At 64.6% G+C, this 115,343-nt stretch carries 99 protein-coding genes, 3 tRNA genes and 1 pseudogene (2 of these 103 running past the window's edge); 33 read left to right on the forward strand and 70 right to left on the reverse strand.

Features of this window, described 5'->3' with window-relative positions; all coding sequences use genetic code 11:
• Both D6B98_RS14580 and D6B98_RS14585 read right to left on the reverse strand, forming a co-directional pair.
• A protein-coding gene (locus D6B98_RS14580) for a methionine ABC transporter ATP-binding protein (RefSeq protein WP_205680484.1) crosses the window boundary here: on the reverse strand, window positions 1-596 show its 5' portion. It extends 553 nt beyond the left edge of the window; the window shows 596 of its 1,149 coding nt (coding positions 1-596); the start codon lies at window positions 594-596; the stop codon falls past the left edge of the window.
• A 236-nt stretch (window positions 597-832) separates the two neighbouring features.
• Window positions 833-1,639 (reverse strand): enoyl-CoA hydratase/isomerase family protein, encoded by an 807-nt coding sequence (locus D6B98_RS14585; protein WP_126257680.1) that lies wholly within the window; start codon window positions 1,637-1,639, stop codon window positions 833-835.
• Between the two features lie 219 nt (window positions 1,640-1,858).
• On the opposite strand from D6B98_RS14585, the gene nthA reads away from it, so the two are divergent.
• Genes nthA through D6B98_RS14600 form a run of 3 tightly spaced genes read left to right on the forward strand, consistent with a single transcriptional unit; the run spans window position 1,859 to window position 3,518 of the window.
• Window positions 1,859-2,485, forward strand: coding sequence for a nitrile hydratase subunit alpha (gene nthA / locus D6B98_RS14590; protein ID WP_126257681.1), 627 nt, complete (start codon window positions 1,859-1,861; stop codon window positions 2,483-2,485).
• Window positions 2,482-3,141, forward strand: coding sequence for a nitrile hydratase subunit beta (gene nthB, locus D6B98_RS14595; protein WP_126257682.1), 660 nt, complete (start codon window positions 2,482-2,484; stop codon window positions 3,139-3,141). The genes nthA and nthB overlap by 4 nt, the downstream gene beginning before the upstream one ends.
• Entirely contained in the window at window positions 3,141-3,518 is a 378-nt protein-coding gene (locus D6B98_RS14600) for a nitrile hydratase accessory protein (protein WP_164718602.1), read from the forward strand. Before nthB ends, D6B98_RS14600 begins: the two co-directional genes overlap by 1 nt.
• Window positions 3,519-3,701: 183 nt before the next feature.
• On the opposite strand, the gene queC is transcribed toward D6B98_RS14600, so the two are convergent.
• Window positions 3,702-4,415: a 7-cyano-7-deazaguanine synthase QueC gene (gene queC / locus D6B98_RS14605; protein ID WP_126257684.1), complete on the reverse strand. Its 714-nt coding sequence runs from the start codon at window positions 4,413-4,415 to the stop codon at window positions 3,702-3,704.
• A 126-nt stretch (window positions 4,416-4,541) separates the two neighbouring features.
• Here queC and mazG point away from each other — a divergent pair, with 126 nt between their 5' ends.
• On the forward strand, window positions 4,542-5,393 hold the full coding sequence (gene mazG, locus D6B98_RS14610; protein WP_126257685.1) for a nucleoside triphosphate pyrophosphohydrolase: 852 nt from the start codon (window positions 4,542-4,544) through the stop codon (window positions 5,391-5,393).
• A 177-nt stretch (window positions 5,394-5,570) separates the two neighbouring features.
• Here mazG and hflX read toward each other — a convergent pair whose 3' ends face one another.
• From hflX to D6B98_RS14630, 4 genes are all read right to left on the reverse strand, one after another.
• Window positions 5,571-6,953 carry a GTPase HflX gene (gene hflX / locus D6B98_RS14615; RefSeq protein WP_164718603.1) on the reverse strand — a complete coding sequence of 461 codons (1,383 nt, stop codon included), beginning with the start codon at window positions 6,951-6,953 and terminating at the stop codon, window positions 5,571-5,573.
• Between the two features lie 11 nt (window positions 6,954-6,964).
• Window positions 6,965-7,213: an RNA chaperone Hfq gene (gene hfq, locus D6B98_RS14620; RefSeq protein ID WP_007591126.1), complete on the reverse strand. Its 249-nt coding sequence runs from the start codon at window positions 7,211-7,213 to the stop codon at window positions 6,965-6,967.
• Window positions 7,214-7,527: 314 nt separating this feature from the next.
• On the reverse strand, window positions 7,528-8,898 hold the full coding sequence (gene ntrX, locus D6B98_RS14625; protein WP_126257687.1) for a nitrogen assimilation response regulator NtrX: 1,371 nt from the start codon (window positions 8,896-8,898) through the stop codon (window positions 7,528-7,530).
• Between the two features lie 17 nt (window positions 8,899-8,915).
• Window positions 8,916-11,306 carry a sensor histidine kinase gene (locus D6B98_RS14630; RefSeq protein ID WP_126257688.1) on the reverse strand — a complete coding sequence of 797 codons (2,391 nt, stop codon included), beginning with the start codon at window positions 11,304-11,306 and terminating at the stop codon, window positions 8,916-8,918.
• Between the two features lie 178 nt (window positions 11,307-11,484).
• On the opposite strand from D6B98_RS14630, the gene D6B98_RS39850 reads away from it, so the two are divergent.
• Window positions 11,485-11,631: a hypothetical protein gene (locus tag D6B98_RS39850; protein ID WP_164718604.1), complete on the forward strand. Its 147-nt coding sequence runs from the start codon at window positions 11,485-11,487 to the stop codon at window positions 11,629-11,631.
• Between the two features lie 168 nt (window positions 11,632-11,799).
• Here D6B98_RS39850 and ntrC read toward each other — a convergent pair whose 3' ends face one another.
• Genes ntrC through dusB form a run of 3 tightly spaced genes read right to left on the reverse strand, consistent with a single transcriptional unit; the run spans window position 11,800 to window position 15,419 of the window.
• Window positions 11,800-13,242: a nitrogen regulation protein NR(I) gene (gene ntrC, locus D6B98_RS14635; RefSeq protein ID WP_028136498.1), complete on the reverse strand. Its 1,443-nt coding sequence runs from the start codon at window positions 13,240-13,242 to the stop codon at window positions 11,800-11,802.
• Window positions 13,243-13,251: 9 nt separating this feature from the next.
• Window positions 13,252-14,421, reverse strand: coding sequence for a two-component system sensor histidine kinase NtrB (locus tag D6B98_RS14640; RefSeq protein ID WP_126257689.1), 1,170 nt, complete (start codon window positions 14,419-14,421; stop codon window positions 13,252-13,254).
• Window positions 14,418-15,419 carry a tRNA dihydrouridine synthase DusB gene (dusB, locus tag D6B98_RS14645; protein ID WP_126257690.1) on the reverse strand — a complete coding sequence of 334 codons (1,002 nt, stop codon included), beginning with the start codon at window positions 15,417-15,419 and terminating at the stop codon, window positions 14,418-14,420. The genes D6B98_RS14640 and dusB overlap by 4 nt, the downstream gene beginning before the upstream one ends.
• Before the next feature lie 282 nt (window positions 15,420-15,701).
• On the opposite strand from dusB, the gene D6B98_RS14650 reads away from it, so the two are divergent.
• Together D6B98_RS14650 and D6B98_RS14655 are read left to right on the forward strand one after the other, a co-directional pair.
• Entirely contained in the window at window positions 15,702-16,883 is a 1,182-nt protein-coding gene (locus D6B98_RS14650; RefSeq protein ID WP_126257691.1) for a bifunctional 2-C-methyl-D-erythritol 4-phosphate cytidylyltransferase/2-C-methyl-D-erythritol 2,4-cyclodiphosphate synthase, read from the forward strand.
• A gap of 4 nt (window positions 16,884-16,887) precedes the next feature.
• On the forward strand, window positions 16,888-17,493 hold the full coding sequence (locus tag D6B98_RS14655) for a CinA family protein (RefSeq protein ID WP_126257692.1): 606 nt from the start codon (window positions 16,888-16,890) through the stop codon (window positions 17,491-17,493).
• A gap of 1,092 nt (window positions 17,494-18,585) precedes the next feature.
• Here the strand turns inward: D6B98_RS14655 and D6B98_RS14665 are convergent.
• Both D6B98_RS14665 and lipA read right to left on the reverse strand, forming a co-directional pair.
• A complete protein-coding gene (locus D6B98_RS14665) occupies window positions 18,586-19,056 on the reverse strand; it encodes a type II toxin-antitoxin system RatA family toxin (protein ID WP_126257693.1) in 471 nt (156 codons plus the stop codon).
• 6 nt (window positions 19,057-19,062) lie between these two features.
• Window positions 19,063-20,019, reverse strand: coding sequence for a lipoyl synthase (gene lipA, locus D6B98_RS14670; RefSeq protein ID WP_126257694.1), 957 nt, complete (start codon window positions 20,017-20,019; stop codon window positions 19,063-19,065).
• Window positions 20,020-20,149: 130 nt separating this feature from the next.
• On the opposite strand from lipA, the gene D6B98_RS14675 reads away from it, so the two are divergent.
• Window positions 20,150-20,752, forward strand: a complete 603-nt coding sequence (locus D6B98_RS14675; RefSeq protein WP_126257695.1) for a DNA-3-methyladenine glycosylase — start codon at window positions 20,150-20,152, stop codon at window positions 20,750-20,752.
• 92 nt (window positions 20,753-20,844) lie between these two features.
• On the opposite strand, the gene D6B98_RS14680 is transcribed toward D6B98_RS14675, so the two are convergent.
• The 16 genes from D6B98_RS14680 to D6B98_RS14755 form a co-directional block, all read right to left on the reverse strand.
• On the reverse strand, window positions 20,845-23,721 hold the full coding sequence (locus tag D6B98_RS14680; protein WP_126257696.1) for a valine--tRNA ligase: 2,877 nt from the start codon (window positions 23,719-23,721) through the stop codon (window positions 20,845-20,847).
• A 129-nt stretch (window positions 23,722-23,850) separates the two neighbouring features.
• Entirely contained in the window at window positions 23,851-24,624 is a 774-nt protein-coding gene (locus tag D6B98_RS14685; RefSeq protein ID WP_164718605.1) for a PopZ family protein, read from the reverse strand.
• 304 nt (window positions 24,625-24,928) lie between these two features.
• Complete coding sequence (locus tag D6B98_RS14690; RefSeq protein WP_126257817.1) at window positions 24,929-26,314, reverse strand: TolC family outer membrane protein; 1,386 nt, start codon at window positions 26,312-26,314, stop codon at window positions 24,929-24,931.
• A gap of 206 nt (window positions 26,315-26,520) precedes the next feature.
• Window positions 26,521-27,183 (reverse strand): protein-L-isoaspartate O-methyltransferase family protein, encoded by a 663-nt coding sequence (locus tag D6B98_RS14695; RefSeq protein WP_126257818.1) that lies wholly within the window; start codon window positions 27,181-27,183, stop codon window positions 26,521-26,523.
• Between the two features lie 137 nt (window positions 27,184-27,320).
• Complete coding sequence (locus D6B98_RS14700; RefSeq protein WP_126257698.1) at window positions 27,321-27,749, reverse strand: hypothetical protein; 429 nt, start codon at window positions 27,747-27,749, stop codon at window positions 27,321-27,323.
• Window positions 27,716-27,790: transfer RNA gene (locus tag D6B98_RS14705), tRNA-Asn, on the reverse strand. Before D6B98_RS14705 ends, D6B98_RS14700 begins: the two co-directional genes overlap by 34 nt.
• 136 nt (window positions 27,791-27,926) lie before the next feature.
• On the reverse strand, window positions 27,927-28,295 hold the full coding sequence (locus D6B98_RS14710; RefSeq protein ID WP_126257699.1) for a hypothetical protein: 369 nt from the start codon (window positions 28,293-28,295) through the stop codon (window positions 27,927-27,929).
• A 207-nt stretch (window positions 28,296-28,502) separates the two neighbouring features.
• Window positions 28,503-30,197, reverse strand: a complete 1,695-nt coding sequence (locus tag D6B98_RS14715) for a flotillin family protein (RefSeq protein WP_126257700.1) — start codon at window positions 30,195-30,197, stop codon at window positions 28,503-28,505.
• Window positions 30,198-30,216: 19 nt separating this feature from the next.
• Window positions 30,217-30,879, reverse strand: a complete 663-nt coding sequence (locus D6B98_RS14720; protein WP_126257701.1) for an OB-fold-containig protein — start codon at window positions 30,877-30,879, stop codon at window positions 30,217-30,219.
• Window positions 30,880-30,889: 10 nt separating this feature from the next.
• On the reverse strand, window positions 30,890-32,053 hold the full coding sequence (locus D6B98_RS14725; RefSeq protein WP_126257702.1) for a PspA/IM30 family protein: 1,164 nt from the start codon (window positions 32,051-32,053) through the stop codon (window positions 30,890-30,892).
• 203 nt (window positions 32,054-32,256) lie between these two features.
• On the reverse strand, window positions 32,257-32,640 hold the full coding sequence (locus D6B98_RS14730) for a RidA family protein (protein ID WP_126257703.1): 384 nt from the start codon (window positions 32,638-32,640) through the stop codon (window positions 32,257-32,259).
• Window positions 32,641-32,654: 14 nt separating this feature from the next.
• The gene (locus tag D6B98_RS14735) at window positions 32,655-34,985 is read right to left on the reverse strand and encodes an acetamidase/formamidase family protein (protein ID WP_164718632.1); all 2,331 of its coding nucleotides are present in this window, start codon (window positions 34,983-34,985) and stop codon (window positions 32,655-32,657) included.
• A gap of 160 nt (window positions 34,986-35,145) precedes the next feature.
• Entirely contained in the window at window positions 35,146-36,387 is a 1,242-nt protein-coding gene (locus D6B98_RS14740) for an acetamidase/formamidase family protein (RefSeq protein ID WP_126257705.1), read from the reverse strand.
• A 43-nt stretch (window positions 36,388-36,430) separates the two neighbouring features.
• The gene (locus tag D6B98_RS14745) at window positions 36,431-38,053 is read right to left on the reverse strand and encodes an amino acid ABC transporter permease/ATP-binding protein (RefSeq protein WP_126257706.1); all 1,623 of its coding nucleotides are present in this window, start codon (window positions 38,051-38,053) and stop codon (window positions 36,431-36,433) included.
• Entirely contained in the window at window positions 38,053-38,973 is a 921-nt protein-coding gene (locus tag D6B98_RS14750) for an ABC transporter substrate-binding protein (RefSeq protein WP_126257707.1), read from the reverse strand. The genes D6B98_RS14745 and D6B98_RS14750 overlap by 1 nt, the downstream gene beginning before the upstream one ends.
• A gap of 332 nt (window positions 38,974-39,305) precedes the next feature.
• Window positions 39,306-39,566, reverse strand: coding sequence for a hypothetical protein (locus D6B98_RS14755; RefSeq protein WP_126257708.1), 261 nt, complete (start codon window positions 39,564-39,566; stop codon window positions 39,306-39,308).
• A 261-nt stretch (window positions 39,567-39,827) separates the two neighbouring features.
• On the opposite strand from D6B98_RS14755, the gene D6B98_RS14760 reads away from it, so the two are divergent.
• Entirely contained in the window at window positions 39,828-40,025 is a 198-nt protein-coding gene (locus D6B98_RS14760) for a hypothetical protein (RefSeq protein WP_126257709.1), read from the forward strand.
• Between the two features lie 86 nt (window positions 40,026-40,111).
• Here the strand turns inward: D6B98_RS14760 and D6B98_RS39855 are convergent, their stop codons facing one another.
• Together D6B98_RS39855 and D6B98_RS14765 are read right to left on the reverse strand one after the other, a co-directional pair.
• Window positions 40,112-40,258: a hypothetical protein gene (locus tag D6B98_RS39855; protein ID WP_164718606.1), complete on the reverse strand. Its 147-nt coding sequence runs from the start codon at window positions 40,256-40,258 to the stop codon at window positions 40,112-40,114.
• Between the two features lie 201 nt (window positions 40,259-40,459).
• Window positions 40,460-40,533 (reverse strand) — tRNA-Cys (locus D6B98_RS14765).
• Between the two features lie 265 nt (window positions 40,534-40,798).
• Here D6B98_RS14765 and D6B98_RS14770 point away from each other — a divergent pair.
• On the forward strand, window positions 40,799-41,071 hold the full coding sequence (locus tag D6B98_RS14770) for a hypothetical protein (RefSeq protein ID WP_126257710.1): 273 nt from the start codon (window positions 40,799-40,801) through the stop codon (window positions 41,069-41,071).
• 94 nt (window positions 41,072-41,165) lie between these two features.
• Here D6B98_RS14770 and D6B98_RS14775 read toward each other — a convergent pair whose 3' ends face one another.
• Window positions 41,166-41,675 (reverse strand): hypothetical protein, encoded by a 510-nt coding sequence (locus D6B98_RS14775; RefSeq protein WP_126257711.1) that lies wholly within the window; start codon window positions 41,673-41,675, stop codon window positions 41,166-41,168.
• A 229-nt stretch (window positions 41,676-41,904) separates the two neighbouring features.
• Between D6B98_RS14775 and D6B98_RS14780 the strand changes: the two genes are divergently transcribed.
• From D6B98_RS14780 to D6B98_RS14800, 4 genes are all read left to right on the forward strand, one after another.
• Window positions 41,905-42,207, forward strand: coding sequence for a hypothetical protein (locus D6B98_RS14780; protein WP_126257712.1), 303 nt, complete (start codon window positions 41,905-41,907; stop codon window positions 42,205-42,207).
• 851 nt (window positions 42,208-43,058) lie between these two features.
• Complete coding sequence (locus tag D6B98_RS14785) at window positions 43,059-44,795, forward strand: recombinase family protein (protein WP_126257713.1); 1,737 nt, start codon at window positions 43,059-43,061, stop codon at window positions 44,793-44,795.
• A gap of 572 nt (window positions 44,796-45,367) precedes the next feature.
• Entirely contained in the window at window positions 45,368-46,060 is a 693-nt protein-coding gene (locus tag D6B98_RS14795; protein WP_126257714.1) for a DUF433 domain-containing protein, read from the forward strand.
• The gene (locus D6B98_RS14800) at window positions 46,048-46,449 is read left to right on the forward strand and encodes a PIN-like domain-containing protein (protein ID WP_126257715.1); all 402 of its coding nucleotides are present in this window, start codon (window positions 46,048-46,050) and stop codon (window positions 46,447-46,449) included. Before D6B98_RS14795 ends, D6B98_RS14800 begins: the two co-directional genes overlap by 13 nt.
• A gap of 223 nt (window positions 46,450-46,672) precedes the next feature.
• Here the strand turns inward: D6B98_RS14800 and D6B98_RS14805 are convergent, their stop codons facing one another.
• The 6 genes from D6B98_RS14805 to D6B98_RS14830 all read right to left on the reverse strand — a co-directional run bounded on the left by D6B98_RS14805 (window position 46,673) and on the right by D6B98_RS14830 (window position 52,451).
• Window positions 46,673-48,664 (reverse strand): AAA family ATPase, encoded by a 1,992-nt coding sequence (locus tag D6B98_RS14805; RefSeq protein ID WP_245481376.1) that lies wholly within the window; start codon window positions 48,662-48,664, stop codon window positions 46,673-46,675.
• A gap of 360 nt (window positions 48,665-49,024) precedes the next feature.
• Entirely contained in the window at window positions 49,025-49,483 is a 459-nt protein-coding gene (locus tag D6B98_RS14810; RefSeq protein WP_126257716.1) for a thermonuclease family protein, read from the reverse strand.
• A 40-nt stretch (window positions 49,484-49,523) separates the two neighbouring features.
• The gene (locus tag D6B98_RS14815; protein ID WP_205680485.1) at window positions 49,524-50,174 is read right to left on the reverse strand and encodes a hypothetical protein; all 651 of its coding nucleotides are present in this window, start codon (window positions 50,172-50,174) and stop codon (window positions 49,524-49,526) included.
• Between the two features lie 818 nt (window positions 50,175-50,992).
• On the reverse strand, window positions 50,993-51,709 hold the full coding sequence (locus D6B98_RS14820; protein ID WP_349644819.1) for a recombinase family protein: 717 nt from the start codon (window positions 51,707-51,709) through the stop codon (window positions 50,993-50,995).
• 33 nt (window positions 51,710-51,742) lie between these two features.
• A complete protein-coding gene (locus tag D6B98_RS14825) occupies window positions 51,743-52,102 on the reverse strand; it encodes a hypothetical protein (protein ID WP_126257719.1) in 360 nt (119 codons plus the stop codon).
• Window positions 52,092-52,451, reverse strand: a complete 360-nt coding sequence (locus D6B98_RS14830; RefSeq protein ID WP_126257720.1) for a hypothetical protein — start codon at window positions 52,449-52,451, stop codon at window positions 52,092-52,094. The genes D6B98_RS14825 and D6B98_RS14830 overlap by 11 nt, the downstream gene beginning before the upstream one ends.
• A 1,078-nt stretch (window positions 52,452-53,529) precedes the next feature.
• Between D6B98_RS14830 and D6B98_RS14835 the strand changes: the two genes are divergently transcribed.
• The 3 genes and pseudogenes from D6B98_RS14835 (at window position 53,530) to D6B98_RS14845 (ending at window position 55,144) form a co-directional block, all read left to right on the forward strand.
• Window positions 53,530-53,766 carry an Arc family DNA-binding protein gene (locus D6B98_RS14835; RefSeq protein ID WP_205680486.1) on the forward strand — a complete coding sequence of 79 codons (237 nt, stop codon included), beginning with the start codon at window positions 53,530-53,532 and terminating at the stop codon, window positions 53,764-53,766.
• A gap of 110 nt (window positions 53,767-53,876) precedes the next feature.
• Window positions 53,877-54,002, forward strand: a pseudogene (locus tag D6B98_RS41940) (helix-turn-helix domain-containing protein); the annotation flags it as partial.
• Between the two features lie 23 nt (window positions 54,003-54,025).
• A complete protein-coding gene (locus D6B98_RS14845; protein ID WP_126257722.1) occupies window positions 54,026-55,144 on the forward strand; it encodes a tyrosine-type recombinase/integrase in 1,119 nt (372 codons plus the stop codon).
• 250 nt (window positions 55,145-55,394) lie between these two features.
• Here the strand turns inward: D6B98_RS14845 and D6B98_RS14850 are convergent, their stop codons facing one another.
• The 5 genes from D6B98_RS14850 to D6B98_RS14870 are packed head-to-tail and all read right to left on the reverse strand — an operon-like array spanning window position 55,395 to window position 65,322.
• On the reverse strand, window positions 55,395-56,126 hold the full coding sequence (locus tag D6B98_RS14850; RefSeq protein WP_126257723.1) for a tRNA-uridine aminocarboxypropyltransferase: 732 nt from the start codon (window positions 56,124-56,126) through the stop codon (window positions 55,395-55,397).
• Between the two features lie 36 nt (window positions 56,127-56,162).
• On the reverse strand, window positions 56,163-59,267 hold the full coding sequence (locus D6B98_RS14855; RefSeq protein WP_126257724.1) for an efflux RND transporter permease subunit: 3,105 nt from the start codon (window positions 59,265-59,267) through the stop codon (window positions 56,163-56,165).
• Window positions 59,267-62,416 (reverse strand): efflux RND transporter permease subunit, encoded by a 3,150-nt coding sequence (locus D6B98_RS14860; RefSeq protein WP_126257725.1) that lies wholly within the window; start codon window positions 62,414-62,416, stop codon window positions 59,267-59,269. Before D6B98_RS14860 ends, D6B98_RS14855 begins: the two co-directional genes overlap by 1 nt.
• Window positions 62,417-62,453: 37 nt before the next feature.
• Entirely contained in the window at window positions 62,454-63,848 is a 1,395-nt protein-coding gene (locus D6B98_RS14865) for an efflux RND transporter periplasmic adaptor subunit (protein ID WP_126257726.1), read from the reverse strand.
• Window positions 63,838-65,322 carry an efflux transporter outer membrane subunit gene (locus D6B98_RS14870; RefSeq protein WP_126257727.1) on the reverse strand — a complete coding sequence of 495 codons (1,485 nt, stop codon included), beginning with the start codon at window positions 65,320-65,322 and terminating at the stop codon, window positions 63,838-63,840. Before D6B98_RS14870 ends, D6B98_RS14865 begins: the two co-directional genes overlap by 11 nt.
• 663 nt (window positions 65,323-65,985) lie before the next feature.
• Between D6B98_RS14870 and D6B98_RS14875 the strand changes: the two genes are divergently transcribed.
• The gene (locus tag D6B98_RS14875) at window positions 65,986-67,020 is read left to right on the forward strand and encodes a cysteine synthase A (protein WP_126257728.1); all 1,035 of its coding nucleotides are present in this window, start codon (window positions 65,986-65,988) and stop codon (window positions 67,018-67,020) included.
• Window positions 67,021-67,071: 51 nt separating this feature from the next.
• Here the strand turns inward: D6B98_RS14875 and D6B98_RS14880 are convergent, their stop codons facing one another.
• From D6B98_RS14880 to D6B98_RS14905, 6 genes are all read right to left on the reverse strand, one after another.
• Window positions 67,072-69,309, reverse strand: a complete 2,238-nt coding sequence (locus D6B98_RS14880; RefSeq protein WP_164718609.1) for an O-linked N-acetylglucosamine transferase, SPINDLY family protein — start codon at window positions 69,307-69,309, stop codon at window positions 67,072-67,074.
• Between the two features lie 107 nt (window positions 69,310-69,416).
• Window positions 69,417-71,690, reverse strand: coding sequence for an O-linked N-acetylglucosamine transferase, SPINDLY family protein (locus tag D6B98_RS14885; RefSeq protein WP_164718610.1), 2,274 nt, complete (start codon window positions 71,688-71,690; stop codon window positions 69,417-69,419).
• Between the two features lie 100 nt (window positions 71,691-71,790).
• Complete coding sequence (locus tag D6B98_RS14890) at window positions 71,791-72,528, reverse strand: amino acid ABC transporter ATP-binding protein (RefSeq protein WP_126257729.1); 738 nt, start codon at window positions 72,526-72,528, stop codon at window positions 71,791-71,793.
• A gap of 11 nt (window positions 72,529-72,539) precedes the next feature.
• Entirely contained in the window at window positions 72,540-74,060 is a 1,521-nt protein-coding gene (locus tag D6B98_RS14895; protein WP_126257730.1) for an amino acid ABC transporter permease, read from the reverse strand.
• The gene (locus tag D6B98_RS14900; RefSeq protein ID WP_126257731.1) at window positions 74,057-75,262 is read right to left on the reverse strand and encodes an amino acid ABC transporter permease; all 1,206 of its coding nucleotides are present in this window, start codon (window positions 75,260-75,262) and stop codon (window positions 74,057-74,059) included. The genes D6B98_RS14895 and D6B98_RS14900 overlap by 4 nt, the downstream gene beginning before the upstream one ends.
• 25 nt (window positions 75,263-75,287) lie before the next feature.
• The gene (locus tag D6B98_RS14905; protein WP_126257732.1) at window positions 75,288-76,304 is read right to left on the reverse strand and encodes an amino acid ABC transporter substrate-binding protein; all 1,017 of its coding nucleotides are present in this window, start codon (window positions 76,302-76,304) and stop codon (window positions 75,288-75,290) included.
• 389 nt (window positions 76,305-76,693) lie between these two features.
• Between D6B98_RS14905 and metC the strand changes: the two genes are divergently transcribed.
• Both metC and D6B98_RS14915 read left to right on the forward strand, forming a co-directional pair.
• Window positions 76,694-77,878 (forward strand): cystathionine beta-lyase, encoded by a 1,185-nt coding sequence (gene metC / locus D6B98_RS14910; protein ID WP_126257733.1) that lies wholly within the window; start codon window positions 76,694-76,696, stop codon window positions 77,876-77,878.
• A gap of 169 nt (window positions 77,879-78,047) precedes the next feature.
• Window positions 78,048-79,739 (forward strand): Na/Pi cotransporter family protein, encoded by a 1,692-nt coding sequence (locus D6B98_RS14915; RefSeq protein WP_126257734.1) that lies wholly within the window; start codon window positions 78,048-78,050, stop codon window positions 79,737-79,739.
• 9 nt (window positions 79,740-79,748) lie between these two features.
• On the opposite strand, the gene D6B98_RS14920 is transcribed toward D6B98_RS14915, so the two are convergent.
• The 6 genes from D6B98_RS14920 to D6B98_RS14945 form a co-directional block, all read right to left on the reverse strand.
• On the reverse strand, window positions 79,749-80,087 hold the full coding sequence (locus tag D6B98_RS14920; RefSeq protein ID WP_061881543.1) for a lipid-A-disaccharide synthase N-terminal domain-containing protein: 339 nt from the start codon (window positions 80,085-80,087) through the stop codon (window positions 79,749-79,751).
• Window positions 80,084-80,836: a glycosyltransferase family 2 protein gene (locus D6B98_RS14925; RefSeq protein WP_164718611.1), complete on the reverse strand. Its 753-nt coding sequence runs from the start codon at window positions 80,834-80,836 to the stop codon at window positions 80,084-80,086. The genes D6B98_RS14920 and D6B98_RS14925 overlap by 4 nt, the downstream gene beginning before the upstream one ends.
• Before the next feature lie 62 nt (window positions 80,837-80,898).
• Window positions 80,899-81,744, reverse strand: a complete 846-nt coding sequence (locus D6B98_RS14930) for a phosphatase PAP2 family protein (protein ID WP_126257735.1) — start codon at window positions 81,742-81,744, stop codon at window positions 80,899-80,901.
• A 1-nt stretch (window position 81,745) separates the two neighbouring features.
• Window positions 81,746-83,488: an ArnT family glycosyltransferase gene (locus D6B98_RS14935; protein ID WP_126257736.1), complete on the reverse strand. Its 1,743-nt coding sequence runs from the start codon at window positions 83,486-83,488 to the stop codon at window positions 81,746-81,748.
• Between the two features lie 50 nt (window positions 83,489-83,538).
• Window positions 83,539-85,647 (reverse strand): penicillin-binding protein 1C, encoded by a 2,109-nt coding sequence (gene pbpC / locus D6B98_RS14940; RefSeq protein ID WP_126257737.1) that lies wholly within the window; start codon window positions 85,645-85,647, stop codon window positions 83,539-83,541.
• An 89-nt stretch (window positions 85,648-85,736) separates the two neighbouring features.
• Window positions 85,737-90,935: an alpha-2-macroglobulin family protein gene (locus D6B98_RS14945; RefSeq protein WP_126257738.1), complete on the reverse strand. Its 5,199-nt coding sequence runs from the start codon at window positions 90,933-90,935 to the stop codon at window positions 85,737-85,739.
• 407 nt (window positions 90,936-91,342) lie between these two features.
• Between D6B98_RS14945 and D6B98_RS14950 the strand changes: the two genes are divergently transcribed.
• Both D6B98_RS14950 and D6B98_RS14955 read left to right on the forward strand, forming a co-directional pair.
• A tRNA-Arg gene (locus tag D6B98_RS14950) sits at window positions 91,343-91,419 on the forward strand.
• A gap of 121 nt (window positions 91,420-91,540) precedes the next feature.
• Window positions 91,541-91,783 carry a hypothetical protein gene (locus D6B98_RS14955; protein ID WP_126257739.1) on the forward strand — a complete coding sequence of 81 codons (243 nt, stop codon included), beginning with the start codon at window positions 91,541-91,543 and terminating at the stop codon, window positions 91,781-91,783.
• Between the two features lie 34 nt (window positions 91,784-91,817).
• Here D6B98_RS14955 and D6B98_RS14960 read toward each other — a convergent pair whose 3' ends face one another.
• Window positions 91,818-93,104: a hypothetical protein gene (locus D6B98_RS14960; protein WP_126257740.1), complete on the reverse strand. Its 1,287-nt coding sequence runs from the start codon at window positions 93,102-93,104 to the stop codon at window positions 91,818-91,820.
• A gap of 114 nt (window positions 93,105-93,218) precedes the next feature.
• On the opposite strand from D6B98_RS14960, the gene D6B98_RS14965 reads away from it, so the two are divergent.
• Window positions 93,219-93,446 carry a DUF2171 domain-containing protein gene (locus tag D6B98_RS14965; RefSeq protein WP_027574503.1) on the forward strand — a complete coding sequence of 76 codons (228 nt, stop codon included), beginning with the start codon at window positions 93,219-93,221 and terminating at the stop codon, window positions 93,444-93,446.
• 114 nt (window positions 93,447-93,560) lie between these two features.
• Here the strand turns inward: D6B98_RS14965 and D6B98_RS14970 are convergent, their stop codons facing one another.
• Window positions 93,561-93,797 (reverse strand): hypothetical protein, encoded by a 237-nt coding sequence (locus D6B98_RS14970; RefSeq protein ID WP_126257741.1) that lies wholly within the window; start codon window positions 93,795-93,797, stop codon window positions 93,561-93,563.
• Window positions 93,798-94,069: 272 nt separating this feature from the next.
• Complete coding sequence (locus D6B98_RS39860) at window positions 94,070-94,219, reverse strand: hypothetical protein (RefSeq protein ID WP_164718612.1); 150 nt, start codon at window positions 94,217-94,219, stop codon at window positions 94,070-94,072.
• A 228-nt stretch (window positions 94,220-94,447) separates the two neighbouring features.
• Here D6B98_RS39860 and D6B98_RS39865 point away from each other — a divergent pair, with 228 nt between their 5' ends.
• Window positions 94,448-94,609 carry a hypothetical protein gene (locus D6B98_RS39865; RefSeq protein ID WP_164718613.1) on the forward strand — a complete coding sequence of 54 codons (162 nt, stop codon included), beginning with the start codon at window positions 94,448-94,450 and terminating at the stop codon, window positions 94,607-94,609.
• Between the two features lie 364 nt (window positions 94,610-94,973).
• On the opposite strand, the gene D6B98_RS14975 is transcribed toward D6B98_RS39865, so the two are convergent.
• The 3 genes from D6B98_RS14975 to D6B98_RS14985 form a co-directional block, all read right to left on the reverse strand.
• On the reverse strand, window positions 94,974-95,750 hold the full coding sequence (locus D6B98_RS14975) for a hypothetical protein (RefSeq protein WP_126257742.1): 777 nt from the start codon (window positions 95,748-95,750) through the stop codon (window positions 94,974-94,976).
• A 178-nt stretch (window positions 95,751-95,928) separates the two neighbouring features.
• Window positions 95,929-96,147, reverse strand: coding sequence for a hypothetical protein (locus tag D6B98_RS14980; RefSeq protein ID WP_126257743.1), 219 nt, complete (start codon window positions 96,145-96,147; stop codon window positions 95,929-95,931).
• Between the two features lie 90 nt (window positions 96,148-96,237).
• Window positions 96,238-96,465, reverse strand: a complete 228-nt coding sequence (locus D6B98_RS14985) for a hypothetical protein (RefSeq protein WP_126257744.1) — start codon at window positions 96,463-96,465, stop codon at window positions 96,238-96,240.
• Window positions 96,466-96,727: 262 nt separating this feature from the next.
• Here D6B98_RS14985 and D6B98_RS14990 point away from each other — a divergent pair, with 262 nt between their 5' ends.
• Window positions 96,728-97,075 carry a DUF6481 family protein gene (locus D6B98_RS14990; protein WP_126257745.1) on the forward strand — a complete coding sequence of 116 codons (348 nt, stop codon included), beginning with the start codon at window positions 96,728-96,730 and terminating at the stop codon, window positions 97,073-97,075.
• A 151-nt stretch (window positions 97,076-97,226) separates the two neighbouring features.
• On the opposite strand, the gene D6B98_RS14995 is transcribed toward D6B98_RS14990, so the two are convergent.
• Window positions 97,227-97,472, reverse strand: a complete 246-nt coding sequence (locus D6B98_RS14995; protein ID WP_028136553.1) for a pentapeptide MXKDX repeat protein — start codon at window positions 97,470-97,472, stop codon at window positions 97,227-97,229.
• A 324-nt stretch (window positions 97,473-97,796) separates the two neighbouring features.
• Between D6B98_RS14995 and D6B98_RS15000 the strand changes: the two genes are divergently transcribed.
• From D6B98_RS15000 to D6B98_RS15010, 3 genes are read left to right on the forward strand one after another with little or no spacing between them, the layout of a single operon-like run.
• Window positions 97,797-98,819 carry a TRAP transporter substrate-binding protein gene (locus tag D6B98_RS15000; protein WP_126257746.1) on the forward strand — a complete coding sequence of 341 codons (1,023 nt, stop codon included), beginning with the start codon at window positions 97,797-97,799 and terminating at the stop codon, window positions 98,817-98,819.
• Window positions 98,816-99,370 (forward strand): TRAP transporter small permease, encoded by a 555-nt coding sequence (locus D6B98_RS15005; protein ID WP_126257747.1) that lies wholly within the window; start codon window positions 98,816-98,818, stop codon window positions 99,368-99,370. The genes D6B98_RS15000 and D6B98_RS15005 overlap by 4 nt, the downstream gene beginning before the upstream one ends.
• On the forward strand, window positions 99,367-100,725 hold the full coding sequence (locus D6B98_RS15010; protein WP_126257748.1) for a TRAP transporter large permease: 1,359 nt from the start codon (window positions 99,367-99,369) through the stop codon (window positions 100,723-100,725). Before D6B98_RS15005 ends, D6B98_RS15010 begins: the two co-directional genes overlap by 4 nt.
• Window positions 100,726-100,822: 97 nt before the next feature.
• Here D6B98_RS15010 and D6B98_RS15015 read toward each other — a convergent pair whose 3' ends face one another.
• A complete protein-coding gene (locus D6B98_RS15015; RefSeq protein WP_126257749.1) occupies window positions 100,823-101,506 on the reverse strand; it encodes a GntR family transcriptional regulator in 684 nt (227 codons plus the stop codon).
• A gap of 218 nt (window positions 101,507-101,724) precedes the next feature.
• On the opposite strand from D6B98_RS15015, the gene D6B98_RS15020 reads away from it, so the two are divergent.
• The 4 genes from D6B98_RS15020 (at window position 101,725) to D6B98_RS15035 (ending at window position 105,623) form a co-directional block, all read left to right on the forward strand.
• Window positions 101,725-102,348, forward strand: coding sequence for a TRAP transporter small permease (locus tag D6B98_RS15020; protein WP_205680487.1), 624 nt, complete (start codon window positions 101,725-101,727; stop codon window positions 102,346-102,348).
• A complete protein-coding gene (locus D6B98_RS15025; protein ID WP_126257751.1) occupies window positions 102,348-103,613 on the forward strand; it encodes a TRAP transporter large permease in 1,266 nt (421 codons plus the stop codon). Before D6B98_RS15020 ends, D6B98_RS15025 begins: the two co-directional genes overlap by 1 nt.
• 23 nt (window positions 103,614-103,636) lie before the next feature.
• The gene (locus tag D6B98_RS15030) at window positions 103,637-104,620 is read left to right on the forward strand and encodes a TRAP transporter substrate-binding protein (RefSeq protein WP_126257752.1); all 984 of its coding nucleotides are present in this window, start codon (window positions 103,637-103,639) and stop codon (window positions 104,618-104,620) included.
• Between the two features lie 76 nt (window positions 104,621-104,696).
• Window positions 104,697-105,623, forward strand: a complete 927-nt coding sequence (locus D6B98_RS15035; protein ID WP_126257753.1) for a dihydrodipicolinate synthase family protein — start codon at window positions 104,697-104,699, stop codon at window positions 105,621-105,623.
• A gap of 217 nt (window positions 105,624-105,840) precedes the next feature.
• On the opposite strand, the gene D6B98_RS15040 is transcribed toward D6B98_RS15035, so the two are convergent.
• Genes D6B98_RS15040 through D6B98_RS15055 form a run of 4 tightly spaced genes read right to left on the reverse strand, consistent with a single transcriptional unit; the run spans window position 105,841 to window position 111,563 of the window.
• Window positions 105,841-106,752, reverse strand: coding sequence for a hydroxymethylglutaryl-CoA lyase (locus D6B98_RS15040; protein WP_126257754.1), 912 nt, complete (start codon window positions 106,750-106,752; stop codon window positions 105,841-105,843).
• A gap of 1 nt (window position 106,753) precedes the next feature.
• Window positions 106,754-108,757 carry an acetyl/propionyl/methylcrotonyl-CoA carboxylase subunit alpha gene (locus tag D6B98_RS15045; protein WP_164718614.1) on the reverse strand — a complete coding sequence of 668 codons (2,004 nt, stop codon included), beginning with the start codon at window positions 108,755-108,757 and terminating at the stop codon, window positions 106,754-106,756.
• Between the two features lie 4 nt (window positions 108,758-108,761).
• Complete coding sequence (locus tag D6B98_RS15050) at window positions 108,762-110,366, reverse strand: carboxyl transferase domain-containing protein (protein WP_126257756.1); 1,605 nt, start codon at window positions 110,364-110,366, stop codon at window positions 108,762-108,764.
• A gap of 24 nt (window positions 110,367-110,390) precedes the next feature.
• On the reverse strand, window positions 110,391-111,563 hold the full coding sequence (locus D6B98_RS15055) for an isovaleryl-CoA dehydrogenase (RefSeq protein ID WP_164718615.1): 1,173 nt from the start codon (window positions 111,561-111,563) through the stop codon (window positions 110,391-110,393).
• Window positions 111,564-111,664: 101 nt separating this feature from the next.
• Between D6B98_RS15055 and D6B98_RS15060 the strand changes: the two genes are divergently transcribed.
• Entirely contained in the window at window positions 111,665-112,693 is a 1,029-nt protein-coding gene (locus D6B98_RS15060; protein WP_126257757.1) for an AraC family transcriptional regulator, read from the forward strand.
• Here the strand turns inward: D6B98_RS15060 and D6B98_RS15065 are convergent.
• From D6B98_RS15065 to D6B98_RS15080, 4 genes are all read right to left on the reverse strand, one after another.
• The gene (locus D6B98_RS15065; protein WP_126257758.1) at window positions 112,690-113,178 is read right to left on the reverse strand and encodes an Lrp/AsnC family transcriptional regulator; all 489 of its coding nucleotides are present in this window, start codon (window positions 113,176-113,178) and stop codon (window positions 112,690-112,692) included. The genes D6B98_RS15060 and D6B98_RS15065 overlap by 4 nt on opposite strands.
• Before the next feature lie 129 nt (window positions 113,179-113,307).
• A complete protein-coding gene (locus D6B98_RS15070; protein WP_126257759.1) occupies window positions 113,308-114,168 on the reverse strand; it encodes a DMT family transporter in 861 nt (286 codons plus the stop codon).
• Between the two features lie 71 nt (window positions 114,169-114,239).
• Window positions 114,240-114,776 (reverse strand): TetR/AcrR family transcriptional regulator, encoded by a 537-nt coding sequence (locus D6B98_RS15075; protein WP_235884778.1) that lies wholly within the window; start codon window positions 114,774-114,776, stop codon window positions 114,240-114,242.
• 311 nt (window positions 114,777-115,087) lie between these two features.
• Window positions 115,088-115,343, reverse strand: the 3' portion of a protein-coding gene (locus tag D6B98_RS15080; protein ID WP_126257761.1) for an ETC complex I subunit. It continues 50 nt past the right edge of the window; only the last 256 of its 306 coding nucleotides appear in the window; its start codon lies off the right edge, out of view — the gene reads right to left on this strand; it ends in the stop codon at window positions 115,088-115,090.

The following is a 115,343-nucleotide window of genomic DNA, read 5'->3' on the forward strand; positions in this document are numbered from 1 at the left end:
GACAACAGCACGCTCGGCCGCGTCGCCAGCGCCCGGGCGATGCCGATGCGCTGCTTCTGGCCGCCGGAGAGCTCCGACGGATAGCGGTCATGCTTGTCGGCGATGCCGACGAGCGCGAGCAGCTCGGTCACGCGCGCCTTGATGTCGGCCTTGGACCAGCCGGCGATCTCCAGCGGCAGCGCAATGTTGTCGGCCGCAGTGCGCGAGGACAGCAGGTTGAAATGCTGGAAGATCATGCCGATCGAGCGCTGCGCCAGCCGCAACTCGCGGCCCGCCAGCGCCGAGATATCGCGGCCATCTACGATCACGCGGCCCGTGGTCGGCTTCTCCAGTCCGTTGATGAGCCGCACCAGGCTCGACTTGCCGGCGCCGGAGCGGCCGATCACGCCCGTGATGGATCCGCGTGGAATGGCGAAGTCGATATTTTGCAGCGCGTTGACGCCGGGCTTGCCGCGGTAAGCGGGATAGGTCTTCGAGATGCCGGCGAAACGAACCATCGCCTCCGGTTCGTCGGCAGCAGGTGAAATCGCTTCGAACCTCTCGATCGGCTGTCCGATCGCAAGCGATTGATGGGCATTCATGGAAGCGGCCTTCATGCACAAAAGTTCTCTCGTCCGCCCGGAAGGCAAACAAGCGCCGGTCGCATCGGCGACGAGGAAGGGGAGCAGCAGCAAACCGCCTCGAAGGAGTCGCGCGCTGCATCCGCAGCACACAGCATCGCCTCTTCCGATCCTTCTTGCAATTGCAGATATTTGCAGGGAGATGGACGAAATTTCCCCGATCGCCCCCAGCCCAAGAAAATTCATCCGCCGGATATCCGAGAGCGCCTTGGCTACCGACCCTTGAAGCGTGGCTTGCGGCGGCCCAGGAATGCCTCAACGCCCTCCTTGTGATCCTCGCTGAAGCTGGCGAGTGCGAACTGATCGACGTCCATATGGCTGGCGAGATCGTCCAGCGCATGCGCGAGCCGGTTGACCGTGAGCTTCGTCATCGCAACCGAGAGCGGCGGCTGCGCGGCGACCTTGCGGGCGAGCTCCATGGCGGCCTCGAAGGCATGGCCGGGATCGGTCACCTGTTCCACCAGGCCCCACTCATAGGCTTCATCCGCCGAGATGCGTTGGTCGGCCAGGATCACCGCCTGCTTGGTGCGGGCGGGTCCGATCAGATGCAGCATGCGCGGAATGCTCTGCCAGCTCATGTTCATGCCGAGCCCGATCTCGGGCACGCGCAGATGCGCGTCGTGCCCCATCACGCGGAAGTCGAGCGCCACGGCCAGCGCGACGCCGCCGCCGACGCAAAAACCCTCGATCGCCGCGATCGTGATCTGCTCCATCTCCTGCCAGGCGTGGGTGAGGCGCGGCCCGAGCTTGAGGTGCCGGCGCAGCGTGCCGAGATCCATCTCGTTGCGCGAGCGGCCCTCGTCGTCTTTCAAGTCGAAGCCGGCACTGAACGCGCTGGCGCTGCCGGTCAGAACCACGACGGAGGTTGTCGCATCATCTTCGAAGCTGCGCGCGGCCGCGGTGAGCTGGCGCAGCGCCTCGGGCGACAGCGCATTGATGCCGTCATTGCGGTCGAACCGCACGATCGCGATCCGCCCCTCCGGCCCGTGACCCTTCTCGATCGTCACGTAATTGGTCAACGGAAGTCTCCCCTGTTCTTGTTGCTCTTGATCACAGACGTCCGGTGCGCCGGTGCTCCGGCTCACTAGCGTTCTCGCCGATAATGTTGCGGCCGTAGATCTCGTCGACCGAAAATATCTCGTTCGGCCGCCAGCGGACAGCGCCAGGCCAGCCCATGGCGAGATGTTAGCAGAGTCTTCGCCTCGACAAGGCCCGGATTCTGGGACTATGTTCGCGCCATGAGCGAGCACCACCACGACCACGATCACGACCATTCCGAGCTGTCGGAGACCGAGCTGCGCGTGCGCGCGCTCGAGACCATCCTGACGGAAAAGGGCTATGTCGAGCCCGCCGCGCTCGATGCCATCATCCAGGCCTACGAGACCAAGATCGGCCCGCACAACGGCGCCCGCGTCGTCGCCAAGGCCTGGACCGATCCGGCCTTCAAGAAGGCACTGCTGGAGGACGGCTCCAAGGCGATCGGCACGCTCGGCCATGTCAGCCGCGTCGGCGACCATCTCGTCGTGGTCGAGAACACGCCCGAGCGCCACAACATGGTCGTATGCACATTATGCTCCTGCTACCCTTGGGAGATGCTGGGGCTGCCGCCGGTCTGGTACAAGGCCGCGCCCTACCGCTCGCGTGCGGTAAAGGATCCGCGCGGCGTGCTCGCCGATTTCGGCGTCACCCTGCCCAAGGACATGGAAATCCGGGTATGGGATTCCACGGCCGAGACCCGCTTCCTGGTGCTACCGATGCGCCCAGCGGGCACGGAGGGATGGAGCGAGGAGCAGCTCGCCGAGCTCGTCACCCGCGATTCCATGATCGGCACAGGCTTTCCCAGGACGCCGGGAGCGCCGTCATGAACGGCGTGCACGACATGGGTGGCATGGACGGGTTCGGCAAGGTCGAGCCCGAGCCGAACGAGCCGATGTTCCACGAGGAATGGGAGTCACGTGTGCTCGCGATGGTGCGCGCGATGGGCGCGGCCGGCGCCTTCAACATCGACACCTCGCGTTACTATCGCGAGACGCTGCCGCCACACGTGTACCTCTCGAGCTCCTATTACAAGAAGTGGTTCCTCGGGCTCGAGGAGATGCTGATCGAGAAGGGCTACCTCACCAGGGAGGAGGTCGAGGCCGGCCATGCGATGCAGCCCGCAAAGGCGCTCAAGCACGGCAAGTTCGATCTCGCCAATGTCGAGCGGGTGATGGTGCGCGGCAAGTTCGCCCGGCCCGCCCCGGCGCCCGCCAAGTTCAAGATCGGCGATCGCGTCCGCGCCAAGAACATCCATCCGACCACGCATACAAGGCTGCCGCGCTATGTCCGCGGCCATGTCGGCGTTGTCGAGCTCAAGCACGGCTGCCACGTGTTTCCTGATACGGCGGCGATGGAGCGCGGCGAACATCCGCAATGGCTTTACACGGTCGTGTTCGAGGGCCGCGACCTCTGGGGCGAGGACGGCGATCCGACCCTGAAGGTGTCGATCGATGCCTTCGAGCCCTATCTGGATCCGGCGTGATGAGCAGCGCGCTTGCCGCTGCCGCGACGGCGGCCATTCCCAGCATTCCGCGCGATGACGACGGTCCGGTGTTCCGCGCGCCCTGGGAGGCGCATGCATTTGCGATGGCCCTGACGCTGCACGAGCGCGGGGTGTTCACCTGGCCGGAATGGGCTGCAGCACTCGCACATCAGATCAAACGAGCGCAGGCCGCGGGCGATCCTGACACCGGCGAGACCTATTACCTGCACTGGCTCGCCACGCTGGAAGGCCTGGTGGCAAGCAAGGGCGTCGCCTCGACGGACACGCTGCACCGCTATCGCGATGCCTGGGACCGCGCCGCCGACCGCACGCCGCATGGCAAGCCGATCGAGCTGCGGCCGGAGGATTTTCGATAGTCCTTTGCCATTGCTGTACGGCGGCCGCCCCACTCTCCGCCGTCATCCTGAGGCGCGAACCTTGCGATGCCTTGCATCGCAAGGTGAAGCCTCGAAGGATGGGCTCCGGGCGCGCTTGCAGCCCATCCTTCGAGGCGCGCAAGGGCGCGCACCTCAGGATGACGGCGGTGGGTGTGACAGCCCTCACCGCCCCGCCACAAACTCCCGCCACCCCTTCGCCCGCAGGCTGCACGCCGGGCACTCGCCGCAGCCATAGCCCCAATCGTGCTGCGCGCCGCGTTCGCCGAGATAGCAGGTGTGGGAGTGCTCGCGGATCAGATCGACCAGCCCCTCGCCGCCGAGATCCTGCGCCAGCTGCCAGGTCGCGGCCTTGTCGATCCACATCAAGGGCGTATGCAGCTCGAACTTCCTGGCCATGCCGAGCGAGAGCGCCGTCTGCATGGCGCGGATTGTCTCGTCGCGGCAATCGGGATAGCCGGAATAGTCCGTCTCGCACATGCCGCCGACGATGTGCGTGATACCGCGCCGGTAGGCCAGCGCCGCGGCGAAGGTCAGGAATACGAGGTTGCGGCCGGGCACGAAGGTGTTCGGCAGGCCGTCGGCGCCCATCGCGATCGCGACGTCGCGCGTCAGCGCGGTCTCGGACACCGCCGCCAGCGTCGGGATCGACAGGGTATGGCCGTCGCCGAGCTTTGCGGCCCAATCAGCGCGCAACGCCTTGACGCCGTCGAACAGCCGCTCGCGGCAGGCGAGCTCGATGGCGTGGCGCTGGCCGTAGTCGAATCCCAGCGTCTCCACGCGGGAAAAGCGGCTGAGCGCCCAGGCGAGGCAGGTGGTGGAATCCTGCCCGCCGGAAAACAGCACCAGCGCGGTTTCCGATGAAAATGTGTCGCTCATGGCCCGCGCTTTAGCATTGTGGGACGTCTCAGCCAATCGGTGGAAATCGGCCCGTTCCGCACGCCCGCGCTGGGAACGGCGGCCGGCTTTTGGCATAAAGCTGGGAGCCAGGAGAATAGCCCCGCAATGACCCCTTCCCGCGATATTTCCCGCCTGATCGAGATCATGGCGGCGTTGCGCACGCCGGTGACCGGCTGCCCCTGGGACCTCGAGCAGAATTTTGCGACCATCGCACCCTACACGATCGAGGAGGCCTATGAGGTGGTGGATGCCATCACGCGCGGCGACCTCGATGATCTCCGCGAAGAGCTCGGCGACCTCCTGCTCCAGGTGGTGTTCCACGCCCAGATGGCGTCGGAGCAGAACGCTTTCGCGTTCGGCGACGTCGTCGAAGCCATCACCCGCAAGATGATCCGACGCCATCCCCATGTCTTCGCAGACAAGGACGGCAACCTCGCCTCGTCCCACGTCAAGGAGGTCTGGGACCGCATCAAGGCCGAGGAGAAAGCCGAACGCGCCGCGCGCCGGCCGCCCGAAGAGACGCCGGCGCACAAATCGCTGCTGTCAGGCGTGAAGGCCGGCCAGCCCGCGCTGACCCGCGCCATGGAGCTGCAGCGCAAGGCCTCGACCGTCGGCTTCGACTGGAACGACCCGCGCGCCGTTCTGGCAAAGATCCGCGAGGAGGCCGACGAGATCGAGGCCGCGCTCGACCGTGGCGACAAGCAGGAGTTGGCGGAAGAGACCGGCGACCTCATGTTCGCCCTCGTCAACCTCGCCCGCCACGTCGATGCCGATCCGGAAGCGGCGTTGCGCGCAACCAACGCGAAATTCGAGCGGCGCTTTGCCTATATCGAACGCGCGCTGGAGGCGCAGGGACACACGCTGGAGCAGGCGTCGCTGGCCGAGATGGATGCGCTGTGGAATGAAGCGAAGGGTGAGGAGACAGCGTCAGAGGGGCGCAAGGAAGCGCGCCCGTAATTCACTTGTTGGCGAAAGCCAATTCGTAGGGTGGGCAAAGCGACTTGTCCGCTGTAGCTCGAAGAGCGAAGGCGGAAGCGTGCCCACCACCTGCCTCATATCGCGGAATGATGGTGGGCACGGCGCTTTGCGCCTTTGCCCACCCTACGAGCGCTGCATTGTCCGGGACGACAGCATTTATGCGGCGTGATGCGGCACCGCGTCGAACCTCGACACCACGATGTCCCGCTTGGTCTCGTCCACCCGCACGGTCATGTCGAAGCGGCCGTCGTGCAGCTCCTTGGCCAGCACCTCGGCATTGCGATGCAGCCAGCTGATGCCGGCGCCGTCGGCGGCGTCGATGGAGAGATCGAGCGTGGTGCGCTTTGCGGCAAGGCGTTCCTCGATCGCGGCGAGCAATGCATCGACGCCCTCGCCCGTGACGGCGGAGACCAGCATGGCCGGGTGGTCGACGGGCCGGCGCGCCGCGATGTTCAAAAGCTCTTCGCGCTGCTCGGCATCGTAACGGTCGATCTTGTTCCAGACCTCGATGATGCGGCCTGAATCATCGGGATTGATGCCGAGCTGACGCAGCACCGCGTCGACGTCGCTCTGCTGCGCCTCGGCATCTTCATGCGAGATGTCGCGCACATGGAGAATGACGTCGGCCTCGAGCACCTCCTCCAGCGTGGCACGGAAGGCGGCGACGAGCTGGGTCGGCAGGTTGGAGATAAAGCCGACCGTGTCCGACAGCATGGCCTTGCCGCCATGCGGCAGGTTGAGCGCGCGCAAGGTCGGATCGAGCGTCGCAAACAGCATGTCGGCGGCCTGCACGTCGGCGCGGGTCAGGCGGTTGAACAGCGTCGATTTGCCGGCGTTGGTGTAGCCGACCAGCGCGACGACGCGATACGGCACGCGCTGCCGTCCCGCACGATGCAGCCGCCGCGTCGCCTGCACCTTCTTCAGCTCGCCCTCGAGCTTGGAGATGCGTTCCTGGATCAGGCGGCGGTCCGCTTCGATCTGCGTCTCGCCGGGGCCGCCCATGAAGCCGAAGCCGCCGCGCTGGCGCTCCAGATGGGTCCATGAGCGCACCAGGCGCGAGCGCTGGTAGTTGAGATGCGCGAGCTCGACCTGGAGCGAGCCTTCCCGCGTCTTGGCACGGCGGCCGAAGATTTCCAGGATCAGCCCGGTGCGGTCCAGCACCTTGGCGTGCAGCTCCTTCTCGAGATTGCGCTGCTGGATCGGCGCCAGCGCGCAATCCATCACCACGAGCTCGACCTCGAGGGTCTTGATCAGGCCAGCGATCTCCTCGACCTTGCCCTTGCCGATATAGGTGGCGGGACGGATCTGGCTGATCGGCGCGATGATGGCGTCGGCGACGACGAGATCGATCGCGCGCGCGAGGCCGGCGGCTTCGTCGAGCCGGGCCTCGGCGTCACGCAAGACATGTGTTTCCGATTGCGCGTCGGCACTGCCCGCGCGCACACGCAAGTAGGGGCCGATGACAAGCACCCGCCCCGTCTGCTTTGCCCCTGCCGACCGCGGACGGTCGGCATCCCCGTCGAAATTCCGGGGTTCCAATCAGATCACTCTCAAGCCGGCTGATCCTCGCCGCCTTCGAACAGCTGGATCGGAGCACCAGGCATGATGGTCGAGATCGCATGCTTGTAGACCAGCTGCGAATGACCGTCGCGCCGAAGCAGCAAACAGAAATTGTCGAACCAGGTCACGATGCCCTGGAGCTTTACTCCGTTGACCAGAAAGATCGTCAGTGGCGTCTTGGTTTTGCGAACGTGATTGAGGAAGGTGTCCTGTAGGTTTTGTGCGCGGTCTGCCGCCATTGTTTTTTTCTCGCTTTGAGTTTCTTTTTATTGCGCCGGTTGCGGCCCTCTTTGTGAGGTTCGGGGCCTCTCCCGGTTGCCGTTCCGTCATGAGATCCCCCTCGGACGGAACAGCTGTGCGATTAGAGGACAGGTGGGCCTATTAGGCAAGCCGCTTCACGCGGCAGCCCCCGCCTGATTGCTCCGAAAAAATACGGAAATCGATGATTTTCCTGCTTTATCCCTAAGATGCCGCCGCAATGTCGCGGCGCTGGATTCTTGTTTTGACGTCCGTTTCCTCATGCCAGCCGGTGGCCGCTTCGCGCGAAAATGCGCTAGCCGACACCGAGCGCCTTCAGCTTTCGATGCAGCGCCGACCGTTCCATGCCAACGAACTCGGCTGTGCGAGAAATATTTCCTGAAAAACGGCTGATCTGTGCAATCAAATAGTCGCGCTCGAACACCTCGCGCGCCTCACGCAGCGGCAGGCCCATGATGTGCTCGCCATTGTTGCTGGTCGGCATCGCCGGCACCATGGAGCCGACGTCCTGTGGCAACATGTCCGCCGTGATGATGACCTCCGGCCCGCCTGCCGCGAGAATCATGACCCTCTCGACGTTGTTGCGGAGCTGGCGCACATTGCCCGGCCAGACATGCGATTGCAGCACCGCCATCGCGTCCTGCCCGATCTGCCGCTTGGGCAGACCGCTGCCGGCCGAGATCTGCTCCATGAAATAGTCGATCAATTCCGGGATGTCCTCGCGCCGTTCCGAGAGCGCGGGCACGCGGATCGGCACCACCGAGAGCCGGTGATAGAGGTCCTCGCGGAAGTGGCCGGCCGCGATCTCCTCCTCGAGATTGCGCGCGGTCGACGAGATGATGCGGACGTCGACCTGCACCTTGGCGGTGCCGCCGACGCGCTGGAACGACTGCTCCACCAGCACGCGCAGGATCTTGTTCTGGGTCTCGCGCGGCATGTCCGCGATCTCGTCGATGAACAGCGTGCCGCCATGGGCTTCCTCGAGCGCACCGGCCTTGCGCGGCTGCTCGCCGTTGGACTGCTCGACGCCGAACAGCTCGTGCTCCATCCGCTCGGGCGTGATCGCGGCGGCGTTGATGACGACGAAGGGACCGTCGGCACGGCCCGAGGCCACGTGCAGGGTGCGTGCGGCCAATTCCTTGCCGGCGCCGGCGGGGCCGACGATCAGGATGCGGCTGTTGGCCTTGGCGGCGCGCTCGATGGTCTGGCGCAGCTGGTTCATGCTGGGCGAGCGGCCGACGAGCTGGCTGGCGCTCGGCGCGAGCTGCTTCAGCTCCTTCACCTCGCGCTTCAGCCGCGAGTTCTCCAGCGCCCGGGTCGCGACCAGGATCAAACGGTCGGCCTTGAACGGCTTCTCGATGAAGTCGTAGGCGCCGCGCTTGATCGCGGCGACCGCGGTCTCGATGTTGCCGTGGCCGGAGATCATCACGACCGGCAGATCGGCGTTGTCTTTCTTGACCTGCTCCAGCAGCTGCAAGCCGTCGAGCTTGGAGCCTTGCAGCCAGATGTCGAGGAACACCAGGTGCGGCCTGCGGTTGGCGATCTCGGCGAGTGCCGTATCGCTGTCGCGTGCGGTTCGGGTCACGAAGCCCTCGTCCTCGAGAATGCCCGCAACGAGATCGCGAATATCGGCCTCATCATCGACAATCAGAATTTCACTTGCCATGGATCGCGCCTGTCATGTCAGCTGCCTGTTGAGGCTTCGATTTTCGTTGAATCATTGGTCTTTTCAGCGGGCTCTTTGGTTTCGGCCGCCGGCCCTTTTGTTTCCGGCGCCGCCTCTTTCGCCGGCCCCGTCACTGCGTCCTTGGTGATTTCCCTGGCCACCGGCGCTTGCTCGGCTCCTTCGGCTTTGGCGGGCTGCCCGGAGATCGCAAAGCGCATCCGCATCCAGGCACCGCGCTGGCCCTCACGGAAGTCGGAGGCATCCTTCAGCTCGATGCGTCCGCCATGGTCTTCCAGCACGCGGCCGACGATCGCAAGGCCGAGGCCGGTGCCCTTGGCCCGCGTCGTGACGTAGGGTTCGAGCAGCCGCGAGCGCGCGACCTTGGGCAGTCCGATGCCGTTGTCGATCACGTCGATCAGCACGTCATCGCCCTCGCGGGAGACGACGACGTCGATACGGCCCTTGCCGAGCTCTTCCGGCGGGACCTGCTCGATCGCCTCGGTGGCGTTCTTGACGATGTTGGTGACCGCCTGAGAGATCAGCCGGCGGTCGAACTGGGCCCGGAGCGGATCCTGCTTGAACTCGGCCTCAATATCGATCTCGGGATGAGCGACCTTCATCAGGAACACGGCCTGCCGCACGGTGTCGGCGACGTCCTCGCCCTCCATCACCGGCTTCGGCATGCGGGCAAAGCGCGAGAACTCGTCGACCATGCGGCGGATGTCGTCGACCTGGCGCACGATGGTGTCGGTGCACTGCTCGAAGATCTGCTTGTCCTTGACCTCGGTGATGTCCTTGCCGAACTTGCGGCGGATGCGTTCGGCCGAGAGCTGGATCGGCGTCAGGGGGTTCTTGATCTCGTGGGCGATGCGGCGCGCCACGTCACCCCAGGCCGAGGTGCGCTGCGCCGAGACCAGCTCGGTGATGTCGTCGAGCGTGATGATGTAGCTGTCGTGCGGCTGATTCTTCTCGGCGCTAACCCGGACTGACAGATTGCGTTCCTGCCCGTCGCGGGTGATCGTGATCTGCCCCTGCACCAGGCGCTGGGTCCCTTCCCGCGCCGCCTTCATCATCTCGTCGAGCTCGGGCAGCACCTCGGAGAGCGGGTGGCCGAGCGTCTCGGATTCGGCGTGCCCGATCAGCTTCTCGGCCGAGCGGTTCAAGATGCCGACGCTGCCGGAGGCATCGACGCCGATGATGCCGGCGCTCGCCGAGGACAGCACGGCCTCGATGAAACGGCGGCGACTGTCGATGAGGTCGCTGGCGTTGACGAGCTCGTCGCGCTGGCTGCGCAATTCCTGCGTCATCTTGTTGAAGGTCTCGCCAAGCTGGGCCAGATCGCCTTCCGACTGGTGCACCGGCACCTGGACATGGAGATCGCCGGTCGAGACCGTGTGGGCAGCGTTCATCAGCCGCCGGATCGGCGAGACCAGCGAGTTGGCGAAGTTGAGGCCGATCAGCACCGAGGCCATCAGGATGGTCAGCGCGATCACGGCAAACATCAGCGCGAAGGCGACCTGGATACCGAGCCGGCGCGACTCGATCTGGGCATATTCGGCGACGCTGACCTCGGTCTGCTTGAGCTGATTGACGACGTTGGGATCAAGGGGCCGGGCGACATAGAGGAAGGTGTCGCTGAACGCGCGCAACCGGATCACCGCGGCGACGAAGCTCGCATCGGGGAGCACCGCGATCTCGGGCTCGTTCTCGTTGACGTTGCTGAGGAAGTCGGGCGCGGGTGGCGAATAGGCGAGCCGCATGCCGGTGTCGGCGGATTCCAGGATGTTGGTGTTCTTGTCGATGATCATCGCGCCCGGCAGATTGCGCGAGCCGGCGCTGGCGGTCAGCATCTCGCGGAACGAGCGGCGATCCTGGTCGTAGAGCGGCCGGGCATGCGCGATGTCGTTGGCCATGCCGAGAATGTCGCCACGGATCAGCTGGGCATGGTCCTGCATATAGGCCCGCGCGATCGTCAGCGAATTCTGGATCACCTGCTTGGTCGGCCCGGAGAACAGCCGGTCGAGGCCACGCTCGATGGTGACGTTGGCGACGACGGCCACCAGCACCGCCGGAAGCACCGCCACGATCGAGAACAGGCTGACGATCTGGACATGGAGGCGCGCCGCCGCCCTGCCCCGCCGCCGCGCCAGGATCAGCTGCCAGAGCTCGCGGACGATGATGCCGACCAGCAGCAGGATCGTCGCCGCGTTGATCAGGTAGAACGAGCGGACGACCTCGGGCGTCGGCTCGATCCTGGTGAGGCCGGTCAGGACCAGGAAGGTCAGGAACGCCGACAGCAGCGCCAGCCCCACGGCAAACGGCGCCAGCCAGCGCCGAGCCGACCAACGCCGGGGCTCATCCGCTGGGGCCGTGTCGAAGTGTGCGGCCGAGGTCTCTGCGCTGGTCATTCCGGCAATGGCGATGCTGAAAAGGGGTCCGCGGGCGCGCGGATACTGATGTATTCGTACCACATTGTTGCCGAATTGCGACAATTCCGCGGCGCTTCCTTCGCGACCGACGCCCATCATCCACAACCACATGCCGCCTGGACGGGAACGGATTCCCGTCATCCCGGCTTGACCCGGCATGGATAGATATTTTCTCGCGACGATGGTGTCGGCCGTTCTGCTGCTGATCGTGGCCGCCGACCTCCTGGTCAACGGCCTGGGTCTCCAGCAGCCGCTGGTGAATGTCGCCAGCGTCATGCCGGCCTCGGGCCGGCTCGTCAGATAGGTGCGGTTCCGCGCGGTGCGGCCGGATGACCGATTTTACGGCGCGGACGGAACATTTTGCTCTGATGCGGACTTCTGCTCACCGCGTCTGCCATAACGGCCAGCGCGATCCGGACAGGCTCAGCTCTGCCTTGGTAGGGGGAGCTGAGCCACCGTCCCGGTCGAGCAACTAGCCCCCGCTCCGATAGACCTGGATATCCAGATCCCGGATCTTCTTGCGCAGCGTGTTGCGGTTGAGGCCGAGCAGGTCGGCGGCGCGGATCTGGTTGCCGCGGGTGGCCGCCAGCGCGGCCGTGAGCAGCGGCACTTCGATCTCCTTGAGGATGCGGTGATAGAGGCCGGGCGGCGGCACGCCGTTCGGAAAGCCCTGGAAGTGCGATGACAGATACGCCTCCACGGCGCCGCCGAGATTGTCGACGCCCTGCTGGACCGCAGCGCCCGGGCTGACCGAGGGCGGCGCGAGCTCGCCGTCGATGACGGACGCCGTGATGACGTCCTGCGGATAGAGCGCGGCGAGACGCCGGGCGAGATTCTCCAGCTCGCGCACGTTGCCGGGCCAGCGGTGCTGCTTCAGCCGCTCCAGCGCCAGCGTGTCGAGCTTCTTCGGCGGCAGGCCGTCCTTCTCGGCGAGCGCGAAGAAGTGCCGCACCAGATCCGGCAGATCCTCGATGCGCTCGCGCAAGGGGGGCAGCCGCAGCGGCACGACGTTGAGGCGGAAGAACAGGTCCTCCCGGAACAGGCCCTGCTGGATCAGGACGCGCAGATCCTTGTTGGAGGCCGCGACGATGCGCACGTCGGTCTTGATCGGCGTGCGGCCGCCGACGGTGGTGTATTCGCCCTGCTGCAGCACGCGCAGCAACCGCGTCTGCGCCTCCATCGGCATGTCGCCGATCTCGTCGAGGAACAGCGTGCCGCCTTCCGCCTGCTCGAACCGGCCGGAGGCGCGGGTGTTGGCGCCGGTGAAGGCGCCGCGCTCATGGCCGAACAGCTCGGATTCGATGAGGTCGCGCGGGATCGCGGCCATGTTGACGGCGACGAACGGGCCGTTGCGGCGCTTGCCGTAATCGTGCAGCGCGCGCGCCACCAGCTCCTTGCCGGTGCCGGATTCGCCCGTGATCATCACGGTGAGGTCGGTCTGCATCAGGCGTGCGAGCACGCGGTAGATTTCCTGCATCGCCGGCGAACGGCCGACCAGCGGGATCGCCTCCATCTCGGCGTCCTCGTCCGGCGTCGAGACGCGCTCCTTCGGCTCGGCGAGCGCGCGGCCGACGATGGCGATCAGCTCCTTGAGGTCGAAGGGTTTCGGCAGATATTCGTAGGCCCCGCGCTCGGAGGCGCGGATCGCCGTCATGAACGTGTTCTGCGCGCTCATGACGATGACCGGCAGATTCGGCCGCATCTTCTTGATCCGCGGCAGCAGGTCGAAGGCGTTCTCGTCGGGCATCACCACGTCGGTGATGACGAGATCGCCCTCCCCCTGGCTGACCCAGCGCCACAGCGTTGCGGCATTGCCGGTGAGCCTGACCTCATAGCCGGCCCGGGACAGTGCCTGATTGAGAACGGTGCGGATGGCGGTATCGTCATCGGCTACGAGAATGCTACCTGCGGGCATTGTTAATCCTCATTTTGCCCCCTGTGACACAGGCGACGACTTCCCGGCAGAGTCGGCGCGACTGCTTTGATCGGCATGTTTCGCCGATGTGGAATACATCGGCATCAGCACGCGGAAGGTGGTCCTGCGCGGCTGAGATTCGCATTCGATGATGCCCCCGTGATCGCCGACGATCTTGGCGACCAATGCAAGACCCAGGCCCGAGCCGGTCTGCTTGGTGGTCACGAAGGGGTCGAACAGGTTGGGCAGAAGATCGTCCGGCACGCCCGGTCCGTTGTCTTTCACACAGAACTCGAGCGGCAGGGATACCCGGGATTTTTGACCGGGAACTGACAGGCGCACGCCGGGGCGGAACGCGGTGGTGAGCTGGATCTCGGCGTCGGGCACGTCGATCAGGGCTTCGGCGGCGTTCTTCACGAGGTTGAGGAACACCTGGATCAACTGGTCCTGGTTCGCCAGCACCGGCGGCAGCGAGGGGTCGTAATCCTCGATGAAGCGGATGTTGCGGGCAAAACCCGACTGCGCCAGCCGCTTCACGTGGTCCAGCACCGAATGGATGTTGACGGGACCGCGCACCACGGGACGCTCGTCGCCGAACACCTCCATGCGGTCGACCAGGGTCACGATGCGGTCGGCCTCGTCGCAGATCAGGCGCGTCAGCATGCGGTCCTCGGACGAGGCCTGCTGCTCCAGCAGCTGCGCCGCGCCGCGGATGCCGGACAGCGGGTTCTTGATCTCGTGCGCCAGCATCGCGGCCAGCGCGATCACCGAGCGCGCCGCGCTGCGATGGGTGAGCTGGCGGTCCATCTTGTCGGCGATGGTGCGCTCCTGCAGCATCACCACGATATGACCGGGGCGCTCGGTCAGCGGAGCCACGTGCAGGTCGACCTGACGGTCGCCGCCCATGCGCGGCGTGCCGAGATCGACCTTGTATTCGTTGACCGGCGAGTTCGACGAGCGCACCTGGTCGATCAGCGCCAGCAAGGGGCTGCCGAACGGCACCAGCTCTTTCAACGATTGCCGCTTCAGGAACTGCGTCGAGATCTCGAAGAAGGCTTCGGTGGCGATGTTGGCGGCGACGATCTTGCCGTCGGGCCCGATCATCAGCACGGGATTGGGCAAGGCATCGAGCATTGCGTCGCTGTCGGATGGACCGCGATGTTCAGCGGCTGAGCTCATGCAGCAGCGCTCCATGCGAAGTCGTCGAACGCATCCTGCAGCGACTGGTGGACGAGGCGCGGATCCTCCGAGGTGAGGATCTTCTGGCGCCACGACTTCAGCTTCCCGACCGACGCGCCGCTCGCCGCGGCCGCGACGTCGAGCGCCCAGCCGAGATGCTTGCGGGCATGTCTCAGTCCGACGCGAAGACCATAGAGCGCGCAGACGCCCTCATAGAGCGTGCGGATATAATGCAGCTGGGTTTCGAGCGAGGGCACCGCTTCCTCAGACCCGCCCTTCAGGCGGCGGCCGATCTGGCCGGGCAGCCAGGGCTGGCCCTGCGCGCCGCGGCCGATCATCACGGCATCGGCGCCGGAGGCCTTGAGCGCCGCGAGCGCGCGCTCGTAGGAGGTGATGTCACCGTTGACGACGAGCGGAATGGCGATCGCCTCGCGCACGGCGCGGATCGCGTCCCAATCGGCCTCGCCCTTGTAGAACTGGCTGCGGGTGCGGCCATGCACCGTCACGAGCTTGACGCCGGCGGCTTCCGCGCGCCGCGCCAGCTCCGGCGCGTTGCGGCTGCGGTCGTCCCAGCCGAGCCGCATCTTCAGCGTCACCGGGACCTTCACCGCCGCGATGGTGGCATCGATCAGGCTGACGGCGTGGTCGAGGTCGCGCATCAAGGCCGAGCCGGACTGGCCGCCGGTGACGTGGCGGGCCGGACAGCCCATGTTGATGTCGATGATATCGGCGCCTCCGGCCTCGGCGATCCGGGCACCCTCGGCCATCCAATGGGCCTCGCAGCCGGCGAGCTGGACCACGTGCGGACCAATCCCGGCGGCTTCGCAACGCAACCGGGACATCCAATGGCCGTTGGCGAGCTCATCGCTGGCGGTCATTTCGGACACGACGAGACCGGCCCCGAGCTCCGCGGCCAGCCGGCGGACGGGCGAGTCAGTCACCCCCGACATCGGCGCCAGGAAGACCGGAATGGCGACATCAATATCGCCTATTTTCAACGGCTTAGAGCCGGATATTGCCGAACCGGTCACAGGGGTCTCGTCGACTGGGCAGGGGCCTCATCGCGCCTGCCATGATCTATCTTGCGCACAATTCTTGTGCAGTCAAGCGTCATGCCTACAGTTTAGACAATTCTGCAAGTCTTTCAAGTGCAGTGCAGCAAAATGCCGTTGCGAACAATCGGGGGAAACCCCCTTTTTTTGCGGGCCTGCCGTGCTAGAGGCATGCGGCAATCACCCCACTCCCCGACTCTCCCATCACCAACTGAGTATTTGAGTCCTATGGCGAAATCACAGCGCACCGCGGTCGTCCTCGTCGCAGCCGGGCGTGGACTGCGTGCGGGCGCCGGTGGGCCGAAGCAATATCGCGAGATCGGCGGCGTGCCGGTGATCTATCGCGCCATGGAAGCCTTCAGCCGCCACGCCGACGTGTTTGCGGTGCAGCCGGTGGTGAACCCCGATGACAGCGCCATGTTCACGGCCGCGGTCGCGGGGCTCGAGCACGAGCCGCCGACCAATGGCGGCGCGACGCGGCAGGCCTCGGTGCTTGCCGGCCTCGAAGCGCTCGCACAACACAAGCCCGATATCGTCCTGATTCACGACGCCGCGCGCCCCTTCGTCTCGGACGGATTGATCTCGCGCGCGATCGAGGCGGCGAACCGAACCGGCGCCGCGATCCCCGTCGTCCCCGTCACCGATACGATCAAGCTCACCGGCGCGAGCGGCAATGTCGAGGGCACGCCGGACCGCGCCTCCTTGCGGATCGCGCAGACGCCGCAATCCTTTCGTTTCGACGTCATCCTCGAAGCGCATCGTCGCGCGGCGCAGGACGGCCGCAGCGATTTCACCGACGATGCCGCGATTGCCGAATGGGCAGGATTGACGGTTGCAACCTTTGAAGGCGATGTTGCCAACATGAAGCTCACCACACCCGAGGATTTCGTGCGCGAGGAAGCGCGCCTGGCGGCCCAGCTCGGCGATATCAGGACCGGCACCGGCTACGACGTGCACGCCTTCGGCGAAGGCGACCACGTCATGCTGTGCGGCGTGCGCGTGCCGCACACCAAGGGTTTCCTCGCCCATTCCGACGGCGATGTCGGCCTCCATGCGCTGGTCGACGCCATCCTCGGCGCGCTCGCCGACGGCGACATCGGTTCGCACTTCCCGCCGAGCGATCCGAAGTGGAAGGGTGCCTCCTCCGACCAGTTCCTGAAATACGCCATCGAGCGCGTCACGGCGCGCGGCGGCCGCGTCGCCAATCTCGAGGTGACGATGATCTGCGAGCGGCCGAAGATCGGCCCCTTGCGCGACACCATGCGCGCGAGCATCGCCGAGATCTCCGGCGTCGACATCTCGCGCGTCGCGGTGAAGGCGACGACCAGCGAGCGGCTCGGCTTCACCGGCCGCGAGGAAGGCATCGCGGCCACCGCGAGCGCCACCATCCGTCTGCCCTGGAGCGTGTAAGATCATGGGCGGCAGCGACGCACGCGCCCTCTCCCGTTCGCTGCTCGATCTGTGCCGGATGCGCAAGCTGACGATCGCGACCGCTGAATCCTGCACCGGCGGCCTCGTCGCCGGCGCGCTGACCGACATCCCCGGCTCGTCCGACGTGATCGATCGCGGCTTTGTCACCTATTCCAACGACGCCAAGCGCGCGATGCTCGGCGTCGAAGCCGGCACGCTCGCCAATTTCGGCGCCGTCAGCAAGGAAACCGCGACCGCGATGGCGGTCGGCGCGCTGGAGCGCGCCGGCGTCGATCTCGCCGTCGCCATCACCGGCATTGCCGGCCCCGGCGGCGCGACGCCCGGCAAGCCAGTCGGTCTCGTCCACTTCGCCGCCGCGGCACGCGACGGCCGGATCATCCACCGTGAGCATCGCTTCGGCGCGATAGGCCGCACCGCCGTGCGTCAACGCTCCGTCGTCGAGGCGCTGCGCATGCTCATGGATCTCGCCCGCGGCCCGCAGGCCCAGACCAAGCCGCGCGCCGCCGCAACCCGCCTGCGCCCGCGCGTGACCCGCTCGCCGCGCCGTCACGCCGTAAAGCGCAGGCCGCCGCGATCGCCGCGGGGCTGAGCCACCCCAAGCCGCCGCGAGCAATGCGCTGGCGTGATCGAGCACGGTGCCGGGAGAGGCGCGGTGGTCCGATCGGGCTACAAGCCTTTGCGTTGCCCGACGGGCAAAACACGCCAGTCGTAGGGCAAGACATCAGCGCGAAAATATTCGCCTTTACAGAAATTCGGATTTATCGCATCGTCCCGCCACCTCATCCCGGTCAGAGGGGCGTATCGCGATCGTCACGAAACGTGGGGTGAGCTGCGGTGGACGCAAGTCACATCGGCGCGAGAGGCATCGCAGGGCGGGCAACCGTGAGCGACGGCCGGCGCGCACACGACCGGTGTGACATGCGTACGGCAAAACCGTGTGGTCCTGACGCCCGGGGTCTGTGCGTCAAGTCTTGCGGTGATGTGGCGGCCCGACCGGGTGCGCGCATCAGCGATCTGCAAGGCGACGGGGGCAATAGTGCAACGCTCCCCGGGGAGAGCTCGGCATAAGCCGTCAAACCACTGCGCAGGGAAGGCCGGGATGTCTCCGGTTGCCCTGTTCTCCGCTATGCATGAAGCACACGCAGTCTGCTCTTGGCATGGCGGTCCATGGGAGCCAACCGGCTCCCGGCCTTCCCTGCGCCCTCTTTCAATTGATGAGGGTGAGGCGACCAGGCAAAACTCGGGCGAAGTGCGCCGCGAGCATGCGATGCTGTGTCCGCATGAAGGCGAGTACGTTGCAAACCCTATGCGTCACCGTCACCCTGAGGTGCGCGCGCTGCAGCGCGATAGCGTCGCAGAGCAAGCCTCGAAGGGCGACGGCCCCCGCTGCGCCAGTTCGGCCGCGCATCGTTCGAGGCTCCGCATGCGATGCATTCGCATCGCATGCCTCGCACCTCAGGATGACGGGATTGATACTGTCTCTGCGGAAAGCTTCTGGCTTGCTTCCGCCTTCGTACGCAACACCCCGCTCTCGTGCCCCGGACGCAGCGCAGCGTCCCTCCGACGATGCGCTGCAGAGCCGGGGCCCATGTCGCAGCGAGTGCCGTGGCGTCATGGGTCCCGGCTCTGCGCAGCAACGCTACGCGTTACGGCGCGTCCGGGACACGAGAAGCCGCAACAGCTATGTCGACGCCAGCTTCGGCCGGCCGTAGATCGCATCCGCCCGCTTCTCGAACGCGGTGGAGAAGCGCGCGAAGGCGGCATCGAACATCGAGCCCATCAGCAACGCCAGCATGCGGCTCCTGAATTCGTAGGACAGGAAGAAACCGACGTCGCAGACGCCCTCACCTTTGGGCTCGAACGTCCAGCGGTTTTCCAGATTGCTGAAGGGACCTTGCAGATATTCGACGAGAATCTTCAGATTGGCGCGGTCGAGCGTCACGCGGCTGGTGAAGGATTCCCTGACCAGCTTGAACGACACCGTCATGTCGGCGACCAGCACCTCGGTGCCGTCGGGCTTCACCATCCGCTGGCGAACCTTCAGCGCGCTGCAGAGCGGCACGAATTCCGGGTAGCGCTCGACGTCGGCGACCAGGTCGAACATCTCGGATGCGCTGTGATTGACACGGCGCTTGCTCGAAAATTTGGGCATGGCGGTTCAGCGGGCGTGAGCTGCCCGCGCGGCCTTCAGTCTCGCAAAATCCTCGCCGGCATGATGCGACGAGCGGGTGAGCGGGCTCGCGGATACCATCAGGAAGCCCTTGGTGTAGGCGACCTTCTCGTAAGAGGCGAACTCGTCCGGCGGCACGTAGCGCATCACCGCATGGTGCTTGCGGGTCGGCTGCAGGTACTGGCCGATGGTCAGGAAATCGACGTCGGCGGAGCGCAAATCGTCCATCACCTGCTGCACCTCGTGGCGCTCCTCGCCGAGACCGACCATGATGCCGGACTTGGTGAAGATGGTGGGATCGAGCTCCTTGACCCGCTGCAGCAGCCGGATCGAATGGAAGTAGCGCGCGCCCGGCCGCACCGTGAGATAGCGCGACGGCACGGTCTCGAGATTGTGGTTGAAGACGTCGGGCTTGGCGGCGACGACGATTTCGAGCGCCCCCTCCTTGCGCAGGAAGTCCGGTGTCAGGATCTCGATCGTGGTCGAGGGACACGCGGCGCGGATTGCGCGGATGGTCTGGGCAAAATGCTCGGCGCCGCCGTCGGCGAGGTCATCGCGGTCGACCGAGGTGATGACGACGTGGGCAAGCCCCAGCTTGGCAGTCGCCTCGGCGACGTTCTGCGGCTCGGCCGCGTCCAGCGCATTCGGCAGGCCGGTCTTGACGTTGCAGAAGGCACAGGCGCGGGTGCAGGTGTCACCCATGATCATGAAGGTGGCGTGCTTTTTGTCCCAGCACTCGCCGATGTTCGGACAGCCCGCTTCCTCGCACACCGTGTGCAGGCCGTTGGACCGCACGATGTTGCGGGTGTCGGCATAGCCGCGGGTGTTGGGCGCGCGCACGCGGATCCAGTCCGGCTTCGGCGGGGAAGCGGAATCGGGCCGGTTCACCTTTTCGGGGTGGCGCGGGCGCAGCGGGTTCGAGATGGTATCGACGATTACGACCATGGGGTGTCCGGTCTGTTCAGGTCCTACCTAGTCGGTCTGGCGGGGCATCGCAACCCGCCTCGCCCCGCTTCGGGGAACATGGCAGATATGGGCAATATCCTGCTCTGTCCTCTGGCGATTCTCATCTCGAATGGCTCCAAGATCGAACGCCTCACCCCCGCGGCTCGGCAAACGGTTGAAGCGTGGCTTTTTCGGCCGCAGCGTCCACGAGGTCGCGCCCGACCTGATCGGCGCGACGATGCTGGTCGACGGAATCGGTGGCATCATCGTCGAGGTCGAGGCCTATCATCATACCGACCCGGCGGCGCACTCCTACAACGGGCCGACGCCGCGGAACCAGGTGATGTTCGGCCCGCCCGGTTATGCCTACGTCTATCGCTCCTACGGCATCCATTGGTGCGTCAATTTCGTCTGCGAGGAGGAAGGCTCGGCCAGCGCCGTGCTGATCCGCGCGATCGAGCCGACGCACGGCATCGCCACCATGCGCCGCCGCCGTCATCTCCAGGATCTGCACGCGCTGTGCTCGGGCCCGGGCAAGCTGACCGAGGCGCTCGGGATCACCATCGCGCACAACACGCTGCCGCTGGACCGGCCGCCGATCGCGCTGCATGCGCGGACGGAGGACGTCGAGGTCGCAACCGGCATCCGGATCGGCATCACCAAGGCGGTCGAGCTGCCCTGGCGCTACGGCATCAGGGGATCGAAGTTCTTGAGCAAGCCGTTTCCGAAGTGACCATCGTCGTTCCGGGGCGATGCGTAGCATCGAACCCGGAAGCTCGAGATTCCGGGTTCGGCTCGTTGAGCCGCCCCGGAATGACAGCGAACTCACGACGCCTGCTTCAGCCGCTCCAGCGCCTCGAGCAGCTTGGCCTTCCGCGCCAGCGCGGCCTCGCGCTTTTCGCGCTCCTCCTCGACGACCTCCTCGGCCGCATTGGCGACGAATTTCTCGTTTGCCAGCTTCGACTCGGCGCGCTTGATGTCGGCGTCGGCCTTGGCCATCTCCTTGTCGAGACGCGTGCGCTCGGCAGCGACGTCGATCACGCCCTTGAGCGGCAGCGCGGCCACCTCGCCGCGCACGAGCAGCTGGACCGCGCCGTCGGGCGCGCGGTCGGCGAAAGAGATGTCCGACAGCCGCGCCATGCGCTTGATGACGTCGGTCCAGCGCGGCGCGCGCTCCCTGGTCTCGGCCGAGGCGCCCGCCAGCACCAGCGCCGTCAACGTCGCCGGCGCGATGTTCATCTCGGCGCGCACCGAACGGATCTGGGTGATGAGGTCGATCACCCAGCCGATCTCGGCCTCGGCCGCAGGATCCGTGAAGTCGGCATGGTCGAAGATCGGCAGCACCCAGGCCGGCGAGACCAGCGGATCGGTCGTCCCCGTCGTCGCGGCGAGCATCGCAAGCTGCTCGGACGTCGGCTCGGTCCGCTGCAGCGGCCATGGCGCCAGCGCGAGCAGGCCGTCGCGCTTGGCCGTCACCTCCCACAGCTCCTCGGTGATGAAGGGCATGAAGGGGTGCAGCAGCTTCAGGATCTCGTCGCGCGCCCAGGCGACCATGGCGCGGGTCTCGTCCTTGGCGGGACTGTCGGGGCCCAGCAGCACGGGCTTGGCGAGCTCGACATACCAGTCGCAATAGACGTTCCAGACGAAACGATAGATGCTGCCGGCCGCATCGTTGAAGCGATAGGCTTCGATCGCCTCGGTCACCTCGCGTGTGGTGTGCGCGCTCTCATGCGCGATCCAGCGGTTCAGCGTCTCCTTCGCCTTCGCCGGCTCGAAGCCATCAGGTACCGCGCACTGGTTCATTTCGGCGAAGCGGCAGGCGTTCCAGAGCTTGGTCGCGAAATTGCGGTAGCCCTCGACGCGGCTGGTGGCCAGCTTGATGTCGCGCCCCTGTGCCGCCATCGCCGCCAGCGTGAAGCGCAGCGCGTCGGCGCCGTATTCGTCGATCAGGTTGAGCGGATCGATGACGTTGCCCTTCGACTTTGACATCTTGGCGCCCTTCTCGTCGCGGACGAGGGCGTGGATGTAGACCGTCGAGAACGGCACTTCCTTCATGAAGTGCAGGCCCATCATCATCATGCGGGCAACCCAGAAGAAGATGATGTCGAAGCCGGTCACCAGCGCATTGGTCGGGTAGTAGCGCTGCACCTCGGGCGCGTCTTCGGGCCAGCCGAGCGTCGAGAACGGCCACAGCGCCGAGGAGAACCAGGTGTCGAGCACGTCCTCGTCGCGCGTGATAAAGCCTTCGCGCTTGTTGCGGTCGAGCGCCATCTCGCGGCCCTGCTCGGCCGTGATCACCTCCTGCTCGACGTAATAGCCGAGGGCGTGGCTGATCGCCTCCTCCTCGGTCTCGGCGACAAACACCTTGCCGTCAGGTCCGTACCAGGCCGGGATCTGGTGGCCCCACCACAGCTGGCGCGAGATGCACCAGGGCTGGATGTTCTCCATCCAGTCGAAATAGGTCTTCTCCCAGTTTTTCGGCACGAACGTCGTCTCGCCCGAACGCACCGCCGCGATCGCCGGCTTGGCCAGCGTCTTGGCGTCGACATACCACTGGTCGGTCAGGTACGGCTCGATCACAGTGCCGGACCGATCGCCATGCGGCACCATGTGGGTGTGCGGCTCGATCCGCTCGACGAAGCCGAAGCTCTCCAGCCGCTCGACGATGCGCTTGCGCGCGGCGAAGCGGTCGACCTTGTGGAATTCCTCGGCGAACTCCCCGGCGCCTACGGGCAGGTCGCGCAGATAGTCCTCGTTGTCGACGAGATCGAGGCAACCTTCCCTGTCGATCACGCTGATGCGGCGCAGGCCGTGGCGATTGCCGACCTCGAAGTCGTTGAAGTCGTGTGCCGGCGTGATCTTGACCGCACCCGAGCCCTTTTCCGGATCGGAATAGTCGTCGGCAACGATTTTGATCTTGCGGCCGACCAGCGGCAGGATCACGTTGTGGCCGACCAGCTTCTGATAGCGCTCATCCTCCGGATGCACGGCGACGCCGGTATCGCCGAGCATGGTCTCGGGCCGCGTGGTGGCGACGACGACGAAGCTCGAGGGATCCTCGGGGCTGAAAGTCTTGCCCTCGATCGGATAGCGCAGATACCAGAGGTGACCCTTGACCTCGGTCTGCTGCACCTCAAGATCCGAGATTGCGGTGAGCAGCTTGGTGTCCCAGTTCACCAGCCGCTTGTCCTTGTAGATCAAACCCTCGCGGTGCAGCTCGACGAACACCTTGACGACGGCCTTCGACAGGCCCTCGTCCATGGTGAAGCGCTCGCGCGACCAGTCGCAGGACGCGCCGAGGCGCTTGAGCTGGTTGATGATGGTGTCGCCGCTCTCGGCCTTCCACTGCCAGACCCGCTCGAGAAATTTCGCGCGGCCCATCTCGCGGCGGCCGGGCTGCTGGCGTTCCATCAGCTGCCGCTCGACCACCATCTGGGTGGCGATGCCGGCGTGGTCGGTGCCGGGCTGCCACAGCACGTCGCGGCCGCGCATGCGCTCGAACCGGCACAGGATGTCCTGGAGCGTGTTGTTGAGGGCGTGGCCCATGTGCAGCGAGCCCGTCACGTTCGGCGGCGGGATCACAATGGTAAACGGCACGGCATCGCAGCGGTCGGGACGGCCGGCCTTGAAGGCAAGGCTGTCCTCCCACACCACGGACATGCGGGCTTCGATATCGGCGGGCTGGTAATTTTTCTCGATCATGGGGCTGCTAGAAAGCCGCGTGCGCGGGGCAAGTCAACGGAAAGCTCAGCGGCAAAAAGGCTTTCCAGCCCGGTCCGCGGGCCGAATATGCCGCAGGAGCAGGGCTTTATCGGGGCCGCAGCGCCCGCGTCAGCGGCCGCCGCGCGAGACCCGCTCGATTTCGGCCTTCACGATGCGTTCGACAAGGCCCGGCAAATTGTCGTCGAGCCAGGATTTCAGCATCGGACGCAGCATCTCCTTGACCAGATCCTCCAGCGTGCGTGCATTGCTGCTCAGCACCGTATGGGCCAGGGAGTTGAAGGCGGATTCCACCGCCGAGACCGTCGACTGCGCCAGGATCGGCTGCTGCGGCGGCAGCGGCGGGGCGTCGAAGTCCACCGGCGCGTAGGACGGTGGCGGGGTCGGACGCGGTGGCGGCGATTCGGCGAATTCGAGATCGTCCCGCGGCTCGACCTTGCGGAAGCTCGGTGGCGGCGGAGCCGGCGTCGGATCCATCGCCATCTCGTCGGTCAATTCGAGCACGTCGGGTTCAGGCTCGGGCTCGGGCTCCGGCTCAGGCGCGCGGACCTCGGGCGCGGGTGTGGCTGCGTCGAGTCCCGCCAGCAGCGCGTCGATATCGTCCTGACTGTTTGGCGATGCATCCGCCGCAGGTGCGGGAGCTGGGGCCGGCTTTGCGGCCGGAGGAGGAGTGGGCTTCTCGGCGGCCGGTTTGGCCGGTGCGACCTTGGAGGGCGGAATGTCGTTCATCGCCTGCGGCTTTGGCGGCGCTGCGGGGGCCGCGGCTTTCTCAGGCTTGGCGGTCTCAGCCGGCGGCGGCTTGGCCTCGTCGTCGGCAATGATGCGCCGGATCGAGGCCAGAATCTCCTCCATCGAGGGTTCTGTGACCTTTGCAGGCTGCGTCATCTCCGACTCCACATCATCAACGCCCTCGCATGAGTTGTTTTACACCAAGCAAGACAGGATTGGCCCGGTTCCGGGCGGGCGGCCTGCCATTTTCGTCGCGGCAGCCCGACTTGTCCCCAGATCACGGCTCAACGTGCGGCGGTGCGCCCCTGCCCCCGGCACTCAAGCTTTACGCATACGGCATCAATACGAGGCGAATCGACCCGCATTGTCCTGGCAAGGCTATGTCAGGGATTTTGATGATTGCAAGCAAAGCGCCGGTCGGCTTCGGCTGTTCGCGAGGCCGACCGGACGATTACGGGGATCAGCGCCCGTCAGGCGTGCGCACGCCGGCCCAGCTGTCGCGGACCTGATGGTAGTGAACGCTGGGATCGTAGACATTGGTCGCAAGGCCAAGCACCTGCGGCGCCAGACGGCCGACGGCGGCGAGGACGTTGTAGGATGCGACGACCCGGTCGTGCTGCGCGGTCACGAGCGCGACGCGCGCATTGACCAGCGCCTGCTGCGCGTTGAGCACGTCGAGGGTCGTGCGCTGACCGGCCTTGGCTTCCTCGCGGACGCCATTGAGCGCGATCTCGGACGCCGTCACCTGCGCCTGCGCCGACTGCACCTGCGCCTTGCCGGCCTGCAACGAGCCCCACCATTGCACGATGGTCGCGCGAACCTGATCGCGAGTCTTTTCGAGATTGAGGCGCTGCTGCGCCAGATTTTCCTTGGATTGGCGGATCAGCGAATATTCGCCACCGCCATTATAAATCGGCACCTGGAGCTGCGCGATCGCCGATGCGGTGTACGAGCGCATCTGAATCAAGGACTGTTCGTCGGCCCGCTGGGCCGTTACCTGAGCCGTAAGTGTCGGCAGCAGCGCACCCTCGGCGATTTTGACCTGCAGATAATTGACATCGATGCCGTACATCGCGGCGGTCACGTCGGGGTGCTCGACCAGACCGAGTTCGATCGCCGAGGCAAGCGTTGAGGGAAGAAACCGATCGACCGGTGAGCCCGGCGCAAGGTTCGTCGGATCGTTGCCGATGACGCGACGGAAGGCGGCGCGAGTCGTGTTGAGATTCGATTCCGCGGTAAGGGCCTGGGTCCTGCCGGCAGCCAGCTGCGCTTCCGATTGTGCGACGTCGGTGCGTGTCACCTCGCCGACATTGAAGCGATCACGGGTCTGCTTCAGCGTTTGCTCGAGGACGCGGACGTTGCTGCGCTGGACCTCGAGCGTGGCGGCGTCCCGCAGATAGTCCATGTAGGTCGTTGCGGCGCTCAGCAGCACGCTCTGATCCATACCGCGCAGCGCTTCACGGGTGCCGGAAACCTGGCTCTCCGCCGCCCGCGTCCTGTTGGCGGTAATGTTGCCGTTGTAGAGCGTCTGCGTCGCGGTAACGCCAACGCTGCGGGGCGTCCTGGTTCCGGAGACTGAGTCAGCCCCCACGCCACTCTGCAAATCCTGGTACTGATAGCCACCGCTCGCCGTCAGATTGACCTTGGGCCGGTAGCCGGACAATGCCTGCGGAACGCCCTCGTCAGTTGATCGCACCTGGGCACGCTGTGCGTTGAGCTGCGGATTGTTCTGATAGGCGCGCACCAGTGCCGCCTCGATCGTGTCGGCCAAGGCAGGCGCCGGCCCGGCGAGCGCCAGCAACAGGACCGAAACCGCAGCTCCGGTGAAGAGCTTCACCCCATGCATCCCTGAAATTCCGTTCATTCTAACGCCCGGCTCGTGCCCGCGAGCTGGGTTACCGTCTACCGAGTGGAGTCGTTGCCCCGCCGCAACATAGGACGCGGATGGGCATGACGGAACCACCTCAAGGTAGTTCTCGGTGGAAACTCTTCACGTGCAGCATCCCGGCCACACTTCTGATTCAGAACGGGATTTTAACGGGCTTTGGGTCGTCAGAAGACGAAAGCGGCGGCCCGTTCGAGCCCGGGAAGGACCGGCGCGGTGGCGTCGAACAGGGTTCGATGGCCGAATTCACCGTGAGTCCGGGTCATGATCATGGCCCGCGGCTGCCTGGATTCGGCGGACACCCCTACCAGGCGCCCGCCCTCCTTGAGCTGCCCGAGCAGCGCCTCCGGCATGACCTCGGCAGCGCCATTGAGGATGATCACGTCAAAGGGGGCGGCGGACGGGTCGCCTTCGGTGCAGGAAGCGGCCTTGCAGGTGACATTGGCAAGCCCCAGCGACGTCAAGGCATCCTTGGCCTTCGCGGCGAGCGCCGAATCGCATTCCGTTGCGGTGACCTGGCGGGCCAGCTTGGCAGCCAGCGCCGCGAGGTATCCCGTGGCGCAGCCGACCACCAGCACGCTGTCGCCCTCGCCGATTTCGGCGGCCTGAAGCAGCTTGCCGGTCAGCTGCGGCTTGATGAGGAAACGCTTGGCTGTGCCCTCGCTCACGTCGAGGTCGAGATCGAGATAGGCCAGTGCCTGCCGGGCGGCCGGCACGAAGGCCTCGCGCGGAACCGTAAGCATGGCATCGAGAACACGACGGTCGGTGACGTCATTGGTGCGCACCTGGCCATCGACCATTTTGAGGCGCGCGGTCGAAAAACCGGACATTTGCGGACCCTGCAATGCGGACGATGCCGCGGACGAAATCGCGGCATCTTTGGAGCATGCACGGCCAAAACGCAACACGGCCGTTCGCCTGCGGGACTAAGGCTTCCGCATCTGACCGCACCCGGCGTCGGAACGGATTATTCGATCGCCACCGCGAGCCGGCCGATCAGAGCTGCGACCTCATCCAGCCGCGCCGAATCGGGCGTCTCGACCGCACGCGCCAGACAGGCGAGGCATTCGTCGTCGCTGAGCTCCGGGATCTCAGCCGGCAGAATCGAGGGGGCCATTTCGGAACGGTCGACCTGGATGTGTGGCATGCGAATCAGCTCCGTAAAGATCCGGCAGCTGTCGAAGCTCGATTTCAATTGGGTCGATTTGGCGCCGTCCGCATGGCGCGACGACGCCCATCCACACATCTGTTTGAACGCGAATTCGAGGCAGGAATCGTGGATTCGCGGCTCAGAGAAAGATGCAACGAGATCGCGCGTCGCACGAGGATGCGGCCACAACTTATTGAATTTACGGAAAAATTTGGCTCCCCGGGCTGGATTCGAACCAGCGACCATCCGATTAACAGTCGGATGCTCTACCGCTGAGCTACCGAGGAAAAGGCGAACCAGTCGTTCGCGCGCGGCTGCGTATAACAAAGCCGCTTGCGCTTGCAAAGGAGGAATTCGTCGTCATCCGAAACGTCCTTGAGGAAGGGTCTGAACGGCCCCTCCTCCGGAATTTGTCGGCAGCCGCTATTCCGCAAGAAACGAGGTGGTCTTGGTGCCGGAATCGTAGCGCAGCCGAAGCGCGGTCATCTTGCAGAGGTTGACGTTCTTCCACAGCACGGCCTCGTCGTAGCTCTGCCAGTCGACGCGGATGTTCCAGACACAGCCCTCGTCGTCCTCGTCGAACTCGACATAGGTGCTGGCCTGGTTCTGCAACACCTTCTCCAGTTCGTTGTCCCACTCGTCCAGGCCGTCATTCGGTGCGTTGAAGCCCAGGAATTTGATGGCATAGCCGGTCTCGTTGACGACGGTGACGTTGCGGGCGTCAGCCGCGACCGACGGCATGGCGGCGATCGAAAGACCGATCGCGATCAATCCAGTCAGAAAATGCTTCATGTGAAAATCCTCCGATCGAAACAGGCCTCGGCGCCTGGCGTCGATCGGCGCAGGCGCCGCGGCAACAAAAGCGTTGCCTCAAGACGGGTCCGGAGCGCGATCGAAGGTTCAACACGCCGTCGATCTGCACTCCGGAACGTTGCGCGACGCGAGACGCGCAGGACCTGTTTCTATCGTTTCGAATTCTCCGCAGCAATGAACCGGCATTCATAGATCGGCGGCGTTTGCCTTTTCCGGCGCTGGCGCCGGCACGGCGGCGCCGTTGCTCTTTCCGGTCACGGCGCCGACCAGCGCCTGCACGGGATCGTCGCCGGGCGCAAAGCCGCCCTGGCGCAGGATCTCGTCGATCATCGGACGCAGCGCATGCACCTTGAGCAGCTCGCCGGCGAGTCCTTCGCCGAAGCCGACATTGCCTCCGCCGGCGCCGTTGCCGCCGAACGCGCCGCCGGTGTGCAGGATACGGACGTCCTTGAGGTTGGCGATCGGCCTGACCATTTCGGCCAGCGCCGACGGCATCGTCTCGATCCGTCTCTTGGCGATCTCGAAGTCGATGATGTTGCTGCCGAGCTTGTTCTGCGCCTCGTTCTTCATGGTGATGACGGCGGCCTCGGCCTCACCGATGTCGCGGACGCCGACGGCCTTGATTTTGTTGGACTCGGCTTCGGCCGTGGCCAGCGTCTTCACGGCTTCGGCGCGATCGAGCGAAGCCTTCTTCTCCGCCTCGGCCGCGACGATCAGCTCGGTCGATTTGCGTTCGGCCTCGGTCCGCGCAGCAAGCACCTGGGTGAGACGGGCGCGATCGGCCACCTCGACCGCACGCGCAGTCACGACCTTTTCCTCCGCGGAGACGGCAAGCGCTTCGGCGGTCTTGGCTTCGGCGACGGCTTCCGAGGTCTGCTTGCTCTTGGCGGCGATCTGGATCTCGTTCTCCTGCGTGGCGATCTGGATCTCGCGCTGGGCATCGGTCTTGCGCTTGTTGATCGCCAGATCCGATTCGATCACTGCGGTTTCCTTGACCTGCTTGGCACCGGCCTCCTTTTCGGCAACTGCCCTGTCGGTATCGATCCGGGCGTTCTCCTCGGTCAGGCGCGCGGTCTGGGTTGCGGTTGCGACCTCGGCGCGGGTGCTCGCGGTCTTGTTGGCGATGTCGCGCTCCTGCGAAAGCTCGGCTTCCTTCTTGGTCCGCTCGATTGTCAGTGTCTGCTGCCGCGCCTCGAGGTCCTTTTGCGCGATCGCGACCTCGTTGTCGCGCACGATGGCGTTGCGGTCGCGGCGGCGGGTCTCGGTGATGGTCTTGAGCTGGGTCAGGCCCTCGGCGTCGAAGAAGTTTTCGGGGTTGAAGAACTTCACGTCGGTCTGGTCGAGTTTGGTCAGCGACACCGATTCCAGCTCGAGACCGTTGGACTTGACGTCGGACTCCACGGTCGCCTGCACGTGCTTGACGAAATCGCTGCGCTTTTCCTGCAGCTCCAGGATGGTCATAGTCGCAGCCACCGAGCGCAGGCCGTCGACGAACTTGGCCTCGACCTGGTCGCGCAAAGCCTCGGCGTCGTTGGTCAACGCGCCCAGCGTCTGGCTGGCCAGCGCGATGCTCTCGTCGTCAGGACGAACGCGGACGTAGAATTCGGCGACGATGTCGACGCGCAGGCGGTCCTTGGTGATCAGGGATTCCCGCTCCTTGCGTTCCACGGTGAGCCGCAGCGTCTTCAGATTGACGCTGGCATAGGAGTGGAAGATCGGAAGGATCATGGCGCCGCCGTCGAGCACGACCCTCTTGCCGCCAAGGCCGGTGCGCACGAAGGCTTCGTCGCGGGTTGCGCGCTTGTAGAGGATGGTAAAGACGATCCCCAAGACGACGATCAGCGCGACGCCGATCATGGCCGGAACTGCGATGTCGAACATGACTTTCTCCGATAATGACCTAGCTGCTGCTTAGACTGGGCTTGGAAGGTTTGAGTTCATCGTCGGCCTTGACCGCCACAAAGCGCGTGCCGGCCCGATCGACGAGCAGGACGGCGGTTCCCTGCGGCAAAGGGGCCGATGACGGCGCCGCGACCGCCGAGACGAAATGGCGGTTGCCATGGACATCGGCGACGCTGACCCGGCCGGGTGGCCCCTGGTCGAGCGGGCCGATGACGACCTCACCGATGCGGCCGACGAGGTCGCCGAGGCCGACGGCGTAGCTTTCATCCTTGGGAATGACCCGCGCGATGGCGCGGCTGGCGGCGCGGACCAGTGGAACCGAGACCACGACCGCCCCGACCGAGGCGACCGTCGCCGGCAAGGGACCGGCCACCATCTGCGCGACGTCCTGGATCAGGAAGCCGGTGATGGAGAAGGCGCCGAGCAGCAGCAGCAGGAAGATCAACAGCGGCACGCCGCCGACGTTGATCCAGGAGATGGCGTTGATCACGCCATTGTCGCTGGGATGACCGAAATCGAAGTGGGCGCCGAGCATCTCGCTCAAGGAGGCCCCGACCAGCATCGAGACCGCCTCGATCGAGCCGACGATGACGATCATGGCCGCCGCAATCGCGAACGGCCTCACCTCCGGCGACATGACGTGTTCGAGCAGAGCGCTCATGACACGGCACTCAGGTGCGTGACTTCAGACGCGCCAGCCTCGCCGCAATTTCCTTGTCGCGATGGAGCGTGCTGAGCTCGTCGATATCGCTCGAATACGGGATGGCCTGGGGCACGCCGGTGGCGCGGGCCACCGCCCTGCCCGCACGCAAGGCCTTGGCTGCTGCGGAAGTGCCACCCTGCTTACGGGACGCCGTCGAGCCCTGCTGGCTTGCGGCCGCCTCGCTCTTTTCGAGCTCGGCGCGGCGCTGCTCGGCGTCCTGGAGCGCCGACAGCACCGCACGCAGCGAAGTCACAGATTGCTCGATCTTCTCGTTGTTCTCGTCGATGGCGCGGGAGAGCACGTCGAACTGCGCCTCCAGATCCATCTGCCGCGCGATGCCGGCGCGAGCGAGGTCGTCGCGGCCATCGGCGATCGCCGCTTCGATCTTGGGGGTGAGGTTGGCCATCTCGCGCTCGATTTCGGTCCGGCGCGCGTTGAGGCGGTATTCCTCGGCGCGCGCGGCGGCGAGCGCGTCGCGCGCTTCGCTCTCGGCGCGCTCGATCTCGCGGATGGCCTGTCCGACCACTCCAAGCTTGTTCTTGCCTTCCGCCTGCTCGATCGCGTCGTAAGCGATCCCGGCGATCAGGCGCCCGACCCGGGACAGGAAATTGTCGGGGGCGGCAGCGATGTTCTCCATAGCGTTCTCCTCCTCTGGCAGAATGTTCGGCGTGACGCCGTAGTGGACTTCGAAACCGTCCTCGGTGCGAACCAGGCACGCGGGCACGCTTTGCCCCCAGCCCTCGGCATAGCCGGCATAGTCGAAGGGCACGTTGAAGCGCCCTTGCACGGTCGCAATCGAGATGGTGGCCGGGCCCTTGATCTTGGCGAGCTTGTCGTCGAGCGGCAGACGGCGGCCCTGCGCCGCGCGATATTCGCTGCGGTCGCGCAGGCCCAGCGTCACCAGACGCGACGGCAGCGCGGTTGCTTTGCGGATCGGGTCATAGGCGTGGGCATGCAGCAGCACGACGTTGGAACCGACGTTGTGGCTCCGCGCGACCTCGTCCAGGATTTCCATCATGCGGTCATAGGCCTGGAACGTCGCCTCCAGTGCGGCCTTGGCGGCCGGGTCAGGGGCAAGCCTGTATCGCAGCGCGGATGGAGCGTTTCGAGAGGACTGGCTCATGAAAAGCACTAAAGCACCGTTTTAGTACTTTAGGAAGAGGCGGGTTGTTCACATTCCTCTGATCCCTCGGCACTCTGCCGGTTAGTCGCGCCGGTCGCCGACCACGTTCAAGCCCACCCCAATACCTCTACTCACAACCGATCAAGATTTTCTGCTCGCACAGATTGCGATTTGAGACAAATGAGCACGCTCTCGGCCCACCCTGCCGACCGTCACGGCCGACGGCACACCAGATCGATCTCGATCAACGCGTCATAGGCGAGCCCGGTGACCCCGACACAGGTGCGCGCGGGGAGCCGGTCCGGCGGAAAGAATGTGCGGTAGGTCTCGTTCATGGCCGTGTAGTCCTCCCTGAAGCGCGTGAGATAAACTCGCGTCATCACGACATGCTCGAGGCCGAGATCGAGACCGGCCAAAACGATCTTCAAGTTCGCCATCACCGCGCGGGTCTGCGCGACGATGCCCTCGGGCAGCACGCCCGGCGTCTGCGGCGTGTCCGGCATCTGGCCCGTGACGAAGACGAAACCATCGGTTTCCACCGCGTGGCTGAAGGGCGCGACCGGCTTCGGCCCGTCGCTGATCATGTGGAATTTCAACTCGAGTGTCCTTGCTAGGGTATGTCCTGGAACAGGCGCTTGCTGAGGATGGCGTGCACGCCCCAATTGCCGTCGACGACCTGGGTGACGCCGAAATCGACGGCGGCCGACATCAGCGCGATGGCCTCGTCCTCGCTGAGGCCTTTGACGTTCATCAGGAAGCGCCGCATCTTGCGGAACGCGTCCTTCATGGCGAGGTCGAGCGAGGACTTGGCGTAGACTTCGCTCTGGCCTTGGGCGCCGAACTCCGCGAGATAGTTTGGGTGGCTGAAGCCGGTCAGCACCCAATCGGTGGCGGTCTCGATCAGGGGATAAGAGAGATCGGCGAAAGGCCGGCCGGCGAGATCGGCCTTCTTGTGCAGGATCACCTCGAATGTGCCGGTCATCGAGCATTCGATCGCGGTGCCGCTGAGCTCGCCATCGCCCTGCGCGGCATGGGGATCGCCGACCGACAGCAGCGCCCCGGGAACCGAGACCGGAAGATACACGGCCGCCCCCTTCCCCAGCCGCCAATTGTCGAGATTGCCGCCGAAATAGGACGGCGGCACGGAATCGACGAATTCGACCTCGCGCGGCGCCACAGCGATCACGCCGAAATGCGGACGCAGGGGGATCTTGATGCCGTCGAGCACGGCATGGCGACGCTTGATCGTGGCGGATGCGACGGGAACGCCAGGATAGTCGTAGGTCGTGTGAACTACGCCGAAAGGATCGGTCTGCGGCTCCCAGCGGTAGGAATAGAGCGCACGGGCGTGCGGCACCTCGGCGTCGTCGAAGATCTCGTAGATGGTGACCGCTTCGCGCGGCTTGGGACCGCCGAGAAACTCGTTGTAGTGATAGCCCCACCACGCCGCGACCGAGGAGCCGAACACGCGGCCCGCATGGTTCGGATTGCGGCTCGCCCGCGGCACGATGTCGAGGATGCGCACCTCCAGCACATCACCTGGCTGGGCGTCCTTCACCGCGACGGGGCCAGTGCAGATGTGCACGCCGAAGCCCTCGCCGGCGCCGCGGCCGAATACGCTGGCGTCCATGGGCCCTGCGCCGCGGCGGTCGACGTTCTTCCTGTCCCGCGTCCAGCCGAACACGCTTTCGGCGGCGGCATCGCCGGCGATCATCAGCTCGGGATCGTCGGAGGCGTGCTGCGTCAGCGTCTCGATGGTGATGGTGTCGCCGGAGGCGATCTCGATCTGCGGCGGCAGCGAGCGGCTGAAATAACCCCAATGGACGCGGCTGGCCTCGACCGGGAGATGGTGATGACGGCGTTCTGCGGTCGTGCGCGCCTCGGCGCCGGCGCAGGCGACACTGCTGCGCGTCTCCAAGCTCTGATGGACGCGAAGCTGCGCCAGTGCCTCCTGCGGCCAGCCGCGCTGGCCGGCGACGCCGTGCTGTGCAGTCGCGCGCTCCGCCTCCTGCTGGCGAAACTCTCGCGGCGGCAGGCCGAAGCGATGTCGGAAGGCGCGGCTGAAATGCGCGGAGTCGCCAAAACCGTAGGCGTAGGCGATCTCCGAGATCGAGCGATGTGCCTCGGTTGGGTTGGATAGGTCGGCCCAGGCGCGCTGGAGGCGGCGCTCGCGAACGTAGTGGGTGAAATTGTCCCCGACCGTCTCGAACAGCTTTTGCAAGTAGCGTTCGGAAATTCCCTCGGCCTGCGCGACGCGCGCCGGCACCAGATCGGGATCGTCGAGGCGACGCTCGATGGTCTGGCAGATCCGGTGCAGCAGCGCGGCCTGCGTCGCGCTCGATCCAGCATCGGAGGCCGAGGACGCCAGCTGATGCACCAGCGTCAGCAGCAGATCGACGAAGGATTGCGCGACCGAATTCCATTCGGGATCGCTCAGGGTGTCGAGCGTCCGTGCAGTGGCATCGAGCAGACGGGAGAAGACGTCGGCGAAGCCGCTGGGCGGAACGACGCGGGGCCCGCCGAGCCGCGGCTTGCCCGAAAGGCGACCGTGCAGCGCTTCCGACGTCACCGACAGCACGATGGCGCGCATGTCGCGCTGGAACACGATGCTCCAATCGCCGCTGCGGGGCAGCAGCACGAGATGACCGACGGGAACGATACGATGACTGCCGGCGCTCTTCAGCACCATGCCGTCCTCGACCGGTATCAGCGCGATGGGAAGGTCTTCGCTTGCTCGTGAGAGCGGAACGACGCTCTGCGCGCCCGCCGCCATGCGCGTCAGGGCGACGCCCGCGGCGTGCCGGTGCGATGCGGTCGCGTGTCCGTCCAATACGCTGTGGCCACCCGCCGGCTGCAGGCCGACCGCGGCCAGCACGTCCCGCCAGGCTTCTGGGCGGTCGTCTTGCGCGTAGGACTCGCTCGTGAACGGGCGGAAGCTCATCGGATCGACCCAGATTGCAGTCGATCGAAGCAACCTCCGTGCCAGACGCACGCGGTCATCCGTCGCCGCGACGGGCCGAAGACGAGGTTCGTCGGTCACCATCCCATCCTGAAAAACGGGCTGCTCTTCAAAGCGTTAGAGCATGACGACGTGCAGAGATTCAGTCGCACCGGAAGATGTTCTTGCGGATCGTGCCGTGGACGCCCCAATTGGCGTCGACGACCTGGGTGACGCCGAAATCGGCCCCGACCGACATCAGCGAGATCGCCTCGTCCTCGCTGAGACGATGCACCGTCATCAGGAAGCGGCGGAGCTTTCTGAACGCATCGCGCATCGCACGGTCGAGACTCGAGTGATTAGCAATCTCGGTTTGCGCATCGGCGCCGAGCGTGGCGAGATAGTTCGGATAGGTGAAACCGTAGAACGACCAGGCGTGGTCGGTCTCCAGCATCGGGTGGTCGAGGCCTTCGAGGCTGGTACCGGCAAGGTCGGCCTTCTTGTGCAGGATGAATTCGAAGTCGCCGGTCAGCGAGGTCTCGATCGCGGTGCCGCCAAGCTCGCTGTCGCCCTGCGCGGCGTGCGGATCACCGACCGAGAAATAGGCGCCGGGGACGGCAACCGGATAGAACATCCGCGCGCCCTTGCCGATGCGCCAGTCGTCGATGTTGCCGCCGGTGTAGCTCGGCGGGATCGAGCTGACGAAGTCGGCTTCCGACGGTGCGAGGCCCATCGTGCCGAAATGCAGCCGCGCCGGCACCTTCACGCTGGAGAGAATGTTCTGGCGCTTCCTGATGGTGGCGTGATCGACGCGGACGCCGGGATAGTCGATGGTCGCATGCACGATGCCGTCAGGATCTGTCTGCGGCGTCCAGACGTAATTGTAGACCGCCTTCGCGTAGGGCTCGCCGGACGTGTCCAGCTCGAAGATGGTGACGACCTCGCGCGGCTTCGGCTCCTCGATCAGGTCGTGATAGTGAAAGCCCCAATTGGCTGCGACGTTGGAGCCGAAGCAGCGGCCGGCATGGCAGGCGCTGCAGCTCGGCCGTGGCCGGACGTCGAGGATGCGCACCTCCAGAATGTCGCCGGGCTCGGCGCCTTCGATTGCGACCGGTCCGGTGAGCAAATGCACGCCGATCCCCTCGCCTGCGCCGCGGATGAACGGGCCTTCCGTCGGACCTGAGCCGCGGCGCGCGACAGCCTTGTGCTCGCGCGTCCACTGGAACACGCTTTCGGCGCCTGGATCGCCCTGGATCATTCGCTCGTAATCGTCATTGGCGTGGTGGGTCAGCGTCTCGATCGTGGCGCGATCTCCGGAGCGCAGCGTCAGGGCCGGCGCTACTGTCTTGGAGAAATAGCCCCAGTGGACGGTTTTCGGCGAAACCGGCAGCGTGACATGCTTCATGAAATGGCCTCTTCGGGACTCTTGAACCTTGCGGATGCGCCGCTCATCGCACCGCCTCCGGAGTCTTGTCGGCTTCCATCACGCTGAGGAATCGCGCCGTCAGCGGATTGCGGGGATTGGACAGCACCTCGTGCGCCGGTCCCTCCTCGATGATCGCGCCGCCGCTCAGGAAGGCGACGCGGTCGGCGACCTCGTCGGCGAAGCGGATCTGGTGTGTCGAGATGATCATGGTGAGGCCGTCGTCGATGGCGAGGCGGCGGATCACCTCCAGCACCTCGTTGACCAACTCCGGATCGAGCGCCGAGGTCGGCTCATCCAGCAGCAGCACGCTCGGGTTCGGCGCCAGCGCGCGGGCGATGGCGACGCGCTGCTGCTGGCCGCCGGAGAGATGCCGCGGCAGCGCGTGGGCACGATGCGAGAGCCCGACGCGATCGAGCAGCTCGGCGGCGCGGCGGTCGGCGTCGATGCGGGTCATGCCGTGAACCCAGCGCAGGGGGCCGGCGATGTTCTCCTTCGCCGACAGATGCGCGAACAGATTGAATTGCTGAAACACCATGCCGACGCCGACGCTGGCGCGCTCATTGGCGATCGCCCGCGGCGACAGCGGCTTGCCATTCTCGCTGAAGCCGAGGCGCCGGCCGCCGACGCGCACGGTGCCGGCATCCCAGTTTTCGAGGTGGTTGATGCAGCGAAGCAGCGTGCTCTTGCCGGAGCCGCTCGGGCCGAGCAACGCGACCACTTCGCCGATGCGCACCGTGAGGTCGAGACCGGCGAGCACCTTCTGCGGGCCGTAGCTCTTGGTGAGGTCCTTCACTTCGACCGCGATATTGTTGCGCGCAATCGTCGCGGCGCGGCGGGCGCGCTCCTCGCGCGTCAGGGCCAGCGGCGGCGTGGCCGCGGGCTCTGCTGGCGCGGGCTCCGGATCGGCGACGGGCGCATCGGCAAGTTCGAGCTTGGTGACCAGATCGACGCGGCGCCAGGGCATATAATCGGCGAGCTTGCGCTCGCGGCGCGTGGTGCGGTCGAGATCCAGCAGCCATTCGACGAAGAGCTGGATCGCGCTGATGCTGGCGGTCAGCACGAGATAGAGCAGACCCGAGGCGAAGAAGATCGAGAAGAAATCGAAGGTCGAGGATGCAAGCTGGGTCGAGCGCAAGGTCAGCTCCTGCACCGCGATCACCGAGGCGAGCGAGGAATTCTTCAGCGCACTCACCGCTTCGTTGCCGAAGGCCGGGATCATGGTGCGGATGGCCTGCGGCGCGATGATCCTGCGCATCAGCACTGACGGCGTCATGCCGAGCGCCTGCCCCGCCGTCAGCTGCCCGCGATCGACGCCGAGCACGCCGGCGCGCAGCATCTCCGCGATGAACGGCGCCTCGTTGCAGGCGAGCGCGAGGCCGGCTGCCAGCACCGCCGGCAGCTTGATGCCGATATGCGGCAGCGCGTCGTAGGCGAACACCATCTGGAGGATCAGCGGGGTGCCGCGGAAGATCACGGTGTAGGCCCTGGCGATCGCCGCCAGGAGCCAGAAGCGGGAGAGCTGCATGCCGGCGAGGATCAATCCGAGGATCAATCCACCGCCGAGCCCGAGGGCAGTCACCTCGAGGGTGAGTTCGATGCCCGCGAGCAGATACGGCATGCTCAGATAGTGGAGGAACAGCGACATCAGTCGGCCGTGAGAATTTCCGGCTCCATGAAGTTGTTCACATCGAGCCCATGCTTTTTCAGAAGCTCCATGTGCGTGCCGGCCTTCTGCACCTCGATCAGCGCGGCGAGCACGGCGTCGCGGAATTTCGGCTTGTTCTTGGGCACGGCGATGCCGACGGAATACGGGATCGTCACCGCGATCGCCTTCTCCAGCTTGTCCGGATAGGCCTTGACGGCGCTGTCGACGGTGTTGACGTCGTTGATGTAGGTGTCGGCGCGGCCGGCGAGGATCGCCTGAATGCAGTTGGCGTTGTTGTCGTAGAGCTGGATGGTCGGCTCGGGCTTGCCGGCCTTCTTGCATTCCGGGATCAGCGCCTGGATCAGGGGCACCTCGACATAGCCGGTGTTTTCGGCGGCGGCGGCGCCGCACAGCGACATGTTGATGCCGTTGATGCCCTTCGGATTGCCCTTGGCGACCAGGACGCCGTCGAACACCTTCGAGTAGGTGATGAAGTCGGCGGCCTTGGCGCGCTCCTTGGTGGCATAGATGTCGGAGATCACGATATCGGCCTGTCCGGCGGCGAGCGTGGTCAGGAGCGCCGCGAACGTCACCGCCTTGTAGGTCAGCTTGAAACCGAGGCATTCGCCGATGGCTTCGCCGAGATCGATGTCGAAGCCGATATACTTGCTGGGATCCTTGGGATCGATGGTCTCATAGCCCGGCGTATGCGGATTGATGGCGTTGACCAGCGTCTTGCCCTTCCAGTCCGGGTACTTTTCCTGGAGCGCGGCGCAGGCGGCGGGCGCTGCGGCCTGCGCGCTCAGCGGTGCGGCAACGAGGAGTCCAAAAGCGACGGCGGCGCCGAGCATGAGCTTGCGCGGTGACAATGATGCGCGCGCCAATTCCCGCCGCGCCAACGGCAAAACCCGTCTCTCCATCTCCAGCTCCTTCGCGTTGTCATGGCGCCTGCCATGTTCCAGGTCGACGGCGAAGCTAGGTGGGATCCCGCTTGAAAAGCTTGTCCGCGGGCGTACAAAAAATTGGATCGAGGAGGCCCGCGGTTTGGGCATGGCGCTGCACAAAAACTGGTCGCATGCCAGGGCGCCCGATTCGAGCTTCCAAATTCGCAAGAGACGATAGGTCTTGCTCCGTGCAGCGGCGCTGCCGCAATTCACCGGTCAACAATCTATCCGCAGCATATCCACAGGGCGGCTGCGGGGAATTCGGGCGTGCGTGCAAGCTACTTGCTGCGCAGCAATCCATAGGCGGTTCACCCACCGGGATGGTCGAACACGCTGCGGCAAGCCTCGCTCAGGCTGGAGCGGTTACGGCGCAGGCAGGCCGTGATGGCGCGGACATTGGGAATTTCGCCGGCGCAGAGCCGGTAGACATCGGGGGTGCAGGCCCGGCGCTGCTCCGCCGTCCCTTGCGCATGGGCAGCGGAGGCAAACAGCGTCAGGAACAGCCCGACCGTGGAAGCGCTGCGCGCCCGGCTCTTCACACCCGCAAACCGCAAGAACCTCGCCTTCATGACCAGTCTCCTGTCTGCGCTGCCGCCTCCCGGCCTGTCCTGGCCGGTGTCGTGCGAAGGGGTAGGAGAAATAAATCGCGCGGGATGTGATCTCTTTCACACTGCGGACGGGGGTGCGGAACGTAGGTTCCCGCCGGGACTTCTAAAAATCGCTAACCAATCGAGCCTCGATCGCCGGATCGTTAAAATGCGAACGATCGGCTCAATCGGATGACAAGCTGGCTTTGCGACATTGCGCCATCCGCGTTCTGCGAGGGTGCCATGAGAAGCGAAGCCGAATTCAACTTGCTGCTGGATGCCGTCCGGGACGCCATGGTCATTGAAAATTTCGCCCCCGCGCCGGAGGAGGAGTTCGTGCGGCGCTCGTGGAGCCTCCACGCGACGCCCAAAGCCGCCAATGACAATGAGGGCGCCTGGCCCCTCCTGCCGTTTCCCGACGACTGGTACGCGGCCAGCTGATAGCCGCGTTCAGCGTGAACCGAACCGCCCGCCTTCCGCGGGCGTTTTGCTATGGGGTCGGCGCCGGAGACCCCGACCCGGCACAATCAGGTCTTGACGCGATCCTCGCCATCCTGCGGCGCCCGGTCGGGCGTGGCCGACGGAAAGATGCTGTCATAGATCGCGCGGGCCTCACGGATGAGGCGAGCCCGCTCCTGCTCGGATTTCGGGACAAATCGGACGATGTCGCCCATTCGTGGTTCCAGTGCTCGGGTGACGAGATGCATGCCTTCGCAGATGCGAACTCTATGCCAGCGGCCTGATTCGGGGGGTTCCAGCAGGCCCCGGGCAAACCCGGTGATCACGCCGACTCCACCCCCTGGGCCGACGACGGCGCGCGGCGGCGGCCAGCCGCGCCGGGCGTCTAATTATGCCAGGAAATCAGAGGGTTGTGATGGAGGCCACGACCAGAATTGAACTGGTGTACACGGTTTTGCAGACCGTTGCGTAACCACTCCGCCACGTGGCCCCACTTGGTAAAACGTCATAAATATCAGTGGGTAGTGAGTACTTTTACCGTTCTCGCTATCTCGCGCGAAACGCACAAAACGCGGACGAAAACGGTACAGGTCCCCACAGAAGTCCCCACACCTTGGACGGCGAGTTCTTCGGTGACCTCGCCATTAAAGGGATGCAGCTTTCCGGTCAATCCTGTGCATTGCCCGAACCGGCAATCGGGACCGATTATCTTGCCATGTTAGTGTTCCCTGCCCTTACGAGAAGGAGCAGGCAACGTGAACAACGAAGACGCGATCATAGCAAGGCTGGCGGGGCTAGAGGCGATGGCTTGCGGCTGCTTTACCTTCCTCCTGGCAAGCGCCGGGAATGATCCGGACGCCTCTAAGGCCAAGGCCATCCTCGACGTCCTCAGGGCAGATGCCGATAGGGGGATGGCCCACCTGCCGGACCACATCCAAGCCGAGGCCAAGGCCTATTTGACGACGCTCACAAAGCAGGTGCTGGAAAACCTCCGAGCGCTGCGCGGTGGTCCAACGAGGCCACAATGAGCGTCCTCGGCACTCTCGGTTTGCACACAACATAGGCGGGTTTATCTCGAAGTCAGTGACCGACTCGAGGGGCACGGTCATGAGCGGTGCGGCTCTACAGCTCCTCCAGCTTCAGATCGTCATAGATTCTGCGATGGAGGGCGACAAAGGCCTTGGTGTAGACGTTGATCGCATCAACCGCATCTTGCAGAGCGTCTATTGTCGCCTGCCACGTCAGCAGTACCAGTCCATCCTGCTGCTGCTCGTAGCGTCGAAATTCGAAGAGGTGATTTTTCTTCTTGTCCTGCGTGAAGATCAGGAAGCCATGGGCAAACCAATGCCTTCGCTCAGACCAGCTATGGATGTTTTCAATGAGGGGCACGAACTCATCTGCATATGCATCCAGGACCCCTCCACTTTCGGCCATCACCTTGGCCGCATTGACCCTCTTGTCGAGCGCGTAGCGAAATCGCCCATCCACCCTTACCGATAAGTCGGCCAAGAGAAATTCGCATTGAGCGTAGCTCGTCAGGTATCGACCGCGCAGGTAGGCTACACGGTCTATAAGGTCACGTACCCATTGCTCGGGTACGTAGTCAGGCGACATCAAACCGTTAGCGCTCATGAGACACCATTCAGAGAGAACTCGCCTCCCCCAGAGGAGACAGGCGGCGTGCAGCACGCCCCTTTCGTATCCGTTTCGCGGACTACTGTCAGGCTACGTTCCGCAGGCGCGCGCACCTGCTCACGGGAAGCCATCTGTCCACACCCACGACGGGCAGTAGCTCGTCGCCCTTCCGGCCTACCGGGAATCGACAATTTGACTCGGCGCTGGCCCAGCCATTCTTGGCCGGATGGCTCGTCCGAACAGACGCATCACCCCCACTCATACTGACGGCCGCCCGGTCAAGATCACCTTTGGCGAGATGCGCGCCATGGGGGTGCGCGGCGTCCTGATCTATTGCGCCGACTACCGCTGCAGCCACAACGTCGCCCTGAGCGCCGATCGCTGGCCCGATGACCTCCGCCTGTCTGACATCGAGGGCCGATTTACCTGCACCGCCTGTGGCCGGCGCGGCGCGGATGTCCGGCCGGACTTCATGTCGGGCCGATCACCGATGGCCGTCACCCCCAGCCGATCACAGTCAAAGACCTAGTTTGACAAGCCTCGGTTGTAACAGCGATAACACCGATCAGAACTGGCTGGGGCTGTTGCAATGCAAAGAGTTTCGTTCCTGTTTCTGTTGCTGCTGACGGGCTGCTTGGGCGAAGAGGAGCGCCTAGCGGCAGAAAATGCCAAGGACGACCAGCAATGCCTAACCTACGGTGCCCAAAAGGGCACCGATGCTTACGTCAATTGTCGCGCTCAATTAGAAGCTGCCAGGAGACAGGCGGACGGTGCTCTCGTCGCGGCGCGAAATGCAGAGCGCCCCCGAAACTGCGTCAATACTGGCGGGTACGGCGGTGGCTCCATCATCTGCAACTGAGCTGAAGAGATGCGCCTTGGTGCTTCGCTTATGATGGTTGTGTGCAGCCTTGGACCGCTGCCGGCGATTGCGGCCGATTACTTAGGCCAAGTGACCGCCGTGGACGATGGCGACAGTTTCCACATGCTGGCAGACGGCAAGGACGTTCACATTCGCCTTTGCGGGATCGACCGTCCAGAGCGCGGTCGGCCGGGCTATGGGGCAGCGGCCGGAGCACTGGCGGAGTTGATCGAAGGCAAGCAGGTTCATTGCTTACAGGTCGGCGAAGGGACGCCGTGTGACGGCCGCTCGAAACCATGGAGCCGCGACAGAGCTGTCGCTCAGTGCTTCCTTGGCGATAAAGACGTCGCGGCCGAAATGGTGCGGTTGAAGCGGGCCTGCGATTGGCCGCGTTCTCCATGGAGCCTATAGGCTGGACGAGACGACCTGCGTGCGACGGTAACGAGTTCGTGCGTCCGGGAGAGCAAGGCAAGGTTACTGGAACCTGCTAAAACCGATCCCTCACCTCGGGATCGGCATCCATGGCAAATGCCCTCGTCCTCAGAAGGGAAACGAACTCGGCCGGGCGGGACCTCACGTTTCGGGCGGCGCAATATGTTCGGATGTCGACCGACACGCAAAAGTATTCCATCGAGAATCAGGCAGCCGCAATCGCTGCCTATGCTGCCCGGCGTCATATCAAGATTGTTCGCACTTATTCGGACCTTGGCAGGAGCGGAATTCGGATTGCAGGGCGTGATGGGCTGCAAGAACTCATTCGCGATGTCCAGCTTGGGCGCGCCGATTTCGATTATGTACTGGTTTATGACATCTCGCGTTGGGGCCGGTTTCAGGACGTTGACGAAAGCGCTTACTATGAGTTCATCTGCAAGCGCGCCGGCATCGCGATTCATTATTGCGCCGATGAATTCGAAAACGACGGCAGCCTGGCCTCGATTGTCCTTAAGAACATCAAGCGGGTCGCGGCGGCCGACTACAGCAGACAGCTTTCCAAAAAAGTCTTCTTAGGTCAGTGCAACGTCGTGACCTTGGGGTACTGGCGCGGCGGTCCAGCAGGATATGGGCTGCGCCGCATGCTGCTTGACGAGCACGGGAAGCCCAAAGGCGTTCTTGAATATGGCGAGCACAAAAACCTCAAAAGCGAACGCACGGTTCTCGTCCCCGGTCCACCATCGGAGCGGAAGGTCGTCAACCGCATCTTCAAGGCCTTTGTCGTCGAACGGAAGAGCCGAACCCAAATCGCCGCCGAGTTGAACGCAATGGGCACTCGCAACGCGCGCGGCAAGTTCTGGACGTCATTGACCGTCAGCAACATGTTGAAGAACGAGGCTTACATCGGACACATGGTATTTAACCGGCGCTCGCAGAAGCTCGGCGAAAAGCAGGTTAATAACCCACCGGAAATGTGGGTTCGGCGTGACAACGCGTTTGAGCCCATCATCGCGCCCAAAATATTCGCAAAGGCGCAGCGTCGCCTCAAGGAAGTCGAGTATGGCCGCGTTATGTCGGACCAAGACATGCTGGATCGGCTTTCCGCACTCTTACGGAGGAAGGGCCATCTCTCGCTGAAGCTGATGATGACCACCAAGGGCATTCCGCACTATAAAACCTACGCGCAACGCTTCGGCTCCCTCGCGGACGTCTTCCGGCGTGTCGGCTTCGAGCCCAAGGCCCGCTATTGCTTCAAGGAAACCGCCGCGAGAACGGATCACCTCATCGCCTCGGTGGCACGCGATGTCATCGTCGAGCTAGAGCGACGCCACCGGAGCGTTACGTTTCTGCAGGAACTCCGGCTGTTGACCATCGGCCGCCTCGCGACAGTGTCCGTTACACTCGCGCGAGTAGTCTCTGACGGCAATAGCTATCCGGGGCCGGAGCCTCGATGGATGATGCAAAGGCTCAAATACCAGAAGTCGGACCTCGTCCTGATAGTCAGGTTGAATGCCGCCAACACGGGCGTCATAGATTACTTTCTGCTACCGACCGCAAACCTGCCAAGGACGAGAGACGGGAGAAGCCGCGTTTCGAAGCGGGTGTTTGGTGAATTCAGATACGAGACTTTCGCCCTGCTCATCACCGCACTCCATCAGCGATTGGAAGGACCGGAACAGCAAATTGCCGATGACAGAGTGCCGATCACCCGTCCTTCAGCCATTGCGCGACGTGCTTCCACAACCACGCCAGTCCCTCGGGACAAACAACGGAAAGCAGCGCCGCCCCAAGCACCCACAGGAAGGAACGGCCGCGCGCGGCATTGATAGATCGCAAATACAAAAGGGCACCCAGCAGTGTTCCGTAGTTCCTCCGGAAGTCCCCGTTGAGCTTGGCAATTTTCGCGAGGTCAGAGGTGGGCTCGGTTGGCATCGGCTGGTTCCCCATTGGCTTGGACCAGCCTCCTAACAACACCTGTTTTGCCCGACGAAACGGGTAAACTTCGTGTGATCCGAATCCTGGCCTGCCGATCAATCGCCTTCAACGCGCTCGCCATGGGGCCGGGACGACCTGCGCGACCTGCCGCTGCACCTGCGCAAGACGAAGTTGCTGGCGCGGCGATCGGAGGGGGTCACCGCCGCGCCACGGGGCGACACTAGCCGGGGTCGCTAGTCTCCGAGCACCAAGACCGGGCACACCGGGGGGGCCCGCACAGGCACTGGATCAAGGCCAAGAACAAGCGGCACCCGGCTATAGGCCGGGGGCTGTAGTGAGGGCGTCACCATCTTCCGGCTTACCTTTGCGCTCCCCAACCATTGATTGACCTGCCGGTTCCGTGCTTAGACGGGAGTTGCGACTCGGCTAAGTTATGTCTGAGCAGCGGTATTGCAGGTTTGGCGTGGCGACATCTGGCGACAATTTCGTTGAGCCGTGGCGCAAGCGGCTTCATATACCCGCTTATCAGGTGGGGGAAGCTGCTCGTTATGCGCAACTCTCACCACAGACGATAGTGGCTTGGCACAAACTCGATGGCCAGCGAGTCTTGTCCGAGAAGGAACGGGGCGAGCGTCTTTCCTATCTCCAGCTTATCGAGCTGGCCGTAGTCGCTGCGTTTCGCAAAGCAAAAATCCCGCTGAAAGAAATCCGGGCGGCGCGCGAATATGTAAAGCGCAACCTCGGGAGCGCGCATCCTTTCGCGGAATATCAATTTAAGCGCTACGGCAAATCACTCTTCACGGAATACGAAGAAGAGAAGGGAAGTCGAAAGCTGGTGAAGGCGAACCAAGCAGGACAGCTTGCCTGGAAAGAGATCGTCGGCCCCCTCTTGGAAGAATTCGAATATGAGCATGAAGGCGTCGCCATTCGCTGGCATGTTGCCGGGCCATCCTCCCCCGTTATAATCGATCCACGGCTGTCATTTGGTACTCCTGTTGTTGGGGGGGTGCCAACTTGGATCGTTAAAGGCCGGTTCGATGCCGGCGAAACAGACCGCATGATCGCGGAGGATTTTGGATTAGATGTCCTCGCCGTCCGCGAGGCATTGAAATTCGAGGGTGTTTTGCCCGGGCAGCAGCAAAAGTGGATTCACTGACGTTTTATTTTGATCGATGCTTTGGCAAGCGCTTTCCCGAAGCGCTGCTAAAGATGCAAACTCCGTTCAAAGTCGAATATCATGACAGTCCAGCAAATCGCTTTCGCCAAGACATGGAAGACGATGAATGGTTGAGCATCGTGGGTGCCAAGAATTGGGTGGTATTTAGTCACGACAAAAAATGGCACGGGGAGTCACCCGCTATCGCGGCCATCAGGGAGCACAAGATCGGCTGTTTCTATCTCTGGGGCGCGAGCGTGCCGACGTGGGATAAATATGTTTGCCTGGCCCGCGCTTACAATCGGATAAGAGAACGACTGAAGACGCCGAAACCCTATATCTATAGAGTGAGCTACAACTACCGGGTTGATCCTGTAAGGATTTCGTAAATCGCTGCCCGACCCCCAGCGCACGAAATGAAGATAGATTCTACCAATCTGCGTCAATTCCACCTATCTCGGCCAAGCCGCGATATTTTGCTGCCGACATAGAGCTATTTCCCGCAGTCGACGAACAGCAGCTTGATTACATCAGCATCACGGTCACTGCGTGGCGTCGCATGACGGTCTGAACCATTGCCTTCCTTCTCCGCTCGCGTACGGACAAGGGGAGTTAAGTCCTTTCGGTGAGCCCCAGAAAGTCCATGGCCATGCTCTCGAATTCGGCGCAGACATCGTCTTCAAGGCGATCGAAGAAATCTTCGGATGATACGAGTTCGATCAGCTTCTGAGTGTCCTTTGACCGATAGCCAACCGGGAGATACGCTTCCAGCTCTCCGCGAGGTAACAAATAGATGCCTTCGCCCCGTTTTCGCTCAATAAACGAATCGAGAATACCTTGCTGGGTCTCATCCAGAGCATCCTTTAACCTGATACGGCGAGATTTGATGTAGGCCCAGACATTCTTGGCATCGTCCCAGCTTCCGGACCCCATCGCAGCCTCAATCCGCTCAACTAACGCTGCGCCATCGAGGCTCTTCACGTTGTCGACAACGTCTTCCTTGATCTCTCCGGCATCGACTACAAACAGCGCTTTTACAGCCTCATCACCGATTTGCTCGATGTAATCACGATCGGCAACGGCAAACCACTTAACCTTGCAAGCGTCTAGGAGCTGCTCGTAAGCAGTGAACAGGCCCTTCCCTCCGATGCTGACGACCTCCACCGAGGGAGCATTCAGATCATGCTTCTTCGCGACAATATCGAGCACGCGCTCGAACACTATCCTGTCGTGAAGCCCCTCGACCAGAACCACGGTATCCGTGAAAAACACCCGCTCGTTGTTCTCGGTGTTCACAATATTGAAGAGGTGCTTGGCGTTCGGAAGACCTGCGGCACTTAGACGAACGATGTTGCTCCGCTGGCTCTCGCTATACACTCTTGAAACGTATTGGATCGATGCCGGCGATATGAACGTTGGCGAATGAGTGGCTAGCACGAACTGGTTGCCAGTGGATTTTGACAGCTTCTCGAAAAGCGCAAACAGGGCTGTTTGCCATCTTGGATGAAGGTGAAGTTCGGGTTCATCAACGATGATTACAGCGTTGCGAACGTTCAGGGCGAAAATTGCAAACAAGTAAGTCAAGAGCTCGCGCTCCCCTGATGAAGCCTCACTTACGAGGAAAGACGAGCCTTGTTTGGTCAGGCGAACGTCGTACGTGTTGTTGAGCGGATCGACGGTGACGAGTTCCCACGTGTAGCCGAGAGAAATCAGTTCGGCGGACAGTTCCTTTAGATTCTCGTCGTCCCGAAATGTTCTAGCGGCTTCGACATTTGAGTTTTCCTGTAACAGCCGGAATCGCTGTGCCATGCGACTGATAGCGAGTGTCACAATATTGAACCCAGTTCGGGAAGTTATTGCATCGGCTGCGCGCTTTTGATCTTGATCGTTGTAGCCCGCAAGGCCGACGGAAGAGTTGAAGCCGCTCGCGCCTCTGTTAACAGGAAGATAGATCATGGGAACTTGCAGGGACGCCTTCCCAGTCTGTGCCCGCAACGCATTGTCTCCTTCAAAGACGTGCAGGTAAGCAAGGAAATCTTGTGCAGTTTTTTCAGTTGGTTGGCGCACTGCTCCGTTGTGCCAGACAACGGTTACATGTTGGCCAGCGCTGAGCTTTGAGACATCCCAGTCCATGACGCCCTGCCAAGGATCAGGGTAATACTTCCTACTCAAAGCAGCGCGGATATCGCCCGCATCAGTCTGAATTGCTCGCATGTTGTCGATATCTTGCGCGCTTACCTCCAACACGATCTCGACTGTTTGATCCCTGTCGCGCGCTTTGCTGTATTTCTCGAACGTCAATTGATTGAGGTTGTCGTTATAGCGGATCTCCCAACGATTTGGTTCTTCGACGGTGCCGGCATGTGCGTAATACGGTGCGTTAAAAACGTGCCGCCGAAGCATACCAACCAGCGTATCTAGCAGATTGGTCTTTCCGCCCCCGTTCGGTCCGATCAGAATGGAAATATTCCCGTCAAAAGTAATTTCGCGCCTGTCAAGGAAGCTGCGGACATTTTCAATTGATAATTTTCGTATGAGCACAATAGCCCCCGAGCAAGGAATCGATTCGGTCGATTCATGGCATGAATGACCCGGTGCGACCAAGAGTTGAGTCTGGGTCCGGATCGAACGAACAGGAAGTCCAGCGCGCGTGCTAGACTACGGTGCAGCGACTCCGGCCCGATCCAAGCTATGCCGCAAACAGGGCATCGCTCTGCCTTGCCTCAAGCGCTTGTGAGCAGGGAGATCACTTTCGACGGTCGCCCCCGGGGGTGGGCGCCTCTTGCGCCGCTCGCCTGTAGCTCGGCGATCCGTCGGGACAATCGGTCGCCCGCTCGGCCGCACGATTCTCAATGGCCGCTTAAGACGCTGGCAGGGTGAAAATGAGCGCTACACTGCTCTATGGCTCCAAAGAGACAGCTCGTCGACATACACCTGCTCGCCTCAAGGCCATGACCTTCCTTGCTAAGGCCGGGGTGACTCGCACCACGGGCGCGGCGTCTTAGGACAGCGGTTTGCTCCGCACTGGAATGGCACGGCGAGCTTTTCAGCAATGAGGATTTCACCCACGTCCCGGCCTGCGGCCTTCAACGTGCCGCACGATCTGCCAAAGTTGCAGGCCATGGTCCCTTCAGTACCGGGCGGGCAAGCGCAATCGACGTAGTCAAAGTCGAGCGGCTGCGAGCGTACCAGATCACGAAGCCGCCTTGTAGCGACATCGCCAAGTGCTCGCTCCTCAGGACATTTTGCGCGGCGAGTCTCCGGGGCATTGAAGCCGACGAGCCTTACGTCAGGTCCTTCGTTGTAGACACGGATCGTGTCTCCGTCGACTACGTAAACCTGTTCACGGTCGATCGACGTGGCATCAACGGCGTGGCAAATGCACATTGAGAAGATGGTCAAAACAAATGCTTTCACCGACATAAATTATTCCCCACCGCTTTGGCTTCGCGAGCCCCACGAATCATTTCAGAAGCGCCCCCTTAACCCAATACTGCGGCACGGTGGTAACCAGCGTGAACGGGCCTTCATCAGAAGCGACACGCGAGCCCCACGGAATTCTAGCGTCATACTCCGCGCGAAACGACACCTGCGCGGACTTGATCCGATCTGCGGCGTTTGCGCCGCCAAAGCCGATCCTGTTGTCTCGGAGAGGACAAATATAGGAGCCCGACTTCATCCGGCCGGACATCGCAGCGCCAACGGTTGATGACAGCGCGGCCGGCATACCGCTTGCTCTAACACCGATGTTGATCTGAGGCGGCGAACCTTCTGGGCTCCCAACGAAGCTGGCGCTGATGACGCACGTGATGGTCAAATTGCTGATGCCGAAAAGAGCGCTGTTGTTCTCGATGGTGAACGGGATGTCCATCGCAGCACCATACGACGGCGGGCCTGGCGTAAAACTCGGCGACGTCGGCCAAAGCGGCCCGATACCGATGATGTGTCCCAAGACCGTCGCGAGCGTGGCAATTGGCGCAAGTATGAGACCGATGACCTTTGCGAGGCGGAGCCACCGCCAGAGCTTGCTCGGCTTCGTCGGCGTGATCGGCTGATTGGGCGTCCCCTTTCCCTTGCCCCCTCCCTTGCCTTTCGACTTAGGTCCCTTCTTCACGATCACCCCCGTCCATAGCCGGGCTCCGATCATGCCATCCCCGCAGTTGGCTGGCCCGAACGAGCAGGCACTATCCACAGCGAAACGAGAAAGGCCGCCGAGTGTCCTCGACGGCCTTGGCCTCATGGCCCCATACCATGCCTTGCCTCAAGCGGTTGATGCTCGCTTTCGCTGGCCGTCTGGACTTTGGCCGACATCTCGGCGCTGGTCGCTATTGGCGCGGGTGGTGCGAGAAACCGGCTCGATCAACCTGACGCCAACATTGGCTTGTCGAAGCTGGCCTGTCGAGACCTCCGACCGTGATTGACGGTTCTCAGCACGGAATGCGAACCACGATCACGCGATGTCTTGCCATGACGCGACCGCCCGGCGCGGCCATTAGAAGCCCGTCCATGCGGTCAACGGCACCGGGGCCGCTTCTGCCCAAGGCCGGGAGTGCGCCAACGTATGGGCGGGGCTGCGGCGCGATCTGGCGGGCCTCCGACCCTTGACCCAGATCAAGCTCGGCATTGGCCACCGGAAACGGTGGTCTGCCATGAGCGAGAACGACAAATCCACCAAGCCGGGGGAGCCGCGCAAGCCGACGCGGTCTGACGAGGCGCGGCGGGCGATCGAGGAGCACATCAGCGACCTGCGCGAGATCGTTGCGAGGCGGTGCGGAATTGAGCTGGGAAATTCTGCAAAAATTATTTGGGCAAAGCGATGCGCGAGAACAAGCGCTCGGAGGCGGAGGGGACAGGGAACCCTAATTTCATCAAGGCCAATCATTAGCGGCCCCCTAGGGGGCTCACCGGCTCCCCACCGGGGGGACCCGGTCATCATCCGCGAGCAGCGGCGAGGATGCGCTGCACGCTCTTGGCGTCCATTTTCGGCAGACCGAATTCACTCATCCAAACGAAAGCGATGCTGCGAAGACTGTCCCCGTTAGCCTGCATACCCAAGCCACGCTTGAGCGCGGCTTGCTCATTGGCGTTCGGGACCAAGCGCTTGTTCTTCTCCTCGCCTTCAATGTCGTACCCAAAGGGCCGCTTGCCACCATTGAAGAGCTGCTGGGAAGCGCGATAGCGCTTGGCCTCGCGGACCCGCTCGCGGATGCCGTCGCGCACGTTCTCGGCTACGGCTGATAGGATCGTGAACACTAGCTTGCTGATGCCGTTGCCGGTGACGTCGCCGCCAAGGTCGATCATGTGTAAGCCGATCTTGTCCGCCTTGAACTGTTCGAGGGTGACGAGCGCGTCAGCCGCAGAACGGAAGGTACGATCAAGCCGAGCTGTGACGACGACGTCGCCCGCCTGCAGGGCCTGCAAGAGGCGCTTGCCCTCCGGTCGGTCTACCAGGGGCACACTGCCGGAGACGCCTGCCTCAACGAAGAACCCATCAACCTGCCAGCCCTTCATCATGGCGTAGCCGGTGATCTGCTGCTGCTGCGTTTCGAGCGACATGCCGCTGTTCGCCTGCTCTGCGGTGCTGACTCGGCAGTATCCAAACACCCTCATAGGCAGCCCTTCTGTGGCATTGCTAAAGCGATGCCACATAATTAGCAATGCCACAGGCAAAAGCAAGGCAAATCAGCCGATATTCGCTCTTTCGGTTCGTGCCTGCACCCGCTGCTCGAACATCAGGCGGCGCGGCGCAGTCCTCGCCAGTCGCCTGAGCACATCGGCGATCTGGTTGTAGCCGAGCGCGGCCATAACGCGCCTCGCCTCGTCCAAGCTCTCGCGATGGAAGCCGCAGGCCTTCAGCACGATCTCGGCGGCGAGGCCTTCATCCATTCCGGCAAGCCGCGCTTCTGCGGCGAGAAGGGCAAGGCCCTCGGCGAGGGTCTCGATGCGGATGCCGTTGTCCGACGGGTCGGGATCGTCGAGGTGCTGCCGCATGAAGGCGGCGCCTTCCTTCACCGTCCGATGGCGTTCCAGTTCACGCGACATCGATCACTTTCACCTTGGGCAGCACCTTCGGCGGCTCGTTGCCGAGCAGGCCCACGGCACTTCTGAAGGCGTCCAGGACGTTCCGCGCGTCGATGCCGACATTGGCGTTGAGATCGATCGTTTTCGGCATCAACGATGCGAGCACCTTCAACAGCGCGGCCGGATCATCACGCGCGAGGCGGAGCAGAATGTCTTCGCCCTGCTCATCCCAGAGCTTGGCGAGATCGGCGACGAACCGCTCGGAGAACTTGGCCCGCGCTCCCGGCTTCCGTCCGCCCCCGCTATTGCCCGTCAAGAAACGGCCGGTGCGTTGGTCGCGTTCGATCTCGACGGCGTCGATGTTGCTCATGGGCCAAGGTCTACACCGAGTTCGCCCTTGCGCAAGGGTTACGATGATCTGGCGGAGATGTTCCTGCTCGCCAGCCAATGGGCGAGAGCGCGCTCTGCTTCGCTCCGGAGCGTCGCCTTCGATTGGGGCCGTCTTCGATTGCGATGGGGCGTTGCAGGCAACAACGGCAAGATGTCACGTGGGTCATCCGTACCGTGCCGCTTCATCTTCTGGTGCATCCTGATCTTGTCCCAATCCATTGTTTCGCCTCTTCTGTTCCACCATCATGCTCAATGGTGGAGGGTTTGTGATCCGGACAGACCAAACCCATGCTCGCGGTGAAGCGAGAGAGCGGCCGTCCGGGGAGTTCCTGCTCAATGGAGCCAGGGCTGCTTACCGGAGGCGTCTGCTCGTGGATGCACAGACGGCCGCGAGACTTTTTCGTCCATTCCAGACGGTGACTGGGGCACCCCGCTTTCGACCAGACCCCACAGCGCTCGGTCACATACCATCCATCGCGCTGATGCAGCACGCCTGCCGGATCGGTTTCCGCATGAGCAGGCGCGAATTGCGCCGCGCGGGGATTGCGTTCGGGGGAATTGGGAATTAGGAGGAGATTGCTAGATCACCTTCAATTCCAATTGGCCCGTGTCGTGCAATTGCCCGGCGCGGGTCTTTTGTTAAGCGGCCGCCTCTTCGGCTAGATCGACGACACCTAGATCATCTGAGACAACGCCGCCCTGATGCGGCGGGCGCGCTGGATGTAGGCGCAGCACTTCCCTGCCCCGCACGATCATTGTTCCAGTTGGCTCTCGGGTAATCATTCAGGCTCTCCAAATTCGCAGTGAACGGACAGGCCTCATAAGCCAGCCCGGCCCTAGGACAGGGGCGCTCACTTCCTTTGGAGAACTCCAGACCTCGACGGCAGTTATCCGCTCTCTTCGAGGTCATCACGCATCCAATCTAGGGCGTTTCAGAACGCCGTCAATCACCTCCCTGGCAATTCGTGGTTCGCAACTCTTCAAAAGTCCTGGCCCCCGCGCAAGAAATTCGATAGCACTTTGCTAGGACGAATATAGCATTCTGCTGGAGAGGGAACGTGGTGGAGAAGAGCGCAGACGTCGTTCAGGTGAACGTGCGGCTCCCGAGGGTATTGCACCGTAAGCTCGGGGCCGACGCGCGGCGGAACAAACGATCATTCAACGCCGAGCTGGTGCACCGGCTTCAATCATCCTCCAGCCCGGCCAGCACGCCAAGCGAAGACATTGCGAGACTAGCCGCGACGGAGGCAGTCGAGCTGACCTTGCAGCGGCTTGGCATCCAGCCGAAGGGCTGAGCCTATGATTACATCATCGCGGCGCTGCCGCTGTTCTAGACCCTATCAGGAGTATGCGTAAGCGCATTGAGGCCGGGCCGCACAACGGCCCGGAACGAGTAACGACAGAGATGGCAGCGAAGATTTTGGGGCTACCGGCCCGCACCGTTCAGGACATGGCGCTTGCCGGAGAGATACCGGGCGCGGCGAAGTTCGGGCGGCGGTGGACCTTCGATGAGCAGAAGTTACGGAACTACATTCGCAGGCGCGAGGAAGAGCAATGGCAGGACGCAAACCGAAGGCACCTCCCGGAACGCAATGGCGCGGGAACGTACTCTACTCGGAGTTCCAGGTTAAGGGGAAGCCAATCCGGGTCACCCTCAAAACTGACGATCCGCGAGTTGCTAAGGCCGCCGTCGAGAAGCTGAGGAAGCAGGTTCTCGCCGAGACCTATCACGGCGGCGGTCCTCGCATGTTCATTGACGTGTTGGCGGAGTGGAAGGCCTTCATGATCGGCAAGCCCGGCGATCGATGGGACGGCCAAGTCGGCAAGAAGACCTATACCCGCTATTGCGTCTCGCTGCTCCAGATCGCCCCGTTCGTGGAGAACAAGAAGCTGTCCGAGATCGATGGCCAGTTGATCGGCCGGATCGTCCGGGTGCGCGGCGCCGAGGTGACAAAGGCGACGGTGAAGCGCGACCTAAGCGCCCTCTCCTCCGTCATGAACTACGCCGTGGCGCACGAGTACCGGGAGTCCAACCCCGTCCTGCCGTGGCTCAAAACGGTTAAGGAGCGCCGTGACCCCATCGTCGAGCCCCGTGACGAAGACATCGCCCTCGTCGTCGAGCACGCGCGTGGCATGTGGCCCCAGCTCGTCCTAGCCGCCCTCAAGACTGGCATCCGCGAGGACGCCCTAATCCGCTCCCAGCGCGACTGGATCAACCACGAGCGCAAGGAGATCACGGTCGTCGACAAGGGGAATAAGGTCCGGGTGGTCGATCTAAAGCCCATGGGCGGCTATGAGTTGTTCGCCTCGCTCCCGGCCTTCGCCGGGAAGCCGTGGCTGTTCTGGCGCACCGAGGACAAGCGGGTCCGTAAGGACAGCAAGCGCGAGGCCAGCACAGTCGGCGACAAGATCGAGGACCCCGGCCCGACCTTCGTTCGGGAGACCCGCCGCGTCGAGGCTTGGGCGAAGGCAAACGGCATTGAGTTTCGTCGGTTCACCTTCCACACCCTCCGGCACAAACATGCCATCGTCTGGCTCCGGAACGGCGGAAATATCTATGAGCTGCAGCAGCGCCTGGGTCACTCCTCAATCAAGCAGACCGAGGAGTATCTGAAATACGTGACGGGCGAGCAGCAGCGCGAGAACACCCACGGGAAGCGCAAGACTGCCTGAAAACCGGAACAGGTCCCCACAAAAGTCCCCACAGGTTGGGGACTTTTTCATTTTGGAAATGACGGAAATGCCTGTGTCGCAGCGGTCTTATAAGACGCGGGCAAAAGCTGCCAGTGGGTTTTGCAGACCGTTGCGTAACCACTCCGCCACGTGGCCCCGTAAGGGCGGAGCAATATAGGGGATGAAGCGTTTAGGCAACCGCCTTCGTCCGACCATGGCGGCGACGGGGCTCTTCCGATGTGGATCGAAGTCAGCCTCGCTTGCGTCGCCGGAAGTCGCGCCGCCCCTTCGGCGCGGGCTTGGGAGCCAATTCCGGCATCTCGACCTGGACCTCGCGGTAGCGGGTCAATAGTCGTTCAAAACTCGCATGCAGCGTCTCGGCGATATCGGGACGCCGTTCGAGGCCGGCCAGAATCGTCGCCGCGGCCTCGATGGTCGAGAGCCCATCCCTGCGCGGCTCCTTGCGCAGACGCCCATAGCGCGAGGAGTGCGCCGGATTGAGGATCACGCGCTGGCACTTGAGCATCCAGGGATTGCGCCACCACAGCGCCTTGGCCTGGCTCCATGTGCCGTCGAGCAACACGATTCCTTCGAGCTTGCCGAGGATCGCGCGCTGGTTCTCCGCGATGCCCCCCTTGCGGTCGAGCGCGACGATCTCGCCTTCCGCCTCGAGATCGGCGGCGCGTGCCGAGCCGAGATAGAGCACGGCCCAGCGCGCGGCGTTCTCGACGGGTCGACCCAGCGCCTTGGACAGGCTCGGCCAGGACAGGCCGACCCGCACTGTGGCGTCGGCGAAATGCCTGGCAAGCAGGCGCGCGGTGCCGAGCGCCCTGTCCTGCTCCTGCGGATGCTGGAGGATCAGGAGCGACAGCCGGTTTTCAATCGGCGTGACGCTGTCGCAGATGCACAGCGGCATCGGCTTCTGGCAATGCGGGCATTCGGGAATGGGATCGGCAGCGGCCGTATCTGCTGGGTTCGACATGGGCGCGCTATACGCTTCGCGCGCCGCTTCAACAACCTATTCCGCCGGTGCCGCCAGCGGACGCGGCTCGGAACGGCGCCGCAGGCGGTCGATCAGGAGATAGATCACGGGCGTGGTATAGAGCGTCAGGATCTGTGAAACGAACAGGCCGCCGATAATGGTGATGCCGAGCGGACGGCGCAGCTCCGTGCCGGGGCCGGTCGCCACCACGAGCGGAATGCCGGCAAACAGCGCCGCCATGGTCGTCATCAGGATCGGACGGAAGCGCGCCTGGCAGGCCTCGAAGATCGCCTCCGCTGACGACAGGCCGCGTTGGCGTTCGGCGTCGAGCGCGAAATCCACCATCATGATGCCGTTCTTCTTGACGATGCCGATCAAGAGGATAATGCCGACGAAGGCGATCACCGTGAGCGGCGTGTTGGTGAGCTGCAAGGCGAGCAGTGCGCCGAGCCCGGCCGAGGGCAGCGTCGAGATGATCGTGAGCGGATGGGCAAGGCTCTCATAGAGCACCCCGAGCACGATATACATGGCCACCAGCGCGCCGAGGATCAGAAGCGGCTGGCGGCCGCTGGTCCTGGCGAAGTCGCCGGCATTGCCGTCGAAGCTGCCGCGGATGCCTTCGGGCATGTGCAGCTCTTCCACCGCGCGCTGGATGCTCTGCGTCGCCGCCTGGAGCTGCACGTCCGGCAGCAGGTTGAACGACACCGTGGTCGAGGGGAACGACTGCGAGTGATAGACCGCGAGCGCGGCGAGGCTGCGCGTGGCGTGCACCACGGCCGACAGCGGCACCTGCGCGTCGCCCGCGCCGGCGACATAGATGCGATCGAGGTTGGAGGGATCGACCTGGAATTTCGGATCGATCTCCAGCACGGTCATGTACTGGTTGCGCTGGGTGTAGATGATCGAGATCTGCCGCTGCGAGAAGGCGTTGTTCAGCGCGTTGTCGATGTCCTGAACCCTGACGCCGAGCGCCGAGGCCTTCTGGCGATCGATCGCGAGCGTGAGCTGAAGGCCGCCGGGGTCGCGGTCGCTGGAGATGTCGGTGATGCCTTCGACGCTCTCCATGCGCTTGGCCACGATCGGCGCCCACTTCTGCAGCAGACTGAGGTCGGTGCTGGTCAGCGTGTACTGGTAGTCGGAATCGCTCCGCCGCCCGCCGGCACGGACGTCCTGGGCGGCGAACATGAAGAGGCGGATGCCGGGCACGGGGTACAGCGCGCGTCTCAGACGGTCGATCACGACCTCCGTCGAGACGTGGTCGCGTTCCTCCGGCGGCTTCAGGCTGATGTACATGACGCCGCGGTTCGAGGTCGCTCCTCCCGGCCCGCCTCCGGCACCGACCGTCGAGCCGACGCCGGCCACGGCCGGATCCTTCATCACGATGTCGGCGAGCCGCTGCTGGAGACCGAGCATCGACTGAAACGAGATGTCGGCCGAGGCGCGCGTCGCCCCGATGACGAAGCCGGAATCGTCGGTCGGGAAATAGCCCTTGGGGATCTTGATGTAGAGTGTCACGGTGAGGCCGATGGTGGCGAAGAACACCAGCAGCGTCGCCAGCGGGTAGTCCAGCACGGTGCGCAAGGTTCTCGCGTAGAAGGCGACGATGCGCGACAGCGAGCCCTCGATGATGCGGTCGAACAGGGTCGCGGTGCCGGACGGGGTCTGCCGGATGTAATGGGCGCAGATCATCGGTGTCACCGTGAGCGAGACCAGCGTCGAGACCAGGATGGCGAAGGTCAGCGTCAGCGAGAATTCGCGCAAGAGGCGCCCGACGATGCCGTCCATGAAGATCAGCGGCGTGAACGCTGCGATCAACGACAGGCTGATCGAGACCACCGTGAAGCCGATCTGCCTGGCGCCCTCCTGCGCCGCCCGGAACGGGGTCATGCCGTGCTCGAGATTGCGATACATGTTCTCGATCATGACGATGGCATCGTCGACCACGAAGCCGACGGAGATCGCGAGCGCCATCAGCGACAGATTGTCGATCGAGAAGCCTGCGATCCACATCCCGGCGCAGGTGCCGGCCAGCGCCAGCGGCACCGAGACGCCGGCCGCGATCGTCGGCGTCAGCCGCCGCAGGAACACGAACACCACGACCATCACCAGGATCGCGGTGGCCAGCAATGTCCATTGCATGTCGAGCACGCTGGCGCGGATCGTGCCGGTGCGGTCGACCAGGGTCGAAATCTCGACGCCGGCCGGAATCCACTGCTTCAGCTGCGGGACCAGCGCCTTCACCCGGTCCACGGTATCGATGACGTTGGCATCGCCCTGCTTGGTGATCTGGATCAGCACCGCCGGCTGCTTGTTGAACCAGGCGATCGAGCGGGCATTGCGGACGGAATCCTCGATGTCGGCGACGTCGGAGAGCCGCACGAAGTTGCCGTTGGCGCTCTTGATGACGATGTCGCGGAATTCCTTGGCGGTTCGCATCTGCCGGTTGAGCGCCAGCGTCTCGCTCTGGCGTTCGCCGTTGAAGATGCCGACGGGACCGAGTGGGTTGGCATTGACGATCGCGGTGCGCACGTCGTCGGTGGCGATGCCGGCATTCGACAGCGCGACGGGGTTGAGCTGGACCCGCACGGCTGGCTGGTCGGCGCCGGACACGCTGACATCACCGACGCCCGGGACCTGCGAGATGCGCTGCGCCAGGACCGTGTCGGCGACGTCGTAGATTGCACTGGGGGACAGCGTCTTCGAGGTCAGCGCCAGCACGAAGACCGGCGCGCCGGCCGTGTTGGCCTTGCGGAAGCGCGGCAGCGTCGGCAGGTCGCTCGGCAGGTCCACCATCGCGGCGTTGATCGCCGCCTGCACGTCGCGGGCGGCCTTGTCGATGCTGCGGCCGATGTCGAACTGGAGCTGGATGGTGGTGGTGCCGAGCGTCGAGGTCGAGGTGATCTGGTTGATGCCGGCGATCTCACCCAGCCGCCGCTCCAATGGCGAAGCTACCGTCGCCGCCATCACGGACGGGTCGGCCCCCGGCCGGCTGGCCGAGACGAAGATGGCGGGGAAGTCGACGTTCGGAACCGAGGCGACGGGAAGGAACCCGTAAGCGACGACACCCAGCAGGAACAACCCGATCGACAGCAGCGTGGTCGCGACCGGGCGGCGGATGAAGGGCTCCGAGATCGATGCCATCACTGCATCCCCTCGGTCGCGCCCGCGACCGGCGGGCCGCCGGATTCGGCCGGCGGCAGCGCCTGCTCGAGGCGGCGGTTGATGCGGTCGAGCGCGAGGTAGATCACAGGCGTCGTGTAAAGCGTCAGCAGCTGGCTCAGCAGCAGGCCGCCGATGATGGAGACGCCGAGCGGGAACCGCAGCTCGGCGCCGGTGCCGCTCTCGATCGCCAGCGGCAGCGCGCCGAACAGCGCCGCCAGCGTCGTCATCATGATCGGACGGAAGCGCAACAGGCAGGCCTGCACGATGGCCTCGTCCGGCGACATCCCCTGCCCGCGCTCGGCCTCGAGCGCGAAGTCGATCATCATGATCGCGTTCTTCTTGACGATGCCCATCAGGAGAATGATGCCGATCAGGCCGATCACCGACAGGTCCTGCCCGCACAGCACCAGCGCCAGGATCGCGCCGACGCCGGCCGAGGGCAGCGTCGACAGGATCGTGATCGGGTGGATGTAGCTCTCGTAAAGCACCCCCAACACGATGTAGATCGTGATCACGGCGGCGAGCAGCAGCCAGGGCTGGCCGGCGAGCGCCTTGGCGAATTCGGCGGCATCGCCGGCATAGACACCGACGATGCTGTTGGGCATGCCGATCCGCGTCTCGATCGTCTTGACGGCGTTGACCGCATCGCCGAGCGCGGCGCCCGGCGCGAGGTTGAAGCTGAGCGATATCGAGGGGAACTGGGCCTGGTGCGAGATCGCCAGCGGCGCGGTGGTGCGCTTCAGCGTCGCCACGGCCGACAGCGGCACCTGCGCGTTCGGCGCGCCGGCGGTGGCGCTCGCGGCGCCCGGCAGATAGAGCTTCGACAGGATCGAGGGATCGCGCTGATACATCGGCAGCGCCTCCAGCACCACGCGGTACTGGTTGGCCTGGCCGTAGATGGTCGATATCTGCCGCTGCGCGAACGCATCGTTGAGCGTATCCGTGATCGCCTGGAGGCTGACACCGAGCTGGCCGGCGCGGGTGCGATCGACGTCGAGCTGCGCCCGCAGGCCGCCCTCCTGCGCCTCGGAAGAGACGTCGCGGAACAAGGGATCGCGCCGCATCTCCGTCACCAGCTTGCGCGCCCATTCCGACACCAGCGCCGCATCGGTGCCGGTCAGCGTGTACTGGTATTGGGAGCGGCTCGACTGGGTCGAGATCTGCACGTCCTGCACCGGCTGGAAATACACGGTCATGCCGGGAATACCCGCGACCCTCTCCTTCAGCCGGGTTATGACGGCCGCGACATCGTCACGCCGCTCGCCGCGCGGCCTCAGGCTCATGACGAGCCGGCCGACATTGGTGGTCGGATTGACCGAGCCCGCCCCGATCACGGAGACCACGCCGACCACGTCGGGATCCGCCCTGATGGCGTCGGAAGCCTCGGCCTGCCGCTTCTGCATCTCCGCGAACGACACGTCGGGTCCGGCCTCCGTCACCGCCGTGATCGAGGCGGTGTCCTGCAGCGGCAGGAAACCCTTCGGCGCGACGACATAGAGGACCAGGGTCGCGATCAGCGTGGCGAAGGTCACGACCAGCGTGGCGCGCTGGCGTTCCAGTACCCAAAGCAGCGTCCGGTGGTAGAATTCGACGGTGCGGTCGATGAAGCGGCTGATCGTGGCCAATCCCGGAACCGCCAGCTCCTCATGGGCGTGCTTGAGCAGGCGCGAGCACATCATCGGCGTCAGCGTCAGCGAGACCACGGCCGAGGTCACCACCGCGATCGTCAAGGTCAGCGCGAATTCGCGGAACATGCGTCCGACGAGGCCCGACATGAACAGCAGCGGGATGAACACCGCGATCAGCGACACCGTCAGCGAGATCACGGTGAAGCCGATCTCGCTGGCGCCCTTCAGCGACGCCTCCATCGCGTCGTCGCCGTTCTCCATGTGGCGCACGATGTTCTCGATCATGACGATGGCGTCGTCGACGACGAAGCCGGTGCCGATCGTGAGCGCCATCAGCGAGAGATTGTCGAGGCTGAAGCCGGCGAAATACATGATGCCGAAGCTCGTGATCAGCGACAGCGGCAGCGCGACGCCCGCGATCAAGGTTGCGCGCAGCGAACGCAGGAACAGCAGCACCACGAGGGTCACCAGCACGACGGCAAGGACCAGCGTGAACTGCACGTCGCGCACCGAGGCGCGGATCGTGACGGTGCGATCGGAAACGATGGTGAGGTTCACCCCCGCCGGAATCGCGCTCTGCACCTTGGGGATTTCGGCGCGGATCTGGCTGACGACGTCGATCACGTTGGCGCCGGGCTGTCGCTGGATGTCGATGATGACGGCCGGCGTGCCCTGGTACCAGCCGCCGGTGCGGTCGTTCTCCAGGCCGTCGACGATCTGCGCGACGTCGGCAATGGTGACCGGCGAGCCGTTGCGATAGGCGATGATGACGGGCTTATAGGCGTCGGCCGCGGCGATTTGGTCGTTGGCCGCGATGATGTAGGATTGCTGCGCGCCGTCGAGCGAGCCCTTCGGGCCCGAGACGTTGGCATTGGCGATCGCGGTGCGCAGGTCTTCCATGGCGATGCCGTAGGCGGCGAGCCGCGCCAGATCCGCCTGGATGCGTACGGCCGGTTTCAGTCCGCCGAGGACCGAGACCCGTCCGACGCCCGAAATCTGGCTCAAACGTTGCGCCAGAAGCGTGTCGGCGATGTCGCTCATCGCCCGCAGCGAGATCGTGTCCGAGCGCAACGCCAGCGTCATGACAGGTGCGTCCGCCGGGTTCACCTTGGCGTAGGTCGGTGGATAAGGCAGCGTCTTCGGCAGCACGCCAGCCGCGGCGTTGATCGCGGCCTGCACGTCCTGGGTCGCGCCATCGATGTCGCGGTTGAGATCGAACTGGAGCGAGATCTGGCTGACGCCGAACGAGCTCGTCGAGTTCATCGCCGACAGCGACGGGATCTGGCCGAGCTGCCGCTCCAGCGGTGCCGTGATCAGCGACGCGATCACGTCCGGGCTCGCGCCCGGCAATTGCGTCGTCACCTGCACGGTCGGGAAATCGACCTGCGGCAGCGCCGAGACCGGCAGCGCGAAATAGCCCAGCAGCCCGCCGATCAAGAGCGCGATGCCGAGCAGCGAGGTCGCGATCGGCCGGCGGATGAACGGTTCGGAGACACCCATGGGATCTGCCTGCCGCGTCAGGCGGCTGTTGTCGGGATCATGGCTGCTTGGCTCCACTACCCGCTGCCCCCGGCCCCGGGGCCGGTCCGGTCTGTCCCTTCTGGTCGCCTTCGCCGCTCTTGCGCCTGGCGCGGAACTCGTCGTCCTTGCCTTGCCCGTCCTTCTGACTTTCCTTGGCGCCATCCTTCTTCTGGGCGTCAGGCCCGCGCGAGCGCTTGCGCGGGGCGAGATCGGCCGACGGGGTCTGGTCGTCGCGGCCGACGATCACCTTGGAGCCGTCGGACAAATTGGCAAAGCCCGTGGTGACGACCCGGTCGGTCGCCGACAGGCCGCTCGCGATAACGGCATCGTGCTCGTTCTGCTGCGTCACCGTCACGGGCTTGGCCGAGACCACGTTGTCCTCGCCGATGACATAGCTGAATGTCCCGATCGGGCCGCGCTGCACGGCCGATGTCGGCACCACCAGCGCCCGCGTCAAGGTCTCGACCTTGAGGCGGACGTTGACGAACTGGCCCGGCCAGAGCTGGTAATTGGCGTTGGGAAATTCTGCCTTGAGCTTGAGCGTGCCGGTGGTCTGGTCGACCTGGTTGTCGATGCCGGTCAGCTTGCCGGTGTCGATCACGGTGATGCCGTCATTGCCGAACACGTCGACCGCGAGCGTACCTTTCGCCGCGGCCGCATTGACGCGCATGATCTGCTGCTGCGGCAGGCTGAACCACACCGCGATCGGCTGCAATTGCGCGATCACCACCAGACCCGTGGTGTCGGAGGCGTGGATGATGTTGCCCTGGTCGACCTGGCGCAGGCCGGCACGACCCGAGATCGGGGCCACGATCTTGGTGTAGCTGAGCGTTGCCGCCGCATTGTCGATCGCAGCCTGGTCGGCCTTGACCAGCGCCTCGGTCTGCGCCACCAGCGCGCGCTGGGTGTCGGCCTGCTGCTTGGAGCCGGCATTGGAGGCGGCGAGCTGCTCGTATCGGGTCAGGTCAATGCGCTGGTTGGCGAGCTGGGCCTGGTCCTGTGCCTTCTTGGCGACGGCCTGGTCGTACTGCGCCTGGTAGATCGCCGGATCGATCTCGCCGAGCACGTCGCCCTTCTTGACGTCCTGGCCTTCGGTGAAATTCACCGCGATCAGCTTGCCGTCGACCTGCGAGCGCACGGTCACGGTGTTGAGCGCGCGGATCGCGCCGACGCCGTCGAGATAGACAGGCACGTCCTGCACCCGGGGGGTCGCCGCCAGCACGGGCACCGGCAGATCGGGCCGCTGGTTGTTGCGGTTGTTGGCTTGCTGCTGATGCATGGCGATCCAGCCGAGATAACCGAGCCCTCCGAGGATCGCGAGCGTGATCAGCGTCACGACGAAGCCGCGGCCGCGCGATTTTCTCGCCGTCCCCTCCTCCGAGCCTGGCTTGCCATCCGGCTTAAAGAGCATTGACGGGTTTCTCCATTCGCGGCTCCCAGCCGCCGCCGAGCGCCTGATACAGGCTGACGATGGCGAGCAAGCGGGCCAGTTGCGCCTGCGACAGCGCGTCCTCCGCCTGGAACAGGGTCAGTTGAGTGTTGAGCACGGTCACGATGTCGGCGGTGCCGGCGCGCAACTGCTGCTCGGACAGATCGAAGGCGCGGCGCGAGGCGGTAACGACGTCGCGCTGCAATTGCAGCTTGATCGTGGTCTGCTTGATCGAGAACAGCGCATTGTCGACGTCGGCAAAGGCCTGCACGATGGTCTTGCGGTAGGTCTGGAGCAGTTCGTCCTGCCGCGCCTTGGCGAGTTCGAAATTGCCGAGAATCCTGCCGCCGTCGAAGATCGGCTGCGTGGCACTGCCGACGAGCTGGAAGAACGCCGCATGCGGCTGGAACAGCGAGACCAATGCCGCACTCTGATAGCCGCCATTGCCGGTAAGCTGGATGGTCGGAAAGAACTGGGCACGGGCATTGCCGATGTTGGCGGTCGCAGATGCAAGCTGCGCCTCCTGCCGGCGGATGTCAGGCCGCTGCGTCAGGAGCTCCGACGGCAGGCCGGGCGTCACGCGCGGGATCGCGATCCGGTCCAGCGAGCCACCGTGCACGCGCACGCTCTCGGGCGGGCGCGAGACCAGCACGGCGAGCGCGTTGACGTTCTGGTCCAGCGTCTGGCGCAGCGGCGGCACGAGGGCCTTCTGGTTGGCGAGGACGCTCTCCTGCTGGGCAACATCGAGATCCGTGCCGGTGCCGGCCTTGCGCCGCTCCCGGACCGCATCGAGGATACGCTGCGCGCTCGCGATGTTGCGCTGTGAGGTCCTGATCCGGTCCTGCGAGGCCAGCACCTGGAAATAGGCGTTGGCGACGGCAGCGAGCGTCGTCAGCGCGACGGTGTCGCGATCGAAGCGATTGGCGTTGGCGGTTTCCTCCGCAGTCTGCAGCGCATCGCGGTTCTGGCCCCAGAAGTCGAGCTGATAGCTCGCGCTCAGCGAAGCCGAATAATTGACGACTTCGCGGCCGCCGATGGACAGACCCGAGGAGCTTGCGCCCGAGGTGCGCGAATAGGTTTCCGAACCGGCGGTCGATAGGCTCGGCAGCAGCGCCGCGCCGGCCTGCCGCGCCTGGGCGTCGGCCTGAACGATGCGCGAAACGGCAGCGGCAATGTCGAGATTGACGGTCTGCGCCTCTTCCATCAGCTGCGTCAGTTCCGTGGAGCGGAAGCCGCGCCACCAATCCAATGACGGCGGCGCATCGCCCTTGCCGGCGTATTTGTACTGTATGGGAACGTCGAGGGCGGGATCAGGAAGGTCCTGGGTCAGCACGCAAGCGCCTGAGGTGGCAGCGAGGCACACCACCGCAAGCAAACGCGCCGCACGCAGCGTCCGGGCCGCTGAACCTTCGGACCGCCGCGTGGCGATCCCCGGAACACCCTGTGTCACATCCACCCCCCGCCGGGCAGATCAAACCGCCGCGCAACCGGATTAACCGATTCGCGGCGGGACAATCGGGGGGCTTTGGACAACTCGTTCACAACGATGATGCTTTCTCGGAACCTCGAAATGATACTAGCCGGGCGTTGAACTGGGGGACAGGGCCGCGGTCGCGAGACGGTCCTGCCAACGAGCCTGAAACGAATCGATGAAAATTCAAAAGGTGCTTGTCTCGCAGTGACTTTTCTCCTTCTGCAAACACCGGGAGGCGTGATCAAGCTTACCAAGATTTCATGTGATATTGCTGCCACACCGGCGTCCGGGGCCTTCCATGCGGCCACAAGAAGCCGCGTGCGGCTTCGCTTCAATCCGCTCTCTGGCCGGAGCCATCTCACAAAGCCGTCAACGGCTCCCGATGCCGGCCCCCTCCGGTCCCTGGAAAGAAGCGTTCGCGGATTGGCTGCCGACGACGGTCATCTTCCGTCATCGGACGGAGTTCAACGATTTCCTCCTCCTGATATCTCCCCTCGCGGCCGCGCACATTGCCGCGCGAGAATATCACTGTTCGGACAGGCGTTTCAGCCGGTTTCGCCGCAGCGCAAAAGCCTTCCCCTTTGGCCCCCCAAGCACTAGGTTCTGGCCAACCAGATCAACCCTCTTGGTGGCGATTTTCCTGACATGAGCATTCGAAACGACGTTGTCGAAGCCATCGGCAACACCCCGCTGATCAAGCTGAAGCGCGCCTCGGAACTGACCGGCTGCACCATTCTCGGCAAGGCCGAATTCATGAATCCCGGCCAGTCGGTCAAGGACCGCGCCGGCAAATGGATGATCCTGGAGGCCGAGAAGCGCGGCGAGCTCAAGCCCGGCGGTCTCGTGGTGGAAGCGACTGCCGGCAATACCGGCATCGGGCTTGCCGTCGTCGCCAGCGCGCGCGGCTATCGCACCCTGATCGTGATCCCGGAAACGCAGAGCCAGGAGAAGAAGGATTTCCTGAAGCTGTGCGGCGCCGAGCTGATCGAGGTGCCGGCCCTGCCCTATGCCAACCCCAACAATTATCAACACGTCGGCCGGCGGCTTGCGGATGAGTTGCGCAAGACCGAGCCTCACGGCGTGCTGTTCGCAGACCAGTGGAACAACCTCGACAACGCCAAGGCGCACTACGAATCGACCGGACCCGAGATCTGGGAGCAGACCGGCGGCAAGGTCGACGGCTTCGTCTGCTCGGTCGGCAGCGGCGGCACGCTGGCTGGCGTCAGCCGCTATCTGAAGGAGCAGAACAAGAACGTGCGGATCGCCTGCGCCGATCCGCACGGCGCCGGCATGTACGAATATTTCAGGACCGGCGATGCCAAGGCGACGCCGGGCGGCTCGATCACCGAAGGCATCGGCCTCAACCGCGCCACCGCGATCGTCGAGACCGCGAAGGTGGATGATGCCTATCTCATTCCCGACGCAGAAGCCGTCACGGCGATCTACGAATTGCTCCAGCACGAAGGGCTGTGCCTCGGCGGCTCGACCGGCATCAACGTCGTCGGTGCGATGCGGCTCGCAAAGCAGCTCGGGCCCGGCAAGACGGTCGTGACCGTGCTGTGCGATTCCGGCAGCCGCTATCAATCAAAACTGTTCAACGCGGATTTCATGCGCGCCAAGAACCTGCCGGTGCCGGAGTGGCTGGAGAAGCGCAGCAACATCAAGCCGCCGTTCGTGTGATCGTCGCGCGCCCCCTTCGGGTCGGGACGCGCGTCCACAAGCTCGGCCGGGTTACGCGATCTCGCTGCCCGAGGCCGCGGCACAATAATCGCGCCAGAATTGGCGGTATCCCTCCTCCACCCCGCGCGCGTAGATCTCGACGTTGCCGGCGGCCGAGGCTGCGATCTGGGCGGGCAAGTCCGCACGCAACTTCGCCAGATGGGCCGGCTGCGCGGCATATTTGCATGCGATCGCGGCGTAACCCTCGTCGTCCTCGGCGACCCAGTCATTGAGGCCGACGGCCGCCACGATGGCGCCGCCGGCGCGCGAAGAGGCGCCGTGGCCAAGCTTGGCAACGACCGGCACGCCCGCATAGAGGGATTCCCAGGTGCTGACGCCGCCGTTCTGCGGAAATGGATCGAGCGAAATATCGACCTCCGCGAAGGCTCGCAGATGCGCGGCGCGCTCGGACGAGCCGAGACAGGTGATCTTCTCTTCGGCAATCCCCTGCGCCACGAAGCGCGCGATCAGACCGTCGCGGACCAACGGATCGTCGAGCAGCGTGTGCTTGATGATGATCTTCGATCCCGACACCCCCCGCATCACATTCGACCACACGCGAACGGCCTCGTCCGAGATCTTGGAGATGCGATTGAAGACGCCGAAGGTCACATGGCCGTTGCGGAGCATGGGAGGTTCTGACGCCGGTACGTCCAGGATCGGATCGGTCGTGATCAGGCACGGCAGATCGTAGACCTTTTCGGCCAGCAGGTGGCGGGCCGATGCCGGAATGAAGATCGGATCCGCAAGCACGTAGTCCATGGTCCGCAGGCCGGTTCCGGTGGCGTGTCCAAAACCCGTGACCTGGACCGGAGCCGGCTTGCGGGCGAACACCGGGAGCCTGTTGCCGGTGGTATGCCCGGACACGTCGATCAGGATATCGACCTTGTCGGCCTCGATACGATCGGCCAGTTCGTCATCGGACAGCTGCCAGGCGTCGACCCAGACGTCCGCCAGCGACTTGAACTTGGCGGTCATCTCGTCTCGCAGCGGCGAGCACGAATAGCAGATGATCTCGAATTTGGCGTGATCGTGATGGCGCAGCACCGGCAGCAGACCGAACGCTGCCGAGTGGTACCAGAACTCGGCCGCGACATACCCGACCACGATCCGCCTGTCGGGATCGAGTTGCCGGGGCGCGAGCTTGCGCTGGGGCAATCTGGCGCCGATCGCCTCCCCCCAGGATTTGCGCGCCGCCTGCTGGACCGCGAAATCGGCGTCGGAGAGAAAGTCCAGAAAGTAGATCTTCCGCGCGATCAGGTCCGGCTGGTCCGGCGCGATGGCGAGCGCGGCGTCGAGATGTTCGATCGCAGCCGCGATCTCCCCCTGGTTTGCAAAACACGAACTCAGCAGCGCCAGCGCGATCGCCGAGCGCGGATTTTCCTCGAGCAGGGCCGTGCAGGCCAGGATCGCCTGCGCGGTATTGCCAAGGCTCAGCGAGACTTCCGCCTTCCCCCGCAAGGCCACTTCGAGCTTCGGTGCAAGCGCAAGTGCCGCATCGAAATCCGCGGCCGCCGGCTCCGGCCGCGACAGCGCCAAATTGAGCCGTCCGCGGTGTGCGAGGAGCTTCGCCGAACCGGGCCTGACCGCGAGCGCCGCCGCTAGCGCGGCTTCCGCCTCGTCGTAATGCTTGAGCTCGATGCTGACCACAGCCTTGCCGCCGAGCGCTTCGGCATGACGCGGCTGAAACAACAGCGCGCGCGCGAAGCTCTGCCCGGCGCGGTCAAACCGCCCCAGCGCCAGCTCGGCCAGGCCACGATTGCAGAGCGCATCGGCGTAATCGGGCTTCAGGGCGATGGCGCGGTCATACAGCTCGATCGCCTGCTCCGGCAGGTTCAATTGGAGCAAGGTGTTGCCGAGGCCGGCCAGGGCCGGCGGAAAATTCGGCTTCAGCGCGATTGCCTTCTCCAGACATGCGCGGGCGGCCTCAAGCTTCTGAAGGGCGAAGTATACAGAAGCGAGATTGTTGTGCGCCTCGTGCGAACGCGGATCGAGCGCAACCGCGCGCTCAAGCAGCTGTTGCGCCTCATCGAGACGCCCGAGCTGTTGCACGCTCAGGCCGAGGAAATGCGTGGCGTCGAAATGATCCGGAACGGCTTGCACGATCTGGCGGCAGAGTGCCTCGCTCTCGGCATATCTGCCCTGGCCATAGGCGCTCGCCGCAGCGGAGATGATGGCGTCGGCCTGCTTCTTCAACTTCTTCTGCAATCGCGCATTCTGGAATGCGCGCGCGCCGGCGCTGCTCTGCAAGGTGTCTCTCCGGAAAATGGCCCGTGGCGAGTCTAACTGATTCGCACGGCCACCCGGCGGGACCGAAAAATCCCTCCGGAATATCCCGGTGCGCAGGACCTGTGGGCTCAGGAGCCGCTGGGCGTGTCCGCCTCGTTTACCGCAGCGTCGCCGTGTTCCGAGGCCGCGGCACAATAGTCGCGCCAGAACTTGCGGTAGCCCGCTTCGAGCTCGCGCGTGTAGATCTCGACATTGCCGGCGGGCGAGGCTGCGATCTGAGCCGGCAAGCCCGCACGCAATTTCGCCAGATGTTCGGGCTGCGAGGCAAACCTGCGGGCGATCTCGACGTAGCCATCGTCGTCCTCGGCGACCCAGTCACCGAGCCCGACCGCCGCCACGATGGAGGCGCCGGCGCGCGAGGAGGCGCCGATGCCGAGCTTGGCGACGACGGGAACGCCCTTGTAGAGGGATTCCCAGGTGCTGATGCCGCCATTTTGCGGGAACGTGTCGAGCGAAATGTCGATCTTGTCGAAGGCCATCAGGTGGTCGTCGCGCGAGGTGGTGCCGAGGCACGTGATGCTCTCCTCGGCAATGCCCTGGGCGATGAAGCGTGCGATCAGGCTGTCGCGCAGCAGGGCATCATCGAGCAGACCATGCTTGAGGACGATCTTCGATCCCGGCACCTCCCGCATGATGCGCGCCCAGACGCGGATCGCATCGTCCGAGATCTTGTAGATGCGGTTGAACACGCCAAAGGTGACGTAGCCGTTGCGGAGCATCGGCAGCTCGGAGGGCTGCAGATTGGTGACGGGCTCCATCGTGATCAGACACGGCAGATCGTGGATCTTCTCGGGAAACAAGTGCCGGACCGATGGCGGAATGAAAATGGGATCAGCGAGCACATAGTCCATGGTCGGCATGCCCGTGCCCGTCGCGTGTCCGAAGCCGGTGGCCTGGATCGGAGCCGGCTTCCGCGCGAAACACTGCAGCCGGTTTCCCGTGGTGTGGCCCGACACGTCGATCAGGATGTCGACATTGTCGGCCTGAATGCGATCGGCGAGTTCGTCGTCGGAGAGCCCCCAGGCATCGACCCAGACGTCAGCCAATGATTTGAACTTGGCGGTGTACTCGTCCGCTCCCGGCCAGGAATAGTAGCAGATGATCTCAAATTTGGTGTGATCATGATGGCGCAGCACCGGCAGCAAGGTGAGCCCCGCCGAATGCTGGCGGAATTCGGCAGCGACATAGCCGACCACGATCCGCTTGTCCGGATCGAGCGGTCGCTTCGGCAGCGTCCTTTGCGGTATCTTCGAGCCGATCGCATCCCACCAGGATTTTCGCACCGCCTGCTGCACCACGAAATCGGCCTCGGCGCGGTAGTCCTGCAGGAAGATCTTTCCTCTGATCGCATCCCCATAGTCCGGTCGGAGCGCCAGCGCGCGGTCGAGATATTCGATCGCGGTGTCCATGTCGCCCTGGTTCGAATAAGCGAATCCCATCAGCGCCATTCCCATCTCGGAGCGCGGGTTTCGCTCGATCAAGGTCGTCGCGGCCGCCATCGCCTGCGCGGTCTTTCCCATGACGAGGCAGGCCTGCGCCTTGCCCCGGAGCGCCAGCTCGAGCCTGGGCGAGATCGCAAGCGCCGCCTCGAAATCCGCAAGCGCGGGCTCAAGGCGCTGCAGTTCGTAACTGAGCCGCCCGCGCTGGGCCAGGATCCTCGGCGCGCCCGGCTTGATCGCCAGCGCCGCGGCAAACTTGGCGGCCGCCTCGTCGTGGTGCCGGAGCTCCATGCTGACCATGCCGCTGCCGACGATGGCCTCGGCGTGACGCGGCTGAAACAGCAGGGCACGATCGAAACTCTCCTTGGCGCGCATGACCTGCCCAAGCACGATCTCGACCATGCCACGGTTGCAGAGCGCATCGGCGTAATCCGGCTTCAGCTTGATGGCACGCTCGTGCATCTCGAGCGCCTGCTCGTACTGCCCCATATGCATCAGCGTGTTGCCGAGATTGGTGAGCGCGACCGCGAAATTCGGCTTCAGCGCGATTGCCCTTTCCTGGCAGCGCCGCGCCTCGTCGTAATTGCCGAGATCGAAATGCACGGTCGCCAGGTTGTTATGGGCATCGTGCAGGCGCGGATCGAGCGCGATCACGCGCTCGAGCAGCTCTTTCGCCTCCTCGAGGCGCCGGCCGTCATGGGCGCACATGCCCAGCAGATGCATGGCGTCGACGTGATCCGGAAGGGCTTTCAAGATCTCGCGGCACAGCGCCTCGGTCTCGGCATACCGGCCCTGGCCATAGGCGTTCGCCGCAGCGGCAATAACGGCGTCGGCCTGCTTCATCAATTTCTTCTGCAATCGCGCATTCTGGAATGCGCGCGCGCCGCCGCCGCTCTTCTGCAAGGTGTCTCTCCGGAGGATGCCCGGAGCCGAGTCTAACTGATTCGCGAGCCTTGACCGCCCGGTCACCGGACCAGCATCGCCCCCGGGATTTCCCGGGGGTTCAGCGCAAGATCTGGCTCAGGAACAGCTTCGTGCGGGCGTGCTGAGGCGCCGCGAAGAACTCATTCGGGGTGTTGGCCTCGATGATCTGGCCGGCATCCATGAACACGACGCGGTTGGCGACCTCGCGGGCAAAACCCATCTCGTGGGTGACGACCAGCATGGTCATGCCCTCCTCGGCGAGGTCCACCATCGTGTCCAGCACCTCCTTGACCATTTCAGGGTCGAGCGCCGAGGTCGGCTCGTCGAACAGCATGACCTTCGGATTCATCGTCAGGGCGCGGGCGATGGCGACGCGCTGCTGCTGGCCGCCGGACATCTGTCCCGGAAACTTGTTGGCCTGATGCGGGATCTTGACCCGTTCCAGGAACTTCATCGCGGCGGCCTCGGCGTCCTTCTTCGGGATGTTGCGGACCCAGATCGGAGCCAGCGTGCAATTGTCGAGCACCGTGAGGTGCGGGAACAGATTGAAGCTCTGAAACACCATGCCGACTTCGCGGCGCACGGCATCGACATGCTTGAGATTGGGCCCGAGCTCGATGCCGTCGACGACGATCTCGCCCTCCTGGAATTCCTCGAGCGCGTTGATGCAGCGGATCAACGTCGACTTGCCGGAGCCCGAGGGCCCGCAGATCACGATGCGCTCACCCTTGCGGACATCGAGGTCGACGTCGCGCAGCACGTGAAAATCGCCATACCATTTGTTGAGGCCGGAAATCTTGACGATGGGGTCTGACATGAGGACCTCGATCAGTTGCGACGATGGGCGTTGAGACGATGCTCGACGAACAGCGAGTAGCGCGACATTCCAAAGCAGAAGATGAAGTAGATGATCCCGGCGAAGGCGAAGCCGGTGAACGCGGTCGAAGGCGTCGACCACTTCGGATCCGAGAACGATGCCCTGAGCGAGCCCAAGAGATCGAACAGCGCGACGATCGAGACCAGCGAGGTGTCCTTGAACAGCGAGATGAAGCTGTTGACGAGATTCGGGATGACGTGCCGCAGCGCCTGCGGCAGCACGATCAGCGAGGTCGTCTTCCACCAGGACAGGCCCAGCGCTGCCGCGGCCTCGCCCTGCCCGCGCGGGATCGCGGCGAGCCCGCCGCGGACGTTCTCGGCCTGGTAGGCGCCCGTGAACAGCGCAATACCGATCAGCGCGCGGACGAGACCGTCGACCGTGAAATTGCCCGGCAGGAACAGCGGCAGCATGTAGGTGGCGAAGAACAGGACGGTGATCAGGGGCACGCCGCGCCAGAACTCGATGAAGGCGATCGAGAAGATCCGGATCAGGGGAATGGTGGAGCGGCGCCCGAGCGCCAGCGCGATGCCGATCGGCAGCGAGGTGACGATGCCGGTGACGGAGACCACCAGCGTCACCAGCAGGCCGCCCCACAGATTGGTCGTCACGACCGGCAGGCCACCGCGATCGAGCCCCATCAGCTTGATCACGGCGGCGATGGCGACGAAGGCAGCGATGCTCGAGCCCAGTGCGCGCCAACCGGTGCGCAAGCCGCCGCCGAGACCGAAGGCGATCAGACTGACGACCGCGGCGGTGACGGCGAAATCGGCCCAGAGCGACTGGCCCGCTCCCTGGATCTGGTCGCGCAGCCAGATCAGCGGCAGGATCAGCCAATGGATCGCGGTGCCGACCAGCACGATCAAGCTCCCGACCAGCCACAACAACGGCCCGGCGGCCGACGTCTTGCTGAGACTGAGCAGGGCCTGGCCGGCGCCGCTGATGCTCTCGTCGAACAATTCCAGCAAGCCCGCCGTCCAGCTGAGGCCAAAACCCTTGATGCCGCCACCGTGCAGCAGGAAGAACGCGACAATCGGATAGGCGACGAAGAACAGACTGGCGTTGAGCCCCTTCGCCGGCAGGCGGGGCACGAGCAGCGGAACCAGCAGGACCACCGCAAGAACGAATGTGAGGTCCACCCGCCAGCGTTCGGCCTCGGGATAGAAACCGTAGATCAATTGCGGCAGCTTGGCCTGGATGTAGGGCCAGCAGGCACCGACCGCAAATCCGGCGTTCTCGGTGAGGCATGCCGTGCGGTCCTTGCCGCTCCAGACCGCATCGACCAGCAGGAACCTGACCGAGGGAACGATGGTGAACCACAGCAGCAGCGCGCCCACGATGGTGAGCAGGATGTTGGTCGGCGAGTTGAACAGGCGCGTCCGCATCAGCCCGACGAAGCCCGTGGTCTTCACCGGCGCGGGACGCTCGGTGAGCAGGTCCTGGCGGACGAAGCTGCTCGAGGCGATATCGCTCATGCGCCCAGACTCCGGCTGACGCGCCAACCGTAGACGCTCATGATCGCGCTGGTGAGCAGCGAGATCAGGAGATAGATGCCCATCGTCATGGCGATGATCTCGATCGCCTGCCCGGTCTGGCTCAGCGCTGTGCCGGCGAACACCGAGACGAGGTCAGGATAGCCGATCGCGACCGCCAGCGACGAGTTCTTGGTGAGATTGAGGTACTGGTTGGTCAGCGGCGGCACGATGACGCGCATGGCCTGCGGCACCACGATCAGCCGCAGCGTGGTGCCGCGGCTGAGGCCCAGAGACGATCCCGCCTCCATCTGCCCCTTGTGGACGGACAGGATGCCGGCGCGCACGATCTCGGCGATGAAGGCGGCGGTATAGGTCGACAGCGCCAGCGTCAGCGCCACGAACTCGGGAATGATCCGCGAGCCACCGGCGAAATTGAAGCCCTTCAGCTGTGGCAGCTCGAAGCTGAACGGCGGGCCGAACACCAGCATGGTGGCGAGCGGCAGACCGAACAGAAGACCCAGCACGTAGGGCCAGATGCGGATCATCCGCCCTTCCTGAAACAATGCGCGGCGGGCATAGAAGCGCAAGGCCAGTGACGCGACGATGCCGAGCGCCAGCATCGCCAGGAACGGCTCGAGGCCCCGCTCACCGATCGGGCTGGGGACGACGAGGCCACGATTGCTGATAAAGGCGACGCCAAGCAGGGAGATGCTCTGCCGCGGATTGGGCAGGGCTGCGAGCACCGCCAGGTACCAGAACAGGATCTGGAACAGCAGCGGCAAATTGCGGATGATTTCGACGTAGATCTCGCCGACGCGCGACAACAGCCAGTTCGGCGAGAGCCGGCACAGCGCGACGATGAAGCCGATCAATGTGGCGAAGACGATGCCCACCACGGAGACGACGAGCGTGTTCAGGAGCCCGACCACGAACACGCGCAGGAACGTGTCCGAGCCGGTATAGGAGATCAGGGTCTGGTTGACGTCGAAGCCGGCATTGTTCCGCAGGAAGCCGAAGCCGGCGGCAATGTGCTGGTTTTCCAGGTTGGCGCGGGCGTTGGAGACGATCTCATAGCCGATCCAGCCCAGGATCGCCGCGAAGGCAAACTGGACGGCGACGCCGTTCCAGCCTGCCTTGCCGCCCAGAAGGCGCCTGATCTTCAGCGCGATCTGGGGCGGTGGTTTTCGGGCCTCGGTGCTCATGCCGCTGCCAGCGGGTCAGGGGCGGTCAGCGGATCGGCGGCGCGTACTGAAGGCCGCCCTTGTTCCAGAGATTGTTGAGACCGCGATTGATGCCGAGCGGCGAGCCGGCGCCGACGTTGCGATCGAACACTTCGCCGTAATTGCCGACCGCCTTCACGATCCGCACCACCCAGTCCTTGGTGAGGCCGAGCTGTTCGCCGAAATTGCCGTCGCTGCCGAGCACGCGCTTCAACTCGGGATTTTCCAGCTTGGTCTTCTCGTCGACGTTCTTCGAGGTCACCCCGAGCTCTTCGGCGGTGACCATCGCGAACAGGGCCCACTTCACGATGTCGAACCATTGGTCGTCGCCGTGGCGCACCATCGGGCCGAGCGGCTCCTTCGAGATGATCTCGGGCAGCACCATGTGGTCGTTGGGACTGGCGAGCTTCAGGCGATTGGCGTAGAGGCCCGACTGGTCGGTGGTGAAGACGTCGCAGCGCCCGGCCTCATAGGCCTTCACCGTTTCGTCGTTGGTGCCGAACGCGATCACCTCGTACTTCATGTTGTTGGCCTTGAAGTAGTCGGCGAGATTCTGCTCGGTGGTGGTGCCGGTCTGCACGCAGACCGAGGCGCTGTTGAGCTCGAGCGCCGAATTCACCTTGAGCGACTTCTTCACCATGAAGCCCTGCCCGTCATAATAGGTCACGCCGGTAAAATTGGCGCCGAGCGAGGTATCGCGCGAGATGGTCCAGGTGGTGTTGCGCGAGAGCACGTCGATCTCGCCGGATTGCAGCGCGGTGAAGCGGTCCTTGGCGGACAGCGGCACGTACTTGACCTTGCTCGCATCGTTGAAGATCGCCCCGGCGATCGCCTTGCAGACATCGACGTCGAGGCCGGTCCAGTTGCCCTTGTCGTCGGGCGAGGAGAAGCCCGGCAGGCCCTGGCTGACGCCGCAGGACAGCATGCCCCGATCCTTGACGGTCTTGAGGGTTTGCGCATCGGCGGTTTGGGCGGAGAGACCGGCGGCGAGAGCAAGAGTGAGAGCCAGGGTTACGCGTTTCATGGGCTTTGGGCCTTTCAAAGTCGTCTCAAGGAACGTTGTCTCAGGATCATCCCTGCCGGGCCGGGCGTATCAAGTCCGGCCTTGCAAGAGTCATGCTGGAAAACCTTGCCGAACACTCGCCGATCCCGGGAGGCCATACCTTAATCCCCGCCGCTGGCGCCCGCCGCTATGGGCTGTGGCGCAAGGTTCGGTCAGACGATGGATCGAAGGTCGCGGCAGGCCCCTCAACATGCGGCGACTGAATAGCACCCGCGCATCACAGAACGACTGGCGTGCCGGGTCAAGGGGTTGACGGGACTCTTCTGTGTTCTGTTATTAACGACAGCGGCCTTTCGGCCGGCCCTCGGGCGCCAGGCCCCGAGCGGAAACGCGGTTTTGAAAGCAGACGCATGGATTCCTCGCACCCCCAAGAGCAGCAGGCCGAGACCCGGCTGGTCACCTCCGGCCGCGACACCAAGGCGCAGAAGGGGTTCGTCAATCCGCCGGTTTTCCACGGCTCGACCGTGCTCTATCCCACCGCCGAGGACCTGCACGCCCATCGCGGCGAGTTCACCTATGGCCGGCACGGTTCCCCCACCACCAAGGCGTTCCAGGAGACGCTGATGGCGCTGGAGGGGCCGCAATGCGCCGGCGTCGGCATTGTCCCGTCGGGGCTGTCGGCAATCTCCACCACCCTGCTCGCGGTGCTGAAGGCCGGCGACCACATTCTGGTCGTCGACAACGTCTACCGGCCCTCGCGCAATTTCTGCAACGGCATGCTCGCCCGCTACGGCATCGAGACCACGTACTTTGACCCGCTGATGGGAGCCGGCATCGACAAGCTGTTCAAGCCGAACACCCGCGCGGTGCTGGTGGAGGCGCCGGGCTCGCAATCGTTCGAGATGCCGGATATTCGCGCCATCGCCGAGGTCGCGCATGCGCGCGGCGCGCTCGTCATCGACGACAACACCTGGGCGACGCCGCTCTATCACCGCTCGCTCGAACAGGGCGTCGACGTCAGCATGCAGGCCGCGACGAAATATATCGGCGGCCATTCCGACATCATGTTCGGCACGATCTCGGCCAATGCCAAGGCCTGGCCGATAATTGCCGAAGGCATTCGCCTGCTCGGTGTCTGCGCCGGTCCCGACGACGTCTTCCTCGCGCTGCGCGGCCTGCGCACGCTGTCGGTGCGGCTGGCGCAGCATCATCGCTCCGGTCTCGACATGGCGCGCTGGCTCGCTGCCAGACCCGAGGTCGCTCGCGTGCTGCATCCGGGCTTGGAGACCGATCCCGGTCACGCCATCTGGAAGCGCGACTTCACCGGCGCATCCGGCCTGTTCAGCATCGTGCTGAAGCCGGCGCCGCAGAAGGCTGTCGACACCATGCTCAACACGCTCAAGCTGTTCGGCATGGGTTTTTCCTGGGGCGGATTCGAGAGCCTTGCGATTCCCTTCGATTGCGACGCCTATCGCACCGCCACCAGGTGGGCGCCCGGCGGGCCGACTCTGCGCCTGCACATCGGGCTCGAAAGCACCGACGATCTCAAGGCCGATCTCGATCGCGGCTTTGCTGCCCTCAAGGCGGCAATGTGAGCCTGCTCACTGAGCAATGCGCCTGCCGACGCGCCAATGTGCGTCGACGGACGCACGGCGCGGGAACGTGCAACTGCCGTAAACGTTAACGCCGACGCGCCAACAAAGGATTTGATCCACTGACGTTTGGCGCTAGCCTCACCAATCGACTCTCATCCGGACACGGAGCATGGGAACGTTGGTACTGCTCGATCTCATGGGCGGCGTGGCGCTGTTGCTGTGGGGCCTGCACATGGTCCACAGCGGGATTCTGCGCGCCTTCGGTCCTGATCTCAGGCGCCTGCTTGGCAAGGCGCTGAGCAACCGCGTCAGCGCCTTTGCCGCCGGCCTCGGGCTCACCGCCCTGCTCCAGAGCAGCACGGCGACCGCCTTGATCACGAGCTCGTTCGCGGCCGAAGGCCTTGTCAGCCTCGCCGCCGCGCTTGCCATCATGTTGGGCGCCAATGTCGGCACGACGCTGATCGTTCAGGTGCTGTCGTTCAACATCGCAGCCGTTGCGCCGGTGCTGTTCGTGCTCGGCCTCGTCGCCTTCCGCTCCGGCCCGCGCTCGCGGATCAAGGACATCGGCCGCGTCTGCATCGGCCTCGGCCTGATGCTGCTCTCGCTGCACATCCTGCTCGACACGCTGGCGCCGGCCGAGAACGCGCCCGGCGTCCGCGTCGTGATGTCGGCCATCACAGGCGATCCCATCCTGTGCATCGTCATCGCCGCCCTCGTCACCTGGACAGTGCATTCGAGCGTCGCCAGCGTGCTCTTGATCATGTCGCTGGCCTATTCGCAGTTCATCACGCCCTACGCGGCGCTGGCGCTGGTGCTCGGGGCCAATCTCGGCAGCGCCATCAATCCCGTGCTCGAGGGCGGCAAGCGTGACGATCCCGCGAGCTATCGCCTGCCGGTCGGCAATCTCGTCAACCGCGTGATCGGCATTGCCCTCGTCCTGCCCTTCCTCGGCGGGATCGCCGAGTATATGCACGCCTGGCAGCCTGATCTCGCCAAGATGACGGCGGCCTTCCACATCGCCTTCAATGTCGGCACGGCCATCGTCTTCATCGGCCTGCTCGACGCCATGTCGCGCCTGCTCACCCGCCTCTTACCGGATCGCGTGCAGGAGGCCGACCCGGCCCGGCCGCGCTATCTTGACGAGACAGCGCTGGAGACGCCGTCGCTGGCACTCGCCGACGCCGCCCGCGAGACGTTGCGCATGGGCGATCTCGTCGAGGTCATGCTGCGCAAGGTGATGGCCGCGATGATGACAGGCGATCGTGCGCTGGTCGACCAGGTCTCCAAGATGGACAACTTGGTCGACGGTCTCGACGAGGCCATCAAGCTCTACGTGACCAAGCTGATGCGCGGCAGCCTCGACGAGAGCGAAGGACGGCGCGCGATGGAGATCATCTCCTTCGCCATCAATCTCGAACATATCGGCGACATCATCGACAAGAGTCTGAGCGAGCTCGCGACCAAGAAGATCAAGCGGCGCTTCCAGTTCTCTGCGGAAGGGGCCGACGAGCTCGCCGCCTTCCACAAGCGCACGATGGACTCGCTGCGGATCGCGTTCGGCGTCTTCATGTCGGGCGACGCCAATGAGGCCCGCAAGCTGCTGGTGGAGAAAACCGCGCTGCGCAACACCGAGCTTGCCGCGGTCGAACGGCATCTCGATCGCCTGCGCGAGGGCCGTCCCGAAACCATCGAAACGACGTCGCTGCATCTCGACGTGCTGCGCGACCTCAGGCGCATCCACTCGCATATCTGCTCGGTCGCCTATCCCGTGCTGGACGCGGCCGGCGAGCCGTATCGAAGGACCGAGGCCGAGACGGCCACCCTGCCCGCGGCCGGCGCGGCATCGGCGTTGCCGCGCTAGCGCTTCCGCTCAGCGGTCCAGCGTCTTCGAAGCGCTGCCGCGGTTCTTCCAGATCAGCATGATGTTGCGGATATAGATGATGGTCGCGAGCGATTGTCCGAGGATGATGACCGGCTCGCGCTTCACCACGCCATAGACCAGCGTCATCAGGCCGCCGCCCATCGAGCAGAACCAGAACGCCATCGGCACCACGCTGTTGCCGGCGCGCTCGCTCGCGATCCACTGCACCAAGAAGCGCGCGGTGAAGAACAGCTGCGCGACGAGGCCGAATGCCAGCCAGAAATCGAACTTGGCGACGAAGACGTCGTAGAGATAGTTGCTCAGCGCCTGACCGTATTGGATGATCATGCGTTCACCTCAGTCACATCTGGTGTCGGCTTCTTGCGGCGGATCAGCCACCACACGCCAGCGAGATCCAAGATGCCGATCCACAGCCGGTCGAAGAAACCGTAGTTCGACACGCCGGAATGGCGCGGCCGGTCGATCACGTCGACATAGGCAATGTCGTAGCCTTCGCGGCGGACCAGCGCCGGCAGGAAGCGATGCAGCCCGTCGAAATAAGGCATCATCAGGAAGACCTCGCGCCGGAATGCCTTCAACCCGCAGCCGGTATCCCGCGTGCCGTCCTTCAGGATGGCATTGCGGACGCCGTTGGCCACGCGCGACTGCAATTTCTTGAAGCCGGTATCCTTGCGTCCGACGCGCTGCCCCGCGGCGAGGCCGACGCGCCCTGCTCCCTTCTCGACCGCCGCGATCAGGTCGGGCAGGAAGGCCGGATTGTTCTGGCCGTCGCCGTCGAGCGTCGCCACGATCACCCCGCGCGCGGCGCGCACGCCGCTGCGCACCGCCGCGGATTGGCCGCCTGATCTGGCATGGCGGAGCTGACGCAGATTGTCCCGCTGCGCCATCAGCGTCGTGATCCGTTCGCCGGTCGCATCGGTCGAGCCGTCGTTGACATAGATGATCTCGTAGTCCCAGCGGCCGTCGAGCGCCGCGCCGATCTCCGCGATCAGCGGCGCGATGTTGTCGGCTTCGTTGCGCACGGGAACGACGATGGAAACCGAAGGCTGGGAAACCGAAGGCTGGGACGTCGACAAGTGAGGCTCGTGGTTGGAATTGGCCTGCCACGGGAACCGGCGGTCCCGGCAGGCAGCCGCTTTTATGGGGCGGATGCCCCGTGGGCAACCCTTTTGAGGCGGCCCGAGACCGCCCCCGCAAGAGGCACGATGGTGCCGTCGGCGCGGATGGCAAAGCCGAGCCTTCTGGCCGCGAACCAGTAGCGAACCGCCATGGCACCGACCGTGCCGACCAGGGCGCCGGCCACGACGTCACTCGGGTGATGCGCGACCAGCACCAGCCGCGTCAACGAGATCACGATTGCGTAAGTGAGCATGAACACGCGCAGGCGCGGCCACAATGCCGATACCGCGAACGCCAGGGCGAACGCGGCCACGGCATGGCCTGACGGCAAGCTGGCATAAGCCCCCGTCCCCTCGAACGGAACGAAGTTGAACGGATTGGCCTTGCCGCCGACAAACGGACGTCCGCGGCCGAGGCAATATTTCAGGATCTCGGCAATGAATGCCGACACGGCAATCGACAGAAACACAAACTGCAGCCGTGTGCCGAGACCGAGCAGCAGCGTGCGGCGCGTTCCGTGAAGCCCTGCCGCAACGAACGCCAACACCACCAGCGCGGCCCCGAACGCCGAGAGCAGATACTCGTCCTTGCCGAAATCGGTGAGGATGCGGATCGGCCACAGGCCGGGCGTGCCGCGCGCGGGCATCAGCTGGATCTCGGTCTGGTCGAACGCGACCATCAGCACGATGACGAGGGCCGCTCCCGCCGCGCTGAGCCACAGCGAATGCCGCGCCAGTTTGCGCGCGGCTTCCGCGCGGCGTGAATGCGAGGGCGTGCGGACGAGCTGCGCCAGCGCGTGCCTCGACACGGCGAGCAATTGCGCGGCATAGCCCGGACGCGGCGCGGGGCTGGTCGAGGCCGACATCCTACTCGGTACCTTCCGACCGGAAGATCGAAATCGAGATCGCGCGGCCTTGCGAGAAATTGTAGCCGTCGATGCGGGTCCCGACCTTGTAGCGCAGTCCGATCGCCTCCGCGCGCTGCACGAAGCTGCGCTCCGAGCGCTGCTCGATCAGCGCAAAACGGCAACTTCCTTGCCGCAGGAAATCCGCCGCCCCCGAGCCGTCAGTGAGCACGGTTTGGGTGCCCGTCAGGAACACGAGGCTCGGCTCGTGATAGCCGGCCGCAGCCGCCTTCGGCCCGACGCAGGTGACGTTGCGGAGCGCACGCGCGATCTCGATGCTCGGAAACAGCGGCGTCAGCGACGGCAACACGATGCCATACACGATCACCGCCAGCATCAGGGCCGCGACCAGCGCGTTGAGCAGCGAGCGCTCGGCGCGATTGTTGTCGTAGAGCCACCAGGCGAACAGGCCGAAGATCAGCGACGCCGCGATGAATGGCCAGGCCACGAAGGCGGGCTGCCGCGTCAGCATCACCGCGCCGACCACCGCGATGATCGAGGCGGCCGCGGGGATCGCGAACCACCAGGCCGAACCGCGCATCAGCCAGGAGCGCGACAGCACGCGCCGCTCCACCGCACCGGCGGTGAGAATCGCGATCGCCGGATAGAGCGGCAGCACGTAATGCGGCAGCTTGGTCAGCACCGCCTCGAACACGATCCAGGACGGGATCAGCCAGGCCAGCAGGAACTGCGCGCCGGGCTCACGCCGCGCCCGCCACACCGCGGGCGCCGCCATCGCCGCGAGCGGCGCGCCGGGCCAGAACGTGATCCAGAACAGCGCCAGGTAAAGCCCGGGCGGCGCGCCATGGGATTCCTGGGCGCCCAACTTGCTCAGCATGTCGCCGCCAACGGAATCCGCAAAGAAGGCCTCGCCCGCGCGCCAGAAGATCGCGACGAACCACGGCAGCACCAGCACCAGCATCCACATCAGGCCCCAGACCGGGCGCAGCTTCCACAACCAGGAGGCATCGCGGTCCTGGATCGCGAGCGCAACGATGGTCAGGCCTGCGAACATCAGGATCAGCGGGCCCTTGATCAGGATGCCCACCGCGAGCGCGGTCCAGAAGATCGCGGGCCAGCTCCAGGGCGGACGCGTCTCGTCCTCGGCGCGCTGCCAGGACAGATAGGCCCGCGCCATCGCCCCCATCGCGGCGACCACGCAGAGCAGCAGCATCGCATCGGTCTTGGCGAGACGCGCCTCGACGCCGAGCAGCACCGAGGCGCACATCATCAGCGCCGCCAGCACCGCGGCGCGCCGCGTGACGAAGCCGAGCGCGGCCCAATAGGTCATCAGCACCGCGCCGATCGCCCCGAACAGCGACGGCAGCCGGTAGACCCAGATCCGCAACTCGGCCTTCGGCAGCTTCAGCATCGAGGCGGCTTCCACCGTCGCCGATTGCAACCAGTAGATGCCGATCGGCTTCTTGTAGCGGACGTCCTCCTGGAAGCGGATATCGACATAGTCGCCGCTCTCGACCATCTGCTTGGTGGCCTGGGCGAACCGCGCCTCGTCGCGATCGATCGGTGGGATCGTGAAGAAGCCCGGCAGGAACAACAGCAGCGCGCACAGCACCAGAAAGGCGACGGCGCGGGCATGGCTGGCCGTGACGATATCGAGCATGCGCACGAGCCCGCTGCCCGGATTTGCGGGCGATTTCGGTTCGCGGGGGGCTCCAAAACGGGGTGATGGGTAGGTCTCGGCCATTGGTTCCGCTTACGCTGAAACCGCCATCGCCACAACCGCTTAAGGCAGGCTCATTGAATTCGAATGACGACTGTGTCCGCGGCGCCCGTGGCATCGATCACGGTGAGCCGTGCAAAGCCCGGACCGGGTGGATCGATCAGGCGCTGGCGGCGGCCGTCGATCTCGCCAAGCGCCGTGCCGTTAACCATGACAGTCATCGGCAGAACGCCGCCGGCGACCTTGACCGGCATCGCGGCGCTCTCCTGCCCGCCGGAGCGATCGACATCGATCCGCGAGCCGTTCAGGGGAAACTGGATGTGCAGGGCCTGCTCGCGGCCGGTCCGCACCAGCTCCCCGACGGGGCGGAACCGCTTCAACGGCAACGGCAGCTTGGCGTTGCCGGCAACCAGCGTTCCCTTGGGCGGCTTCGGCAGCGGGGCCAACGTCTTGCCGCTGCGCGCGAACGCATCGAACAGGATCGGTGCGGCGGCGACCCGCCCGATCAGGCCCGGAACCGGCGCGCCGTCGGGCCGGCCGACCCAGACGCCGATGGTCATCCGGCCGTCGAACCCGACCGACCACGCGTCCCGATAGCCGTAGGAGGTCCCGGTCTTGAAGGCGATGCGGTTGTGAGCGGCATTCTCCGGCGGCGGCGTTCCCAAAAGCACGTTGCCGACCTGCCAGGCCGCGACCTGATCCAGCAGCCGGAGCGGCTCGCGGTCGTCCCTTTCCGCCATGACCTCGCGCAGCGGCTTGGTGGTGCCGAGGCGGGCGAAGCCCGCATAGAGCTGGGCGAGATCCTGCAGCGTCACGCCGACGCCGCCGAGACCCATGGCGAGCCCCGGCGCTTCGTCCTTGGGCAGAACCAGATTGCCGCCGGCCTGCCGCAGCCGCGAGGCAAGCCGGCTGGAGCCGACCCGGTCGAGCAGCACGATCGCAGGCACGTTGAGGGACAATTGCAGCGCCTTCCGCACCGGCACCGTGCCCTGGAAGGTCATGTCGAAATTTTCCGGCGCGTAGGAGCCGAAGCGAACCGGCCGGTCGTCGATCAGGCTGTCCGGATGAACGAAGCCGTCCTCGAAGGCGAGCCCGTAGATGAAGGGTTTCAGCGTCGAGCCCGGCGAGCGGATCGCACGGGTCATGTCGACCTGCCCTGCCCGGCTCTCGTCGAAATAATCGGCCGAACCGACGCGGGCGAGCACGTCCCCGCTCTCATTGTCGACCACGATGATGCCGACCGAGATGTTCGGCCCGAGCGCAATGGCGCGGTCGCGCGCCAGCGGCTCCAGCACCTTCTGCAAATTAGCATCGAGCGTGAGCTTGACGATTGGCGTATCCTTGACCGTCGACAGCGCGGTGTCGGAGGCATGCGGCGCCAGGATCGGCATCGGCTTGCGCAGTCTTGGCACGGGCACGGCCTTGGCCTGGCGTGCGTCGTCTGCGCTGACCACTTGCTCCTCGACCATGCGGTCGAGCACGCGGTCGCGCGCCTTGCGCGCGGCCTCGGGATGGCGATCGAGCCGGCGCGTCTCCGGCGATTGCGGCAGCGCCACCAGCAGCGCCGCTTCAGCCAGCGACAGGCGCTTCGGCTCCTTGCCGAGATAACCGATCGAGGCGGCGCGGATGCCTTCGAGATTGCCGCCGTAAGGCGCGAGCGCCAGATAGAGGTCGAGGATCTGCTCCTTGCTCATGCTGCGCTCGATCTCGATCGCGCGCACCATCTGCCGCAGCTTGGCATAGAGCGAGCGCTGCCGGCGCGGCTCCATCAGCCGGGCCAGCTGCATGCTGATCGTCGAGCCGCCCGAGACGATGTGGCCGCGCGTTGCGAGCTGTAGCGCAGCGCGCCCCAGCGCCAGCGGGTCGATGCCGTCATGGGCGTAGAAGCGCTGGTCTTCATAGGCGAGCAGCAGTTTCAGGTATGTCGCATCGACATTTGTTTTTGTGTCCACCGGCAGCCGCCAGCGCCCATCGGCCATGGCATAGGCGCGCAGCAGCTTCCCATTGCGGTCGACGATGGTGGTGGAGACCTGCCGCGCCTCGTCGAACGGGAGCGGACCGAGGGAGTAGACCCAGGCGACGAAGCCGGTGACGGCGAGGATGAGCGTGAACGCCAGGGCGGAGAGGACGCGATGGCCCCAGCTCCGCACTCCGTCATGGCCGGGCCTGTCCCGGCCATCCACGTTCTCGCCAGCCGCACCAAAGTTCGTGGATGCCCGGGACAAGCCCGGGCATGACGATTGTGTACGCGGCGTCACCTCGCTCATCTCACTCACTTCGCCGCCCGCACCTCGACGGTCCCGGTGCCCGTCCGGCCATAGCGCGAGGGATTGTACATGTCCTCGACATAGGCCTGCGGCAGCACGTATTTGCCCGGCGAGACCGCGCGCACGATATAGGCGACGGTGAAGACCGACTTGGAATCCGAGGCCCGGTCGACGGCCGCGGTGAAGCGGTCATCGCGGAACTCGGTGTTTTCAGGCTCCTCGCCGTCCTCGATCCAGTCCAGCGTCCCGCTGTCGCCGGACGAGACCAGCTTCGGGTTGTCGATCTCGAGGCCCGCCGGCAGATAGTCGGCCACCATGATGTGGCCGTACTCCGGCTTGGCCTCGGTGATCTTCAGCACCACCGCGAAGCGCTGGTTCTGCTTGACCTTGCTGATGTCGGCCGGCTTGCCGTCGAGCGTGAAGTAGTTGCGCTCGATCTTGAAGCCGTTCGACGCCGCCGGCTCCGGCGTCACCGGCGAGCCCGACACCGAGACCACGGCCTGCACCGGCGCATCGCCGGTGTTGGTGATCTTCAGCGGCTTGCCGCTCAGCGTATCCGCCTTGTAGCTGCGGTAGAGCGCGGTCTTGACCGGCTGGCCGTCCACTTCCATCGACAGGTTCTCCTTGGCCAGCGCCCGCGCCGCCAGCACCAGCCACGCATTTTCCTGCGTGGAGGTGTAGGGCGTCAGCCCGCGCGCGCTCTCGACCCGGGACACCGCCTGCGTCAGCGTCGCCTTCGGCGCGTTGCCTTCGCTGGCAAGCGACACCAAAGCCGCGGCATCGCGAAGCTGCGAGCCGTAATCGGTGCGGCCGAACTCCAGGACGGGTTTCGGCGCCAGGCTGTCGAGCGCGGCACCATAGACCCGCTCCGCGCGGTTGCGGTCGCCGACCAGAGCGAGTGCCGCCGCGAGCTGCGACTTCGCGATCGGCGTTGCGAGATTGGCCAGCTTGGTATCGGCGAGATAGCGGAGATCGCCGATCGGCGCGACCCCGTTGCGCGAGAGCACATAGAGGCCGTAGGCGAGATCGCGCCCACCGTCCTTCTCCGGCTCGTTCGCGTTGACCACGGAGTTGCGGATGCGGTCGAGCGCGTTCTTGAACAGCACGTCCGGCACCGCAAACCCCTTCTCGCGGGCGCGGGTCAGGAAGTCCGTGACATAGGCGTCGAGCCAGGCGTCGTCGCCGCCGGCCAACCACAGGCCGAACGAACCGTTCGAGCCCTGGCGCGCCAACAGCCGCTCGATCGCGTCGCGGATGCGCTGGTCGACCTCGGTGTCCATGGCCAGATGCGCGCCGGCCGCAAGGTCATTGACATAGAGCAGCGGCATGGCGCGGCTCGTGATCTGCTCCGAGCAACCATGGGGGTAACGGTCGAGCGCTTTGAGGATCGTCGCGGCGTCGAGCGCGGTCGACAGGCTCGCCGAAACCGAGACGCTGCCGGTGCCCGGCACGAGGTCGGAGAACATGTCCGAGGTCAGCGTCAGGCTCTCGCCCTTCGCCAGCGTGCGGATCGAGCGCCGTGCCAGCACCTGCGTCGCCGCCTTGACGTCGAGCGTGTAATGCCGCGCCAGCGTCAACCCGTTCGGCCCCTTGATGTCGACGTCGAGCGTCGCCTGCCCTGCCGCGGTCGCGTCGATCGCGAGCGAGAACGAATTGCGCTGCTTGGCGGCGAGCTTGACCGTGGTCGCCGGATTGCCCGTCATCTTCACCGGACCGCCGGTCTTGACGTTGATGACGTAGTCACCGGCCTGGCCCTCGACATTGTCGATCTCCAGGTTGACCGTGCCGCGGTCGCCGTTGAGCAGGAAGCGCGGCAGGGTCGTGGTCAGCACGATCGGGTCGCGGATCACGACGTCGGTGTTGGCGCGGCCGAGCTTGGTGGCCGTCCACGCCGCCGCCATCACGCGCGCGGTGCCGGCGAACTCGGGAATGTCGAAGCTCACTTCCGCGGTGCCGTCGGCGGCGACGGTCACGATGCCCGAATAGAGCGCGAGCGGCTTTTGCGTGGGCGGTGAGCCCTGCAATTCGCCGGCACCCGCATCGCCGCCGGACTTGATCTGGCCGCGCGTGCCGGACATGCCGTCGATCAATTGCCCGTAGAGATCGCGGATCTCGGCGCTCAGGCGGCGCTGGCCGAGATAGTAATCGTCCGGAGCCGGCGGCTTGTAATTGGTCAGGTTGAGGATGCCGACGTCGACCGCGGCGATCACGATCTTGGCGTCCTCGCCCGGATTGAGTCCGTCGAGCTTGACCGGAATCTTCAACGCCGAATTCGGCCGGACCAGCGCCGGCGGCGACAGCTTCACCTGCAACGTGCGGGCCTGCTTGTCGATGCCGAACCATTTCAGCCCGATCGCACGGCCCGGCATGCGCTGGGCGGCAGCATCAAGCGGACGGCGCAGCGTCGCCACCACATAGGCACCGGTGCCCCAGTCCTTGCCGACCGGGAGCTTCACCTGGGCGGTGCCTTCCTTGACGTCGATGGTCTGCGTCGTCAGCAGGCGGTCGCCGAGCACGTTGACGGTGAGCTTGCCGGCGCTGCGGACATTGACCGACACCGTCATGGTGTCGCCGGAGGAATATTGCGGCTTGTCGATCGAGGTCTCCAGGAGGTCCGGCGTGTCGGCGCTGCCGTCGGAATACCAGCCGACGTCGAACTGGACCGAGGTCACCGGGCCGTCAGCGTCGCTCGACTTGACGTCGAGCCGGTAGCGGCCGGTTTGGGGGCTGAGCGAAATCCGCGCCGGCTTGTCGGCCGCAACGGTCACGTCACCGTCGGCAACGCGCGAGGTCGACTTGACCGGCTCGTACTCCCAGTAATTGTTCTGGCGATACCATTGGTAGCGCGACTCTATCTTCAGCAGCTCGTAGCGCAGGCCGTCGCGGCGCAGCCTCTCACCCTCGGGCGAGACGAACACGACGTCGAACTCGGCCTTGTCGCCCTCGGCGACGTTCTTGTCGCCGAACAGCGGCTTGACGCCGATCTGCGCCGCGCCGGGCGCGACCGGCAGCACGATCTTGCGCTCGACGGCGCGGCCGCCGGTCTCGACCATGCGGACGAAGATCTGCGCCTCCTGCGGACGGGTCGAAGCCGGCTGCTTGTCCAGCGTCACCGGGAAGGTCGCAACGCCATTGGCGTCGGCCTCAGGCAGGTTCTCGAGCGGCGTGCGCTCGTTCGAATTGGTCTCCTCGTCGGCGACGCCGAACTGGTAGCCGGCAAAGCCCGGGCGCTCGGCCGCGGGCGCGACCAGCATGTCGCCTTCGAGTGCAAGCCCCGAGGCCGGCGCGCCATAGAGGAAATGGCCGTTCGCCTTAAGCTCCACTGGAGCGTTAGCCTTGATCAGCTTGTCCTTGGCGGACAAGTCGAATTCGATCCGGTCGGGGACGTAATCCTCGACCATGAAGGTGGTCTCGCCGACCGAGGAGCCCTTCGGGTCGGTGAAGGCGCGCACCCGCCAGGTCCCGGTCGGCACGGCCGAGTTGAGCGGCACGGCCAGCATCCGGCCGCCGGCGCCCTGGTCGGGCAGCACGGCGCGGCGGTATTCGACACCGTCGGGGCGTTCGATCACCAGCGTCATCGGCCCGCCGGTGACGGCATTGCCCTGCCCGTCGCGCAACAGCGCGGTGAGATAGACGGTCTCGCTGGAGCGGTAGACGCCGCGCTCGGCATAGACGAAGGCATCGGCGCCGGCGGGCGCCGCGCGGCCGGAGACGCCACGGTCGGACAGGTCGAAGGCCGACGACTTCAGGCTGAGGAAGGCATAATCGGCCTTCTCGCCGGTTACCGTCAGCATCGCCGGCGACAGGCCGCCCTCGCCGCGCGCAAGGCCGGCCTCGAACAGCACGTGGCCGCTGTCGTCGGTCTTGCGGGTGGCCAGGATCTCGTTGTTGCGGGCGACCAGCCGCACCTCGGCCTTGCCGACCGGATCGGTCGAGGCCAGCGAGTTGACGAAGACGTGGATGCCGTCGTTGCCGGAATAGGCCGACACGCCGAGATCGGAGACGATGAACCATTGCGTGGCGAGCTGATAATCGTCGTCCGGGCCCTTGGCCGCGGCCGTCATCACGTAGACGCCGGGCTGAAGCTCGCCGAGCGCCTGATCGACCGGGAATGCCGTGGTGACGTCCTGGTTCAGCGTCGTCGCGGTCGCGAGCTCGCCGGACCAGATCTTGACGCCGCGCTCGTCGCCGAGATCGGTGAGCTGATACCTGGACAGCGTCTTCTGAAAGTCGCTGTCGATCACCGTGTTGATCAGGTTGCGGTCGCCGATCCGGAACACGTTGATGTTGACCGCGGGCGTGTTGACGCTGACCACGGGAATGCCGCGCTGCCCGGTCCGGGGCAGCACATAGGCCCGGCTGGTGAAGCGCACGAACGGCTTGCGGTCGCGCACATAGATGTTGAACTCGGCCGATTTCGGCAGGCCTTCCTTCACCGTGGACGGCAGGCCGGCGCGCAAATTGATGTTGTAGCGCTCGCCGTGTTTCAGCCCGTCGACGCAGAGCTGCTTGCTCTCGGCTGACAGCGCCGGCTTGTCCTGCCCCGCCAGCGCCAGGAACGGTGCGAAATCGGTGCGTTTTGCCAGCTCCTCGGAGAACTGGAAGCAGGCGCGCGGGCTCGCCGAGTCCGAATCCACAGTATAGTCGAGCAGCCGGAAGCCGTGCTCGTCGCGCAGCTTCTCATATTGGCCGCGGACATCGGCGACCTCGCGCATGTCGAGCGACAGCCGCAGCGCATCCAGCGCCGGCCGCCACAGCTTGCGTTCAGCCAGCGACTTGCCGAGCACGGCGAGCGCATCGGCTTCCTCGCCCGGATTGCTGGCCCGTTGGTAGGCGATGTAGGCCGCGGTCGAGGCGCGCTCCAGCAGGAAGGTCTGCTCGCTCGAGCTCTTCGGCGAGATCTGGAAGATGACCTTGGCGAGCCGCAGCCAGTTGCCGGTGTCTTCCGGCGTGATGGCCGCGATCTGGCCGAGCACCGACAGACCGGTGCGATAATCGTTGCGCCGGAAAGCGGCGTCGGCGTCCGTCTTCAGCGTCGCGCTGGTCTTGGCGACCGGCCCCGCCTCGCTCTTGATCTGGGCCTCCAGCTTGATCGCGGAATCGGCGAGCTCGTCGCGCTTGAACGCCTTGTCCGCGGCTTGCGCCGCGCAGAGGCCGAGCGCAAGCGCGGCGCAGAGTGTAACGGCGCGAACAAGACCGATCATGATGGACTCCCGGAAATCGCGGACAGCCGCCCGCAGGCAGCATGAGGTGCGCGGAAAGGTGACGGACTCAAGGCGATGGAACCAAAGGTGCAAATCGTCGCATTCGCCATAATTGGGCAAGCCCAGAGGGGGACCGATCGAGATACCGCCGCGTACGCCGTCCTGAGGGCGCAGCAATACCTGACCCGTCGTCCGGCGGCCACATCCCGGAAGCTTTTCAGCGCTCCCGGCGATGTGATCCATCGTCCGTTGCGCTGCCGCTCAACCCGGCACCCTGACATGCCACCGTCTCGCTTTGTCGCGGCAATGAGGAAAACGGTTCGGTTCAGGCTTGGCGAAAGACGATATTTTTCATAATGGCATGCTAGATGAACAGCCGGCCCCCCCAAACCGGGGCGGCTCCAGACGGTCCCGTAGCTCAACTGGATAGAGTAGCGGATTTCTACTCCGCGGGTTGCAGGTTCGAGTCCTGCCGGGATCGCCAGTCCACTGCCAAGTCAACCCGCTCTTCACGAACGCGTGGGTAACCATCCCCCGGGTCTTTGCACCGGGCCAATCACTCTTATCTATGCGCCGGGCGAGACGCCGCCCGACAGGTTTTCTTGATGCAGCAATCCGAATTGACGAGAATGGCGATCGCATCTGCGGTGGCGATTGTCGCGATGTCGTATCTGGCCATCGACGCAGGCCTCGTGAACACCAATGTGGTGACAAAGCCCATCAAGGTGGCTCAGGCGTCTATCTTTGGCGCCGGGATGGGCCATCATCACCTGGCCTTCGCCGTTCAGGAGTGGTCGCGTCGCGGCCACGAGAAGCGGCAACTCGAGCATTGCCTGGCGATCGACTGATCGAGGCGCCCGCCTGGACTTGTCGGCCAAACATTCATCCTTCGCCGACGCCCGCCGGCTGATGGGCCCGCCACCACCGCGCGATGGCCACGGTGAGATCGCTCCACAACTCCGTCGGCAAGTCCGAGACTGCGACGCGAACGCTGTACCGGCCCGTGGTCGCGTCGTGAAACCACTCGGTCGCCGCGAAATCGAAACCGAAGCTGCCGGCATGGCGGATCGGGAAGCCTTCTGCGCGAAGGTCGTGGCTCATGTCCGCGGCGGCCTGCCGGGCGCTCGCCTCGTCGAGTGACCACCTGCCCCGAAGGGTGACGTAGAGACCGTGGGCGAAATGAAGCTCGGCCGAGAGCTCAGGGAGCTTCGCAGCAAAATGGCGAGCCATGCTGCGGCCGTTGCGCAGGATCGCCGCGACCCGCCGCTGCGTGAGGTTGCAATAGGCCGCGCTGCCGACAAAAGGCGGGAAATGCGCCGGCAACGCCGCGCCGCCGAGCAGTCGCACCGCGTTGCGCGTTTCGGCCGAAAGACGCGTCCAGGGATGCTCCGTCCGTGGCTCGTGCTGATTGTCGTTCACGAAGACCGCCGAGCCGAGGCGGCCATATTCCGCCCCGAGCGAATCGAGTTTGTTGTGGCTTCGCACCAGCACCAGCGGAACTCGGTATCGCCGAGCCCACCTCCGGACGCGCCGGATCCGGCCCGACCTGCCCGCAAAGCACGTCGTGTCGCAGATCAGCAGATCAAGACCGGAGCCGTCACAGCGCAGCACGGCATCAAAAGCGTCGGCGACGCAGCAGGAATCCAACAGAAGAATCCGCGGCGAGTTCGCGCAAGCAAGCGCATCGCCCAGCGGCAAACTTAACGCCACGAGCCGCAAATGCGGGACGAAGCCCCGGATCAGCTCCAGCGTCTCTCCATAGGAGCCTGGAAGCACCAGGACATCAGCCTTCTCGACGATCTGCGCCGAGGCCAGCAGCACGGCGGAGATCGCGGCCATGCCGGACGCAGTGTAGATCGCCGTGCTCGCGCAGCCGCGGTCGAGCTCATAGAAGGAAGGACCGCGCACCGTCAGATCGGCCCGCTGGTAATCATAACTGAATTCGAAAGGCCCGCTGATGGGATCGGCCGTATGCGACCAGGCCGTCTCCGTCGCGTTCCACTCGTGCAGCTCGTGCTCCGCCCTCAGCGCCGCCGTGAGCTGGAATTTGGACCTGATGACCTCGTCGATCGATCGCGGACGGGCCAAATCGAGCCGATGTCTCAGGCAGTCGTTCAAGAGCCCGAGTTCCTCGTGCTTGCGTTCCAGATAGGCCTGAATGGTCTCCATGCGCGTCTTGGCAAATCCGATCGGATTTCAACGTGCGGAAACCGCCTTGGGTCCAACGCGCGCCGTGCAACGAACGTCGATGTTCGCAGTTGAGACCTCAGCAAGGAGGACCACATGGCTGACATCAGAGAGCACATGAAGATCATCGGCAAGGACGGCGCACATGTCGGCACCGTCGACCGCGTCGAGGGCAACCGGATCAAGCTGACGCGAAAGGACAGCCCGGAAGGTCACAAGGACCATCACCACTACATCGACACGAAATATGTCGGTGCCGTCGAGGGCGATGTCGTCAAGCTTTCGGTGAATGCCGACGCAGTCCCGAAGACGGAAGCCGCCTGAAACTTAAAGCCCCTTCGGGGGCTTTTTGTTTGTTCACGATCCGACTCCGCTTCGTTCCCGAAGCACGAATCGTAACCGGAGAAACCAGCGCGGCGCATTTCTTAATGCCGCGTTTCACCCAACCAGCTTGTTCACGCATTCAGCATCACCGGCACCCGGCCGCAAGCGGTAGGCGTCGATCGCCGCATTCGACAGCAGCAATCTGCGTCGCTCTCCGCGCAGCATCATGCGATCGATTCTGTTCAGGATGAAGCGGGCTGACTCCCGGTGGTCACCTGTGAGCAGGCCGGATCGATCGAGATATTTCCAGGCGATCTCGAAAGACTGTGCACGTAACTCGGGGTCGGTCATAGCCAGCCAACGTCCGCAAGGAACGGATGTTCCTCCTTGAACGCGGGCGCCGCACGCCTCCCCGCGCACGACCACGGTCCAAAAAATCTGAAGGCTCGGCGGAACGAGATCGTGACCGGCGCGTTGACGCCATGAAATCAAGTGGTGCCGATCCGCCAGCCCCGATCGGCTTTGAAGGGCCCCGTGCTTGTCCCCCGAGCACGGGGCTTTCTCATGCAGATGGAGGACTGACCGACCTCGCCCTGCCCCGCCAATTTTCTCCGGAAATGTCTTCAGTCCGCCTGCTCGTCGCGGCGGTCGCGCGCAAGTTCGTGCCAGGCCAAAGCAAGCTGGATCAGGCGTTGCCGGTCGTCGCCTTCCGATGCCGCGGCCCGCTTCATCGCGGCCTCGGCCTCACGCTGTGGGTCGTACTTGGTACACATGCGGCCGACCCTAACTCGCCATCTGGACCAGCGCATGGCAATTTCGTCCGTATGATTGCGGGGTGACGCCGGTCCCCGCGGCCCCAGTGCATGCGCTGATTGCGAAGCCTCGAGGCCGGGATTCATTCAGACGATCTGTGAACGGCATCACAGTCCTGGTCCGGCAATCTCAGTTAAGAATGTCTCGACGCTTCAAGAAGCGTGAAGGCAGCGATGGTGTTTTCCGTCATGACACAAGACGCAGCGGCCTCAGCCAACGATCCGACGCGACGCAAAAGGGGCGACCTGATCGGCGTCGCCTATCTCGGGACCATCGGCATCGTGATGCTGGCGTGGATCGCCGGCCTGGTCTGGGGCGCGATGGCGTTCTTCAACTGGCTCGTGGCTTGATCAAGGCGACCGGTCCCTTGCTAGAACAGGCAGTGCAGCACCTGCCCAAGCTTGATCCCGCCACAAACGATCATCGCCCAAAGCGCCAAGCTGATCTGGATTGCATCCAGCATGTCCCACATCCCCGCGAATCATCCCGAAAATTTTCTTTGAGATTTGCGTGAGGCGGCAACGAGCGCCAGCGCCAATTTGAAGCCATGGCCGGAGCGCACGAAAAAGGCGGGCCGGGCCCGCCTCCTCAAGCCTGAACCGGAAAAGTGCGCAGCGGTTTTCCGAAAAGATCATGCTTAAACGACAACCTAAAGCGCGATGACGATTCATCCTGATCGCATCGCGCTTTAGGCTTCAATCCGCTTTGGAGAACTCAATAGCAGGCACGGGGATCGGCCTGAACATATTGGCCGCTGGGATAACGGTAGTAGCAATTGCCCTGTGCCCAGTAATAGCCAGGTTGGGAAGCGGCGGCGGCGCCCGTAATGGCGCCGGTTGCGCCGCCGAGAACTGCGCCTGCAGCAGCCCCCGTTGCGTTGCCCGAGATCAGTCCGCCCAGCAAGCCGCCGACGATGGCGCCGCCAAGCGCGCTCGCGCCGGGATCAGCCGGTGGCGGAGGCGGCGGTGGCGGGGCGTAGGCGACCGGAGGCGGCGGCGGCGCATAGGCTACCGGCACGTCGTCGTAATATTCATCAGAGATGTAGGCAGGCGGGCCGGCCATTCGTTGCGGATAATAATACCAGACACCGCCAACGTCCCACCACCAGCCGGAGCGGCCATTGTGAACCTCGTGGCGCCAGCGCCCGCCCTCCCAGGCGCGGTGGCCGCGATAAGCATGTCCGCCCCAGTCACGCGCCGGAGCCGGCCCGCGATCGACATGGCGTCCCGGCGGCGGGCCGCCGGCCGCGCGCGGTCCGGGATTCGCATGGGGCTGACCACCGGGCCGCGGTGCCGGCCGTGCCGCCTGCTGCGGCGGCGGGCTCCTGTGCATGTCAGAATTGTTCGGAGCCGGCGCCGCGGCGGCGGGGCGGGCCGGAGGCTGGCCGACGTCCCTCGATGGCCTGGCGTCCTGGGCCTGCGCCGGCAGCGCGAGCAACGACATGGCCGAAACCAAGGGAAAGATGATCTTCATGCGGCTGGACGCACTCATGCGTGCTTGACCCCTGCTCTCTCGATTGCTCTCGCAATTGCCGTGGTGCCTGGCGCGATAGATGATTCGGACCGCGCCGGGCTTGATGCCGGCTGGCATAGCTGACCTGCTTACAAATCATTAAGATGACGGCAATTTTTCGGCCCCAGCGAGCTGCGAAGAGCCACGCTGGAGGCTTCTAACGGGCCGGCTCGATCACGTTGCAATTGCTTCGCCCGGACATCAGGCAGTCCTGCATCTTGCTGGCCGCAGTGAGGTCCCGGGCGAGCCACCAGCCGATAGCGAGGATCGCGATCGCAATGATCAAACCGGCGATCGCGCCGCGGCGGTTGTCGCCGGATGGAGGCTTCGGTCTGGATTTCGGCTTCTCGCCCGGTTCGGGCTTGGAGGTGGACATGGCTACCTGGTCGCGTGGGCAGGCCGGCTTATCACCTCTGCGACGTCCCGTCACATCCTCTGCTGAGCCGCTCGCTCCAGCATCAGAGGCTCAGCCCCGAGTCGCGCTGGCCGCCTCCTTGCGCAAGGTTTCGACCGCCGGGATCGCCCGCGGTGCGCAAGTCGTGAGCACGAGCGCGGTCCGAGTGCACTCCCAGTCGGTACCCAGAACGGCACTCTCGATGGGCTGCGGCCGCGCGAGCAGCAGCACGGCACCGGCCACGGCTGCCACCGCGAACGCAATTGAGAGCGTCTTCAGGGTTAATCTCAAGATCGGCATGCCCGTGCTCCGTATCGCGGCGGACGCTAGGCGTCGCCCTCGTGATCCCATATGAGGGACATCACAATTCGGCAGCTTTTTCGGGCTACGAGAGATCGTCGGGGGGTGGCGATTTTCGTTGTCCTGACCGGCTGCGATTATGGGTGGCTTCGCGACGCGCAGCGATGTACACGCTACTGTGTCGCGCGGCGCCCGCTATGCCCAGCCGACGTACCAACAGGCAGTGATGTAGGATCGAAAGCGAGGAAGACAAGGCTCGTCGATGAGTGGATTCAGGGAACCCGGCTTCACAGACCGGCAAAAGGCGGCGCAGGAAGCCCGCAAAAACCTTTTGAACAAATTCAAATCCCAACCGGGGCCTGATGATCCCGCGGTGGCGGCGAAGCGTGCCGAGCGTGAAGCACTCGCGGCCAAGCGCGCCGAGGCGAAGGCTGCGCGCGAGGCCGAAAAGGCCGAGAAGAAGCGTCTGGAGGAAGAGGCCAAGGCCGCCGAAGCTGCGCGGATCGCGCGCGAGGCCCAGGAAGCTGCCGAAAGGGCCGCGGCCCTGGAAGCCGAGCAGAAGGCCAAGCGCGACGCGCGTTACGCAGCCCGCAAGGCCAAGCGCAAGTAACCAAGCGCAAGTAATCTGACGCGTGACCTTCGCAGGTCACGTTCAATTCAAATTGAAGCAAGACATGATTTGGGGCGGTCCAGCTGACCGCCCCAAACGTTCGAGCGCGCGTTTGCTTGTGCCAAACGCCTCGATCGCGAACGGGCGACGATCAGTTCTTCTTCATCATCCCGTCGTCTTTCTTCATGCCGTCCTTCGACATGTGATCCTTCTTCATGCCGTCGTCCTTGGACATGGTGTCCTTCTTCATCATGCCGTCCTTGGACATCGTGTCCTTCTTCATCATGCCGTCATCCTTGCCCATCTTGTCCTGGGCAAAAGCGGCCGGCGACAGCGCAAGGCCGAGCGAGAGAGCGGCAGCCGAGACGCCGAGCGCGATGCGGGTGCGAATGGTCATGGATCATCTTCCCTTCGAGGTGGTGTTTGTCAGCGACATGCGCCGCTATTCAATCTCGACGGATGGACAGTCGGCCTTGTTACGCCGCCGCCGATAAATTTCAGCGAGCCCGCCTGCGATCCAGGGAGTCCGAGCCTGCCGCAGCGATCGGATGTGTGCAGCGCAGCACAGGCGGCACTTGCCGCGGCATTCCATCTCGAACTATCAGATGAGAGAATATCGGGTGAAAGACCGGCTAGGATGGGCCTACGCCCCGGTCACACATGACCCGCCCAATCACGCCAGCCAAGAATCATTCAAAGAAACGTTCAAGGGGATCACACCATGCTCACGCGCCGCCATCTGATTGCGACCGCCGTCGCCGCACCCGCCATCCTCCGTTTCGGCACCGGCACCGCGCAGGCCGCGACCACGCTGAAGATCTCGCACCAGTTCCCGGGCGGCACCATCGACAAGGGCGATTTCCGCGACCGGCTCTGCCGCATGTTCGCCGCTGAAGTGGCCAAGCGCAGCAATGGCGACATCGCTGCCGAGATCTACCCGAATTCCTCGCTGATCAAGACCAACGCGCAGTTCTCGGCGATGCGCAAGGGCGCGCTCGACATCAGCCTCTATCCGATGCCCTACGCCGGAGGCGAGGTGCCGGAGACCAATATCGGCCTGATGCCGGGCCTCGTGACCACCTACGACCAGGGCCTGCGCTGGAAGAAGGAGCCGGTCGGCAAGGCGCTGACCGACTTCCTCGCCGACAAGGGCATCATCCTGCTCACCTGGGTGTGGCAGGCCGGCGGCGTCGCCAGCCGCTCCAAGCCGATCGTTGCGCCGGAAGACGCCAAGGGCCTGAAGGTGCGCGGCGGCTCGCGCGAAATGGACATGGTGCTCCAGACCGCCGGCGCCTCGGTGCTGTCGGTGCCTTCGAACGAAATCTACGCGGCGATGCAGACCGGCGCCTGCGACGCCGGCATCACCTCCTCGACCAGCCTGATCTCGTTCCGTCTGGAAGAGGTCGCCAAGTCCCTGACCTCGGGCGCTGGCACCTCCTACTGGTTCATGCTCGAGCCGCTGATGATGTCGAAGGCCATCTTCGACAAGCTGCCGAAGAACCACCAGGACATCCTGCTCACGGTGGGCACCGAGCTCGAAGCCTTCGGCCGCAAGGGCGCGCAGGACGACGACATCGAAGTCGCCAAGGTCTACGAGAAGGCGGGCGCCAAGGTCTCGGCGCTCGATGCCGCGACCGTCGGCAAGTGGCGCGACATCGCCCGCGACACCGCCTGGAAGGACTACAGCGCCAAGACGGCGACCGCGGCCAACCTGCTCAAGCTCGCCACCGACGTCGCGGCATGAGTCACGGTCCGCTTCCGGATCGCGACGACAAGACGATCGCTGCCGCAGGGACCGGCCTTGCGCCAGCGATCGATCGCGGTCTCGCCGTCCTCAACAGCATCATCGTGGTGTTCGCGTCGATCGCGCTGGTCGCGGCCTGCACCATCCTGAGCTACAGCGTGCTCAGCCGCGCTCTGTTCAAGGCCGCCAATTACTGGCAGGACGAGGCCGCCGTGTTCCTGCTGGTCGGCGCGACCTTCATGACGGCGGCCTACGTGCAGCAGAACCGCGGCCATATCGGCATCGAGGCCTTCGTCGGGCTGCTCTCGCCGCTGGCGAACCGGATCCGGCTCTGGCTGGTCGACGCCGCCACGTTCCTGTTCTGCGCCTTCTTCACCTGGAAATCCTGGACACTCGCCCATGAGGCCTATGTCGACGGCCAGGTCTCGAACTCGATGTGGTCGCCGCCGCTCGCCATTCCCTATTCGCTGATGGCGCTCGGGATGAGCCTGCTCTGCATCCAGATCCTCGTGCAGCTTGCGCTGCCATTCGTCGGAGCCAGGCGGCCATGAGCGTTTTCGGTATCGGCGTCGCTTACGGCATTGTGACGCTGCTGGTGATGTTCTCGGGGATGCCGATCGCGTTCGCGCTCGGCGCGGTCGCCGTCGTGTTCATGGGCATCTACATGCCCTCGGCCTCGCTCGATACGGTCACGCAGAACGTCTACGAGGAAATGGCCTCGATCACGCTGCTGTCGATCCCGCTCTTCATCCTGAAGGGCGCGGCGATCGGAAAATCGCGCGCCGGCCAGGACCTCTATTCGGCGCTGCACGCCTGGCTGCACCGGGTCCCCGGCGGCCTCGGCGTCGCCAACGTGTTCGCCTGCGCGCTGTTCGCGGCGATGGCGGGCTCGAGCCCAGCGACCTGCTCGGCGATCGGCTCGGCCGGCATCCCCGAGATGCGCAAGCGCGGCTATTCCGGCGGCTTTGCCGCAGGGATCATCGCCGCCGGCGGCACGCTCGGCATCCTGCTGCCGCCCTCGATCACCATGATCCTGTTCGCGGTCGCGGCCGAAAAGTCGCTGGGGCGGCTGTTCCTGGCCGGCATCGGGCCTGGCCTCCTGCTGGTCACGCTGTTCGGCGCCTACGCCGTGATCCGCTTCCGCCAGGAATATGCCGCGGCCGAAGCAGCCTACAAGAACGGCGGACCAGAGGCTCCGATCCTGCAGCGTGACGAGTACACGCTCGCCGAGCGCTTCAGCGTGCTGCCGCGCGTGATCCCCTTCGTGCTGCTGCTCACCGGCGTCATGATCGCGCTCTATGGCGGCTACGCCACGCCGTCGGAAACCGCGGGGCTCGGCGGCCTGCTGGCACTGGCGCTGATCGCGGCGATCTACAGCGTGTGGCGGCCGAGCGATCTCGCACCGATCATGAAATCGACGATCCGGGAATCGACAATGCTGATGATGATCATCGGCATGTCGCTGCTCTATTCCTACGTGATGAGCTATCTGCACATCTCGCAATCGGTCGCCGAATCCATCGTCGCGATGCACCTGCCGCGCTGGGAGCTGCTGTTCGCGATCCTCGTCATGGTCGTCGTGCTCGGCTTCTTCCTGCCGCCGGTGTCGATCATTCTCATGACGGCGCCGATCATCCTGCCGCCGCTCCGCGCCGCGAACTTCGACATCATCTGGTTCGGCGTGGTCATGACCATCGTGATGGAGATGGGGCTGATCCATCCGCCGGTCGGCCTCAACATCTTCGTTATCCGCAACGTCGCGCCGGACATCCCGCTCCGCGAGGTGATCTGGGGCACCCTGCCCTTCGTGCTCTTGATGATGCTCGCAGTGCTGCTGCTGTGCCTCGTGCCGGGGATCTCGACCTGGCTGCCGGACCTCGTGATGGGACCGGACGGGAGCAGGTAGGCAAGCTATCGTAGGGTGGGCAAAGCGAAGCGTGCCCACCATCTGTCGCAGACGTTCACCGTTTGGTGGGCACGGCGCAAATGCGCCTTTGCCCACCCTACGATTTCTCCTTCCGTCGCGACTTCGGCGCGTTCGCCACCACCTGCAACAGATCCTTGCGCACGGCCTCGATGTGCCGCTCCAGGAAGTGGCAGGCCTCCTCCACCTTCTGCGCGCGGCAGAGCGCGATCAGATGGGCGTGCTCCTTTTCCGCTGTCCCCATCGCCTTGGTGTTGGAGAGCTGGAGGCGAGTATAGCGGTCGCTGGTCTGGAGCAGTGACAGCACGATCGCGCGCGTGCGGGGCTGCGGCGCGTGCACGTAGAGCGCCATGTGGAAGTCGGCGTTGAGCTGGCCCCATTCGCTGACATTCTTCGCCTTGATCGCCTTCTCGAAGCTCTTGTGGATGTCGTCGAGCCCCTCGAAATCCTGCGCGCTGAAGCGCGGCGCCGACTGCGCCAGCAATCGCGGCTCCAGGATGCGGCGCAGGTCGAAGACGTCGTTGATCTCGTCCAGCGACAGCTCGGAGACGATGGCGCCCTTCTGCGGCACGATCCGCACCAGGCCTTCCGCCTCGAGCTGGAACAGTGCCTCACGCACCGGAATGCGGCTGACGCCGTAAGCATCCCCGAGCGCATCCTGGCGCAGTTGCGATCCGGCCGGATAGGTGCCGTCGAGGATCGCCTGCCTGAGCTGATCGACGATCGCGGCCGACAGGGTGCGATGCTTCAGAGGCTGTTTCATCTGACCTTCTGTTGTCCCTTTTTCGACTCGTTCGGCCGCCGCGGTCCCTGTCTTGCATGTCGGGGGGCCCGGCAAAAGCCAGGCGCTCCACAAAGGAGGTGCCCAGCAAAAGCGCGCCCTGCCGCAGAAATGACCGCAAACTTCGTTTGACTCCCAAAATGTATAAATTATACATTTGGCAATCGCACGACAATTCTTCGGGATTTGGGGCCTCTTTCATGATCGAGCAGACCGTGCCGGCCACGCGCGCGCTCAGCCTCCGGCGTACGATCGTCCGGCTGTCGGGCGGCCTGCTCGCGGTCGAGCGCCTCGCGCTGATGGGCCTGATGTACCTGCTCACCGGACTGATCCTGGTGAACGTGGTCACCCGTTACTCGCATTTCCCGATCTACTGGATCGATGAATCTGCGGTCTATTGCGTGGTCTGGCTGACCTTCATCGGGGCGTCCGCGATGACGAGGCTGCGGCTCGACTTCGCGGTCACGATGCTGACGGAGCGGCTATCGCCGCAGCACCAGAAGATCGCCAAGGTGATCTCGACCGGCCTCGTGGTCGTGTTCGGTGTCGCCCTGATCGTCACCTGCGTGCTCTGGATGGACCCGGTCGGCCTTGCCCGCGCCGGCTTCGACGGGCGCAAGCTCGCCGCCGAGACCTTCAACTTCCTCTACACCGAGCGCACCCAGACGCTAAACTGGCCAACCTGGGTGCTCTATCTGACGCTGCCGATCTTCGCGGTGTCGATGACCATTCACGGTCTCGCCAATTTATTGGAAGACCTCGAGCTGGTCCCGCGCACGCCGCTGACGGGCTTCCAGCTCTCCGAGCTGGACGGGGTCAACTGATGATCACGTCAGCGGCCTTCATGGCGTTCATGCTGGTTGGCGTCCCGATCGGCCTGTGCCTGTGCCTTGCCGGCCTCGTTTACATCGCGGCATCCGGCAATCCCGTGCTGTTCCAATCCTATCCGCTGCAGCTGTTCGGCGGCGTCGACAGCTACGGCCTGATCGCCATCCCGCTCTTCATTTTGATCGGCGAGATCATGAACGGCGGCGGCATCACGCGGCGCATCGTCGACATGGCGATGGCCTTCGTCGGCTCGCTCAAGGGTGGGCTCGCCTACGTCAACATCCTCGCCAACATGTTCATCTCCTCCATCCTGGGTTCCGCCACCGCGCAGGTGGCGATCATGGCCCAGATCATGGTCCCCGAGATGGAGAAGAAGGGCTACGACAAGACCTTCGCAGCGGGGCTGACCGCCTATGGCGGCATGCTCGGCCCGATCATCCCGCCGTCGGTGATGTTCGTGGTCTACAGCGTGCTCGCGCAGGTCTCGGTCAGCGACATGCTGATCGCCGGCATCGTGCCGGGCGTCATTCTCACCGTGATGTTCTGCCTCGTCATCGCGCTGATGGGGTACGTCTACAACTATCCCCGCGCGGACTACCAGACGCCGCGCCAGCGCGTCATGACGATCCTGCGGACCTCGCCGACGCTGCTGATCCCGATCGTCATCGTCGGCACCATTCTCGGCGGCCTCGCCAACGCGACAGAATCCGCGGCCGTCGGCGCGGTTGCCGCGGCACTGGTTGGAAAGTTCTGGACCAGGGAGTTCCAGTTCTCCCAGCTGCCGCAGATGATGCTGCGCAGCGCCATCTATTCGGCGATCGTGCTGTTCCTGGTGGCGGCCGCCGCCGTGTTCTCCTGGGTCCTGATCTTCGGCAAGGTGCCGCAGGAGACCGCCGCCTGGATCCAGACTGTGGCCAAAGACCCGGTCAGCTTCATGCTGATCTGCAACGTGATCCTGCTGGTGATCGGCACGGTGATCGACGGCATTCCCGGCCTGATCATGACCGTGCCGATCCTGCTGCCCGTGGCAACCGAAATCTATCACATCGACCCCCGGCAGTTCGGCGTCGTGGTGGTGATCAACCTGGTGCTCGGCCTGCTGTCGCCGCCGGTCGGGCTCTGCTTCTTCGTCGCGGCCGCCGTCACCGGCGCCAAGCCCGGCAAGATGTTCATGGTGACGCTGCCCTTCTTCGTCATCTCCTGCGTCCTCCTGGTGCTGCTCTCGCTCTATCCCTCGCTCTCGCTGATCCTCGTCAAATAGTTCTATCCGAAAGGAGCCCGACCATGTCGCTTTCACGCCGCCGCTTTCTCGCCGCCAGTGCCGCCGCCTCGGTGTTTGCCCCATCGCTGGCGCTCGCCCAAGCCAAGGAATTCCGCCTCGGCCTGATCACGCCCAACGGCCATTCCTGGAACAAGGCCGCGCTCAAATTCGGCGAGGATCTCAAGTCCGCGACCAACGGCCGCCTGACATTGACCGTGTTCCACTCCGGCCAGCTCGGCAACGAGACCGCGATGATGCAGCAATTGCAGTCCGGCGCACTCGACATGGGGTTCATCCAGGCCGCCGAGCTCGGCTCGCGCGTGCCGCACATCGCCGCGATCAACGCGCCCTACATTGTTCGCTCGACGCCTTCAGTCGCAAAGTTCGTGCGGCATCCGGCGGCGGTGAAGCTGTTCGACGTGCTGCCGCAGGAAACCGGAACGATCGGGCTCGGCTGGGGCATCACCGGCATGCGCGCCGTGTTCTCGTCCAAGGATCTGCACGCGCTCGCCGACATCAAGGGCATGAAGCTGCGCATCAATCCAACGCCGGTCTATCGCGATTTCTATTCTTCGCTGGGCGCCGCCCCGACGCCGATCCCGACGCCACAGGTGTTCGATGCCATGGCCAACGGCCAGGTCGACGGCCTCGAGGCCGATCTCGAATTCTCCTGGAATCAGCGCTTCGACAAGGTGTCCAAGGTCATCCTGCAGATGAACGCCGTCTTCATGCCGATGGCGGCGGTCGTCTCCGGGCGGGTCTGGCAGTCGCTTCCCGCGGCCGATCGCGAGCTGATCACCAAGACGATCAAGACGACGCTGGACGCGCAGATCGACGAGCTCGCCGGCAACGAGCCCGCGCTGATCCAGAACTTCAAGAACGCGCCGATCCCGATGCGCCAGGTCGACGCCAAGGACACCGAGGCCGTCATCGCCGAGTTCGACAAGATCTGGTTGCCGAAAGCCCCCGTCCTCGCCGAGCTGCGCAAGGTCGGCGCGACGCTCTGATCCCCACCCATCGTCCTCACGTTAATGCCCGGCGGATCGAACGATCCGCCGGCACAATTCCAATCGGAGCCAAGCAATGAGCCCACGCATCTCCTGGGAAGGCGTCTTCCCGGCCGTCACCACGCAGTTCAACGCCGATCTGTCGCTCAATATCGACGCGACCGCCAAGGTCATGGACGGGCTGATCCGCGACGGCGTCTCCGGCCTGATCGTCTGCGGTTCGGTCGGTGAGAACACCTCGCTCGAGCGCAAGGAAAAGATCGCGATCATGGAAGCGGCGAAGTCGGTCGCGAATGGCCGGGTGCCGGTGCTGTGCGGCATCGCCGAATTCACCACGGCCTTTGCGGTCGAGACCGCGAAAGAAGCCGCACGCATCGGCATCGACGGCGTGATGGTGATGCCGGCGCTGGTCTATTCGTCCAAGCCGCACGAGACCGCCGCGCATTTCCGCGCCGTCGCCAGCGCCACCGATCTGCCGGTCATGCTCTACAACAATCCGCCGATCTACAAGAACGACGTCACCCCGGACATCCTGGCCTCGCTCGCCGATGTCGAGACCGTGGTCTGCTTCAAGGACTCCTCCGGCGACACGCGGCGCTTCATCGACACCCGCAATATGGTCGGTGACCGCTTCGTGCTGTTCGCGGGCCTCGACGACGTCATCGTCGAGAGCGTCGCCATGGGCGCCGTGGGCTGGGTCTCGGGCATGTCGAACGCCTTCCCGCGCGAAGGCGAGACGCTGTTCCGGCTCGCCAAGGCCGGCCGCTTCGCCGAGGCGATGCCGCTCTACGAATGGTTCATGCCGCTCTTGCATCTCGACGCCCGGCCGGACCTCGTCCAGTGCATCAAGTTGTGCGAGCACATCATGGGCCGCGGCACCGCGCTGACGCGCCCGCCGCGTCTCGCGCTGCTGCCGCATGAGAAGGCCGAGGTCGAGGCCATGATGGCCAAAGCGCTGAAGAACCGGCCGCGCCTGCCCGATGTCGGGCTCAAGGCGGCCTGAGCGCAGATCTCGTAGGGTGGGCAAAGCGAAAGCGTGCCCACCATCTGGCTCGATCATGGAGAGATGGTGGGCACGGCGCTACGCGCCTTTGCCCACCCTACAAGAGCGACGATAGCTCTCTCAGCCGTCATTGCGAGGAGCACTTGCGACGAAGCAATCCAGAGTATTTCCGCGGAGGGATCCTGGATTGCTTCGCTACGCTCGCAATGACGGAGAACTACGAAGCTGCCCGCTTCCTCTTCGCGTTCAGCGCGGACGCTACGCGGCTCACGGGCGGCTTGTCCAGCACGCCGCTCATCGCGTTGGTGGCTGCGAGCAGCTTGTCCATATCGACGCCGGTCCTGATCCCCATGCCCTCGAGCATGTAGACGACGTCCTCGGTCGCGACGTTTCCGGTCGCACCCGGCGCATAGGGGCAGCCGCCGAGGCCGCCGGCGGCGCTGTCGATGACGCGGACGCCCTCCTCCATCCCTGCATAGAGATTGGCGAGCGCCTGGCCGTAGGTGTCGTGGAAATGCATCGCGAGCCTGGCGGGAGGGATGCTGGCGCTGACCGCGCGCAGCATCTCCTTGGCCCGGGTTGGCGTGCCGACGCCGATGGTGTCGCCGAGCGAGATCTCGTAGCAGCCGAGCTCCCACAACGTGCTCGCGAGATCGGCGACGGCCTTGGGCTTGATCTCACCGTCAAACGGGCAGCCGAGCACGCAGGAGATATAGCCGCGCACCTTCACGCCATCGGCCTTGGCGCGCGCCAGCACCGGCTTGAAGCGCTCGATGGACTCCGCGACCGTGCAATTGATGTTGGCGCGCGAAAAGCCCTCCGAGGCTGCCGCAAACACCGAGACGACCTTGGCGCCGGCGGCACGCGCGGCGTCATAGCCCTTCTCGTTCGGGACCAGCACTTGGAATTCAGCGCCGGTCAGGTGGGCAACGCCGCGCAGCACGGCGTCCGAGCTTGCCATCTGCGGGATCGCCTTGGGCGAGACGAAGGCGCCGACTTCGACCGTATCGAGGCCGGCCGCGACCAGCGCCTCGATGAAAGCAATGCGGGCCTCGACGCTGACGGGCGTCTTCTCGTTCTGGAGCCCGTCGCGCGGCCCCATTTCGATGATGCGGACGGGATCGCTCATGTCACTCTCCGGAAGGCTCGACCACGGCGAGCTCGACGCCCTCCTGGACGATGTCGCCGACCTTGCACCTGATCGCCTTCAACACGCCGGCAAAGGGGGCGCGCAGCGTCTGCTCCATCTTCATGACCTCGAGGGTGAGGATCGGCGCGCCCTTCTCGAGCTTCGCCCCCTCCTCGGCGAGCACGGCGACGACCGTGCCCGGCAGCGGCGCCGCGATCTTGTCCTCGCCGGCCTGCTCCTCGCTCTCGCCGCCGAACGGATCGACCCAGTGGAGGTCGAACCGGCCGTTACGCGTGCGCAAGTAAAGCTCATGGCCGTCGATCACGGCCGCGACGGACGATTTGACGCCGTCGAGCGTCAAGTCGAAGCCGCCTTCCTTCGCCGTGGTCGTGAACGCCAGCTCGCGCTCGCCGATCATGAGCGTCGAGGGGCCACTCCCGTAATTCAGCGTGATCCTCTGCTCCGGCCCGTGCCCGACACGGAAGGCAAAGCAGCGCTGGCGGCGGCCGACCGGCTGCCAGCCGAAGGTCTGCCAGGGCGAACTCGCCTGCGCACCTGCGGCCTGTCGCTCGTCATTGAGGATCGCAGCCACCGCGGCGCAAAGCTCGAGCTCGCCGGGTGCCGGCGCAGCCTGTGTCAGAACCGCCAGCTCGCGCTCGATGAAGCCGGTGTCGATCGCATTGGTCCGTACCTTCGGATGCGTCATCAGCGCCGACAGGAACGGGATGTTCGTCACGATGCCGCGGACGTCGGACTCTTCCAGTCCCCGATTGAGCCGCTCGACCGCGACATCCCGCGTCGGCGCCCATGCGATCATTTTGGCGAGCATGGCGTCGTAATACGGCGAGACCGCATCACCTTCGCGATAGCCGGCGTCGATTCGCAAGCCTCCGGCTTCCGCTGGCAACCGCCAGGTCGAGATCCTGCCGACCGACGGCATGAAATTCCTGGTTGGGTTCTCCGCATAGACGCGCGCCTCGACGGCGTGGCCGTTGAGCTTGATCTCGTCCTGCTTGAGCGGCAGCGCCTCGCCGAAGGCGACGCGGAGCTGCCACTCGACGAGATCGATCCCGGTGATCAGCTCGGTCACGGGATGCTCGACCTGCAGGCGCGTGTTCATCTCGATAAAGAACACGTCCTTGCCGTCGGACACGAATTCGATGGTGCCGGCGCCGACATAGTTCACCGCGCCGGCCGCTTTTCGCGCGGCGGCGCAGACGGTCTCGCGCTGGGCGGCATTGAGGGCCGGCGACGGCGCCTCCTCGATCACCTTCTGGTGCCGGCGCTGCAGCGTGCATTCGCGCTCGAACAACGACAACAGATTGCCGTGACTGTCGCCGATCACCTGCACTTCGATATGCCGGGGATTGTCGACATATTTTTCGATCAGCATGAGATCGTCACCGAACGCGGCCTTGGCCTCGCGCTTGGCGCTGACGATCGCAGGCGCAAGCTCGCCAGCCGAACGCACGATCCGCATGCCGCGGCCACCGCCGCCGGCGGACGCCTTCACCAGAATGGGGAAGCCGATCTTGTCCGCGGCCTTCGCAAGCGTCGCCTCGTCCTGGGCTTCGCCGTGATAGCCGGGCACCAGCGGCACGCCGGCCTTTTCCATCAGCGCTTTCGAGCCTGATTTCGAGCCCATCGCATTCATCATCTCGGCGGTCGGGCCGACGAAGACCAGCCCTGCGTCGAAGCAGGCCTGCGCGAACTCGGCATTCTCGGACAGGAAGCCGTAGCCGGGGTGCACGGCCTCGGCGCCGGTCTTGCGCGCGGCTTCGATCAGCCGCTCGACATTGAGATAGCTGTCGCGGGCGCGCGCGGGCCCGAGCAGCACGGCTTCATCCGCGAGCGCGACATGCATCGCGTCGCGGTCGGCCTCCGAATAGACCGCGACGGTGCGCAGGCCCATCGTGCGCGCCGTGCGGATGACGCGGCAGGCGATCTCGCCGCGGTTCGCAATCAGGAGCGCGCGAAAACGCCGGTAGAGCTTTGAGCGGTCCATCGCATCACATCCTGAACAGGCCGAATTTCGTCGGCTCGATCGGCGCATTCGACGCCGCCGAGAGGCCGAGCCCGAGCACGAGGCGGGTGTCGGCCGGGTCGATCACGCCATCGTCCCACAGGCGCGCGGTCGCGTAATAGGGGTGCCCCTGGCTCTCATATTGCGCGCGGATGGGCTCGCGGAATTTGTCTTCTTCTTCCTTCGACCAGCTGTCGCCCTTGGCCTCGATGTTGTCGCGGCGGACCTGGCTCAGCACCATCGAGGCCTGCTCCCCGCCCATCACCGAGATGCGCGCGTTCGGCCACATCCAGAGGAAACGCGGCGAGTAGGCGCGGCCGCACATGCCGTAATTGCCGGCGCCGTACGAGCCGCCGATCACCACGGTGAATTTCGGCACCGAGGCGGTCGCCACCGCCGTCACCAGCTTGGCGCCGTCGCGCGCGATGCCGCCGGCCTCGTATTTCTTGCCCACCATGAAGCCGGTGATGTTCTGCAAAAACACCAGCGGAATCCCGCGCTGGCAGCACAGCTCGATGAAATGCGCCCCCTTCAGCGAGCTCTCGCTGAAGAGAATCCCGTTGTTGGCGATGATGCCGACCGGATAGCCCCAGATATGGGCGAAGCCGCACACCAGCGTCGTGCCGTAGAGCTTCTTGAATTCGTCGAACTCGGAACCATCAACCACGCGCGCGATGATGTCGCGCACGTCGAACGGCTTGCGGCCGTCGACGGGCACCACGCCGTAAATCTCCTCCGCGGGGAACAGCGGATCGCGCGGCTTGTGCATGTTGAGATTCGGCCGCACCGGCGGTTTCAGCGTGCCGACGATGCGGCGCGCGATCCCGATCGCATGGGCATCGTTCTGAGCATAGTGGTCGGTGACGCCCGACTGGCGCGAATGCACGTCGGCGCCGCCGAGTTCCTCGGCGCTGACCACCTCGCCGGTCGCAGCCTTCACCAGCGGCGGGCCGCCGAGGAAGATGGTGCCTTGATTGCGCACGATGATGCTCTCGTCCGACATCGCCGGAACATAGGCGCCGCCGGCGGTGCAGGAGCCCATCACGATCGCGATCTGGGGTATGCCCTGCGAGGACATCTGCGCCTGATTGTAGAAGATGCGGCCGAAGTGCCGCTCGTCGGGGAAGATCTCGTCCTGCAGCGGCAGGAAGGCGCCGCCGGAATCGACCATGTAGACGCAAGGAAGATTGTTCTGCCGCGCGATGTCCTGCGCACGCAGATGCTTCTTCACGGTCATGGGATAATATGTGCCGCCCTTGATGGTGGCGTCGTTGGCGACGATGACGCATTCGCGACCCGCGACGCGCCCCACCCCGGTGACGACGCTCGCCGAATGCACATCCCCGCCGTAGAGACCGTAGGCAGCGAGCGGCGACAGCTCCAGGAACGAGGTGCCGGGATCGACCAGCAGGTCGACGCGCTGGCGCGCCAGCATCTTGCCGCGCGCGGTGTGGCGGTTGCGCGAGACCTCGCCGCCGCCCCCGGCGACCTGGCTGAGCTTTTCACGCAAGTCGGCAACGAGGGCGCGCATGGACTCGGCATTGCGTGCAAAATCTGACGAAGACGGATCGATGCTGGAATGAAGCGGCATTTTGATTCCAATTGGGTGAAGGTTTTAGGCCGTCTCGGCCATCAGCTCGCGGCCGATCAGCATGCGGCGGACTTCGGACGTCCCCGCGCCGATCTCGTAGAGCTTTGCGTCACGCCAGAGACGCCCCACGGGGAACTCGCTGGTGTAGCCGACGCCGCCGAGCGCCTGGATCGCCTCGCCGGCCATCCACGTCGCCTTCTCCGCCGAATAGAGGATCGCGGCAGCCGCGTCCTTGCGCAAGCTGCGCGCGTGATCGCCGCGGTCGCAAGCGCGCCCCACGGCATAGACATAGGCGCGCGTGGCTTGCCAGGTCGCATACATGTCGGCGAGCTTGCCCTGCATCAGCTGGAAATCGCCGATCGGCTGACCGAACTGCTTGCGCTCGTGCATGTAAGGCACCACCGCGTCCATGCAGGCTGCCATGATGCCGAGCGGACCGCCCGACAGCACCGCGCGCTCATAGTCGAGGCCGGACATCAGCACCTTGACGCCCTCGCCGACCTTGCCCATCACGTTCTCCTCCGGCACCTCGCATTCGTCGAAGAACAAGGGATAGGTGTTGGAGCCACGCATGCCGAGCTTGTCGAGATGCTGGCCGTGGCTGAAGCCTTTGAAACCTTTCTCGACGAGGAAAGCCGTCATGCCGCGCGGGCCGGCCTCCGGATCGGTCTTGGCGTAGACCACCAGCACGTCGGCATCACCGCCATTGGTGATCCACATTTTCGAGCCGTTGAGCACGTAGCGGTCGCCGCGCTTGTCGGCGCGCAGCTTCATCGAGACCACGTCGGAGCCGGCGCCCGGCTCGGACATCGCGAGCGCGCCGACATATTCGCCGGAGATCAGCTTCGGCAGATAGCGCTGGCGCTGCGCGTCGTTGCCGTTGCGGCGGATCTGGTTGACGCAGAGGTTGGAATGGGCGCCATAGGACAGCCCGACGGCGGCCGAGCCGCGCGAAATCTCTTCCATCGCCACGATGTGGGCGAGATAGCCCATGTTGGAGCCGCCATATTGCTCCGGCGCGGTCATGCCGAGCAGGCCGAGGTCGCCGAGGCGCTTCCAGAGGTCCGCCGGAAACAGATTGGCCTTCTCGATCTCGGCGGCGCGGGGGGTGATCTCCGCCTCCACGAAGGCGCGCAGCGTGTCGCGCAGCAGGCTGATGTCTTCGCCCAGGTCGAAATCGATGCTCGGGATGTTCAAGGCGATTCCTCCGTGTTTTGGGCACCGAACCTAGCGGGGTCAGGGCCCTCTTGCGGTCGAAAAGGTTGCATTTTCCGCCAAACTTGGCGAGGATTTTCCTCATGCCCTTTCAAGCCGCAACTGCGGTTCCGCGCCGCGCCGTCACTCCGGCCGCCTTCGTCCGTGGCGTGGTTGCCGCTTATGCCAGATACGGCCGCGATCCGGCGGAGGCGCTAAGCCGGAGTCAGGTCGCGCCAGACCTTGTCAATTCTCCGGACGGGCGGATCACGGCCGCCCAGTTCGAGGCCCTGGCGGGCCATGCCATGCGCGAGCTCGACGACGAGGCGCTCGGCTGGTTCTCGCGGCGGCTGCCCTTCGGCACCTACGGCATGCTGTGCCGCGCCTCGATCACGGCGCCGACGCTGGAGGTCGCGCTCAAGCGCTGGTGCCGGCATCACCGCCTGCTCACCGAGGACGTGCTGCTCGATCTCGAGGTCGGCGAGGAGACCGCGGAGGTCTCGATCCGGGAGCTGCGCGATCTCGGCGCTTTGCGCGAATTCTGCCTGGTCACGCTGCTCCGCTACGTGCTCGGCTTCTCCTGCTGGGCCGTCGATTCCAGGATCGCGCTCCGCGCGGCCGAATTCCCGCACACCGAGCCCGGCCATGTCTCGGTCTATCCGACCATCTTTTGCCGGAACATCCGCTTCGATGCCGATCGCGCCCGCATCGTCTTCGACAAGCATTATCTCTCGCTTCCGCTCACGCGCAGCGCCGTCGATCTCGACAACATGCTCAAGGGCGCGCTCAGGCTGACCGTGCTGCCCTATCGGCGCGACCGGTTGCTGGTCGAGCGTGTCCGCCGCGTGCTGCGCAATGCGCGCGGACGCAGTCTCGGCGCCGAGGACGTCGCGAGCGAGCTTGCGCTGTCCACCCGCACCATGCATCGCCGCCTGCGCGAGGAGGCCACCTCCCTGCGCGACCTCAAGGAAGAGGCGAAATTCGAATTGGCAAAGCAGGAGCTGATGCGGGGCCGCACGCCGATCAAGCGGATCGCGGAGATCGCGGGCTTCCGCAACGAGAAGAGCTTTTCCCGCGCTTTCCGCACCTGGACCGGTGCGAGCCCCCGCGAGTTTCGAGGACGGTATCGCTAAGAGGACGCTGCCGCGACGTCCTGCAACGGCAGCGGCACGTCCTTGGCAACACCCAGCACCGGGAAGCTGCGGACGTTCTTCACGTCGGGCATGGCCGCGAAATGCAGCAGCTGCTGGCGCATGCTCTCGACGCTCGGTGCCACGCATTTCAGGAGATAGTCGGTGTCGCCGGAAATCCGCCAGCACTGCTGGATGCGCGGGATCGCGGCGATCGAACTCTCGAACGCCTCCAGCACCGGCTGCGCCTGGCTGCCGAGCTGGATCGAGACGAACGAGACCACCTCATAGCCGATCCGCCGCTCGTCGAGGACGGCCCGCACCGCCCTGATCACTCCGCGGCTGAACAGCGATTTCAACCGTCGCAGGCAGTTCGGCGCGGACACCCCGACGCGCAGCGCCAGCTCGTTGTTGCGAACCCGCCCGTCCTGTTGCAGCTCGGAGAGTATCCTCAGATCGACGCTGTCGAGCTGGTCACGCCCGGCCATACCCCACCTCGCACGCTCCCGTCATGCCGGCCAGCGAAGCACGCGGCGGAATCGATGCCAAGGGCCGGAAAAGGAATCCTGGCCAATTATGTTGCGCGGCCGATGTCACAGCTGAAACAGGACTGGGATTCAAGTTGGTCGAGCGCTCGGCCTGACTTGTGTCATGGCGACTCCGGAGATTGCGAGCAGTCCGCCGACGATCAACCTTGGGGTCATGCGGTCGCCAAGGAACAACACGCTCGAAATCAAGGCGAACACCGGAAGCAGCAGACCGAAGGGGGCGACACGGTTCATGGAGCAACGGGCGATCAGCCAGAACCAAAGGCCGAACCCGACAATTCCTCCGATGAAAATCGTGTAGGCGAGTGCCAGCCAACCGCGTCTATCCGCCGTGACAAGGCTTGCCATTTGACCATGTTCAATGAGCAGCGACATCAACATGACCTGCGGCACCGTGAGCAGTGACGACCACCCCATCAACATCAACGGATCAAAAGGGCCGTAGCGCTTCGTCAAGACGTTTGACACCGCGAATGCGAAGGCCGCCCCGATCACAAGCAGCAGCGGAAGGATGTTTGCCGATGGGCCGGGCTCCGCGGCCAACACGACCACGCCGACACATGCAAGGACCACTCCGGCGGACGTGGTGACGGACGGCCTCTCCGCGAGCAGCGGCCAGGCCAGCAGGACCGTGAAGGGCGTGGCGAGTTGATATGCGACGGCCGACATGCTTCCCGAGCCGAGCCCAAGGCCAACATAGAACAGCCCGAAGTTCAGGCCGCCAAGGAAGATCGAAATGGCTGCGACCGGGACGACCTGCGCACGTGTGGGCCTCTTGACGAATGGGACAAGCAACAGCGCGATGGCCAGGAAGCGCAGTGCGAGGAAGAATAGCGGCGGAAACTCCGTGACGCCCGCCTTGATCGCCACGAACTGGTAACCCCAGAGCAAGGGAACGGCCACCGCGCAGATGATCTGGATGGCAGACATGGCACTTCTCCTTTAAAGACCGATCAGTCCAGATATTGGCGTGCCAGTAACGGAGCCACGCCATGGATCATTCATTTGATGAAGCGATCGAGAAGAGCCTCGACGGTGGCTTGCGACGTGATCCGTGCCGGCGCCGTCTTGCCGACCACGCGCAGCCCCTCGACGAAACAGACGAGGATTCGGGCCGCACTTGAAGGCTCGACACCATCCGCCAACTTGCCCGCCGCCTTCGCACGGGAAAGTGCATCCGCCACCCTGGCCTCCATGGCTTTGAAAAAGCCCGCGACGCGACGACCAACTTCAGCATCCTGGCCGGCCAATTCCATGGCCGTGGCCACGAGCAGGCATCCGCGCCGGCCATTGGCACCGCTCGTGCGGTCAACATAGCCGGCAAGGTAGGCCCGCAGGCCATCGACCGGCTCGTTGTGGGGATCGAACTCGATATCCATTCGTGTCAGGGCATCGGCGATGTAGCGATCAAGCGCACGCAGGAAGAGCGAGTGCTTGTCACCGAAAGCGGCGTAGAGGCTGCCACGCGACAGCTTCGTCGCACGAAGAAGATCCGGAAGCGCCGTCGCGTGATAGCCGCGCGACCAGAACACGCCCATCGCGCGTTCCACAGCGGCTTCCACGTCGAAACTTCGTGGCCGGCCACGGGGCAATTGCGCTGGGGTTCGGGACCTCATTGCTCATATATAGACCAATCGGTCCTTAAATCGCAAGAGATCCCTCGGGTCGGCAGCAGGTATCGGCTGTCGGGGTGCTATTTCTCTCGAGAATGAGACCGGCCGCATGGTCGGCCGTCAGACCGCGACCAGGCTACTTACCGGAGCTGACGATTTCCCCGCGTCATCGCGAACCGGGATTTCGGCCCTACGGGCCTTTCACGCGTCAGCGAGGGGCGCCTGCGCAGCCCCCCTCAGTGCGTCCAGGGCTCGCCGCGGCGGAACGAGAAATTGTCGGCGTAGGCAACCGGGCGCCGTACCGATTCCTTCGGCTCGATGACCTGGTAGGCGATGCCCTTGCGCTCGCAATAGGCGATCGCCTCCTCCTTGCTGTGGAAGCGCAGCGTGATCTGCTGCTTCATGTCGCCCGACGAGGTCCAGCCCATCAGCGGCTCGACCGCGCGCGGCTGCTCCGGCTCGTAGTCGAGCTGCCATTCCTTGGTCTTGGAC

This window comes from Bradyrhizobium sp. LVM 105, assembly GCF_003957705.1.
GTDB classification, from domain to species: Bacteria; Pseudomonadota; Alphaproteobacteria; order Rhizobiales; family Xanthobacteraceae; genus Bradyrhizobium; species Bradyrhizobium frederickii.

Coding starts and splice junctions, on each gene's coding strand:
- D6B98_RS14820 (WP_349644819.1), bottom strand. CDS start 51,709: ATGTGGCATCGCTTTAGCAATGCCACAGAAGGGCTGCCTATGAGGGTG.
- D6B98_RS15015 (WP_126257749.1), bottom strand. CDS start 101,506: ATGAAACAGCCTCTGAAGCATCGCACCCTGTCGGCCGCGATCGTCGAT.
- D6B98_RS15000 (WP_126257746.1), top strand. CDS start 97,797: ATGCTCACGCGCCGCCATCTGATTGCGACCGCCGTCGCCGCACCCGCC.
- D6B98_RS14915 (WP_126257734.1), top strand. CDS start 78,048: ATGGGAACGTTGGTACTGCTCGATCTCATGGGCGGCGTGGCGCTGTTG.
- D6B98_RS14965 (WP_027574503.1), top strand. CDS start 93,219: ATGGCTGACATCAGAGAGCACATGAAGATCATCGGCAAGGACGGCGCA.
- D6B98_RS14700 (WP_126257698.1), bottom strand. CDS start 27,749: ATGGTCGCTGGTTCGAATCCAGCCCGGGGAGCCAAATTTTTCCGTAAA.
- D6B98_RS14930 (WP_126257735.1), bottom strand. CDS start 81,744: ATGTCGGCCTCGACCAGCCCCGCGCCGCGTCCGGGCTATGCCGCGCAA.
- D6B98_RS14690 (WP_126257817.1), bottom strand. CDS start 26,314: ATGCATGGGGTGAAGCTCTTCACCGGAGCTGCGGTTTCGGTCCTGTTG.
- D6B98_RS14665 (WP_126257693.1), bottom strand. CDS start 19,056: ATGCCCAAATTTTCGAGCAAGCGCCGTGTCAATCACAGCGCATCCGAG.
- D6B98_RS15050 (WP_126257756.1), bottom strand. CDS start 110,366: ATGCCGCTTCATTCCAGCATCGATCCGTCTTCGTCAGATTTTGCACGC.
- D6B98_RS14810 (WP_126257716.1), bottom strand. CDS start 49,483: ATGTCGGTGAAAGCATTTGTTTTGACCATCTTCTCAATGTGCATTTGC.
- D6B98_RS14995 (WP_028136553.1), bottom strand. CDS start 97,472: ATGACCATTCGCACCCGCATCGCGCTCGGCGTCTCGGCTGCCGCTCTC.
- D6B98_RS14905 (WP_126257732.1), bottom strand. CDS start 76,304: ATGAAACGCGTAACCCTGGCTCTCACTCTTGCTCTCGCCGCCGGTCTC.
- hfq (WP_007591126.1), bottom strand. CDS start 7,213: ATGGCGGCAGACCGCGCACAAAACCTACAGGACACCTTCCTCAATCAC.
- D6B98_RS14955 (WP_126257739.1), top strand. CDS start 91,541: ATGCAGCAATCCGAATTGACGAGAATGGCGATCGCATCTGCGGTGGCG.
- D6B98_RS14710 (WP_126257699.1), bottom strand. CDS start 28,295: ATGAAGCATTTTCTGACTGGATTGATCGCGATCGGTCTTTCGATCGCC.
- D6B98_RS14785 (WP_126257713.1), top strand. CDS start 43,059: ATGGCAAATGCCCTCGTCCTCAGAAGGGAAACGAACTCGGCCGGGCGG.
- D6B98_RS14850 (WP_126257723.1), bottom strand. CDS start 56,126: ATGTCGAACCCAGCAGATACGGCCGCTGCCGATCCCATTCCCGAATGC.
- D6B98_RS15040 (WP_126257754.1), bottom strand. CDS start 106,752: ATGAGCGATCCCGTCCGCATCATCGAAATGGGGCCGCGCGACGGGCTC.
- D6B98_RS14735 (WP_164718632.1), bottom strand. CDS start 34,985: ATGAGCTTCCGCCCGTTCACGAGCGAGTCCTACGCGCAAGACGACCGC.
- D6B98_RS14900 (WP_126257731.1), bottom strand. CDS start 75,262: ATGAGCACCGAGGCCCGAAAACCACCGCCCCAGATCGCGCTGAAGATC.
- D6B98_RS15045 (WP_164718614.1), bottom strand. CDS start 108,757: ATGGACCGCTCAAAGCTCTACCGGCGTTTTCGCGCGCTCCTGATTGCG.
- D6B98_RS14630 (WP_126257688.1), bottom strand. CDS start 11,306: ATGACCAGCGCAGAGACCTCGGCCGCACACTTCGACACGGCCCCAGCG.
- mazG (WP_126257685.1), top strand. CDS start 4,542: ATGACCCCTTCCCGCGATATTTCCCGCCTGATCGAGATCATGGCGGCG.
- D6B98_RS14685 (WP_164718605.1), bottom strand. CDS start 24,624: ATGACGCAGCCTGCAAAGGTCACAGAACCCTCGATGGAGGAGATTCTG.
- D6B98_RS15030 (WP_126257752.1), top strand. CDS start 103,637: ATGTCGCTTTCACGCCGCCGCTTTCTCGCCGCCAGTGCCGCCGCCTCG.
- nthB (WP_126257682.1), top strand. CDS start 2,482: ATGAACGGCGTGCACGACATGGGTGGCATGGACGGGTTCGGCAAGGTC.
- D6B98_RS15025 (WP_126257751.1), top strand. CDS start 102,348: ATGATCACGTCAGCGGCCTTCATGGCGTTCATGCTGGTTGGCGTCCCG.
- D6B98_RS14640 (WP_126257689.1), bottom strand. CDS start 14,421: ATGAGCTCAGCCGCTGAACATCGCGGTCCATCCGACAGCGACGCAATG.
- D6B98_RS14755 (WP_126257708.1), bottom strand. CDS start 39,566: ATGAAGGCGAGGTTCTTGCGGTTTGCGGGTGTGAAGAGCCGGGCGCGC.
- D6B98_RS14920 (WP_061881543.1), bottom strand. CDS start 80,087: ATGATCATCCAATACGGTCAGGCGCTGAGCAACTATCTCTACGACGTC.
- D6B98_RS14830 (WP_126257720.1), bottom strand. CDS start 52,451: ATGAGCAACATCGACGCCGTCGAGATCGAACGCGACCAACGCACCGGC.
- queC (WP_126257684.1), bottom strand. CDS start 4,415: ATGAGCGACACATTTTCATCGGAAACCGCGCTGGTGCTGTTTTCCGGC.
- D6B98_RS14855 (WP_126257724.1), bottom strand. CDS start 59,267: ATGGCATCGATCTCGGAGCCCTTCATCCGCCGCCCGGTCGCGACCACG.
- D6B98_RS14935 (WP_126257736.1), bottom strand. CDS start 83,488: ATGGCCGAGACCTACCCATCACCCCGTTTTGGAGCCCCCCGCGAACCG.
- D6B98_RS14875 (WP_126257728.1), top strand. CDS start 65,986: ATGAGCATTCGAAACGACGTTGTCGAAGCCATCGGCAACACCCCGCTG.
- ntrC (WP_028136498.1), bottom strand. CDS start 13,242: ATGCCCGCAGGTAGCATTCTCGTAGCCGATGACGATACCGCCATCCGC.
- D6B98_RS14860 (WP_126257725.1), bottom strand. CDS start 62,416: ATGGGTGTCTCCGAACCGTTCATCCGCCGGCCGATCGCGACCTCGCTG.
- D6B98_RS39855 (WP_164718606.1), bottom strand. CDS start 40,258: ATGGGCGACATCGTCCGATTTGTCCCGAAATCCGAGCAGGAGCGGGCT.
- D6B98_RS14650 (WP_126257691.1), top strand. CDS start 15,702: ATGGCGAAATCACAGCGCACCGCGGTCGTCCTCGTCGCAGCCGGGCGT.
- D6B98_RS14945 (WP_126257738.1), bottom strand. CDS start 90,935: ATGATCGGTCTTGTTCGCGCCGTTACACTCTGCGCCGCGCTTGCGCTC.
- D6B98_RS14760 (WP_126257709.1), top strand. CDS start 39,828: ATGAGAAGCGAAGCCGAATTCAACTTGCTGCTGGATGCCGTCCGGGAC.
- D6B98_RS14775 (WP_126257711.1), bottom strand. CDS start 41,675: ATGAGCGCTAACGGTTTGATGTCGCCTGACTACGTACCCGAGCAATGG.
- D6B98_RS14865 (WP_126257726.1), bottom strand. CDS start 63,848: ATGCTCTTTAAGCCGGATGGCAAGCCAGGCTCGGAGGAGGGGACGGCG.
- D6B98_RS14985 (WP_126257744.1), bottom strand. CDS start 96,465: ATGCCGATCTTGAGATTAACCCTGAAGACGCTCTCAATTGCGTTCGCG.
- D6B98_RS14970 (WP_126257741.1), bottom strand. CDS start 93,797: ATGACCGACCCCGAGTTACGTGCACAGTCTTTCGAGATCGCCTGGAAA.
- D6B98_RS15065 (WP_126257758.1), bottom strand. CDS start 113,178: ATGGCCGGGCGTGACCAGCTCGACAGCGTCGATCTGAGGATACTCTCC.
- D6B98_RS14895 (WP_126257730.1), bottom strand. CDS start 74,060: ATGAGCGATATCGCCTCGAGCAGCTTCGTCCGCCAGGACCTGCTCACC.
- D6B98_RS15020 (WP_205680487.1), top strand. CDS start 101,725: ATGATCGAGCAGACCGTGCCGGCCACGCGCGCGCTCAGCCTCCGGCGT.
- D6B98_RS14680 (WP_126257696.1), bottom strand. CDS start 23,721: ATGATCGAGAAAAATTACCAGCCCGCCGATATCGAAGCCCGCATGTCC.
- D6B98_RS15070 (WP_126257759.1), bottom strand. CDS start 114,168: ATGTCTGCCATCCAGATCATCTGCGCGGTGGCCGTTCCCTTGCTCTGG.
- D6B98_RS14990 (WP_126257745.1), top strand. CDS start 96,728: ATGAGTGGATTCAGGGAACCCGGCTTCACAGACCGGCAAAAGGCGGCG.
- D6B98_RS14845 (WP_126257722.1), top strand. CDS start 54,026: ATGGCAGGACGCAAACCGAAGGCACCTCCCGGAACGCAATGGCGCGGG.
- D6B98_RS15075 (WP_235884778.1), bottom strand. CDS start 114,776: ATGGGCGTGTTCTGGTCGCGCGGCTATCACGCGACGGCGCTTCCGGAT.
- D6B98_RS14780 (WP_126257712.1), top strand. CDS start 41,905: ATGGCTCGTCCGAACAGACGCATCACCCCCACTCATACTGACGGCCGC.
- D6B98_RS14745 (WP_126257706.1), bottom strand. CDS start 38,053: ATGTCGCTGTTCCTCCACTATCTGAGCATGCCGTATCTGCTCGCGGGC.
- D6B98_RS39850 (WP_164718604.1), top strand. CDS start 11,485: ATGGATAGATATTTTCTCGCGACGATGGTGTCGGCCGTTCTGCTGCTG.
- D6B98_RS15035 (WP_126257753.1), top strand. CDS start 104,697: ATGAGCCCACGCATCTCCTGGGAAGGCGTCTTCCCGGCCGTCACCACG.
- D6B98_RS14600 (WP_164718602.1), top strand. CDS start 3,141: ATGAGCAGCGCGCTTGCCGCTGCCGCGACGGCGGCCATTCCCAGCATT.
- D6B98_RS14715 (WP_126257700.1), bottom strand. CDS start 30,197: ATGTTCGACATCGCAGTTCCGGCCATGATCGGCGTCGCGCTGATCGTC.
- D6B98_RS14655 (WP_126257692.1), top strand. CDS start 16,888: ATGGGCGGCAGCGACGCACGCGCCCTCTCCCGTTCGCTGCTCGATCTG.
- D6B98_RS14975 (WP_126257742.1), bottom strand. CDS start 95,750: ATGAGTGCGTCCAGCCGCATGAAGATCATCTTTCCCTTGGTTTCGGCC.
- D6B98_RS15010 (WP_126257748.1), top strand. CDS start 99,367: ATGAGCGTTTTCGGTATCGGCGTCGCTTACGGCATTGTGACGCTGCTG.
- D6B98_RS15005 (WP_126257747.1), top strand. CDS start 98,816: ATGAGTCACGGTCCGCTTCCGGATCGCGACGACAAGACGATCGCTGCC.
- nthA (WP_126257681.1), top strand. CDS start 1,859: ATGAGCGAGCACCACCACGACCACGATCACGACCATTCCGAGCTGTCG.
- D6B98_RS39865 (WP_164718613.1), top strand. CDS start 94,448: ATGACACAAGACGCAGCGGCCTCAGCCAACGATCCGACGCGACGCAAA.
- D6B98_RS14750 (WP_126257707.1), bottom strand. CDS start 38,973: ATGGAGAGACGGGTTTTGCCGTTGGCGCGGCGGGAATTGGCGCGCGCA.
- D6B98_RS14740 (WP_126257705.1), bottom strand. CDS start 36,387: ATGAAGCATGTCACGCTGCCGGTTTCGCCGAAAACCGTCCACTGGGGC.
- metC (WP_126257733.1), top strand. CDS start 76,694: ATGGATTCCTCGCACCCCCAAGAGCAGCAGGCCGAGACCCGGCTGGTC.
- ntrX (WP_126257687.1), bottom strand. CDS start 8,898: ATGGCAAGTGAAATTCTGATTGTCGATGATGAGGCCGATATTCGCGAT.
- D6B98_RS14980 (WP_126257743.1), bottom strand. CDS start 96,147: ATGTCCACCTCCAAGCCCGAACCGGGCGAGAAGCCGAAATCCAGACCG.
- D6B98_RS14720 (WP_126257701.1), bottom strand. CDS start 30,879: ATGAGCGCTCTGCTCGAACACGTCATGTCGCCGGAGGTGAGGCCGTTC.
- D6B98_RS14960 (WP_126257740.1), bottom strand. CDS start 93,104: ATGGAGACCATTCAGGCCTATCTGGAACGCAAGCACGAGGAACTCGGG.
- D6B98_RS14825 (WP_126257719.1), bottom strand. CDS start 52,102: ATGTCGCGTGAACTGGAACGCCATCGGACGGTGAAGGAAGGCGCCGCC.
- D6B98_RS15060 (WP_126257757.1), top strand. CDS start 111,665: ATGCCCTTTCAAGCCGCAACTGCGGTTCCGCGCCGCGCCGTCACTCCG.
- D6B98_RS39860 (WP_164718612.1), bottom strand. CDS start 94,219: ATGTGTACCAAGTACGACCCACAGCGTGAGGCCGAGGCCGCGATGAAG.
- D6B98_RS14695 (WP_126257818.1), bottom strand. CDS start 27,183: ATGTCCGGTTTTTCGACCGCGCGCCTCAAAATGGTCGATGGCCAGGTG.
- D6B98_RS14675 (WP_126257695.1), top strand. CDS start 20,150: ATGGCTCCAAGATCGAACGCCTCACCCCCGCGGCTCGGCAAACGGTTG.
- D6B98_RS14890 (WP_126257729.1), bottom strand. CDS start 72,528: ATGTCAGACCCCATCGTCAAGATTTCCGGCCTCAACAAATGGTATGGC.
- lipA (WP_126257694.1), bottom strand. CDS start 20,019: ATGGTCGTAATCGTCGATACCATCTCGAACCCGCTGCGCCCGCGCCAC.